General features: G+C 64.3%; 110 protein-coding genes and 2 pseudogenes (2 of these 112 only partly in view). 70 read left to right on the top strand and 42 right to left on the bottom strand.

The features are described from left to right. Together ABIA45_RS12690 and fhuB are read left to right on the top strand one after the other, a co-directional pair. Positions 1–729 carry the 3' portion of an ABC transporter substrate-binding protein gene (locus tag ABIA45_RS12690; protein ID WP_404652236.1) on the top strand. 108 nt of this gene lie to the left of the window's left edge, so the window shows 729 of its 837 coding nt (coding positions 109–837); its start codon lies off the left edge, out of view; it ends in the stop codon at positions 727–729. Continuing rightward, a complete protein-coding gene (gene fhuB / locus ABIA45_RS12685) occupies positions 716–2,722 on the top strand; it encodes a Fe(3+)-hydroxamate ABC transporter permease FhuB (protein ID WP_404652234.1) in 2,007 nt (668 codons plus the stop codon). The genes ABIA45_RS12690 and fhuB overlap by 14 nt, the downstream gene beginning before the upstream one ends. A gap of 6 nt (positions 2,723–2,728) precedes the next feature. Here fhuB and ABIA45_RS12680 read toward each other — a convergent pair whose 3' ends face one another. Continuing rightward, the gene (locus ABIA45_RS12680; protein WP_404652232.1) at positions 2,729–3,583 is read right to left on the bottom strand and encodes an ATP-binding cassette domain-containing protein; all 855 of its coding nucleotides are present in this window, start codon (positions 3,581–3,583) and stop codon (positions 2,729–2,731) included. Continuing rightward, on the bottom strand, positions 3,580–4,635 hold the full coding sequence (locus tag ABIA45_RS12675; RefSeq protein WP_404652230.1) for a DUF2218 domain-containing protein: 1,056 nt from the start codon (positions 4,633–4,635) through the stop codon (positions 3,580–3,582). The genes ABIA45_RS12680 and ABIA45_RS12675 overlap by 4 nt, the downstream gene beginning before the upstream one ends. Before the next feature lie 299 nt (positions 4,636–4,934). On the opposite strand from ABIA45_RS12675, the gene ABIA45_RS12670 reads away from it, so the two are divergent. The 4 genes from ABIA45_RS12670 (at position 4,935) to dusA (ending at position 11,243) form a co-directional block, all read left to right on the top strand. Beyond that, positions 4,935–6,632 (top strand): cyclic peptide export ABC transporter, encoded by a 1,698-nt coding sequence (locus ABIA45_RS12670; protein WP_404652228.1) that lies wholly within the window; start codon positions 4,935–4,937, stop codon positions 6,630–6,632. 177 nt (positions 6,633–6,809) lie between these two features. Then, a complete protein-coding gene (locus tag ABIA45_RS12665) occupies positions 6,810–7,871 on the top strand; it encodes a GNAT family N-acetyltransferase (protein WP_404652226.1) in 1,062 nt (353 codons plus the stop codon). Between the two features lie 22 nt (positions 7,872–7,893). Continuing rightward, positions 7,894–9,192: a lysine N(6)-hydroxylase/L-ornithine N(5)-oxygenase family protein gene (locus ABIA45_RS12660; protein WP_404652224.1), complete on the top strand. Its 1,299-nt coding sequence runs from the start codon at positions 7,894–7,896 to the stop codon at positions 9,190–9,192. Between the two features lie 1,064 nt (positions 9,193–10,256). After that, positions 10,257–11,243 carry a tRNA dihydrouridine(20/20a) synthase DusA gene (gene dusA / locus ABIA45_RS12655; RefSeq protein WP_275510200.1) on the top strand — a complete coding sequence of 329 codons (987 nt, stop codon included), beginning with the start codon at positions 10,257–10,259 and terminating at the stop codon, positions 11,241–11,243. 106 nt (positions 11,244–11,349) lie between these two features. Here the strand turns inward: dusA and ABIA45_RS12650 are convergent, their stop codons facing one another. From ABIA45_RS12650 to ABIA45_RS12630, 5 genes are all read right to left on the bottom strand, one after another. Next, a complete protein-coding gene (locus ABIA45_RS12650) occupies positions 11,350–11,904 on the bottom strand; it encodes a TIGR02281 family clan AA aspartic protease (RefSeq protein ID WP_036001607.1) in 555 nt (184 codons plus the stop codon). A 28-nt stretch (positions 11,905–11,932) separates the two neighbouring features. Beyond that, positions 11,933–12,136 (bottom strand): DUF1289 domain-containing protein, encoded by a 204-nt coding sequence (locus tag ABIA45_RS12645; RefSeq protein ID WP_036022214.1) that lies wholly within the window; start codon positions 12,134–12,136, stop codon positions 11,933–11,935. 44 nt (positions 12,137–12,180) lie between these two features. Continuing rightward, a complete protein-coding gene (locus ABIA45_RS12640; RefSeq protein ID WP_036001601.1) occupies positions 12,181–13,776 on the bottom strand; it encodes a HAMP domain-containing sensor histidine kinase in 1,596 nt (531 codons plus the stop codon). 162 nt (positions 13,777–13,938) lie between these two features. Beyond that, on the bottom strand, positions 13,939–15,357 hold the full coding sequence (locus ABIA45_RS12635) for a sodium:proton antiporter (RefSeq protein ID WP_404655662.1): 1,419 nt from the start codon (positions 15,355–15,357) through the stop codon (positions 13,939–13,941). A gap of 210 nt (positions 15,358–15,567) precedes the next feature. Further along, positions 15,568–16,440: an NAD(P)-dependent oxidoreductase gene (locus tag ABIA45_RS12630; RefSeq protein WP_404652221.1), complete on the bottom strand. Its 873-nt coding sequence runs from the start codon at positions 16,438–16,440 to the stop codon at positions 15,568–15,570. A 182-nt stretch (positions 16,441–16,622) separates the two neighbouring features. Between ABIA45_RS12630 and ABIA45_RS12625 the strand changes: the two genes are divergently transcribed. The 7 genes and pseudogenes from ABIA45_RS12625 (at position 16,623) to ABIA45_RS12595 (ending at position 23,575) form a co-directional block, all read left to right on the top strand. After that, on the top strand, positions 16,623–17,060 hold the full coding sequence (locus tag ABIA45_RS12625) for a VOC family protein (RefSeq protein WP_271547248.1): 438 nt from the start codon (positions 16,623–16,625) through the stop codon (positions 17,058–17,060). A gap of 53 nt (positions 17,061–17,113) precedes the next feature. Further along, positions 17,114–18,251: pseudogene (locus tag ABIA45_RS12620) on the top strand (Mrp/NBP35 family ATP-binding protein). Positions 18,252–18,457: 206 nt separating this feature from the next. Further along, positions 18,458–19,546: a TRAP transporter substrate-binding protein gene (locus ABIA45_RS12615; RefSeq protein WP_157282349.1), complete on the top strand. Its 1,089-nt coding sequence runs from the start codon at positions 18,458–18,460 to the stop codon at positions 19,544–19,546. Positions 19,547–19,712: 166 nt separating this feature from the next. Continuing rightward, positions 19,713–20,801, top strand: coding sequence for a TRAP transporter substrate-binding protein (locus ABIA45_RS12610; protein WP_271547247.1), 1,089 nt, complete (start codon positions 19,713–19,715; stop codon positions 20,799–20,801). Positions 20,802–21,058: 257 nt separating this feature from the next. Beyond that, positions 21,059–21,403, top strand: coding sequence for a hypothetical protein (locus tag ABIA45_RS12605; RefSeq protein WP_275500216.1), 345 nt, complete (start codon positions 21,059–21,061; stop codon positions 21,401–21,403). Positions 21,404–21,510: 107 nt separating this feature from the next. Beyond that, entirely contained in the window at positions 21,511–22,185 is a 675-nt protein-coding gene (locus ABIA45_RS12600) for a response regulator transcription factor (RefSeq protein WP_157282346.1), read from the top strand. Between the two features lies 1 nt (position 22,186). Continuing rightward, positions 22,187–23,575, top strand: coding sequence for an ATP-binding protein (locus ABIA45_RS12595; protein ID WP_271547245.1), 1,389 nt, complete (start codon positions 22,187–22,189; stop codon positions 23,573–23,575). A gap of 345 nt (positions 23,576–23,920) precedes the next feature. Here ABIA45_RS12595 and ABIA45_RS12590 read toward each other — a convergent pair whose 3' ends face one another. The 5 genes from ABIA45_RS12590 to ABIA45_RS12570 form a co-directional block, all read right to left on the bottom strand. After that, positions 23,921–25,207, bottom strand: coding sequence for a M20/M25/M40 family metallo-hydrolase (locus ABIA45_RS12590; RefSeq protein WP_271547244.1), 1,287 nt, complete (start codon positions 25,205–25,207; stop codon positions 23,921–23,923). A 119-nt stretch (positions 25,208–25,326) separates the two neighbouring features. Next, positions 25,327–26,982: a TRAP transporter large permease subunit gene (locus tag ABIA45_RS12585; protein ID WP_271547243.1), complete on the bottom strand. Its 1,656-nt coding sequence runs from the start codon at positions 26,980–26,982 to the stop codon at positions 25,327–25,329. A gap of 28 nt (positions 26,983–27,010) precedes the next feature. Continuing rightward, a complete protein-coding gene (locus tag ABIA45_RS12580; protein ID WP_271547242.1) occupies positions 27,011–27,592 on the bottom strand; it encodes a TRAP transporter small permease subunit in 582 nt (193 codons plus the stop codon). 169 nt (positions 27,593–27,761) lie between these two features. Beyond that, positions 27,762–28,796 (bottom strand): GTP 3',8-cyclase MoaA, encoded by a 1,035-nt coding sequence (gene moaA / locus ABIA45_RS12575; protein ID WP_404652217.1) that lies wholly within the window; start codon positions 28,794–28,796, stop codon positions 27,762–27,764. Between the two features lie 305 nt (positions 28,797–29,101). Continuing rightward, positions 29,102–29,809 carry an HAD family hydrolase gene (locus ABIA45_RS12570; RefSeq protein ID WP_404652215.1) on the bottom strand — a complete coding sequence of 236 codons (708 nt, stop codon included), beginning with the start codon at positions 29,807–29,809 and terminating at the stop codon, positions 29,102–29,104. A 163-nt stretch (positions 29,810–29,972) separates the two neighbouring features. Between ABIA45_RS12570 and rpiA the strand changes: the two genes are divergently transcribed. From rpiA to ABIA45_RS12550, 4 genes are all read left to right on the top strand, one after another. After that, the gene (gene rpiA, locus ABIA45_RS12565) at positions 29,973–30,704 is read left to right on the top strand and encodes a ribose-5-phosphate isomerase RpiA (protein ID WP_404652213.1); all 732 of its coding nucleotides are present in this window, start codon (positions 29,973–29,975) and stop codon (positions 30,702–30,704) included. Then, positions 30,701–31,243 (top strand): DUF2059 domain-containing protein, encoded by a 543-nt coding sequence (locus ABIA45_RS12560; RefSeq protein WP_157282340.1) that lies wholly within the window; start codon positions 30,701–30,703, stop codon positions 31,241–31,243. Before rpiA ends, ABIA45_RS12560 begins: the two co-directional genes overlap by 4 nt. A gap of 47 nt (positions 31,244–31,290) precedes the next feature. Continuing rightward, positions 31,291–32,679, top strand: a complete 1,389-nt coding sequence (gor, locus tag ABIA45_RS12555; protein WP_157282339.1) for a glutathione-disulfide reductase — start codon at positions 31,291–31,293, stop codon at positions 32,677–32,679. A 284-nt stretch (positions 32,680–32,963) separates the two neighbouring features. Further along, the gene (locus ABIA45_RS12550) at positions 32,964–33,464 is read left to right on the top strand and encodes a hypothetical protein (RefSeq protein WP_271547237.1); all 501 of its coding nucleotides are present in this window, start codon (positions 32,964–32,966) and stop codon (positions 33,462–33,464) included. A 145-nt stretch (positions 33,465–33,609) separates the two neighbouring features. Here the strand turns inward: ABIA45_RS12550 and ABIA45_RS12545 are convergent, their stop codons facing one another. Beyond that, positions 33,610–34,047: a hypothetical protein gene (locus ABIA45_RS12545; protein WP_271547282.1), complete on the bottom strand. Its 438-nt coding sequence runs from the start codon at positions 34,045–34,047 to the stop codon at positions 33,610–33,612. Positions 34,048–34,209: 162 nt separating this feature from the next. Here ABIA45_RS12545 and ABIA45_RS12540 point away from each other — a divergent pair, with 162 nt between their 5' ends. Together ABIA45_RS12540 and ABIA45_RS12535 are read left to right on the top strand one after the other, a co-directional pair. Further along, positions 34,210–34,461 (top strand): hypothetical protein, encoded by a 252-nt coding sequence (locus ABIA45_RS12540; protein ID WP_404652209.1) that lies wholly within the window; start codon positions 34,210–34,212, stop codon positions 34,459–34,461. A 505-nt stretch (positions 34,462–34,966) separates the two neighbouring features. Further along, positions 34,967–35,188 carry a LuxR C-terminal-related transcriptional regulator gene (locus ABIA45_RS12535; protein WP_157282336.1) on the top strand — a complete coding sequence of 74 codons (222 nt, stop codon included), beginning with the start codon at positions 34,967–34,969 and terminating at the stop codon, positions 35,186–35,188. Between the two features lie 91 nt (positions 35,189–35,279). Here ABIA45_RS12535 and ABIA45_RS12530 read toward each other — a convergent pair whose 3' ends face one another. From ABIA45_RS12530 to ABIA45_RS12515, 4 genes are all read right to left on the bottom strand, one after another. After that, positions 35,280–36,419 (bottom strand): hypothetical protein, encoded by a 1,140-nt coding sequence (locus ABIA45_RS12530; RefSeq protein ID WP_157282335.1) that lies wholly within the window; start codon positions 36,417–36,419, stop codon positions 35,280–35,282. 326 nt (positions 36,420–36,745) lie between these two features. Then, positions 36,746–36,931 (bottom strand): hypothetical protein, encoded by a 186-nt coding sequence (locus ABIA45_RS12525; RefSeq protein WP_128262302.1) that lies wholly within the window; start codon positions 36,929–36,931, stop codon positions 36,746–36,748. Positions 36,932–36,995: 64 nt separating this feature from the next. After that, entirely contained in the window at positions 36,996–38,225 is a 1,230-nt protein-coding gene (locus tag ABIA45_RS12520) for a carboxylate-amine ligase (RefSeq protein WP_404652206.1), read from the bottom strand. Between the two features lie 18 nt (positions 38,226–38,243). Continuing rightward, on the bottom strand, positions 38,244–39,071 hold the full coding sequence (locus ABIA45_RS12515; protein WP_404652204.1) for a class II glutamine amidotransferase: 828 nt from the start codon (positions 39,069–39,071) through the stop codon (positions 38,244–38,246). A gap of 357 nt (positions 39,072–39,428) precedes the next feature. Here ABIA45_RS12515 and ABIA45_RS12510 point away from each other — a divergent pair, with 357 nt between their 5' ends. The 5 genes from ABIA45_RS12510 to ABIA45_RS12490 all read left to right on the top strand — a co-directional run bounded on the left by ABIA45_RS12510 (position 39,429) and on the right by ABIA45_RS12490 (position 41,988). Beyond that, positions 39,429–39,896: a TerB family tellurite resistance protein gene (locus ABIA45_RS12510; RefSeq protein ID WP_128262299.1), complete on the top strand. Its 468-nt coding sequence runs from the start codon at positions 39,429–39,431 to the stop codon at positions 39,894–39,896. A 2-nt stretch (positions 39,897–39,898) separates the two neighbouring features. Beyond that, entirely contained in the window at positions 39,899–40,261 is a 363-nt protein-coding gene (locus ABIA45_RS12505; RefSeq protein ID WP_036034483.1) for a hypothetical protein, read from the top strand. Then, on the top strand, positions 40,258–40,905 hold the full coding sequence (locus ABIA45_RS12500) for a TerC family protein (protein ID WP_128262298.1): 648 nt from the start codon (positions 40,258–40,260) through the stop codon (positions 40,903–40,905). The genes ABIA45_RS12505 and ABIA45_RS12500 overlap by 4 nt, the downstream gene beginning before the upstream one ends. A 31-nt stretch (positions 40,906–40,936) precedes the next feature. Beyond that, positions 40,937–41,521 carry a TIGR00645 family protein gene (locus ABIA45_RS12495; RefSeq protein ID WP_275500202.1) on the top strand — a complete coding sequence of 195 codons (585 nt, stop codon included), beginning with the start codon at positions 40,937–40,939 and terminating at the stop codon, positions 41,519–41,521. Positions 41,522–41,724: 203 nt separating this feature from the next. Continuing rightward, positions 41,725–41,988 (top strand): hypothetical protein, encoded by a 264-nt coding sequence (locus tag ABIA45_RS12490; protein WP_036001521.1) that lies wholly within the window; start codon positions 41,725–41,727, stop codon positions 41,986–41,988. 220 nt (positions 41,989–42,208) lie between these two features. On the opposite strand, the gene ABIA45_RS12485 is transcribed toward ABIA45_RS12490, so the two are convergent. After that, positions 42,209–43,105 (bottom strand): alpha/beta fold hydrolase, encoded by an 897-nt coding sequence (locus tag ABIA45_RS12485; protein ID WP_157282328.1) that lies wholly within the window; start codon positions 43,103–43,105, stop codon positions 42,209–42,211. A gap of 181 nt (positions 43,106–43,286) precedes the next feature. On the opposite strand from ABIA45_RS12485, the gene ABIA45_RS12480 reads away from it, so the two are divergent. From ABIA45_RS12480 to ABIA45_RS12470, 3 genes are read left to right on the top strand one after another with little or no spacing between them, the layout of a single operon-like run. After that, the gene (locus tag ABIA45_RS12480; protein WP_036001515.1) at positions 43,287–44,675 is read left to right on the top strand and encodes a class II 3-deoxy-7-phosphoheptulonate synthase; all 1,389 of its coding nucleotides are present in this window, start codon (positions 43,287–43,289) and stop codon (positions 44,673–44,675) included. Positions 44,676–44,679: 4 nt separating this feature from the next. Continuing rightward, positions 44,680–45,033, top strand: a complete 354-nt coding sequence (locus tag ABIA45_RS12475; RefSeq protein WP_036001513.1) for a diacylglycerol kinase — start codon at positions 44,680–44,682, stop codon at positions 45,031–45,033. A gap of 22 nt (positions 45,034–45,055) precedes the next feature. Next, on the top strand, positions 45,056–46,813 hold the full coding sequence (locus tag ABIA45_RS12470; protein ID WP_404652199.1) for an NAD+ synthase: 1,758 nt from the start codon (positions 45,056–45,058) through the stop codon (positions 46,811–46,813). Positions 46,814–46,838: 25 nt separating this feature from the next. Here the strand turns inward: ABIA45_RS12470 and ABIA45_RS12465 are convergent, their stop codons facing one another. The 5 genes from ABIA45_RS12465 to ABIA45_RS12445 form a co-directional block, all read right to left on the bottom strand. Further along, positions 46,839–47,231 carry a cytochrome C oxidase subunit IV family protein gene (locus ABIA45_RS12465; RefSeq protein WP_271547227.1) on the bottom strand — a complete coding sequence of 131 codons (393 nt, stop codon included), beginning with the start codon at positions 47,229–47,231 and terminating at the stop codon, positions 46,839–46,841. 9 nt (positions 47,232–47,240) lie between these two features. After that, positions 47,241–47,963 carry a heme-copper oxidase subunit III family protein gene (locus tag ABIA45_RS12460; protein WP_157282325.1) on the bottom strand — a complete coding sequence of 241 codons (723 nt, stop codon included), beginning with the start codon at positions 47,961–47,963 and terminating at the stop codon, positions 47,241–47,243. Positions 47,964–47,977: 14 nt separating this feature from the next. Then, a complete protein-coding gene (locus ABIA45_RS12455) occupies positions 47,978–48,682 on the bottom strand; it encodes a cytochrome c oxidase subunit 3 (protein WP_271547225.1) in 705 nt (234 codons plus the stop codon). Beyond that, a complete protein-coding gene (locus ABIA45_RS12450; RefSeq protein ID WP_036001499.1) occupies positions 48,679–50,457 on the bottom strand; it encodes a cbb3-type cytochrome c oxidase subunit I in 1,779 nt (592 codons plus the stop codon). The genes ABIA45_RS12455 and ABIA45_RS12450 overlap by 4 nt, the downstream gene beginning before the upstream one ends. 74 nt (positions 50,458–50,531) lie before the next feature. Continuing rightward, complete coding sequence (locus ABIA45_RS12445) at positions 50,532–51,365, bottom strand: cytochrome c oxidase subunit II (RefSeq protein WP_036001495.1); 834 nt, start codon at positions 51,363–51,365, stop codon at positions 50,532–50,534. A gap of 519 nt (positions 51,366–51,884) precedes the next feature. Here ABIA45_RS12445 and ABIA45_RS12440 point away from each other — a divergent pair. Beyond that, positions 51,885–52,790, top strand: coding sequence for a DUF2189 domain-containing protein (locus ABIA45_RS12440; RefSeq protein ID WP_157282323.1), 906 nt, complete (start codon positions 51,885–51,887; stop codon positions 52,788–52,790). Between the two features lie 52 nt (positions 52,791–52,842). On the opposite strand, the gene ABIA45_RS12435 is transcribed toward ABIA45_RS12440, so the two are convergent. Then, complete coding sequence (locus ABIA45_RS12435; protein ID WP_404652196.1) at positions 52,843–54,012, bottom strand: DUF2865 domain-containing protein; 1,170 nt, start codon at positions 54,010–54,012, stop codon at positions 52,843–52,845. Between the two features lie 143 nt (positions 54,013–54,155). Further along, on the bottom strand, positions 54,156–54,437 hold the full coding sequence (locus ABIA45_RS12430; RefSeq protein WP_271547222.1) for a hypothetical protein: 282 nt from the start codon (positions 54,435–54,437) through the stop codon (positions 54,156–54,158). Positions 54,438–54,727: 290 nt separating this feature from the next. Here ABIA45_RS12430 and cysS point away from each other — a divergent pair, with 290 nt between their 5' ends. The 4 genes from cysS (at position 54,728) to ABIA45_RS12410 (ending at position 58,831) form a co-directional block, all read left to right on the top strand. After that, on the top strand, positions 54,728–56,110 hold the full coding sequence (cysS, locus tag ABIA45_RS12425) for a cysteine--tRNA ligase (protein WP_271547221.1): 1,383 nt from the start codon (positions 54,728–54,730) through the stop codon (positions 56,108–56,110). A gap of 115 nt (positions 56,111–56,225) precedes the next feature. Beyond that, positions 56,226–56,717 (top strand): GNAT family N-acetyltransferase, encoded by a 492-nt coding sequence (locus tag ABIA45_RS12420; protein ID WP_271547220.1) that lies wholly within the window; start codon positions 56,226–56,228, stop codon positions 56,715–56,717. Then, entirely contained in the window at positions 56,714–58,312 is a 1,599-nt protein-coding gene (gene cimA, locus ABIA45_RS12415) for a citramalate synthase (RefSeq protein ID WP_157282318.1), read from the top strand. The genes ABIA45_RS12420 and cimA overlap by 4 nt, the downstream gene beginning before the upstream one ends. A gap of 141 nt (positions 58,313–58,453) precedes the next feature. Next, positions 58,454–58,831: a VOC family protein gene (locus ABIA45_RS12410; RefSeq protein ID WP_404541802.1), complete on the top strand. Its 378-nt coding sequence runs from the start codon at positions 58,454–58,456 to the stop codon at positions 58,829–58,831. Positions 58,832–58,835: 4 nt separating this feature from the next. Here ABIA45_RS12410 and ABIA45_RS12405 read toward each other — a convergent pair whose 3' ends face one another. Continuing rightward, entirely contained in the window at positions 58,836–59,441 is a 606-nt protein-coding gene (locus ABIA45_RS12405; protein ID WP_271547217.1) for a TIGR00730 family Rossman fold protein, read from the bottom strand. A 201-nt stretch (positions 59,442–59,642) separates the two neighbouring features. On the opposite strand from ABIA45_RS12405, the pseudogene ABIA45_RS12400 reads away from it, so the two are divergent. The 4 genes and pseudogenes from ABIA45_RS12400 (at position 59,643) to ABIA45_RS12385 (ending at position 64,208) form a co-directional block, all read left to right on the top strand. Continuing rightward, a pseudogene (locus ABIA45_RS12400) lies at positions 59,643–61,602 on the top strand (ABCB family ABC transporter ATP-binding protein/permease). Positions 61,603–61,673: 71 nt separating this feature from the next. Beyond that, positions 61,674–62,396: a phosphatidylserine decarboxylase gene (locus ABIA45_RS12395; protein ID WP_404655660.1), complete on the top strand. Its 723-nt coding sequence runs from the start codon at positions 61,674–61,676 to the stop codon at positions 62,394–62,396. 86 nt (positions 62,397–62,482) lie between these two features. Next, a complete protein-coding gene (locus ABIA45_RS12390; protein WP_036001453.1) occupies positions 62,483–63,364 on the top strand; it encodes a phosphatidylcholine/phosphatidylserine synthase in 882 nt (293 codons plus the stop codon). Positions 63,365–63,488: 124 nt separating this feature from the next. Further along, positions 63,489–64,208, top strand: a complete 720-nt coding sequence (locus ABIA45_RS12385; RefSeq protein ID WP_036001451.1) for an RraA family protein — start codon at positions 63,489–63,491, stop codon at positions 64,206–64,208. Positions 64,209–64,325: 117 nt separating this feature from the next. On the opposite strand, the gene ABIA45_RS12380 is transcribed toward ABIA45_RS12385, so the two are convergent. Further along, positions 64,326–64,619: a hypothetical protein gene (locus ABIA45_RS12380; protein ID WP_036001448.1), complete on the bottom strand. Its 294-nt coding sequence runs from the start codon at positions 64,617–64,619 to the stop codon at positions 64,326–64,328. 301 nt (positions 64,620–64,920) lie between these two features. On the opposite strand from ABIA45_RS12380, the gene ABIA45_RS12375 reads away from it, so the two are divergent. The 7 genes from ABIA45_RS12375 (at position 64,921) to ABIA45_RS12345 (ending at position 73,643) form a co-directional block, all read left to right on the top strand. Further along, positions 64,921–65,694 carry a motility protein A gene (locus ABIA45_RS12375; protein ID WP_036001447.1) on the top strand — a complete coding sequence of 258 codons (774 nt, stop codon included), beginning with the start codon at positions 64,921–64,923 and terminating at the stop codon, positions 65,692–65,694. A 20-nt stretch (positions 65,695–65,714) separates the two neighbouring features. Beyond that, entirely contained in the window at positions 65,715–66,545 is an 831-nt protein-coding gene (locus ABIA45_RS12370) for a flagellar motor protein MotB (RefSeq protein WP_271547215.1), read from the top strand. 172 nt (positions 66,546–66,717) lie between these two features. Next, complete coding sequence (locus ABIA45_RS12365) at positions 66,718–68,616, top strand: potassium transporter Kup (protein ID WP_271547214.1); 1,899 nt, start codon at positions 66,718–66,720, stop codon at positions 68,614–68,616. 140 nt (positions 68,617–68,756) lie between these two features. Next, positions 68,757–70,691 carry a potassium transporter Kup gene (locus ABIA45_RS12360; protein ID WP_271547213.1) on the top strand — a complete coding sequence of 645 codons (1,935 nt, stop codon included), beginning with the start codon at positions 68,757–68,759 and terminating at the stop codon, positions 70,689–70,691. Between the two features lie 323 nt (positions 70,692–71,014). Beyond that, positions 71,015–71,341, top strand: coding sequence for a rhodanese-like domain-containing protein (locus ABIA45_RS12355; RefSeq protein WP_025035596.1), 327 nt, complete (start codon positions 71,015–71,017; stop codon positions 71,339–71,341). Between the two features lie 7 nt (positions 71,342–71,348). Continuing rightward, positions 71,349–72,530 carry an aminotransferase gene (locus tag ABIA45_RS12350; protein WP_271547212.1) on the top strand — a complete coding sequence of 394 codons (1,182 nt, stop codon included), beginning with the start codon at positions 71,349–71,351 and terminating at the stop codon, positions 72,528–72,530. A 6-nt stretch (positions 72,531–72,536) separates the two neighbouring features. Beyond that, on the top strand, positions 72,537–73,643 hold the full coding sequence (locus tag ABIA45_RS12345) for a polyamine ABC transporter substrate-binding protein (protein WP_404541791.1): 1,107 nt from the start codon (positions 72,537–72,539) through the stop codon (positions 73,641–73,643). Positions 73,644–73,742: 99 nt separating this feature from the next. Here ABIA45_RS12345 and ABIA45_RS12340 read toward each other — a convergent pair whose 3' ends face one another. The 6 genes from ABIA45_RS12340 to ABIA45_RS12315 form a co-directional block, all read right to left on the bottom strand. Continuing rightward, positions 73,743–74,675: a lipid A biosynthesis lauroyl acyltransferase gene (locus ABIA45_RS12340; RefSeq protein WP_404652189.1), complete on the bottom strand. Its 933-nt coding sequence runs from the start codon at positions 74,673–74,675 to the stop codon at positions 73,743–73,745. A gap of 8 nt (positions 74,676–74,683) precedes the next feature. After that, on the bottom strand, positions 74,684–75,961 hold the full coding sequence (locus tag ABIA45_RS12335) for a beta-ketoacyl-ACP synthase (RefSeq protein WP_157282307.1): 1,278 nt from the start codon (positions 75,959–75,961) through the stop codon (positions 74,684–74,686). 21 nt (positions 75,962–75,982) lie between these two features. After that, positions 75,983–77,188 (bottom strand): beta-ketoacyl-ACP synthase, encoded by a 1,206-nt coding sequence (locus ABIA45_RS12330; RefSeq protein WP_271547209.1) that lies wholly within the window; start codon positions 77,186–77,188, stop codon positions 75,983–75,985. Continuing rightward, positions 77,185–77,655 carry a 3-hydroxyacyl-ACP dehydratase FabZ family protein gene (locus ABIA45_RS12325; RefSeq protein ID WP_404652186.1) on the bottom strand — a complete coding sequence of 157 codons (471 nt, stop codon included), beginning with the start codon at positions 77,653–77,655 and terminating at the stop codon, positions 77,185–77,187. The genes ABIA45_RS12330 and ABIA45_RS12325 overlap by 4 nt, the downstream gene beginning before the upstream one ends. 10 nt (positions 77,656–77,665) lie before the next feature. After that, on the bottom strand, positions 77,666–77,953 hold the full coding sequence (locus ABIA45_RS12320; RefSeq protein WP_007592476.1) for an acyl carrier protein: 288 nt from the start codon (positions 77,951–77,953) through the stop codon (positions 77,666–77,668). A 232-nt stretch (positions 77,954–78,185) separates the two neighbouring features. Further along, positions 78,186–78,527, bottom strand: a complete 342-nt coding sequence (locus ABIA45_RS12315; RefSeq protein ID WP_157282304.1) for a hypothetical protein — start codon at positions 78,525–78,527, stop codon at positions 78,186–78,188. A gap of 260 nt (positions 78,528–78,787) precedes the next feature. On the opposite strand from ABIA45_RS12315, the gene ABIA45_RS12310 reads away from it, so the two are divergent. Beyond that, complete coding sequence (locus ABIA45_RS12310) at positions 78,788–79,417, top strand: ParB-like protein (RefSeq protein WP_157282303.1); 630 nt, start codon at positions 78,788–78,790, stop codon at positions 79,415–79,417. 11 nt (positions 79,418–79,428) lie between these two features. Here the strand turns inward: ABIA45_RS12310 and ABIA45_RS12305 are convergent, their stop codons facing one another. Further along, on the bottom strand, positions 79,429–79,584 hold the full coding sequence (locus ABIA45_RS12305) for a hypothetical protein (protein WP_404652183.1): 156 nt from the start codon (positions 79,582–79,584) through the stop codon (positions 79,429–79,431). Between the two features lie 265 nt (positions 79,585–79,849). On the opposite strand from ABIA45_RS12305, the gene ABIA45_RS12300 reads away from it, so the two are divergent. The 3 genes from ABIA45_RS12300 (at position 79,850) to ABIA45_RS12290 (ending at position 82,945) form a co-directional block, all read left to right on the top strand. Beyond that, on the top strand, positions 79,850–79,993 hold the full coding sequence (locus ABIA45_RS12300) for a hypothetical protein (RefSeq protein WP_192859586.1): 144 nt from the start codon (positions 79,850–79,852) through the stop codon (positions 79,991–79,993). A gap of 235 nt (positions 79,994–80,228) precedes the next feature. Beyond that, positions 80,229–80,396 carry a hypothetical protein gene (locus tag ABIA45_RS12295; protein WP_271503424.1) on the top strand — a complete coding sequence of 56 codons (168 nt, stop codon included), beginning with the start codon at positions 80,229–80,231 and terminating at the stop codon, positions 80,394–80,396. Continuing rightward, positions 80,393–82,945, top strand: a complete 2,553-nt coding sequence (locus ABIA45_RS12290; protein ID WP_404652180.1) for a cation-translocating P-type ATPase — start codon at positions 80,393–80,395, stop codon at positions 82,943–82,945. Before ABIA45_RS12295 ends, ABIA45_RS12290 begins: the two co-directional genes overlap by 4 nt. Here the strand turns inward: ABIA45_RS12290 and ABIA45_RS12285 are convergent. The 3 genes from ABIA45_RS12285 to ABIA45_RS12275 form a co-directional block, all read right to left on the bottom strand. Beyond that, positions 82,942–83,445 carry an MgtC/SapB family protein gene (locus tag ABIA45_RS12285; protein ID WP_404652179.1) on the bottom strand — a complete coding sequence of 168 codons (504 nt, stop codon included), beginning with the start codon at positions 83,443–83,445 and terminating at the stop codon, positions 82,942–82,944. The genes ABIA45_RS12290 and ABIA45_RS12285 overlap by 4 nt on opposite strands. A 10-nt stretch (positions 83,446–83,455) precedes the next feature. Next, on the bottom strand, positions 83,456–84,037 hold the full coding sequence (locus tag ABIA45_RS12280) for a peroxidase-related enzyme (protein ID WP_271547204.1): 582 nt from the start codon (positions 84,035–84,037) through the stop codon (positions 83,456–83,458). A 214-nt stretch (positions 84,038–84,251) separates the two neighbouring features. Further along, positions 84,252–85,991 (bottom strand): ATP-binding protein, encoded by a 1,740-nt coding sequence (locus ABIA45_RS12275; RefSeq protein ID WP_036001369.1) that lies wholly within the window; start codon positions 85,989–85,991, stop codon positions 84,252–84,254. A 370-nt stretch (positions 85,992–86,361) separates the two neighbouring features. On the opposite strand from ABIA45_RS12275, the gene ABIA45_RS12270 reads away from it, so the two are divergent. Next, positions 86,362–87,327 (top strand): catechol 2,3-dioxygenase, encoded by a 966-nt coding sequence (locus ABIA45_RS12270; RefSeq protein WP_404652177.1) that lies wholly within the window; start codon positions 86,362–86,364, stop codon positions 87,325–87,327. A gap of 137 nt (positions 87,328–87,464) precedes the next feature. Here ABIA45_RS12270 and ABIA45_RS12265 read toward each other — a convergent pair whose 3' ends face one another. Both ABIA45_RS12265 and ABIA45_RS12260 read right to left on the bottom strand, forming a co-directional pair. Then, positions 87,465–90,989: a molybdopterin cofactor-binding domain-containing protein gene (locus tag ABIA45_RS12265; protein ID WP_404652175.1), complete on the bottom strand. Its 3,525-nt coding sequence runs from the start codon at positions 90,987–90,989 to the stop codon at positions 87,465–87,467. Next, entirely contained in the window at positions 90,989–91,471 is a 483-nt protein-coding gene (locus tag ABIA45_RS12260; protein ID WP_404652173.1) for a (2Fe-2S)-binding protein, read from the bottom strand. Before ABIA45_RS12260 ends, ABIA45_RS12265 begins: the two co-directional genes overlap by 1 nt. A gap of 265 nt (positions 91,472–91,736) precedes the next feature. On the opposite strand from ABIA45_RS12260, the gene ABIA45_RS12255 reads away from it, so the two are divergent. From ABIA45_RS12255 to ABIA45_RS12215, 9 genes are all read left to right on the top strand, one after another. Then, positions 91,737–93,194, top strand: a complete 1,458-nt coding sequence (locus ABIA45_RS12255; protein WP_404655658.1) for a 6-hydroxynicotinate reductase — start codon at positions 91,737–91,739, stop codon at positions 93,192–93,194. Beyond that, on the top strand, positions 93,191–94,087 hold the full coding sequence (locus ABIA45_RS12250; protein WP_404652171.1) for a UPF0280 family protein: 897 nt from the start codon (positions 93,191–93,193) through the stop codon (positions 94,085–94,087). Before ABIA45_RS12255 ends, ABIA45_RS12250 begins: the two co-directional genes overlap by 4 nt. A 15-nt stretch (positions 94,088–94,102) precedes the next feature. Further along, positions 94,103–94,687, top strand: a complete 585-nt coding sequence (locus ABIA45_RS12245) for an amino acid synthesis family protein (RefSeq protein WP_404652170.1) — start codon at positions 94,103–94,105, stop codon at positions 94,685–94,687. A 32-nt stretch (positions 94,688–94,719) separates the two neighbouring features. Then, positions 94,720–95,922, top strand: coding sequence for an ABC transporter substrate-binding protein (locus tag ABIA45_RS12240; protein ID WP_275500161.1), 1,203 nt, complete (start codon positions 94,720–94,722; stop codon positions 95,920–95,922). A 164-nt stretch (positions 95,923–96,086) separates the two neighbouring features. Beyond that, on the top strand, positions 96,087–97,976 hold the full coding sequence (locus ABIA45_RS12235) for an ABC transporter permease (protein WP_057028848.1): 1,890 nt from the start codon (positions 96,087–96,089) through the stop codon (positions 97,974–97,976). Then, positions 97,973–98,764, top strand: coding sequence for an ABC transporter ATP-binding protein (locus tag ABIA45_RS12230; RefSeq protein ID WP_275500159.1), 792 nt, complete (start codon positions 97,973–97,975; stop codon positions 98,762–98,764). Before ABIA45_RS12235 ends, ABIA45_RS12230 begins: the two co-directional genes overlap by 4 nt. Then, entirely contained in the window at positions 98,761–99,465 is a 705-nt protein-coding gene (locus ABIA45_RS12225) for an ABC transporter ATP-binding protein (RefSeq protein ID WP_036034395.1), read from the top strand. The genes ABIA45_RS12230 and ABIA45_RS12225 overlap by 4 nt, the downstream gene beginning before the upstream one ends. A 24-nt stretch (positions 99,466–99,489) precedes the next feature. Continuing rightward, a complete protein-coding gene (locus ABIA45_RS12220; protein WP_157282292.1) occupies positions 99,490–99,957 on the top strand; it encodes a MarR family winged helix-turn-helix transcriptional regulator in 468 nt (155 codons plus the stop codon). A gap of 162 nt (positions 99,958–100,119) precedes the next feature. Beyond that, complete coding sequence (locus ABIA45_RS12215; RefSeq protein WP_404546246.1) at positions 100,120–100,509, top strand: hypothetical protein; 390 nt, start codon at positions 100,120–100,122, stop codon at positions 100,507–100,509. A gap of 4 nt (positions 100,510–100,513) precedes the next feature. On the opposite strand, the gene ABIA45_RS12210 is transcribed toward ABIA45_RS12215, so the two are convergent. Both ABIA45_RS12210 and ABIA45_RS12205 read right to left on the bottom strand, forming a co-directional pair. Continuing rightward, positions 100,514–101,215, bottom strand: coding sequence for a hypothetical protein (locus ABIA45_RS12210; RefSeq protein WP_404652167.1), 702 nt, complete (start codon positions 101,213–101,215; stop codon positions 100,514–100,516). A gap of 125 nt (positions 101,216–101,340) precedes the next feature. Next, complete coding sequence (locus ABIA45_RS12205; protein ID WP_157282290.1) at positions 101,341–102,537, bottom strand: amidohydrolase family protein; 1,197 nt, start codon at positions 102,535–102,537, stop codon at positions 101,341–101,343. Positions 102,538–102,693: 156 nt separating this feature from the next. Between ABIA45_RS12205 and ABIA45_RS12200 the strand changes: the two genes are divergently transcribed. The 8 genes from ABIA45_RS12200 to ABIA45_RS12165 all read left to right on the top strand — a co-directional run bounded on the left by ABIA45_RS12200 (position 102,694) and on the right by ABIA45_RS12165 (position 106,678). Continuing rightward, positions 102,694–103,467, top strand: coding sequence for a ferredoxin--NADP reductase (locus ABIA45_RS12200; RefSeq protein WP_157282289.1), 774 nt, complete (start codon positions 102,694–102,696; stop codon positions 103,465–103,467). 190 nt (positions 103,468–103,657) lie between these two features. Continuing rightward, positions 103,658–103,981, top strand: a complete 324-nt coding sequence (locus tag ABIA45_RS12195) for a hypothetical protein (protein ID WP_128262257.1) — start codon at positions 103,658–103,660, stop codon at positions 103,979–103,981. A 101-nt stretch (positions 103,982–104,082) separates the two neighbouring features. Then, positions 104,083–105,354 (top strand): cytochrome P450, encoded by a 1,272-nt coding sequence (locus tag ABIA45_RS12190; RefSeq protein WP_404652165.1) that lies wholly within the window; start codon positions 104,083–104,085, stop codon positions 105,352–105,354. 148 nt (positions 105,355–105,502) lie between these two features. After that, positions 105,503–105,688: a hypothetical protein gene (locus ABIA45_RS12185; protein ID WP_036001413.1), complete on the top strand. Its 186-nt coding sequence runs from the start codon at positions 105,503–105,505 to the stop codon at positions 105,686–105,688. A gap of 14 nt (positions 105,689–105,702) precedes the next feature. Beyond that, a complete protein-coding gene (locus ABIA45_RS12180; protein ID WP_404652164.1) occupies positions 105,703–105,903 on the top strand; it encodes a hypothetical protein in 201 nt (66 codons plus the stop codon). Position 105,904: 1 nt separating this feature from the next. Next, complete coding sequence (locus ABIA45_RS12175; RefSeq protein WP_404652163.1) at positions 105,905–106,132, top strand: hypothetical protein; 228 nt, start codon at positions 105,905–105,907, stop codon at positions 106,130–106,132. 15 nt (positions 106,133–106,147) lie between these two features. After that, the gene (locus ABIA45_RS12170; protein ID WP_404652161.1) at positions 106,148–106,411 is read left to right on the top strand and encodes a hypothetical protein; all 264 of its coding nucleotides are present in this window, start codon (positions 106,148–106,150) and stop codon (positions 106,409–106,411) included. 24 nt (positions 106,412–106,435) lie between these two features. Then, complete coding sequence (locus ABIA45_RS12165) at positions 106,436–106,678, top strand: hypothetical protein (RefSeq protein WP_404652160.1); 243 nt, start codon at positions 106,436–106,438, stop codon at positions 106,676–106,678. Positions 106,679–106,713: 35 nt separating this feature from the next. Here ABIA45_RS12165 and ABIA45_RS12160 read toward each other — a convergent pair whose 3' ends face one another. Next, positions 106,714–107,964 (bottom strand): DUF763 domain-containing protein, encoded by a 1,251-nt coding sequence (locus ABIA45_RS12160; protein ID WP_404652158.1) that lies wholly within the window; start codon positions 107,962–107,964, stop codon positions 106,714–106,716. A 126-nt stretch (positions 107,965–108,090) separates the two neighbouring features. Here ABIA45_RS12160 and ABIA45_RS12155 point away from each other — a divergent pair, with 126 nt between their 5' ends. From ABIA45_RS12155 to ABIA45_RS12135, 5 genes are all read left to right on the top strand, one after another. Beyond that, on the top strand, positions 108,091–109,233 hold the full coding sequence (locus ABIA45_RS12155; protein WP_057028860.1) for a mechanosensitive ion channel family protein: 1,143 nt from the start codon (positions 108,091–108,093) through the stop codon (positions 109,231–109,233). An 84-nt stretch (positions 109,234–109,317) separates the two neighbouring features. After that, a complete protein-coding gene (locus tag ABIA45_RS12150) occupies positions 109,318–110,028 on the top strand; it encodes a TetR/AcrR family transcriptional regulator (protein WP_404652156.1) in 711 nt (236 codons plus the stop codon). Positions 110,029–110,059: 31 nt separating this feature from the next. Next, entirely contained in the window at positions 110,060–110,944 is an 885-nt protein-coding gene (locus ABIA45_RS12145) for an amidohydrolase family protein (protein ID WP_404652155.1), read from the top strand. Positions 110,945–111,008: 64 nt separating this feature from the next. Next, the gene (locus ABIA45_RS12140) at positions 111,009–111,722 is read left to right on the top strand and encodes a PIG-L deacetylase family protein (RefSeq protein WP_404652153.1); all 714 of its coding nucleotides are present in this window, start codon (positions 111,009–111,011) and stop codon (positions 111,720–111,722) included. Beyond that, positions 111,719–112,414: the 5' portion of a hypothetical protein gene (locus ABIA45_RS12135; protein ID WP_404652152.1), read on the top strand. Its footprint extends 183 nt past the window's final position; the window shows 696 of its 879 coding nt (coding positions 1–696); the start codon lies at positions 111,719–111,721; its stop codon lies off the right edge, out of view. Before ABIA45_RS12140 ends, ABIA45_RS12135 begins: the two co-directional genes overlap by 4 nt.

Below are 112,414 nucleotides of genomic sequence, written 5' to 3'. Positions count from 1 at the left end.
CCGGAGATCGAGCGCTATGGCCGGCTCGTCGTCGAGCCGCCTGTTCCGCCCAGCGTACAGGAGATCGGTCTGCGTTCGGAGCCAAATCTCGAACTGCTGCAGAGCTTCGCGCCCGACATCATCGTCATCGATCCCAGCATTGCGGCCGCCGTCCCCCGGCTCAAGCTGATCGCGCCGGTCGAAACGTTCACGATCTTCAGACCCGGCGGGCATCCTCTCGACACGGCGCGCCGTTCGACGCTGGAGCTTGCCAAACGTCTCGGGGTGCAGTCGGCGTGCGAAGCCTATTTCGCCCGTTTCGACGTCGCCATGGCCAGCTATCGTGAGCGGCTCCGGGGTCGCGGCGGCAAGCCGCTCTATCTCGTCAGCGAGATCGCGCGCAACCGCGCGCTCGTGTTCGGTCCGAACAGCCTCTATCAGGAGGTGCTCGATCAGTGCGGATTGAGGAATGCCTGGACCGGACAGAGCGGCCCATGGGGCCATACCAGTGTCGGGCTCGAAGTGCTCGCCGCGGTTCCGGACGCGCGGCTGGTGTTGATGACCTCGCGGGTCGCCGATGTCGAAGCGCTACTGAAGGCAAGCCCTGTGCTTCAAACCCTGCCGTCTCTTCGGTCGCATCGGCTGACGGTCCTGGGTAACCAGTTCTTCTATGGCGGCGTGCCGGCGGCCGAACGTTTCGCCCGCCTTCTCGCCGAACGTCTGCCGCGGGAAAGTCATGAGCAAGGTTGAGGCACTGCCGGCCCGGTCCGGCTTGCAGATGCATCCGGCGGTGCTGATCGGCTTGCTGCTGGCAGCCGCGGCCGCGCTGACCTGGCGCAACCTGTCCGGATATCTGCCCGCCGACGCCTGGCTGCCGGTGTTGTGGCGGCCGGAGGTCACCGATCCCCAGCAGATGCTAGTGCACTACACCGTTTTTCCGCGCATCGCAGTGGCGCTGCTGGCCGGCGCCGCCCTCGGTCTTGCCGGCACGGTCTCTCAGCAGGTGTTGCGCAATCCGCTTGCGGAGCCGAGCACCATCGGCGTCCTGAACGGCGCCTATCTTGCGCTGGCCGTGACGACGCTGTGGGCGCCGTCGCTGCTGGCCTTCGGCCGCGAGTGGATTGCGCTGTGCGGCGGGTTTGCTGCGTTCCTTTGCGTGTTCGGGCTGACCTGGAAGCGTGCGCTGTCGCCCGTCGTCCTGGTGCTCGCCGGATTGATCGTCAGCTACTACTGCGCGGTGACCACCCAGGCGCTGGTGCTGCTCAACCACGAATATCTGATCGGTCTGTTCATCTGGGGCGCCGGCTTCCTCAATCAGCAGGATTGGAGCAACGTCACGTTCCTGGCGCCGCGGCTGCTGATTTCGATCGTGCTGATCGCGGCGATGGTTCGTCCGCTGACCCTGCTCGGCTTCGACGACGAGACCGCGCGCAATCTGGGCCTCGGATTGACGAGGGCCCGGGTCTTCGCGCTCGTCATCGCGATCGCGCTCAGTGCGTCAGTCGTCAGCGTGGTCGGCGTCATGGGATTTGTCGGTTTGTCCGCGCCGGCAATCGTCATGCTGTCGGGCGCGCGCCGCTTTCGCGACCGGCTGATCTGGGCGCCACTTTGCGGCGCCCTGCTGCTGTGGCTGACGGATCAACTCGTGCTTCTGATCCCGCCCGGCTATCGCGAAATGCCGGCCGGTGCGGTGACCGCCCTGATCGGCGCGCCAATGTTGCTCGTGCTGCTGCCGCGGCTGCGGGCCGCCATGCCGATGGGAAACCTCACGCCATCCGCTCCGGCGCGGCTCGATCATCCCTGGCGCGTGATCCTGTTCGCGCTCGTCTTGCTGCTGCTTGCCGTCTGGATCGCACTCGCCCTCGGCGTCGGTTCCGACGGCTGGCGCTGGAGCGGCCTGTCGGGCTTGCAGGAATTCTGGCCGTGGCGCTGGCCGCGCGTGGTGTCGGCGCTGGCAGCAGGCGCGACGCTGGCGGTCGCCGGTACGCTGCTGCAGCGGATGACCGGAAACCCAATGGCCGCGCCGGAAGTCATGGGCATCAGCTATGGCGCCGCGATGGGCGTAATCGTTCTGCTCTATCTCTTTCCCGCCCACACCCGGCTGGAGCAGATTGCGGCGGCCGGGATCGGCGCCTTCATCGTGCTGGCGCTGGTGCTGCTGTTCAGCCGGCGGTCCGAGTTCAGTCCGGAGCGCGTGCTGCTGGCAGGCGTCGCCATGAGCGCGGCATTCGGCGCGATTATTGCCATGGCACTGGCGACGGGTGATCCCCGCATTGGCACGCTGCTGTCGCTGCTGACAGGCTCGCTCTACCAGATCGGTCCAGCCGAGGCCGCAATCCTCGCCGCCGCGGCGCTCGTTCTGCTCATCATGGTGCCGATGCTGTCGCGTTGGCTCGATATCCTGCCGCTCGGACCTGCGACCTCGCGTTCGATCGGCGTCTCGCTGACGCGGAGCCGCGTCATCATCATGCTGCTGACGGCCTTGCTGACGGCGACGGCCACGCTGATGGTCGGTCTTCTGAGCCTGGTCGGCTTCATCGCGCCTCATATGGCACGGATGATGGGGGCGCAGCGCGCGCTGCATCAGGCGGCGCTGGCCGCGTTGATTGGGGCGATCCTGATGGTCACGGCGGATTGGGCCGGACGCATGGTGATCTTTCCGTTCCAGATGCCCGCCGGCATCTTCGCCATGATGCTTGCCGGACCCTATCTCATCTGGCTGCTGCGGCCGCAGCGCGGTTGACGGCGCTCACCGCGCGAAGCTGATGAGATGGCCATGGTCCGGCGACGGCATCACGCCCATGGGGATGCCGTAGATGGTTTCGAGCTCGGCCGGCGTCATGATCTTGTCCGGTGTGCCGCGCGCGATCAGCTTCCCGGAATGCAGCGCGATGATCTCGTCGCAGAACCGGGCGGCCATGTTGACGTCGTGGAGCACCACGACCACGCCGAGATTGCGCTCGCGGGCGAGCTGCCTGACCAGCGACAGCACTTCGATCTGATGAGCGATGTCGAGCGCCGAGGTCGGCTCGTCGAGCAGCAGGCACTCGGCGTCCTGCGCAACCAGCATGGCGATCCACACCCGCTGGCGCTCGCCGCCGGACAACGTATCGAGCAGGCGATCCGCAAAGGGTTCGATATGGGTTAACGCCATGGCGTTTGCGACCTTCTCGCGGTCGATGTCACCGAACCGTCCGAGCGCGCCGTGCCAGGGATAGCGGCCGAGTGCGACCAGCTCCTTGACCAGCATGCCGGCGGCGGGCGGCGTCTGCTGCGGCAGGTAGGCGACCTTGCGGGCATAGTCCCGATCGCTCCAGGCGCGCAGTGCGCGGCCTTCGAAACGAATCGTTCCCGACGAGCTCGGTTGCTGGCGCGACAACAATTTCAGCAAGGTCGATTTGCCGGAGCCATTATGGCCGATCAGCCCGACGACGCTGCGTGCGGGAAGGGATAGCGTCAGCGGTTCGAGCAGCGCGCGCCCGGCCACCGCGAAGCCGACCTGGTCGAGCTCGAACAAGGGGGCGGGCGCTTCCGGCGAGGCCTGCGTGACGTTGCTTGGCAAGGCGAGCGTCCGTTCGCTCGTCTGCGCATGTTGGATCGTCATGGTTGGCGCAGGCTCCAATAGGCGACGGCCAGAAGTTGGTCGCGGGAAAGCTTTCGCTCATCGCGCAGATGGTTGCGCAGGGCCTTCAGCGCCTGCGCCTCACACGCGACCCAGGCGAAGACGTCCTGATGGTCCGGCCATCGCACCGCCTTGACGGCGTCGACCAGGAGCTGCGTCGTCCCGGCTGGACGGCCTTTGCGATGCAACCAGCGGATCGCTACCCCGGCCGGGGCGACCAGCGGAAATTCCTCGCGCCGATCCGCGGCCTCGATAAAGGCCTCACCCGCCGCTGTCGCCGGCAGCGTCTCCAAGATTCGCGCGATGGCGGGCAGGGCGGTTTCGTCGCCCGCCAGCAGCATCCAGCGCGCCGGACGAATGCCCCGGCCGAGCGGGCCGGCCATGCCGCAGATGGCGCCGGCCGTCGCGTTGACGGCGAACGCCGAGCCCGGCCCGGCATGATCATGGACCACGAAGTCGATGTCGATCTCGCGGCTCTGCAAGTCGATGCGGCGGATCGTGTAATAGCGGGTGACGGGCCTGCGGTCGGGCTCCGGCCACAGGATACGTCCGTCGGGCGCGGGCCACGGCCATTCGGGCTTGGCGAGGCCCTCGGGCGGGAAGTACAGCCGCACGTGCAGGTCGTCGTCATTCACGAAACGGGCGATATCGTCGCCCGTGAAGGTCAGCCGCCGCATGTGCGGCGTCAGGGTGATCGCGGACTTCAGCCGCACTTCGCGGAAATTGGCCAGCGTGCCGCCGCTGGATTCGTGACCGGACCAAATGATGGTCGGGGCAATGTCGCCCGCGAACTCGATCACATGCGAGGCTACGACCGAGCGCAGCATTTCCAGATTGCCCTTGTCGTTGGCCTCGACGCGGATCTTGAGCGCTTCGGCCTCGACGGCGAGGGAACTGGTGCCGAACGGCAGTTTCGCCACCATGAGACCGCCCCGGTCCTCGAACGCGATGTCATGCTCGGCCAGATGATCGATCATCCGCGCGGCGAGGCCGGCGGCGTCGGGAAGCGCGATGCGGGTTTCGGAGATCAGCAAGTTCAAACTCATTCTCCACCGGCCCTGTCCGATGCCAGCCTGCAAGCACTTCGATGTCCGGATGTCGCGGCCTGGCACGGCTCTGGATCATAAATCCTGCTCGCTCGCCGGCTGCGATGCAAAAGCGATACTACCCGCATCATATTAAAGGCATTGCCGATCCCAAATTAGAATCCATCGAAAGAGCAGCGAAAATAAGCGCTGGAGTTGCGGGGCCGCCATCATGTATTCGCATCACTTCGGCACGACTTGTCCGGCCATATAGGTTCGCTTCAGGTCTCTCCAGCGCGGCTCTCATCATGAACTCACGAAGCGGCCTGACGACGCAGATCCTGCAGCTCCTGCGGCCTTATTGGCCACTCGTGCTCGGCGGCAGCGTTCTGGGAGTGGTCGGCGGTGCCTCCGTCGCGGCGTTGCTCGCGGTCGTGAATCACGGGCTTTATGCCACGCAGGCCGACGTGGTAACGCTGTTTTTCGCCTTCGCTGGCCTGTGCCTTCTGATCCTGATCGGTTCCATCGGCGCCGACATCAGCGCCAATTATGTCGGACAGCGGATCATCGCCGAGCTTCGCAAGTCGCTCGCCGCCAAAATTCTGGCTGCGCCGATCGATCAGCTCGAAATCTACCGGACTCATCGCCTGATCCCGGTTCTCACGCAGGACGTCGACACGATCAGCGATTTCGCGTTCTTCTTTTCGTCCTTTTTCGTATCGCTCGTGATCGCGCTCGGCTGCATGGTTTACCTGGCGGTGCTGTCTTGGCAGCTTTTCCTGATCACGGGAGCAGTCATCGTGCTGGGATCGCTGGCGCATGGATATGCGAGGACGCGCGGCGTTCGCGGCTTCAGCACCGCGCGAGAGGCCGAAGATCAGCTGCACAAGCAGTATCGTGCGATCGCCGAAGGTGCCAAGGAGCTGCGCCTTAATCGCGTGCGCCGTCGGCGCGTCTATGTCGAGCAGCTCCAGCAGACCGTCGACCGGATTAGCTCGGTGCAGATCAGGTCGATCAATCTGTTCGTGACGGCGCGGGCGTTCGGGACGATGCTGTTCTTTGTCGTGATCGGCGTGGCGCTGACCTTGCGACCGTTCCTGTGGCCCGACAGTCCCGCTGCGGTGTCCAGCGGCTTCGTGCTGGTGCTGCTCTTTATGCGCGGGCCCATCGACCAGGTCATCGGCATCCTGCCGGCGCTCGGCCGCGCCCAGGTCGCGATGCGCCGCATTGCGGAGCTCTCGGAGCAGTTCTCGACCCCCGAGCACGATCTGCTGGCCAGTGCTCCCGCTGCACCGGGCAAGTCCGCCATCGAATCCATCGAGCTTCGCGGCGTCACCTATGCCTTTCGCGCCGTGCCGGGCAGCGATCCCTTTGTTCTCGGGCCGGTTGATCTGCTCGTTCGGCAAGGCGACATCGTCTTCATCGTGGGGCAGAACGGCAGCGGAAAGACGACCCTGATCAAGTTGTTGCTGGGCCTTTATGCTCCGCATGGCGGTGCCGTGCTGCGCGACGGTTCGCCGGTCCTGACGGAGACACGCGACGACTACCGCCAGCTCTTCACGACCATCTTCTCCGACTATTATCTGTTTGAGGATCTCATTCGTGGAGAGGGCGTGGTTCCTGATGTCGCGGAACGCTATCTCCAGCGGCTGGAGGTCGCGCACAAGGTCTCGGTCGAGAACGGCGTGTTCACGACGACGGACCTGTCGACCGGACAGCGCAAGCGATTGGCGCTGATGAATGCATGGCTCGAGGAAAGACCCGTGCTCGTGTTTGACGAATGGGCCGCGGATCAGGATCCGGCGTTCCGGCACATCTTCTATACGGAGCTGCTGCCCGATCTGAAGCGTCTCGGAAAGACCATCATCGTGATTTCGCACGATGACCGCTATTTCGGGATTGCGGATCATCTGGTGCGGCTGCGCGACGGCAAGATCGTCGGAAGCGAGACGAAAGCAGATGACGTCGCGGGCGTTTCCGCGGTTCCAATTGACGCGCCGCTTTAGAGCCTATTGTGACGGAGCGAGTGCTCTTTGTCACATGCAACAACAGCATGCGATCCCGTTCTGCGACAGGCCGTCAGATTTGTAGAGAATCTAATCTGCGTGTGCGCGCATTTGTTGTCAGCCTGTAGGCGAGTGATCTACACCACGCCTCAGCGATGATCGAGATGCGAGGGCCGGATGAACAAGGCTTCGGATTCCGGGACCGGGCCTCGTGCGTTCCCGGTCGGCCCATATTCTGGCCAGACCGTTTTCCAGGAGGGCGATCGCCTTCGCGTCGTGGCCGCCGATGTGACCGCGTTGGAACTGCGTCTGCGCGAGCGCGTCGATCACATCGAGATCCTGAATGCCTCGGACGACCGCGAGGTTGCGGCACGGGCGGTGTCGGCGTCCGCCGAGGCGCTGTTTGCCTGGCGACCTGGCGCCGATCGGCTCGTTCTGGACTTCGCTGGAAGAGCGCCGCTTGCACGAGAGCTGACCGAGAGTGGTCTCGCGATCATGTCCGAGGGGCAACTGGTGCTGCTGCCCGAACTGGTCATGCAGCGGCGGGACAACTGGCTCGTCAACCCCGGGCGACCGCCATTGCCGCAACTCCACGTCATGACGGACGGCAAGCGCCATCCGCGCCGCGCCGCAAAGCCGACGGGAAAGGTGTACGGCCGTTTCATTCCCTGGCTGTCGGAGGTCATCTCGTTTCGTGTGGCCGATCTCGAGAATGATCTCGATTTGTTGCACCGCTGGATGAACGACCCTCGCGTCGATGCATTCTGGAACGAGGCTGGCGATCTCGACAAGCATCGGCGATATCTGGCCGGCATCCTGGCCGATCCCCATCTGCTGCCGTTGATCGGCTGCTTCGGCGAGCAGCCGTTCGGCTATTTCGAGCTCTATTGGGCCAAGGAAAATCGCATCGCGCCGTTCTATGATGCCGACGACTACGACCGGGGATGGCACGTGGTCGTGGGCGAGGACGCTTTTCGCGGCGGTCGTTACATCAGCGCGTGGCTGCCGTCACTGATGCACTACATGTTCCTCGACGATTGCCGTACGCAGCGGATCGTCGGGGAGCCGGCGGCGGCGCATACGCAGCAGCTTCGCAATCTCGATCGCTCGGGGTTTGCGAAGATCAAGAATTTCGACTTTCCCCATAAGCGCGCGACCCTGGTCATGCTGTTGCGCGAACGCTTCTTCGGCGATCGGCTTTGGCTTCCGGCAGCCGCCGGCCCAACGGTCTCGTCTTAAAGCGCAAGTGGAGCGCGGCTTCATGTCTCATCAACTCGCGATCGAGCACGACGTCATTGGCGTCGGATTCGGGCCTTCCAACCTCGCACTCGCCATCGCATTGGACGAATGCGCGAAGCGATCACGGCTGAAATGCACGCCGCTGTTCGTGGAGAAGCAGCCGCACTTCACCTGGCATGGCGGCATGCTGCTTCCGGGCAGCGACATGCAGATATCGTTTCTCAAAGATCTGGTCTCCTTGCGCGATCCGACCAGTCCCTTCACCTTCGTGAACTACCTGCACAAGCGCGGCCGCCTGCTGGATTTCATCAACTGCCGGACGTTCTATCCGAGCAGGGTCGAGTTCAATGATTACCTGCAGTGGGTGGCGGGCCATTTCAAGTCGCAGGCCGCTTACGGCGAGAGCATCGTCGCCGTCGAGCCGGTGACGGCCGGGCAGACGGTGACGTCGTTGCGGGTGCATTCGCGCTCGCTCGCCGGCGGGGAGACCGTGCGGCTGGCGCGAAATCTCGTGGTCGCGGTGGGAGGCCAGCCCTATGTTCCGCAGGTGTTTGCCAAGGCTGCCGACGATCGCAGGCTGCTGCATTCCAGCCGCTATCTCGACCTGATCGAGCGCGTTGTCCCGCGCGGCCGGTCCGTCCGTGTGGCCGTCGTCGGTGGCGGACAGAGCGCGACCGAGGTAACGGTCGATCTTCATGGCCGATGTCCCGAAGCGCATATCGATCTGATCTTCCGCGGCCATGCTCTCAAGCCGTCCGACAGCAGTCCTTTCGTCAACGAGATCTTCAACCCCGACTATACGAACTTCGTCTACGCGCAGCCTGCCGAGCGGCGGGATGCGATCGTCCGCAACTTCCGGAACACCAACTATGCCGTCGTCGATTCCGACCTGCTGGACCAGCTGTATCGGCTGCTCTACCAGCAGCGCGTCGGTGGCGATGCAAGGGTCGTGTTGCGTCCCCGCAGCGAGATTACCAATGTGGATGCGGGACCGGACGGCATCGAGATCGGCGTGATCGACAAGTTCCGCGGCGAAAACCGTCGTTCGACTTATGACGTGGTCGTCCTGGCGACGGGATACGACAGGGATACGCCGCACGGGTTTCTCGAACCGATCCGCCGCTACATTCGCGATGCGGCGCTGGATCGCAACTACCGGCTCGTGACCAATCCGGCTTTCCGGCCGCAGATCCACCTCCAGGGCTATTCGGAATCCTCCCACGGTCTGAGCGACACGCTGCTTTCGGTGATTGCCGTGCGGTCGCAGGAGATTGCGGAGTCTCTGCTCTCGACAATCTCGCGCCGGGAACTCATTGCCTAGAACACGACCGGGAGAGAACGCAGCTCCAAAAGCCTTGCGCGGATGGAGATCGGAGCGCATCACGAATCGTCCCGTTCTCATTACACAATAGCTGGCGTTCTCGCGGTCACCCTGCAGGCGTGTTCCGCTGTCGCTTTGGGGTTCCCGATCTAGAACCTGTCTAATCGAGATCAACCGCAGCGTGTATGTGTGAGACAACGCCGATCGGCTTTGCTAGAGGAGTTCTTAGAACGATCTTGGAACGTCTGAAAGTTAGCTGGAATTGACCGTGAGGAAAGCTCTCGTTCCCAAGCAGGGGCAAAGCCTTCTCCCTGAGCGAATTGCAGGCATTCTGGTTCACAGTCCGCTTGCGGCGTTGGTTGGCAGAGAGCCCGTGACGCGCATGCACTACCTCCTCGAGATTGCGTCGCTTCACACCAAGACCGAGCTCCTGGCGCAGCCGGGCTTGGGACGTTCAGGCGTGCGTCGCATCGAGAACTGGATGGCCTTTCACGGACACCGCATGCGCGACGTGAATGAGAGTCTCGATAGTGTCATCTGCCGCTTTGCGTTCCGGCGTTCTTCCGTTCGGAAAGGAAACGTTCGTTCTCTCCCCTTATCGGCGTCGCCCTCGCGTTTCACGCGGGCGGCTGGTGGCTAAGGCGGTACATGCATGGGCACAAAGCAGGTCGATTGTTTTCAGACGCTGTCTCACGAGCTTGAGCATCGGACCGGCGCTCCCTGTCGAAGCCAGCGAGCTGGCCCGAGTGCTCGCGGGCGAGCTGCTGCTTGAGCTTGGTATAACGCCGCAGCGTGTCCACGACATGTGCACCGGGAGATCAAGGCAAATCTTCCGGCGGGCCACGTGAGCATGCACTTCGCGCGCTACTCGCTGGCAGCGGACTGGTCGCGCTCGACGTTTCGCGTTCGAGCGCGGCGCCGCGCCGTGCTGCCGCGAACCGCTTGCCGTCTGGTCTGGCGCCGGCCTTCCCCGCGCCCATTGGCTCGCAGAGCGTGCCGTCGGGCCCGGCTCAGTCATGAAATCCGCTATTCCCGTCGGGGCCTCGAAAGTCTATATGATCCATATGTTGTCTCATCGCTTTTCCGTGGCCCCCATGATGGATTGGACTGACCGGCATTGCCGGGTGTTCCACCGTCACCTGACGCGGCGGGGATTGCTTTATACCGAGATGCTGACGACCGGCGCGATCATTCATGGCGACCGGGTGCGGCTGCTTGGGTTCGACGCGGTCGAGCATCCCGTGGCGCTTCAGCTCGGCGGATCGGATCCGCGCGAACTCGCGGCGGCGGCACGGATCGGCGAGGACTTTGGTTATGACGAGATCAATCTCAATGTCGGCTGCCCGTCCGATCGTGTGAAGGATGGCCGTTTCGGCGCCTGTCTAATGGCCGAGCCGGAGCTGGTGGCGAGGTGCGTCGACGCGATGAAGCGCGTGGTCGCCGTTCCCGTCACGGTGAAGTGCCGCATCGGCATCGATGATCAGGATCCGGAGGTCGCGCTCGATGCGCTCGCGCGTGCGGTGGTCGCCGCAGGCTGCGATGCGTTGATCGTGCACGCCCGCAAGGCCTGGCTCAACGGCCTGTCGCCGAAGGAGAACCGCGATATCCCGCCGCTCGACTATGATCGCGTCTACCGGCTGAAGCGCGCGATGCCCGATGTGCCCGTCATCATCAATGGCGGCGTTCGGAGCATCGACGAGGCAAAGGCGCATCTTGCCCATGTCGACGGCGTGATGCTCGGCCGCGCCGCCTATCAGGAGCCGTGGCGGCTGCTCGCGGTCGACCACGAAATCTTCGGCGGGCCGGCGCCGCACGCCACCATGCAGGACGCGCTCGAGGCGATGATGCCCTACATCGAAGAGCAACTCGCACACGGCACGCGGCTGCACGCGATCACGCGGCATTTCGTCGGCGCATTTCACGCTGTGCCCGGCGCGCGTGCGTTCCGCCGGCATCTGGCCGAGCAGGGTGTGAAGCCCGGCGCCGGTCTCGACGTGCTACGCGAGGCGATCACGTGTGTCGGGGCCCGCGCGCCGGCTGAGGCGGCCTAAATGAACGGGAGCATGATCCGGAAAAGTGCGCAGCGGTATTCCGAAAAGATCATGTTCAAACAACTACCTAAAGCGCGATGACGATTCATCCTAATCGCATCGCGCTTTAGTCGACCGCCGTACGCGCGCGGCGGGGACTGCGCTGCTGCTCCGGATACCCTGTCAGCATCAGCGTGTCGGCGCGCACGCCCCAGCTTTCCAGCCGGTCGAGGAAGCTCATGCCGAGCAGATTGGTCTTCATCTGGCCGCGTTGCACGACGAGGGCCGGCACCGACTTCTCGACCAGCTTGCCGACGGCGAGACGGTCGAGCGTGAGCCGCGCCGCCTTGGTGTGGCCGCCCGCGGTCTCGAGATCGACGTCGTATTCAAGCATCTCGAGCGGCAGCCCGATCGCCCTTGCGGTTTCCCAGGTCAGTACCACCGACGTCGCGCCGGTATCGATCACCATCGGCGCAGTGACGCCGTTGATCTTCGCGCGCAGCGTGAATTCGCCGCCTTGGCCGCGCGGGATCTGCACGGCCGGTGCCGGGGAGGCGGCTTGTGCGCGAAAAATATGCGAGACCTTGTGGCTGGCGCGCGCGATCTGGTCGGGATCGCCATAGGCGACGACGGCACCTGCCGTGCCGGCGAGCATGATCAGGACGAGCAGGAAGCGGATCATCGCGCGCCTCCAAGGGCACGCAGGCGGATCAGACGTGCTTTGGGGATCCAGCGATCGGCACCAGTCCGGCTTCCGTCATGCGCTCCGGCAACAGGGCCATGATCGCGCGCCGGTCCGCGCTCTCCATGGCGTGCCAGCGTGCGATCTCCGGCAAGGTGCGGCCGCAGCCGAAGCACAGCTTGGTCTTGGGATCGATCATGCACACGGCGACGCACGGCGTTTCTTTGCTCATACGGACATAGTGAGGGATGATCGGGCATGTCTGCAAGCATCTCGTTAAGAGCCTGTGCCGGCACTCATGATCGGCTTGTGCCGCGGCCGGCGTTTCTCGTCCGGCACGACGGAGCTCTCCGGCTGGAGCGGTGGAGAATCGTCTGAGAGTGGGGCAAGCGCGCTCATCACGCGCTCCGGCGGGAACGTGACGATCACCTCGGTGCCGATGCGCAGCTTCGATTTCAACGTGAACGTGCCGCCGTGCAGGTCAATCAGGTTCTTGGCGATCGGCAGGCCGAGGCCGGCGCCCTGTTCAGCCGACTTGATCGAGTTGGAGCCCTGGCCGAACGAGGCGAGCACGACCGGGATCTCGTCCTCGGGTATGCCGGAGCCGGAATCCCTCACCGAGAGATATTGTCCGCCGGAGGCGGTCCAGCCGGCCTTGAGCCAGATCTCGCCGCCCTGCGGGGTGAACTTGATCGAATTGGAAAGCAGGTTGAGCACGACCTGGCGGATCGCGCGCTCGTCGGCCCAGAGCCGCGGCATCGCCTGCTCGAACACTTCGTGGATGGTGATGCCGCGGCTCGAGGCACGCAGCTTCATCAGATGATGGCAATCGGCGACGATACCGACCAGGGACACCGCTTCCTCATTGAGCTCGTAACGGCCGGCTTCGATCCGCGACAGATCGAGGATCTCGTTGATGAGGTTGAGCAGGTGCACGCCGGAATTATGAATGTCGGCGGAATATTCCTTGTAGACCGGTACCGCATGCGCGCCGAAAATCTCGCTCTTCATCACCTCTGAGAAGCCGAGGATGGCGTTCAGCGGCGTCCGCAGCTCGTGGCTCATCTGCGCGAGGAAGCGCGACTTGGCGACGTTGGCGGCTTCGGCGCGGTGGCGCGCTTCGTCCGAGATTGCCTTGGCCTGCTCCAGCTCGCCGATCAGCGCGTCCTTTTCCGCTCGCGCTTCCAGCGTGGCGAAGGTGGAGGAGTGCAGGCGGTGCGCCAGCAGCACGAAATAGCCTTCGGCGGCCAGCGACAGCGCTGCCAGGATGTAATTGTCCAGCGACCCGGTCGTCACGAAGCTTAGCGCCATCGCAACCGCGACCGGCGCCGTGGCGGCAAGGGCTGCGATCGGCAGATTGGCCGCGAGCATGCTCGATACTGCGATCACCAGCAGCATCAAGAACATCATCAGCGTTTCCGTGACCATGTCGAGCACGGGATGGATCAGGATCGCCATCCAGCACAGGCCATAGAGCAGGTCGAGCACGACGAAGCGCGTCCGCCATGCGCGTGTCGCGGCCGGAGAGGCGGGCTCGGTCAGGAAGCGCCGGCAACTGCGGATCATGGCGCTGTGGATGCAGAGCATGCCGGCGGTCCAGGCCGCGGCCGGGATCGGCTGCATCCATAGCCCGAACAGCACGCCGGTCGCCACCACCAGGAGCATCACGACATAGGAGGCCGACAGCCGGGTCTGGGCGTATTGCCGCAGCATCTCGGCGTCGAAAGCCGGCCGGGTTCCACTGGTCGACGTTAACTTGTCGCGCGCCTCGCGCACCCGCTGCGCCGCAGCCCTTCGGCTGCTCGCCGATGGCGCGCTCACCGGCTCGGCCGGAAGCTGCACGACCTCAGGCTTTTCAGCGGGGTTACTCATCAAGCAACACGGATTCCTGCCCACGCCGGACGCGGGCTTTCTGCATTGTCTATCTCTGGCAAGAAATCCTTAAGAGCTGACTTAAGGAGCTAAAGAATTACGTTAACCGAGCGTTAATTCATACGCAGTCCGGGCGGCCGCCTTCATCAACCCGGGCTTCGATCATCTGAAGAAAACGAGCGTGACCAACCCGAAGACCGGCAGCAGCAGGACGGAGGTCCAGGCCATGTATCCGAAGAAGCCGGGCATTGCGACACCACCCGCTCGGGCAATTGCGTACACCATGAAATTGGGCGCGTTGCCGATGTAGGAGTTTGCGCCCATGAATACCGCCCCTGCGGAAATCGCGGCAAGGGTGAGGGCGCCGTTCGTCATCAGATGCTTGGCATCGCCTCCGGCGAGCTCAAAGAAGACCAGATAGGTCGGCGCATTGTCGAGAAAGGATGAGAGCAGGCCGGTCAACCAGAAATATGCGGCATTGTTCGGCGTGCCGTCGGCGTTGGTGACCATGTTTACGACGGGGGCAAACGCGCCGGATTTGCCGGCGTTGAGAATCGCGAGCACGGGAATGATGGTGATGAAGATCGCGGCAAACAGCTTTGCCACTTCGATCATGGGGCCCCAAGAGAAGCCGTTCGCGTCGTGGTCCTCCTTCGAGGTGACGGCGAGAGATGCGAACACGACTCCGATCATCACAGCATCGCGCAGGACATTCTGCAGCTGGAGGTGCGTGCCGAGAACTTCAAATCCGCCGAGGTCCAGCTTGGCACTCAAGAGGATCGCAGCGACGATGACTCCCATCAAAGCGAAGTTGAGGCCGCCGCTGATCCGCAAGGGATTGTCCGGAGTTGGGTCCGGTTTGACGCGGCCTTCCTTGCGATAGAAATAAGTGTCGATGCAAAAGAACAGGGCGAGCAGAATCCAGGCTGCGAACGTGGTCTGGGGGAACAGGTGAGTCGTCGTCCAGAAGAAGTCCACGCCGCGCAGAAAACCCAAAAAAAGCGGCGGATCTCCCAGCGGCGTGAGCGAGCCGCCGATGTTGGATACCAGAAAGATGAAGAAGATCACGACGTGCGCGTTGTGCCGCCGATCGTCATTGGCGCGGATCACCGGTCGGATCATGACCATTGAGGCGCCGGTCGTGCCGATGACGCTCGCGATCAGAGTGCCGAGAGCGAGCAGCAGCGTATTCAGGACGGGGGAGCCGTGAAGATTGCCGCGCACCACGATTCCGCCGGCGACGGTAAACAGAGCGAGGAGCAGCAGAATGAACGGGACGTATTCGAGCAGCGCCGTATGAACGAGCGCTTGGACGGTTGGAAGCGGGCCGTACCAGATTGCAAGCGGCAGCGCGATCAGGGCGGCCCACATCGCGGCAATCTTGCCTTGGTGATGCTCCCAGAAGTGAGGCGCTGCGAGCGGAAATATGGCGATCGAGAGCAGCATCCCCGCGAATGGAAGCGCCCATTGCGGGCCAATGCTGGCACCATCGAGCGATGCGGCAAGCGCCTGCGCGGGAGATCCAACCAGAATCAGGAGCGCGACCGGGAGCAGGCGCGCGATGAGCCGGGATCGCCGCACGCCCAAACCTGCGGCGATCCTGGCGGTTCGGAGTCGAAGCTCCGGCGCGAATTCGACGCGGGCAACAGCAAGGATGGCGGCGATCACGCTAAGCAAGGCTCCCCCCGGAAGTCTATGGTTGTTTCGGTCGGCGCTTGACAGAACCTCGTCGCGGTCGAGGTCGCGACGAAGTTCAAAGCCGGCTACGCCGAACCAGGCCGCAACAGAGCGTCAGCGTTGCAGGCGTGCGAGCAGGCTCGACGTATCCCAGCGCTTGCCGCCCATCTTCTCGACCTCGGAATAGAACTGATCGACCAGCGCGGTCACCGGCAGATTGGCGCCGTTGCGGCGGGCTTCGGCCAGCGCGATCGAGAGGTCCTTGCGCATCCACTCGACCGCGAAGCCGAAATCGTACTTGTCCTCGTTCATGGTCTTGTATCGGTTTTCCATTTGCCAGGACTGGGCGGCCCCTTTCGAGATGGTCTCGATCACTGCGGCGACGTCCAGGCCGCTCTTCTTGGCGAAATGGATGCCCTCGGAGAGGCCCTGCACCAGACCGGCGATGCAGATCTGGTTGACCATCTTGGTCAGCTGGCCGCTTCCGGCGGGCCCGAGCAGCTTGCACATCCGCGCATAGGCGCCCGTGATGATCGGCTCGGCGCCGGAATAGGCGTCCTGCGCGCCGCCGCACATCACCGTCAGCACGCCGTTCTCGGCGCCGGCCTGGCCGCCGGAGACGGGGGCGTCGACGAATTTGAAGCCGGCTTTGACGGCGGCTGCGTCGAGCTCACGAGCGACCTCGGCGGAGGCAGTGGTGTGGTCGACGAAGGTCGCACCCTTCTTCATGCCGGCGAAGGCGCCGTCGGGGCCGATCGTGACCGCGCGCAGATCGCTGTCGTTGCCGACGCAGCACATCACGAAATCCTGCCCCTCGGCGGCGGCCTTCGGCGTCGGCGCGGTCTTGCCGCCGAACTTGTCCGCCCATTCCTTCGCCTTGGCCGCGGTGCGGTTGTAGACGGTGACCTCATGGCCCCCTTTTTTCACGAGGTGTCCGGCCATGGGGAAGCCCATCACGCCAAGACCGAGGAAAGCGACTTTAGCCATAGTGGTACCTTGTCCGTAGTTCGGGTTTACGGTTCTTGCCAAGCGAGGGATGCCTGGGTTCCGCGGTGAGGGCGGACCGGAGGCGCACCATAAACCCTTGAGGCCAGAGGGCAACGGCTTCGTTTGGCAGCCTACCGTGCTAGGGTGGCGACCCAAGGACTTCAAAACAAGGGAGCGAGAGCATGGGCGGCGTGAGCGTGGGCGTCCTCGATCATTTCAACATCCGGACCCGGAATCTGGCCGAGACCGTCCGCTTCTATGAAGACGTGCTGGGCCTGGAAAAAGGCGCGCGGCCGAACTTCGCCTTCCCGGGCGCCTGGATGTACAGCGAGGGCAGGCCGGTGGTTCACCTCGTCGACATTTCCCCGACCGACGAGCCACAAAAGCCGGATTCCGGCGTTGTCCACCATGTCGCCTTCGCCAGTCGCGGCTTTGACGGTATGAAACAGCGGCTGGCGTCAAAGAAGATCAAGTTCGAGGCCCGCCAGGTGCCCGGTGGCGATCTCTGGCAGATCTTCGTCCACGACCCCAACGGGGTCATGATCGAGCTGAACTACGAGGCTGCCCTGGAGCAGGGGGAGGCGCCGGCCGAAAAGACGGACGATATCGGCAGACAGTAGCCTTTTGGGCGTTTCCGCTCTAATGGGGCATCCTCAACTGCAGGAGATGCGCTTTGAGCGTGACGCAGCAACAGGTTCTCGATAGCCTCGCCAGGGTCCAGTCGCCCCGCGGGGTCGCGCTCCCCCATGCCAATGTGCTGAGCGCGATCAGCGCCTCCGACGGCAAGGTGTTCTTCTCGATCAATGTCGACGCCGCCGAGGCAAGGGCCTGGGAATCCGTCCGGGCCGAAGCGGAAGCCGCCGTGCGCAGCATTCCCGGCGTCACCACCGTCATGGTGGCGCTGACCGCCGAGCGCAAGCCGGGCTCCGCCGCCGCCGCCACCCCCGCAGCCGAGCCGCGGCGCGCCCGGCGTGCAGCCGGCCCATGCCCACAAGCCGCCGCAGGGCGGTGGGTCGCCGATGGCGCGGCAATCGGAAATTCCCGGCGTTGCCGCCGTAATCGCGGTCGCCTCCGGCAAGGGCGGCGTCGGAAAGTCGACCACGGCGCTCAATCTGGCGCTCGGCCTGCGCGACCTCGGCCTCAAGGTCGGGCTGCTCGATGCCGATATCTACGGCCCCTCGGTGCCGCGCCTGACGGGCCTGCGCGACAAGCCGGAGCTGAACGACGAGCGCAAGATGATTCCGCTTCGGCGCTTCGGGCTCGCGATCATGTCGATCGGCTTCCTGGTCGAGGAGGAGACCGCGATGATCTGGCGCGGCCCGATGGTGATGTCGGCGGTGACGCAGATGCTGCGCGACGTCGAATGGGGCAAGCTCGACGTGCTGGTCGTCGACATGCCGCCGGGCACCGGCGATGCCCAGCTCACGCTGGCGCAGAACGTGCCGCTCAAGGGCGCCGTGATCGTCTCGACCCCGCAGGACCTGTCCCTGATCGACGCGCGGCGCGGGCTTGCCATGTTCAAGAAGGTCAACGTGCCCGTGCTCGGCATCGTCGAGAATATGAGCTACTTCCAATGCCCGCATTGCGGCACCAAGTCGGATATTTTCGGCCATGGCGGGGCGCGGCACGAGGCCGAGAAGCTCGGCGTCCCATTCCTGGGCGAGATCCCCCTGCACATGGCGATTCGCGCCACCTCGGACGCCGGCAATCCCGTGGTCGACAGCGAGCCGGACGGCCCTCATGCGGCGATCTACCGCGCCATTGCCGGCCAGGTCCGGGACCAGCTCAAGGGTGTCATCGCCGCCGCCTGAATGGGGTCGCCGCGGCAGGCTCCGGGTCATGCGACTTTCGTAGAGCCCCGTCATGCCATTGTCGCGTTCCGAAACCGGGCTGGCCGTGTTAAAGGCCCCCCGCAGTCAAGCCCCTTCGGTTCGACGCGCCCTCAACGCGTCGCCGGAACGAGCGGCGGCAAGAAGAGAAGTCAAGGGGAAACGCCCCAGCAAGGAGAGACCTGAAGATGAAGCGTCGTGATTTTCTCAAAGTGTCGGCAGCAGGCGCGGCGGCGACCGCGGTGGCCTCGCCGGCGATCGCGCAATCCTCGCCCGAGGTGAAGTGGCGCCTGACTTCGAGCTTCCCGAAGTCGCTCGACACCATCTATGGCGGCGCCGAGCAGGTGGCGAAGTACGTCGCCGAGATGACTGACAACAAGTTCCAGATTCAGGTGTTCGCCGCCGGCGAAATCGTCCCCGGCCTCCAGGCGCTCGATGCGACCTCGAACGGCACGGTCGATATGTGCCACACCGTGTCGTACTACTACGTCGGCAAGGACCCCACCTTCGCGATCTTCGCCTCGGTGCCGTTCGGCCTCAATGCGCGCCAGCAGAATTCGTGGCTCTATCAGGGCGGCGGCAACGAGCTCGCCAACGAGTTCTTCAAAAAGTCGAACGTGATCGGCTTCCCGTGCGGCAACACCGGCACCCAGATGGGCGGCTGGTTCCGCAAGGAGATCAAGACTGTTGCCGACCTCTCCGGCCTCAAGATGCGCATCGGCGGCATCGCCGGCCAGGTGCTGCAGAAGGTCGGCGTGGTGCCGCAGCAGCTCGCTGGCGGCGACATTTATCCCGCGCTGGAAAAGGGCACGATCGACGCCGCCGAGTGGGTCGGCCCCTATGATGACGAGAAGCTCGGCTTCGCCAAGGTCGCCAAGTACTACTATTATCCGGGTTTCTGGGAGGGCGGTCCGACCGTCCACGCCTTCGCCAACCTGGAAAAGTTCAATGCGCTGCCGAAGAACTACCAGGCGATCCTCACCAACGCGACGGCGACCGCCAACAGCTGGATGGCTGCGCGGTACGACATGCAGAACCCGGCGGCGCTGAAGCGCCTGGTCGCTGGCGGCACCCAGCTGCGTCCGTTCACCAACGAGGTGCTGGAAGCCTGCCTCAAGGCGACCAACGAGCTGTGGGCCGAGGTCTCCGGCAAGAACGCCGACTTCAAGAAGTCGATCGAAGCCATGCAGGCCTACCGCTCCGACGAATATCTGTGGTGGCAGGTTGCCGAATATACCTACGACAGCTTCATGATCCGCTCGCGCACCCGCGGCTGATCTACGGCTTAGGTCGTAAGACCGGAAAGGCCCGGCCTCGCTCGCGAGGCCGGGCTTTTTCTTTGCCGCAGTGAAATCGGGATGGCATTCGGTCCCGTGATGTTCCATGCTGTCGGCAAGCCTCGCAAAGAAGGCTCCACAATTAGGTCCATCAGGGTAGGAAATCATGAAGAGAAGAGACTTCATCAAGGTCACAGGACTTGGTGCGGCCGGCGCCGCCACGCTCGCGGCTCCCGCGATCGCGCAGTCGTTGCCGGAAATCAAATGGCGCATGCCGACGAGCTGGCCGAAATCGCTCGACACGCTGTTTGGCGGCGCCGAGATGATGTGCAAGATGGTCGCCGAGGCGACCGACAACAAATTCCAGATCCAGATCTTCGCGGCCGGCGAAATCGTGCCGGGCCTGCAGGTGCTCGACGCCGTGCAGAACGGCACCTGCGAGATCGGCCACACCGCGTCCTATTATTATTTCGGCAAGGACCCGACCTTCACCTTCGGCTCGGCCGTGCCGTTCGGTCCCAACATGCGCATCAACCAGGCCTGGTACATGCTGGGCGGCGGCCGCGACGTGCTCAACGAGTTCTACAAGGGCTACAACGTCATCTCGCTGCTCGCGGGCAACACCGGCTGCCAGATGGGCGGCTGGTTCAGGAAAGAGGTCAACACGCCCGACGATCTCAAGGGCATGAAGTTCCGCATCGGCGGCTTCACCGGCCGCGTGCTCCAGAAGCTCGGCGTGGTGCCGCAGCAGCTCGCCGGCGGCGATATCTATCCGGCGCTGGAGAAGGGCACGATCGACGCCGCCGAATGGGTCGGGCCTTATGACGACGAGAAGCTCGGCTTCTACAAGATCGCGCCGCACTACTACTATCCCGGCTGGTGGGAAGGCGGTCCGATGCTGATGGCTTTCGTCAACCTCGATAAGTGGAACGCGCTGCCGAAATATTACCAGAGCGTGCTGGAGCAGGCCGGCCACTACGCCAACAATTACATGATGGCGCGCTACGACAACGCCAATCCGCTGGCGCTGAGGAAGCTGCTGGCGGGCGGCACCAAGCTGCACGCCTTCTCGCCCGCGATCATGGATGCCTGCTACAAGGCCGCCAAGGAGCTGCACGCCGAAGTCGCTGCGACCAACCCGAACTTCAAGAAAGTGAACGACTCGCTCGCCAAGTTCACGAGCGACGGCTATTCCTGGTTCCAGGTCGCCGAGGTCGGCTACGACATCTTCATGGCGCGGCGCTCGCAAAGTTGATCGCCCTTTGCATGCAGCGTCCCGGAGCCATGGCTCCGGGACGCTGTCGTTTCGGCGTTCGAAGGGCGTCCAAACAAAAGCTGCAAAACAACCCCATGCACAGTAGACGGGGACAGGTTTATCAATGACTTGGCGGCGCAGCGCAAGCTTTCTGCTGAATTACCGAACTCCCGCTTGATGCGTCGGGCAAAACAGTGGTAGAAGCCGATGATCGCAGAATCCGCATTGCGGCTCGGCTGCCAGGCCCAGGGGATCCGATGAGCTTCGATCCCGATCAAGTTCAAAGCGCATTGCGCCGGGCGTGGTCGCTGTCGACGGCCAGCCAATGGACGGCGAGCAATCCGGCGGCAGGACAATGCAACGTCACCTCGCTGCTCGTTCACGAGCTCTTCGGCGGCGACTTGCTGAAGACGCCTCTTCCCGCCGGCGATCATTTCTACAACCGGATCGGAGGCGAGCGGTACGACTTCACGGCGTGCCAGTTTGATCAGCCAATCCCCTATGTGGATTTGACGGCCAGTCGGGCCGAGGCAGAGCTGGGAGCAACGGACGACCAGCTGGCTGCGCTCAGAGCGGCCTTCGAGGGGCAGCGTACCCCTTGACTGGTCAGTCGTACGCTTTTTCGCTGGCCGATGCGCTCGGAATGGTGGAAGAGAGCACCGATGCGGCGCGAGCCGTGCGATGACACCGGGCTATCAGCGGATATGCGATGCGGCTTCTGATCGTCGAGGACAATGCGGAGCTGTCGCGGCTCGTGGCTGGTGGGCTGGCCGCAGCCGGCTATGAGAGCGACATCGTGGGCAGCGCGGCCGAGGCGCGCGAGGCGGTGAACAGCGTCAGCTATGCCGCGATGATCCTCGACCTCGGCCTGCCCGACGGCGACGGCCTGTCGGTGCTGCGCGAGTTGCGTCACCAGATGGAGCCGCTGCCGGTTCTGGTGCTGACTGCGCGCGGCGGCTTGCAGGACCGTGTCACCGGCCTACGCAGCGGCGCCGATGATTATCTGGCAAAACCGTTTGCGATGGAGGAGCTGGTGGCGCGGCTGGAGGCCATCTTGCGCCGCCCCGGCCAGTTGCTCGGCCGCTCGCTCACTCTCGCCAACCTCGTCTATGACACCGAGAGCCGGCAGATCTTCGTCGACGACCAGCCGCGGATTATCTCCGCGCGCGAGACCTCGGTGCTCGAGATCCTGCTGCGCCGACAGGGGCGGGTGGTACCGAAGAAGAACGTCGAGGACCACATCTTCGGGCTCGACGGCGAGGTCGCCTCCAACGCGGTCGAGGTCTACGTGTCACGGTTGCGCAAGCAGCTGACCGAGCACGGCGCCAAGGTTGTGATCCATACTATCCGTGGCGTCGGCTATCTCATGACCGAGGAGAAATAACGTGCCCGCCGCGGGCCGTGCCGGATCGCTGACCTTCAAATCGCTGATCTCGCGCATCGTGTTCCTGCACATCGTCGCGGTCGCGGTGGTCGCGATCTTCCTGCCGCTGGTGTTGTTCTGGCTACTCAACTCCGAGATCGACCAGCTGCATCGCGATGCCATGCGCGCGCAGGCCGAGGTGCTGGCGGAGCGCATCGTCGCGCAGCCGGACGGCACGTTGACCTTCAACCTGCCCGACAGCCTCAAGGGTCTTTATTCGGACGCTTACGGCCGCTACCAGTTCGACATTCGCGATTCCGACGGAAGATCGCTGTTCTCCTCGCACCGGCGTTCCGCCGCTGCGGCGCCATCACGCTTCTCCGAGACCATCTCCGGCGCCGGCGTCACCCGGGACATCGCCGGCAGGACGGTGCGCATTCAAGTCGCCGAGGACCTCGCGCACCGCGACGTCATCATCGACGACATCATCTCGAACTTCTTCCGGCGGGTCGGCTGGATCACCATCCCCATCCTCCTGGTCCTGCTTGCCACCGACATCATCATCTTCCGCCGCGCGATCGCGCCGCTGTGGAAGGCATCGCAGGATGCCAGCAATATCGGCCCCGCGCGCACCGATATCCGGCTGCCGACGGCGCGGATTCCGCGCGAGATCGTGCCGCTGGTCACCGCCGTGAACCAGGCGCTCGACCGCCTCGAGGCCGGCTTTCGCGTGCAGCGGCAGTTCACGGCGGATGCCGCGCATCAATTGCGCACGCCGCTCGCAATCCTGCGCACGCGGATCGAGACGCTCGGCGACGGCGCCGAACGGCAGGCGCTGCATGCCGACATCGAGGCCATGAGCCGGATCGTCGCCCAGCTGCTGGAGATCGCCGAGCTCGACACCCTGGTGCTCGATCCCGGCGAGACCGCGGATTTGCGCGCCGTCTGTGCCGAGGTGGTCGGCTCGATCGCCCCGTTCGCGATTGCCCAACGCAAGGACATCGCGCTGAAGGGCACCGACGCGCCGGTCCTGATCCACGGCAATTCGGAGATGCTGCAGCGCGCGGTGTTCAATCTTGCCGAAAACGCCATCAAGTTCACGGCGGAGGGCACCACCGTCGAGGTCGAGGTGGGGGAGGACGGTTCGGTGCGCGTGCGCGATTCCGGCCCGGGGATTGCGGAGGCTGAGCGCGAGCTGATCTTCCAGCGCTTCTGGCGCGCCGACCGCCGGCGCAGTGACGGCGCGGGGCTAGGACTCTCGATCGTGCGCGCCGTGGCGGACGATCACGCCGCCACGGTCGCGGTGCAGAACCTCCCCGGCGGCGGTGCGGAGTTCACGCTGCGGTTTCGGCTGGCGAACAAAACTACCTCTTTACCCTCTCCCCTTGTTGTGCAGGGCAATCGCATATGACTTGTGGCGGCGATCTGCGCGCACGCCTCGTCCTTCGAGACGGCGCTGACGCGCCTCCTCAGGATGAGGCTAATCAGGGTCGGTGCCCGTTGAACGGCTGCCGCGCACTCCGTCCTCATCCTGAGGAGCCCGCCTAAAGCGGGCGTCTCGAAGGATGGCCGCAGCGAAGAACTTCAAATGCCTTAGTGCTGCCTAGTGGGAGAGGGTGGCGCGCCGCGTAGCGGCGAGACGGGTGAGGGGTTCTCTCCGCGAGTCTCACTCTCAATTGAATTCGCCGAGAGAGAGCCCTCATCCGGCGCTTCGCGCCACCTTCTCCCACAAGGGAGAAGGAAAGACGCGGAGCCGCTATTTCAGCTTGCCGGTGGACAGGTCCATGATCATGCGCGTCGTCAGATAAAGCCGCGGCACGATGCTGTCGATCTGCACATATTCGGCGTCGTTGGAGTGCGCGCCGAAGCTCGACAATCCCATGCCTTCCACCACCGCTCCTTTGGATTGCAGCGCGGCGAAAGCCGCGTCGGTGCCGCCGCCGATGGCCTTCTCGTCGACCTTGAGGGTCAGTCCGATCTCCCCATAGATCGTCTTGCCATAGGCCGCCACCCGGCGCGAGGCCTCGCTGGGTTCGAGCGGCGGGCGCCGCACCTCGAACTTCAGCTCGACCCTGGAATCGGGCAGCAGGCGATTCTTGATCTTGTCCTGCAGCGCCTTCTGCAACTCGTCGAAGTCGGACACCTTGAGCGCACGTGCGTCGGCCTGGGCCGTGGCCTCGGCAGGGATCACATTGCGGTTGGTCCCGGACTTGGACACAGTCCAGTTCAGCTTCAGGCCCTGCTCGGGCTTGGACAAGTCCTTCATCTGCAGCACCTGGTGCGAGAGCTCGTACAGCGCATTCACGCCGCCTTCGGGCCGTGCGCCGGCATGTGACGACTTGCCATGCACGGTAAGATAGGCCGAGCCGATGCCGCTGGTGGCGAGGCGCAGCGTGCCGTCGGTGCCGCCGCCCTCGAACGAGAACACCACGTCCTGATCCGAGGCAAGCTTGGTGATGGTGCTGCGCCAGCCGGGCGAGGAGATCTCCTCGTCGCCGTTCGTGAGCACTGTGAGCGTGCCGTAATCCCTGAAGTTCAGCTTCTGCAGCAATGCCACGGTATGGAGAATGAGCGCGATGCCCTGCTTGTCGTCGGCAATGCCGAGCCCGTAGGCCTTGTCGCCGTCGATGCGGAACGGCTGGTCCTTCAGCATGCCCTTCAAGTACACCGTGTCCATGTGGGCAATCAGCATGATCTTCTTGGACCCCGTGCCCTTGAACACGGCGTGCACGGCCGGCCCGATCTTTTCGGGGGTGTCGTCGAGGCGATAGATGTCAGTCGGCTGCAGGATCTCCACCGTGCCGCCGAGTTGCTTGAGCTGACCGGCAATGCGCTCGGCGATCTGGTTCAGGCCTTCGATGTCCTTGCTGCCGGATTCGATGTTGACGAGATCGCGCAGCGTGTCGAGCAGCGGCTGCTGTTCCTTCTGCGCCAGCGCATGGACGTCGGCGACCAGCTCGGCCTGCACCAGCGTTGCGGCAGACAGCCAGAGTGAGGCGATCAACGTTCCAAAGAACGTGGAAGAGGGGTGCGATCGGGGCATGAGCGGCCATCCATGCGGGGTGGGGGGACGGCCGGTATGCCTCCGATTTCGCTGCTTGTCACGCGCCGAGGCGCGTCATGCGCCGCGATAGCGGAGCATGACGGCGAGCCTTGTTCCCGCTACTTCTGCGGTGGGCCGAGATCCAGCGGCGGCAGCTCGATCTGCGGCACCTCGATCTTGATCGTAGAGGGATCGATGTTCGTCTGCACGCCCTTGTAGTGCATCACCATCGATGGGAACGCGATCACGAGGCCGACCATGATGATCTGGATGACGACGAAGGGCACCGCGCCCCAATAGATCTGGCCGGTGGTGACGGGGTCCATCCGCTTGCCGGTGACCCGATCGGTGTATCGCTCCTTCGGCGCGACGGACCGGAGATAGAACAGCGCGAATCCGAACGGCGGGTGCATGAACGAGGTCTGCATATTGACGCCGAGAATGACGCCGAACCAGATCAGGTCGATGCCGAGCTTCTCGGCCGCCGGTCCCAGCAGCGGGATCACGATGAAGGCCAGCTCGAAGAAGTCGAGGAAGAAGGCCAGTACGAATACGAGCGCGTTGACGAAGATCAGGAAGCCGATCTGGCCGCCCGGCAGCGAGGTGAGCAGATGCTCGACCCAGACGTGACCGTTGACCCCGTAGAAGGTGAGCGAAAAGATGCGGGCGCCGACCAGGATGAACACGACGAAGGCCGACAGCTTGGCGGTCGATTCCGTGGCCTGCCGGATCAGGTCCCAGCTCAGCCGCCGCTTCACGGCACCTAGAATGAGGGCGCCGGCGGCACCCATCGCACCGCCTTCGGTCGGCGTGGCGATGCCGATGAAGATGGTGCCCAGCACCAGGAAGATCAGGAACAGCGGCGGCACCATCACGAACGTGGTTTGCTGCGCCATCTTGGAGAGGAAACGGAATCCGGTCAGCTTATCCACCACCCAGTTCAGCACGGCGACGGCGAATGCGAAGATGATGCCGTAGAACATGCTGAGCACGACGTAATCGGCGCCGCGAGTGGTTGAACTGCGCATCATGAACCATCCGAATGCGCAGCTCGCGAGGAACAGCACACCGAGCGAAACGAGGCCGCGATCGCCGTTGTCTTCGCGGAAGCCGATGGCGTCCTTCGGCAGGCCGGGCGTCGCCTTCGGCCAGATCATGCTGACGAGGAAGGCGTAGAGCGCGTAGAGGCCGGCGAGCACGAGGCCCGGGATGAAGGCGCCTTCGTACATGTCGCCGACGGACTTGCCGAGCTGGTCGGCCATCACGATCAGGACGAGGGAGGGCGGAATGATTTGCGCGAGCGTGCCGGAGGCGGCGATGACGCCGGCGGCCACGCGGCGATCATAGCCGTAGCGCAGCATGATCGGCAGCGAGATCAGGCCCATCGAGATCACGGATGCCGCGACCACGCCGGTGGTCGCAGCGAGCAGCGCGCCGACGAAGATCACGGCATAGGCGAGGCCGCCGCGGATCGTGCCGAACAGCTGGCCGATGGTGTCGAGCAGGTCCTCGGCCATGCCCGACCGCTCCAGCACCAATCCCATGAAGGTGAAGAAGGGGATCGCGAGCAGCGTGTCGTTGTTCATCACGCCATAGACGCGCTCCGGCAAGGCCTGGAGGAAGTCGGGGTGAAACTGGCCGAGCTCGACGCCGATGATGGCGAAGAACAGGCCGACGGCGCCGAGCGAGAATGCCGCCGGATAGCCGAGCAGCAGCATGACGACCAGCGACACGAACATGATGGGCGCCATATTGGCGATGATGAATGCGGTCATGGATTCCCCCCTACACCGTCGCCAACGGCTACTTCTTCTCGATCGCTTCGACGAGATGCTCGACTTCCGCTTCGAGCGCCGACACCTGTGATTCGTGCGGGTCCGGCATCAAGCCGCGCATCACTGCAATCCGCTTGATCAGCTCGGAGATGGCTTGCACCAGCAGGAACGCGAACCCGATCATGATCAGGGCTTTGGCGGGCCATTGCGGCAGGCCGCCGGCATTGCCGGATTGTTCGTTGATCTGGAAGGAGCGAAGGAAGAACGGCACTCCGGTAATGATCATGACGATACAGATCGGAGTGAGGAAGAACACGTGACCGACGACGTCGATGACGTTGCGCGCCTTCTTCGGCAGCGTGTTGTTCACGATGTCGATGCGAATGTGCTCATTGTCGAGCAGCGTCCAGGGCGAACAGAGCAGGAAGACGATGCTGAACAGCACCCATTGCAGCTCGAGCCACGAATTGGACGACGTGTCGAACGTCTTGCGGATGATCGCGTTGACTGCCGAGATGATAACGGCGAGCACGATCAGCCACGCAATACGCTTGCCGGTCCAGCGCGTGAACGCGTCGATTCTGCTGCTCAACTTAAGGAGCGCTTGCAACGATAGGTCCTCCCCCGATTGTGCCCCGGCCGTCTTGACTGCGCCGAGATGGCGCGTGGCTTGTCTCGCCGCGCAGGCATGAGGCCGCCGCACCAAACCAGCGGGCGTGCCGTCAGTCAATCGGAAGTTTGTTGATAGTTAAGGGGAATAAGGCCGGAACTGTACGGAGTTAGCCGCCCGTGACGCTCATGTGCCGGGAAACGCTCGGACGGTCGTGGCGGCGGTCGATGATGAAGTCGTGGCCCTTGGGTTTCAGGCCGATGGCGCGGTCGATCGCATCCGCAAGCAATAGATCGTCGCCGGATGCACGCAGAGGTTTGCGCAAATCGGAGGCATCCTCGTGGCCGAGGCAGGTGTGCAGCGTTCCGGTGCAGGTGATGCGCACACGGTTGCAGGATTCGCAGAAATTATGGGTCATCGGCGTGATGAAGCCGAGCTTGCCGCCGGTCTCGGCGACGCTGACATAGCGTGCCGGCCCGCCGGTGGTCTCGGCCAGATCCGTCAGCGTGAATTGCTGTGCGAGGCGGGCGCGCACCAGCGACAGCGGCAGATATTGGTCGATGCGGCCCGATCCGATCTCGCCCATCGGCATCACCTCGATCAGCGTCAGGCCCATGCCCTTACCGTGGGCCCAGCGCATCAGCTCGGGCAGCTCGTCCTCGTTGAGGTTCTTCAGGGCGACGGCGTTGATCTTCACAGCAAGCCCTGCAGCGCGCGCGGCCTCGATGCCCTCCAGCACCTTGTCGATCTCGCCCCAGCGGGTGATCTCGCGAAACTTCTTGGGATCGAGGGTGTCGAGCGAGACGTTGATGCGGCGGACGCCGCAATCGGCGAGCTCCCGCGCGTGCTTCGCAAGCTGGGTGCCGTTGGTGGTCAGCGTCAGCTCGCTCAACGCGCCGCTCGACAGATGCCGCGACAACGAGCGCACCAGCGACATCACGTTGCGGCGGACCAAGGGCTCGCCGCCGGTGAGGCGCAGCTTCTTCACGCCCTTGGCGATGAAGGCGGTACAGAGCCGATCGAGCTCCTCCAGCGTCAGCAGGTCCGCCTTGGGCAGGAACGTCATGTCTTCCGACATACAGTAGAAGCAGCGCAGGTCGCAGCGGTCGGTAACGGAGACGCGCAAGTAGGTGATGGTCCGCCCGAACGGATCGGTCATCGCGCTCGACAGCGCGGCGCGGGGGCTCGCAGGAAGTCCGTTCATAGCAAATGCCTTGTCACTTTACGGCGACGGGGCGCACCTCTGCTTCAGCGGTGCGCTCGAAGCAATCTAAGCATCGGACGCGGTTAGGACAATCGGGTGGTATACGTGGGTGCGGCCCTGGCGTGGCCGCGCGTGGAATGCTGCGTCGGCTCGTCGGGTGTGGTTTGCAACCGGTTCCGCGCAAAGCCGGCGTCGGCCTCGGCCCGTTGGCAAGCCGAGATATGCTCGCGCCCATGGCGGCGCGGGGAAGGCCCTGTGGATAATCCTCGGGATGCCGGACTTTTCTGCTAAAAACTTTAGTTCTATCAATGTGTTATCGTAATCTTTGCCGTCATTAGGCTGCTAACGGCCGCCGGCAGGTCGCGCATGTGGTGGATCAGGCGGTCCGGCTTGAGCTCGGCGATCGGCACGTCGGTGTAGCCGAAGCTGACCCCGATCACGGGCACGCCGGCCCGCCGGGCGACACCGACATCGGTTCCGGCATCGCCGACCATGATGCTGGCCTTCACGTCGCCGCCGGCCCGGGCCACGGTCTCGCGAAAAATGGTCGGATCGGGCTTCTGGACGCCAAAAGTGTCCGCACCGCAGATCGCCGCGAAGCGGCGGGTGAGGTCGAGCTGGTCCAGCAGGCGCTTCGACAGCCATTCCAGCTTGTTGGTGCAGACCGCGAGGCGGTGGCCTTGCGCCGAAAACTGGTCGAGCGCGGCCTCGAGACCCTCGAAGGGGCGGGATTCCACCGCGATATGGTCGGCGTAATAAGCGATGAAATCCGCGGTCATCCGGTCCATGTCCGCGGGCGTGACGGTGCGGCCCTCCGCTTCCAGCCCCCGCTCAATCAGCTTGCGGGCACCGGCGCCGATCATGTTGCGGGCCGAGGCCATCGGCACCGGCGGCAGGCCTTCGCGGTCGAGCACGTAATTGAGGGCCGTGATCAGGTCGGGCGCCGTATCCACCAGCGTGCCGTCGAGATCGAAGACGATGGTGTGAGGGGACGTCGTCTTGAAGGAGGTCATGATTCCCAAGCGCTACCGGCCCGGTCCTATCCGCGCAAGGGGCGGGCCCATAAGATCACCTTATAGGCCTGTTCCCAGACCCTGTTCTCCGGGGAAAAACGAGGCTACATAGGCGCCCGAAACCGGCCGGAATCGGCCGAGACTTCACAAGGCAGGCGCACACGTGACCATGGACCAGTTGAAGCGGCAGGCTGCGGCGCGTGCGCTGGAGGAGGTGCGCGACGGCATGCAGCTCGGGCTCGGCACCGGCTCGACCGCCAAGCACTTCGTCGAGCTGCTCGGCGAGCGCGTTGCCGCCGGGCTCAAGGTGATCGGCGTGCCGACCTCCGAGGCGACGCGGGCCGATGCGGAACGCTGCGGCGTCAAGCTGACGACGCTGGACGAGATCGACCATCTCGACCTCACGATCGACGGCGCCGACGAGATCGATCCCGAGCTCAATCTGATCAAGGGCGGCGGCGGCGCGCTGTTGCGCGAGAAGATCGTGGCGGCCGCCTCGGACCGCATGATCGTGATTGCCGACGACAGCAAATGGGTGCCGACGCTCGGCAAGTTTCCGCTGCCGGTCGAGGTCATCCCGTTCGGGCTCGGTGCGACGCGCCGCGCGATCGAAAAGGCATTTGCCGAATGCGGCGTTTCCGGGCAAATGGCACTCCGCAAGGCCAAAGGCGGGGACAAGGACGGCCACGTTTTCGTCACCGATGGCGGCCACTGGATCGTCGATGCCCAGCTCGGACGTATTACGGATCCCTCCGGTCTCGCCAAGGCGTTGAGCGCCATTCCCGGTGTGGTCGAGCACGGGCTGTTCATCGGCTTGGCCAGCTCGGCCGTTCTGGCGAGCGGCGGCGGAATCCGCGTGATTGAACGGCGCAAGCCGAAAGGAGACCAGGAATGAAGAACGTCTTGAAATTCTTGCCGGCTGCGGCTCTCGCTGCGGGACTGGCCGTTTCGGCCGCCCCGGCCGTGGCGCAGCAGGCGGGCCAGAAGGCCCCCGCGGCGCCGGCCCAGCCGAAGGCTTCGCCCGCGGCGATCGCGGCGGCCAAGGAAATTCTGCAGATCAAGAACGCCGCCGGGATGTATGCGGGCGCCGTGCCGGGCATGGTCGAGAAGACCAAGGGCGCGCTGATCCAGCAGAACCTCAATTACCAGAAGGACCTCAACGAGGTGGCGCCGATCGTGGCCCAGCAGCTCAACGGCCGCCAGAACGAGATCGGCGAAGGCATGGCGCAGATTTATGCCAGCGAGTTCACCGAGCAGGAGCTGAAGGACCTCGTCGTTTTCTACAAGTCGCCCCTGGGTAAAAAGCTGATCGAGGCCGAGCCGCGCGCGATCGGGCAGAGCATGGCGTTCATGAACACCTGGGCCCAGGGCTTCTCGGAAACCGTGATGGGCGCCTTCCGTGCCGAGATGCGCAAGCGTGGCAAGGAGATCTGAGCGCACCTATCTGGAAGGTCGTTCCTGAAAAGGGGTCGGAGTGGACAATGGCTGATTTCGACGTCGACCTCTTCGTCATCGGTGGCGGCTCGGGCGGCGTACGTGCCGCCCGCATCGCGGCCGGCTACGGCGCCCGCGTCATGATCGCGGAAGAGTACCGCATGGGCGGCACCTGCGTGATCCGCGGCTGCGTGCCGAAGAAGCTGTTCGTGATCGGCTCGCATGTCCGTCAGGAGCTCGAGGACGCCGCCGGCTTCGGCTGGACCGTTCCGCCCGCGAGCTTCGACTGGCCGACGCTGATCGCCAACAAGGACAAGGAGATCGCGCGGCTGGAGGCGGCCTACACCGCCAATGTCGAGAAATCAGGCGCGCAGATCGTCAAGTGCCGCGCGGTGATCGAGAACAAGCACACCGTCCGCCTGCTCGAGAACGACAAGAAGGTCACGGCGAAGTACATCCTGATCGCCACCGGCGGCGCGCCCAATCATGGCGCGGCGATCCCCGGCATCGAGCACGTGATCTCCTCCAACGAGGCGTTTCATCTTGCGAGGCTGCCGAAGCGGATCGTGATCCAGGGCGGCGGCTATATCGCGCTGGAGTTCGCCGGCATCTTCGCCGGCTTCGGCTCCGATGTGACGGTGATCTATCGCGGCGACAACATTCTTCGCGGCTTCGACGAGGATGTCCGGACCCATGTCCGCGCCGAGATGGAGAAGCATGGCATCACCATCCTCACCGGCTGCACCGTGACCAAGGTCGACCGCCACGGCGAGGACTTCACCACGCATTTGTCGAACGGCTCGAGCCTCGCCTCCGACCAGGTGATGTTCGCGATCGGCCGCCATCCGAACGTCGCCAATCTCGGCCTGGAGAATGCCGGCGTCGCCATCAATCCCGCGAACGGCGGCATCGCGGTCGACCATTTCTCCAAGAGCTCGGTCGACAGCATCTATGCCATCGGCGACGTCACCCACCGCTTCAACCTGACGCCGGTCGCGATCCGCGAGGGCCATGCCTTCGCCGACACGGTGTTCGGCAAGCGCGAGGTGCAGGTCGATCACGCCAATATCCCGACGGCGGTGTTCTCGCAGCCGGAGGTCGGCACGGTCGGCCTGACGGAAACCGAGGCGCGCGCGCAATTCAGCCACGTCGACATCTACAAGACGACGTTCCGGCCCATCAAGGCGACGATGTCCGGCCGCGACACCCGCGTGCTGATGAAGCTCGTGGTCGACGGTGCGACCGACCGCGTGCTCGGCTGCCACATCGTCGGCGATGCCGCCGCCGAGATCACGCAAGCCGTCGCGATCGCGGTGAAGATGAAGGCGACCAAGGCCGATTTCGACGCGACCATCGCGCTGCATCCGACCGCGGCCGAAGAGCTCGTCACCATGCGCACCCCGACCGCACGGCACGTGCGGCAGGCGGCGGAGTAGAGGCGAGCAGCTCTTGCTTAGTCTCCCCGTCGCTCCGCGAGGAGGCGGGCAAGCATGCCCATGATCCGCATGATGCGGTTCCGCACCTCCGTCCATTTTCCTGAGCAATGCGAGCGCGGAAGTTCCTGTCGGGAACACGCCATCGATCGGGTGCGGCTTGCTCAATTGACTTAAATCAAGTGCGCAAGGTGCTGGAAGAGAATTGATTGCCTCCGGTGCCGCTGGCGCGAGCATTCAATTCTGAAGACAGCAGTCGCCGGCACCTCACTACCCGGGAGGATGCTATGGTTCGATACAGTCTGATCGGCTTTGCGGCCGCGATCCTCGTTGCGGCCAGCCTTGTTCCTGATGATGCATTTGCACGCCGCGGTGGAGGTGGCGGCTTTCGCGGTGGGGGAGGTTTTCACGGCGGCGGCATGAGCGCGCGGGGCTTTCATGGTGGCGGCATGAGGGCAGCCCACGTTCGAGGCGGCGCCGTTCATGCAGGACGCATCCACGGTGGTCGGGGCTATCGAGTGGCCGGAGGTCCACGGCCTTCGCACCCAATAGCAGGACGTCCAGGCTATCCAGGTCGTCCAATCGCCGGCCGGCCGGGACGACCGATCGCGGGTTACCCGGGATACGGTGGCGGCTATTATCGGCCGGGTTGGGGTTACGGTGCTGCCGCTGTAGGCGCCGCCGCGGCCGCGGGAGCCTACGGGTACTACAACAATTACAACAGCGGTTGCTACTACGATGCCTACGGCAGCTACGTCTGCCCTGGTCAATATCCGTATCAGTATTGAGAGAAGCGAGGGAGCGGGGCGGCCGTGCCCCTCGCTCTCTCAGCGACCGCTGCGAATAGGGGCAATCTTCTTCGCGGTGCCTTCGCATTTGCCCGTCAGTCTTGCCCTGAGCCAAGCGTCCAAGAAGCTTCTCTCGCTTGCTGGCTCAGACGGGGCACGAGCGATACATGGCCTGCAGCGGGCCTCCACTAAGAAATATCGTTCGCCGCGTTAACCCGCCGCGTTGGGCTATCCAGCGACGCACCGGCCCCGGATACATCGAATAAATCATGCGCGTCGCGCCGGGGTTTGTCACGGGCTGTCCGCGATGCCCAATGTCCCAAGCGGCGTGAAACGCGAGTTCTGCACGTGAAGTGACGCAAATCCTGTTCGAGGGCAAGGTCGCCAAGACAATCGTGCAGGCAGATGCGCAGAAGCCGTCGATCATTACGTCCCGACCTGAAGCGCGCAGCCGCTCATAACGATCGATATATTTTCCGATCCTTCCGCCGGGATCGTATGCGATCCGTACGGCGGCCGCCTCGCTTGAGCATGATCCAGCTAATACGAGCATTGTAATGAGAAGCCCCATCCAGCGTTTCATGCCTATCGCCCCAAAAGGTCGACTGTTCCCTGAGCTCCATTTTGACAATCAGAACCGCAGGGGATTGATCTACATCAATTAGCGACAGGACTTGAGCGGCTCAGTCGAGGGGCCAACTAGCAGCGCGCGCATCACGTACGGAGCAAGGGGATGTGGGTCCTGATGTACGTCTTCTCCTATTCAGTCAGCCCCGCCGCCACCAGTGACAAGGCGGAATGGAGGCTCCTCCCAACCGTCGTGTTCCAGGAGTTCACGAGTGAGGAGCGATGCCGGAGGGCCAAGACTACACTTGAAGGCAGCTTGAGCGAGGCCGGAGCCAAGCTTAGAAGCGGTTTGGAAGATTTGAAGAGCCTAGGGAAAGCCGATCCAACGCAGATCATCATCGCATACAACGTCGAATGCCTTCCGAAGTAAACTTCGGCCATGGACCCGCCAGCGCAACAGCGGGAGGCGCGAAAGCATTCGGAAAAGAACCTGCCAATGTTCGTTGATGCAGCGGAGCGCGGCCAGGCCACGATCGATGATGACTGCCTGGTAGGGATGGGAGAGGCAACCTTGCGCATGCAGCACCCGCATCGGCAGATGGCATCCCGAACCTGTGCGCGAATGCCAGCGGATCGAGGCCCAGCGAGCGCAAGCCAACTCTGCGCGGTGAGGCCGAACGTTCACTTTTGGACCTTTGCCCGCAGGAGTTCGATGTAAGTTTGTCGGGCAGGTGGAAATGTAATCCATGCGAGACCGTGTTTATCTTGTGCTCGCCGTGTCAGCCAGCATATTCACAATCGCAGCCGTTTCTGTCCTCGCCCTAAGCTTTTGATTGCCAACTAGCGTGCCCGACGCTCGCGACTATCGAAGAAGGGCCGTTCGAACTTCTGACCGCCGTCGCAGCGGAGGAGTCACGAGACACGACAAGAGGCAAATGACCGACATTTTGCTCAGCCCTCACGAGAAGCGCTTTCTTAGGCGCCTGGCCGCCGGGAAAACAGACGCGGAGATCGCTGTCCGGCTTGGAGGCAGCTGCAAGCAAATCGCAGAACAGCGAGCGCGATTGTTGGCGAAGCTCGGAATCACGGCTCCAGAGGAGATCGTCGACACAGCAAAGCGACTTGCGAGCTGGAGCACTTACAGAGGCGTTACGTAACTCGGGGGCATCAGGCATCCTTGTCGCGCGGCCTGCTGCTCCAAGTACCAGTTCTGCGTCAGAAGGCCTCGGGCGCCTAACTGCGAGCCGCCTAGCCGTACAAATACCCGACCGGCTTGCCTTCCGTGCGCAGGGGACGCACGTCCTTTTGCGTAATGATCTGACCGGCAAGGCCGTCGATCTCGTCGCGCTGCGTCGCCGTCCAGCTGCGCAGCTCGTTCATGCCCTTGAGCAGGCCGAGGCGGAGGACCTGGGTGTTTTCGCCGACGCCGATCAGGCTGATGGAATCCTTGCCCGCCGTCACCACGTCGCCGGCAGAGAGTTCAAAGCTCTCGCCGGACTTTTTCTTGAACTCGGCCGTGCCGCGAATGACGCGATAGATCACGACCTCGCCCTTGGCAAAGCAGGTCGCGTCCGCCGCGGCAGACGTGCTCTTCGGCAAGAGCGCGTGGCCACGCGGGTCGGTCGCGATGATGTGGCCGGTGACGAGACGCCCGCTCGGAATCTCGATGCCGATATCGCGCACGTAAACCGGCATCGCCGATCTGACAGGACCATCGGTGAGCGGCTTGAACAGCGCGTCGAGCGCCAGGGGATCCTGAAGCCAGAAGCCGGCATCGGCCGGGCGGTCATGCAGCGGATGGCTCCAGGCCACGCGCGGCGTTTCGTCCTCATTGATCTGATCCGGACCGACAATGGTCGGGTTCGGAAAGGTGGTGGGATCGGTGATGAAGGCTTCGAGGAATTTGCCGGAATAGCCCATCGAGATCGGATCGGGCACCACCGTCTGCGGCGTCTTCAAATTCTCTTCGGTCGACAGGCCCGACCAGGTGTAGAACAGCTGGCGATGCACGATCGCGCTTTGCAGCATCACCGCGCCCGGGCCGACATTGTACCAGCGGCCGTCATAGTCGAAGGTGAACGCGCCCGAGGTGACCAGCACGAGCTGAAAGCCGCCCGGCGGCAGATGCAAATGGAAGTCGGTGGGGCCGGTGTCGGGCCGGTAGATCGGCAGATTGGTGGCGACCTCGTGCAGCAGGAAGGTTTCGTTGTTGGCGTGGAAGCCTTCGTTGGCGCGGTTGTAGAGCGCCTGCGGCCGGTAGGTCGCCTCGAAATTCGCATTCTTGTCGCGATCGATCGCCACGAAGTCCTGATCGTTGAGACGCAGCCGGGCGCCGTTCGGATGGGTGAGCCCGGTGAATTTGATGTCTCCGGCAGCATGCACGTTCATGGCATTCTCCGATCTGAGGCCATTCATCCCGGAAGCCGAGCGCACGTGACTGGCCGCTCCTCATCGTGGCCGGGCAGGGACTTGGCCTGATGCTGTCTTGCGAATTTCAGGCCAGCCGGAGCGCAATGCGGCGCGCTGGTCCGCCGGCTGCACGCGACGCGCAAATAATCGAGATTGCACCTGAGGTTAGACAATAGGTGGCGCCGAACTCGCCCGACCTGTCCGGGCAAGCCGTCAGTGGGCGCAGCGGCTTGTCTTGTCTAATTTGTCGGCATGCCCTGCAAAAGCGCATGCAGCCGGCCCCCGCGACGGGCGCCCGGCACGGTTCAGTCGAATGATCGCGGAAGCGCCGGCTCGGGTTTGCCGGACGGGCTGCCTGCCCATTTCGCCATGTCCATGGCGCGCGCGTCGAAGCCTTCGCACCAGAGGCAGCTCGGCTCCGTGTGACCGTGGGCCGTCAGCATCGGGACAAGCGCATGGCCGCAGCCGTTGCAGGGTGTGGTGCGATTCATGCGCTTCTCCAACGATCGCCGTAATTCAGGAATGGCATTTTCGTCGCGCAAGCTTGCGCGGGCGCTATGACGGTGCAGGAGCGCTGCGACGCACAGGCGCGCTCGTTCCCGACAGCGTAGAGGTAGCGATCCATTGTGACACGGCTGCGATGTCGTCGCCGCTGTCGCGATAGGCGCGAAGCTGGAATTCCGCCGAGCTGCCGCGCGCGACGATGGTGCGGCAGTGTTCGATCTCGGCGGAGCAGTTCAGTGCGGCTGCGTCCTCCGCAATGTCGTCGATCACCCCGGTGAGCAGCTCCGAGATCGTCACCGGCCCGTCCTTGGAGGCGAAGATGCAGTCGGTGCCGTAGCGCTGGGCGCGCCATTTGTTCTCGACCGCGATCGCGCGCTCGACCGCAGTGACCTCCCGGGACAGCTGAGGGCGCAGATAGAGATGCCGCGTCAGGCAGCGGTAGAGCGAGGCGATGGCAACCGCGTCGTCGACGAAGGTGCAGGTGTCGGGTGCGCGAAGCTCCAGCGTCGGATGCTTCATGGAGGGGCGCATTGCCCACCAGATGTGGCTCTCGTCCGGGATCACGCCGGAGCGCTGCAACGCGCCGACATAAGCGTCGAAATCCTGCTTGCCTTCGAACAATTCGGGCAGGCCGGTGCGCGGCAGCTCGGAATAAGCCGCGAGGCGGTAGCCCTTCAATCCGGTCTTGTGCGAATTCCAGAACGGCGAGGACGCCGACAGCGCGATGAACAACGGCAGGTGCGGCAGCATCGCCCGCATCACCGCCATGCGTTTCTCGGGATTCGGCAACTGCACGTGCACATGCATGCCGCACATCATGTTGCGGTGCCCGATGCTGCGCAGATCCTCGATCATCTCCTCGTAGCGCGGTTTTGGGCTCGGCTGCGACATGCGCCAGACCGCGCTCGGGTGCGTGCCGCAGGCCATGATCACGAAGCCGTACTGCGCAGCGACGTTCGCGACCTCGCGTCGCAGGAAGCGCAGCTCCTCGCGCGCGTCGTTCACGTCGACATGAACGTTGGTTGCGACCTCGAGCTGCGATTGCAACATCTCGCGCATGGCCTGGCCGCCGGTCGACCAGTTTGCCGATTCGAACAGCTCGTTGGGCGTGCGGATCGCGACCTCGAAGCTGCGGCGGTCAGCGAGGAAGTATTCCTCCTCGATGCCGAAGGAATATTCCGCCGGATTGCCGCCGCCGCCGGCAGAACGGATGACGACATGCTGCTTGTCCTCGGAGGGGGCAAGACGCAGCAGCTTTGAAACGTCTGAAGCAAATGTCATTAGCCACCGGCGCGGTCACTACCTGCGGGCGATAATCCGTCTGATCGTGGCCGGTTCCGCACCCGATGTACTGGAAATTGCAGGGTCGAACGGAACAATTTTGACGGCTTCGGACGCTCGCGCGATCAAGGCGTGGTTCGGCGGGACTTCCGCCCAGTCCGATTCCTTATCGAACGGCTCGGAGACGACGATGACTTGCCCGCCGTCCTCGCGGAAGTAGAGCGTGTTCGCGGCATCGTTCACCGAGACCCGAAATGCGTAGAGGTCGCGGCCGTTGGCAATCGCGCTGGTAAAGCGCAGCCGTTCGCGAAGCCCGCCTTCATTGACGAATCCGAGGAGCGATTGCAGCACGGACTGTGTCGCGCCGAGCGGATCGTGCTCGAGACCCGCCCCCATCATGGCCAGGAACACGGCTTCCGAATCCGTTGTGCCCAGCCGCGACGGATAGTAGGCATCGGGAATCAGCGCCTCGACTTTGCGCCGCAGCCGATTCCAGCTGCCGACGAACCCGTTGTGCATGAACATCCAGTGCCCGCAGGCAAAGGGGTGACAATTCTGCCGCGTCACGGCCGTGCCGGTTGCGGCACGCACATGAGCGAAGAACAGATGCGAGCGCAGATGCCGGCAGAGGTAGCGCAGGTTTTCGTCCGACCACGCCGGGCGCGTCTCGCGATAAAGGCCCGGCTCGGGGTGCTCGCCATACCAGCCGAGACCAAAGCCGTCTCCGTTCGAGCCCGCCGTGGACTGAAGCGAGCGGATGCTCTGCGCAATCAGCGAATGCTCGGGTTCGGTGACATAAGGCTCGAACGAGGTGGTTTCGCCCCGGTATGCGATCCAGCGGCACATGCGGGTTCCTGCCAGGCGGTTGATGCGTCGCGAGGTGCATCAACACTTGTCGCGGACGCATGGTTCCAGCTGCGAAAGGGTCGCATGACCGATCCCGCGACGCCGAATGGATGCGGCGGCTGGTCGCAGCCAGTCCGCCTTGATTCCGACAGGCGTACCTATATTTCTGAAACGAACAAGAATCCGGGCCCCTCTGGCGAGGACGCCGACGTTCGTCGGCAAACCTCGCGATGTCGGATGACCAGTCCCGCGCGAATGCGATGGATCGGCCGATTGTCGGGCCCCTGTTTCGTTTTCTCCGACCATTCGTCCCCATCGCAGCTCCGTGCGGCTATTTCGCAAGTTAAGGGAGCTACGATGTCCGGAACCAAGTCCTCAAATTCGATCGAGATCACGGAACCGTCCAGCCTGAATGAGCAGGCCGCGGCCGCTGTGGTGATCGTGGGCGCGCTGGTCGCGGTTGCCGACCGACGGGTCTCAGCCGTCGAACGCGACGAGGTGATCCGTTTCATCAGAGACCGCAAGCTGGCGCCGCACATCGGCGACGAACGGCTCCGTGCGATGTTCGACGAACTCGCCGAACGGCTCGAAGAGCCGGATTTTGCCAACGTCGTGATTGATACGCTGCGACCGGTTTCGAACCTGCCGCTGTCGTCGCATCTGGTGGAGCTGTCGGAGCGCGTTGCTGCCGCAGACGAGGACGTACATCCCCACGAAGTCCAGGCGATTAAATTGTTGCGCTTGCTGACGCTGGTGCTGCCGCGTGCGAAGCCGGTCGGGGCGAGTGCGCCGGGCCCCAAGCTGCAGGCCGCCTCGAAGGGGTAAGCATGAGCACGATTTCGAACGAGCGCGCCAGGCAAACCGAGGGGAACACCGACCAGATCGCCGGTGGCGACCCGCGCCTGGCCAAGCTCGTCGACCGCCTGCCGCCGCGCATGAGCGACACCCTGACCTATCTGCTCAAGCCGTCCAGCCGCTGGGTCAGGATCCCCTCGGGCACGCTGCTGGTCGTCGGCGGTGTGCTCTCCATCCTCCCGGTGCTCGGCGTCTGGATGCTGCCGCTCGGCCTTGCTCTGCTCGCCGAGGACGTGCCTGCGCTGCGCTCCTCCCGTTCAAAAGTCTTCGACTGGATCGAGCGGCGCAAGCCGCATTGGCTCGATCCGTCTGCCTCTAGGAATGATCAATCATGACTGAACTCATCACCGCCGAAGCGCTGTCCGCGCTGTTTCAAGTCATCCTGATCGATCTCGTGCTCGCCGGCGACAATGCCGTCGTCATCGGCCTTGCGGCTGCCGGCCTGCCGGCCGAGCAGCGCCGCCGCGCCATCATCGTCGGTATCGCCGCTGCCACCGCACTGCGTATCGCCTTCGCCGGCGTTGCGACCCAGCTTCTGCAAGTGATCGGCCTTCTGCTCGCCGGCGGCGTTTTGCTGCTCTGGGTCTGCTGGAAGATGTGGCGCGAGCTGCGCGAGCAGGCCGCGCATGCGAAAGAACTCGCATTCGATAGCGGCAGCGCAGGTGCTGCGCCGGTACAGCAGCCGGTACAGCGGAAGACTTTCGGCCAAGCAGCGGTGCAGATCGTCGCCGCCGACGTGTCGATGTCGCTCGACAACGTGCTCGCGGTCGCGGGCGCCGCGCGGGAGCATCCCTACATTCTGGCCTTTGGCCTGCTCTTGTCGGTTGGGATGATGGGCGTCGCCGCGGATCTGCTTGGCCGCTTGCTCCAGAAGCAGCGCTGGGTGGCCTATGTCGGCCTCGCCATCATCCTTTACGTCGCGTTTGAGATGATCTATCGCGGGACGCTGGAACTTGCACCGGTGATTGCGAGTCTCTGAGGCGACAATCTACCGCAATCCGGAGTGATCAATGACGTCCGAACCCAAAGCACCTTCGGCGCGGGCCGCGCCGTTGCCGCCGGTCGGCCTGCTTCCGAAGCTGATCTTCGGCTCGCGCTGGCTGCAGCTGCCGCTCTATGTCGGCCTCATCGTCGCCCAGGCCGTCTATGTGCTGTTGTTCCTGAAGGAGCTCTGGCACCTCGTCTTGCATTCGTTCGACGCCAGCGAGCAGCAGATCATGCTGGTCGTGCTCGGGCTGATCGACGTCGTCATGATCTCGAACCTTCTGATCATGGTAATCGTGGGTGGATACGAGACCTTCGTTTCCCGGCTGAACCTCAGCGGCCATCCGGACGAGCCGGAATGGCTCGGTCACGTCAATGCCAGCGTGCTCAAGATCAAGCTCGCAATGGCGATCATCGGCATCTCCTCGATCTCGCTGCTCAGGACCTTCATCGAGGCCGGCAATCTCGGCACGACCCGCAGCAATTTCACCGAGAGCGGGGTGATGTGGCAGGTGCTGATTCACATGACCTTCATCGTCTCGGCGGTAGGCATCGCCTGGGTCGACCGCCTCAGCGAGAGCGGCCATCGCAAGGTGGCCGAGCACGGCTGATAAGCTGGCCGCCCAATACCTCCCGAGCGGCCAATCCTGGAGCCCGCCTGATCGTCCGGTTGGGCGGGCTCTTCTTTCGAGATCGATAAAATTGTCTGCAATCGGTTCAGCGCCGGCAAACGCTGCCGACAAGAAGCAGGGCGCCTTAAACCGGGCCTTTGGAACCAATCGGCATCCTGCCCGCAAAAGGGCAGGGCATCGGCATGACAATTCTCAGGGAGATCGTCGCAGCGGTCGCGGGAGTCTACGCGCTCCTGCTGGTCTGTGACGCATTGTTCGGCGTCGGCGAGGCGCGCTTCGACGACGCTTATTACCGCGCCAGCTTCTACGCACCGCGGCCGAAGGAATTTCGGTTCGCGAGCGACACGCCGCCGGCGGTCCGCGTCAGCGACGCCTTCGCGCAGTTCGCACCTAGCGACGCCAAGCCGAACCGGCGCTACTCGTCGCTGACGACGATCATCCGTTAGTGGATGACACCTTTTCCCTGCGGCCATCCTTCGAGACGCCCGCTTTAGGCGGGCTCCTCAGGATGAGGGCGGAGTATGTGGCGGCAGTTTCAACGGGCACCGACCCTGATTAGCCTCATCCTGAGGAGGCGCGTAAGCGCCGTCTCGAAGGACGAGGCGGGCCGCAGACCGCCGCTAAAAGTCATTTGCAATAGCCCTGATCCGGGAGAGGTGAACAACCTCATTCCCCCTGAATCCATTCCGCGACCCCGCGCCACAGCGTGTCGCGGTGCTCGGGGCGGAAGAAGCCGAAATGGCCTATTTTCTTGGCGCCGACGTCGGACGGTTTGACCATCAGCACCTCCGGCTTGATCGCAGTGAATCCGCTCGCGAGCAGCTCGACCGCGGGCCGCGTCGCCCAGGGATCGTCGGAGAAGCATAGCGAGCGCAGCTCGCCCTTGAACCTGGCGAAGTTCTCGAGTGCCGGCAGCTTTGAATCGAACAGATAGCGCGGGCTCGAGACCCATTCGGTCCATTGCAGGAAGACGCCCTTGGGCAAATCCTCGCCGACGCCGGCCCAGCCCGGTGCGTAACCGAGTGCATGGACCAGCGGCACACCGACAAAATTCATGAACGCGTAGACCCGGTATTTTTCCGGCGAGGTCATCAATCGCCATGTCGCGGCCTGCGAGGCCACCAAGGCGGCGCGCGAGATCTCGCTGTTGTTCGCGATCAGCCCGAGCGCCTGGCCGCCGAAGGAATGGCCGATATAGGCGAGCGGCAGGGCATGATAGCGCTCGCGCATCCAGCTGACCGCGGCGGTGACGTCGAGCGCAGCCCAGTCCGACATCGAGGCCTTGAAGCCGACCAGCGATTTCGGCTGGTTGTAGCCGACCATCGCCGGCAGGCGGGAATCGCCGATGCCGCGATAGTCGTAGGTCAGCACCGCGCAGCCGCGATGGGCGAGGTAGGAGGCAAAGCCCCGATAGATCTTTCGCGGCACGGCGGTCGCCGAATTGATCAGGACGGCATGGCGCTTGGCGCCGCGCGGCAGGAACAGGGTGCCGGTCAGGGCATAGCCGTCGGCTGCCGGGAAGCTGATCTCGTCGATGAAAACGTCATCCAGTGCCGCGCCCATGGCGGTCGGTGTCCTGTCGGATTCCTCAAGCCTGCCCAAGCAAATGCGAATTCGGCTTTGGCCGCAAGGGTTTGCGCTGCGAAATGGATTTACAACTGGCGGGGCGTGGCCGGCCTGTGTATAAGGCGGCCCTCGCAACCCCTAGATCAGGTTGTGGTTTTTGCTTCACGGAGAGATTGCGATGTCCGAGCGGTGGACGCCCGAGTCCTGGCGCAGCAAGCCGGTGCTACAGGTGCCCGAATATCCCGACGCCAAGGCTCTAGCCGATGTCGAGGCGCAGCTTGCGACCTTTCCGCCGCTGGTGTTCGCAGGCGAGGCGCGCAATCTGAAGAAGGCCTTGGGCCGCGTTGCGGCGGGCGAAGCCTTCCTGCTACAGGGCGGCGACTGCGCCGAGAGCTTCGCCGAGCACGGCGCCAACAACATCCGCGACTTCTTCCGCGTGCTGCTGCAGATGGCGGTGGTGCTGACCTATGCCGGCGCGGTGCCGGTGGTGAAGGTCGGCCGCATCGCCGGCCAGTTCGCAAAACCGCGTTCGTCGGCGACCGAGAAGGTGAATGGCGTCGAGCTGCCGAGCTATCGCGGCGACATCGTCAACGACATCGCCTTCACCAGCGAAGCGCGCATTCCCGATCCGCAGCGCCAGCTGATGGCCTATCGCCAGTCCGCCGCGACGCTGAACCTGCTCCGCGCGTTCGCCACCGGCGGCTTCGCCAATCTCGGCAGCGTGCATCAATGGATGCTAGGCTTCCTCAAGGATAGCCCGCAGTCACGCCGCTACAAGGAGCTGGCCGACCGCATCTCGGACGCGCTCAACTTCATGCGCGCCTGCGGCCTCGACCTCGAGAGCCATCCGGAGCTGCGTGCCACCGATTTCTACACGAGCCATGAGGCGCTGCTGCTCGGCTACGAGCAGGCCATGACCCGCGTTGATTCCACCACCGGCGACTGGTACGCGACCTCGGGCCACATGATCTGGATCGGCGACCGCACCCGCCAGCTCGATCACGGCCATGTCGAATATTTCCGCGGCATCAAGAATCCGATCGGGCTGAAGTGCGGCCCCTCGCTCAAGGTAGACGAACTGCTGAAGCTGATCGACGTGCTCAATCCCGACAACGAGCCGGGCCGGCTGACGTTGATCGGCCGCTTCGGCTCCGACAAGATCGGCGAGCATCTGCCGAACATGGTCCGCGCCGTGAAGCGCGAGGGCCGGGTGGTGGTCTGGTCGTGCGATCCCATGCACGGCAACACCATCACCTCGACGTCCGGCTACAAGACTCGCCCGTTCGACCGCATCCTGTCCGAGGTCAAGTCGTTCTTCGCGGTCCACGCCGCCGAGGGCACCCATGCCGGCGGCGTGCATCTGGAGATGACCGGCCAGGACGTCACCGAATGTCTCGGCGGCGCCCGCGCGATCACGGACGAGGATCTCAACGACCGCTACCACACGGTCTGCGATCCCCGCCTCAACGCCGAGCAATCCATCGATATGGCGTTCCTGGTCGCGGAGCTGCTCAAGCAGGAGCGCGCCGGCAAGGCTCAGCCGATTCCGGCCGCAGCGGGGCTGTAAGACCTTGCTGCGGATCTGGAAGGCCACGATCAATTCCCGCAACGGGCTGGCCTTTGCGTTCCGGTCGGAGCAGGCCGTCCGCGAGGAGATCTTCGCGCTGCTGCTGTCGGTGCCGCTCGCCTGGTTCATCGGCGCCACGGCGATGCGCGCGGTCGAATTGGTGTGCTCTGTCGCTTTCGTGCTGACGGTCGAGCTGCTCAATACCGCGATCGAGAAGCTCGCCGACCGGCTGACCTTGGATCACGACAAGCAGATCGGCCGCGTCAAGGACATGGGCTCGGCCGCGGTTGGCGTTGCGCTCTTGATGACCGGCGCGTTCTGGATCATTGCCATCATCGAGCGATTGGGGTTCCTGTAACTCGGGATCGGATAAAGCGGCCATGACCGAACGTCTCGACACATTCGCGGTCACGCTCGCCCAGCTCAATCCGACCATGGGCGACGTGGAGGGCAATGCGGCCAAGGCGCGCGCGGCGCGGGCGCAGGCCAAGTCCGACGGCGCCGATCTCGTGTTGTTTCCGGAACTGTTCATCGCCGGCTATCCGCCGGAAGACCTGGTGCAGAAGCCCGCCTTCCAGGCCGCCTGCCGCGCCGCGATCGAAAGCCTCGCGCGCGAGACCGCCGATGGCGGGCCTGCGATGCTGGTCGGCACGCCCTGGGTCGAGGAGGGCATGCTCTACAATGCCTGTGCGCTGCTCGACGGCGGGCGTATCGCGAGCCTGCGTTTCAAGTGCAACCTGCCGAATTACGGCGTGTTCGACGAGAAGCGGCTGTTTTCGCGCGGCCCTGCCGCCGGTCCCGTCACCGTGCGCGGCGTGCGCATTGGCGTGCCGATCTGCGAGGACATCTGGCTGGAAGAGTCCGAGGATTACGAGAACGTGGTCGAGACGCTGGCCGAGACCGGCGCCGAGATCATCCTGGTGCCGAACGGCTCGCCTTACGCCCGCGACAAGAACGACGTGCGCCTGTCGGTCGCGGTAGCGCGCGTCACGGAGAGCGGGCTGCCGCTGGTCTATCTCAACCAGGTCGGCGGCCAGGACGAGCTCGTGTTCGACGGCGCATCCTTCGCGCTCAATGGCGATCTCTCGCTCGCGGCGCAGCTGCCGGCCTTCGAAGAAGGCATCGTCACGCTGCGTTTCAGCAGAAACGGCGACGACTGGCGCTGCAGCGGGCCGATCGCCGAGCTGCCCGAGGGCGACAAGGCCGACTACGCCGCCTGCGTGCTGGGCTTACGCGATTACGTCGCCAAGAACGGCTTTCCCGGCGTGCTGCTCGGCATCTCCGGCGGCATCGATTCGGCGCTCTGCGCGGCGATCGCTGTCGACGCGCTCGGCGTCGACCAGGTGCATGGCGTGATGCTGCCTTACCGCTACACCGCGCCGCATTCGATCGCGGATGCCGGCGAGCTCGCCGGCCATCTCGGCATCCGCTATGAGGTGCTGCCGATCGCCGAAGCCGTGACCGGGTTCGAGACGATCCTGTCCGGCATCTTCAAGAACCTGCCGCCCGATATCACCGAGGAGAACCTCCAGGCCCGGACCCGCGGCACGCTGCTGATGGCGATCTCCAACAAGACCGGGCTGATGGTGCTGACGACCGGCAACAAGTCGGAGATGTCGGTCGGCTACGCCACGCTTTATGGCGACATGAACGGCGGCTTCAACCCGATCAAGGACATCTACAAGACGCAGGTGTTCCGCCTGGCAAGCTTGCGCAATTCCTGGAAGCCGGAGGGCGCGCTCGGCCCTGCCGGCGAGGTGATCCCGCCGGACATCATCATGCGCCCGCCGACCGCGGAGCTGCGCGAGAACCAGACCGACCAGGACTCGTTGCCGCCTTACGACGTGCTCGATGCCATCCTGGAGCGCCTCGTCGAGCGCGAGGAGCCGCTCGACCAGATCATCGCCGCCGGCTTCGACCGCGAGACGGTGACCCGGATCGACCATCTGCTCAACGTCGCCGAATACAAGCGCCGCCAGGCCGCGCCTGGGGTGAAGGTGACACCGAAGAATTTCGGCCGCGACCGCCGTTATCCCATCACCAACCGTTTTCGCGACAAGGGCCAGCCGTTGCCGGCGACGGATGAGGCGCTGGTGTCACGTGGAAGCACGGCGTCAATCGACGCATTCGAGGGGTGAAGCCTACCCTGAGCGACGGCAGGCGCTATGACGGGGTTGCGAAAAACAGCACCCTTAGGAAGCGCGTGTATTCGGATTCGAGCACCATGATCGCCACAAATACCAATACCGCGACCGGCGGCAGCAGGATGGCATAGGTCAAGGCCAGCCGCTCCCAGGCCATGTGCATGAAGACGGCGACGATCAGGCCGGCCTTCAACATCATGAACAGCAGGATCAGCGACCACCTCAGATAGCCATGCAGGCCAAAGTAGTCGACGAGGTAGGAGAACGTGCTGAGGACGAACAACCAACCCCAGACCACGAGGTAGAGCTTGATCGGGTGCTGTTGCCCCTCGGCGTGAACGGCTTCCGTTGCAACTGCGCCGTGCGCCGGAGCGTGGGGCCGTTCTTCCATGTGTACCGCCGCGTTTGTCATGCGCCGACCTCACCAAAGATAGAAGAATGCGAAGATGAACACCCACACGAGATCGACGAAGTGCCAGTACAGGCCCGTGATCTCGACGATCTCGTAATTCCCCCTTCGGCTCGTGAAGAAGCCGCGCCTCTCGACGTCGAAGTCGCCACGAAGGACCTTTCGCGCGATGGCGATCAGGAAGATCACACCGAAAGTCACATGGGTGCCGTGGAAGCCGGTGATCATGAAGAAGCTCGCACCAAACTGCGGGGCACCCCATGGATTGCCCCAGGGCCGGACGCCCTCCATGATCAGCTTGGTCCATTCGAAGGCCTGCATTCCGACGAAGGTCGCGCCGAAGGCTGCAGTGACCAGCATCAGGATTGCGGTTCTCACGCGATCGCGGCGGTAGCCGAAATTGACGGCCATCGCCATCGTACCGCTGCTGCTGATCAGCACGAAGGTCATGATGGCGATCAGGATCAGGGGCATGTGGTTGCCCCCGATATCGAGGGCGAAGACTTCGCTGGGATTGGGCCACGGCACGGTCGTCGACATGCGCGCCGTCATGTAGGAGAGCAGGAAGCAACTGAAGATGAAGGTGTCGCTGAGGAGGAAGATCCACATCATGGCCTTGCCCCAGGACACGTTCTTGAAGGCGCGCTGATCGGACGCCCAGTCGGCGGCGATGCCGCGCCAGCCTTCAAGCCGCGCAGGCGATTGGCCCGGATCTGTCAGCACGGTCTCAGCCATCTGGTCTCGCCTCCCTAGCTCAGCAATTGGCGGCAGATGTCGATGAAATCGTCGGTCCAGCCGGTGAGAAGACCGAGCAGGACAAGCCAGACCAACAGCAGGAAGTGCCAGTAGATGGCGCACAGCTCCACGCTCAAGCGCATGTCGGCGATCTCGGCGCCGCGCCACATCTTGGCCGAGGTTCGGCCCAAGGCCACAAGACCGCCCGTCAGGTGCAGCCCGTGCACTGCGGTCAACAGGTAGAAGAAGGAATTCGATGGATTGGACGCCACGAAATATCCCGCAGCCCCGAGCTGTTGCCAAGCCAGGAGCTGCCCGGCGAGGAAGATCACGGCAGATGCTCCGCCCGCGAGCAGACCGATCATGACGCCTTCGGTATCGTGTCGGCGCGCGGCCACGTTCGACCATTGCAGCGCGACACTGCTCAGGACCAGGACGCCCGTGTTGACCCACAGCAGCCGCGGCACCGGCAGCGGCCGCCAGTCCACCACGCTCATGCGCATCGAGTAGGCGCTGATGAAGAGGACGAACAAGGCGCTCGCGACCGCGAGAAACACGCCAAGTCCGATCTTCGCTGCCGGCCAGGTTATGGCGTCGCCGCCGGGGAAGTCACCGGCCGGGCCTTCCTCCAGCCAGGGCTTGGCCGTCAGGCGCTGCTGCGACAGCCACCATCCGGCGATCACCGCAAGCACAGCCAGGAACAGGATGATGGCGCTCACGAAGCAGCTCCCTGAACGAGCTGAGTCGCACGCGGCGGCTGGTTCTGCGGAATGAAGTCCTCCGCGGCACCGGGCACACTGTAATCATAGGCCCAGCGGTACACGACAGGGAGCTCCTTGCCCCAGTTGCCGTGCGCTGGGGGCGTCTCCGGCGTCTGCCACTCCAGCGTCGTCGCCCGCCACGGATTGCCGCCTGAGGCCTCACCTTTGAACAGGCTCCAGACAAGGTTGAACAGGAACACCATCTGGCTAAAGCCGACGATCAAGGCCACCACGGAGATGAAGGCGTTGAGTGAATGGGCCGAGGACGGGATGAACGTCGTATCTAGGAGTTCGAAATACCGGCGCGGGACTCCGAGCAGTCCAAGATAGTGCATGGGGAAGAAGATCAGGTAGGCGCCGAGGAAGGTGACCCAGAAGTGAAACTTGCCCATGGCCTCGTTCAGCATCCGCCCCGTGACCTTTGGGTACCAATGATAGATCGCGCCGAGCACGACCATGATCGGCGCCACGCCCATCACCATGTGGAAATGGGCGACCACGAACATGGTATCCGAGAGGGGCACGTCCACGACGACGTTGCCGAGGAAGAGGCCGGTGAGCCCGCCGTTCACGAAGGTGACGATGAAGCCGAGGGCGAACAGCATCGGCACCGTGAGATGAATGTCGCCGCGCCACAGGGTCAGCACCCAGTTGTAGACCTTGATCGCGGTGGGGATGGCGATGATGAGCGTCGTGGTGGCGAAGAAGTACCCGAATTGCGGGAACATGCCGCTCACATACATGTGGTGCGCCCATACGATGAAGCTGAGCGCGCCGATGGCTACGATCGCCCAGACCATCATGCGATAACCAAAGATGTTCTTGCGCGCATGCGTGCTGATCAGATCGGAGACGATGCCGAAGGCGGGCAGGGCGACGATGTAGACTTCGGGATGACCGAAGAACCAGAACAGGTGCTGGAAGAGCAACGGGCTGCCGCCGCCATGTTTCGATAGCGTGCCCATCTCGAGGAGGGCGGGCATGAAGAAGCTGGTTCCCAAGAGACGGTCGAACAGCAGCATGACCGAGGCAACGAACAATGCAGGGAACGCGAGGAGCGCCATGACGGTCGCCGTGAAAATGCCCCACACCGTCAGGGGCAGGCGCATCAAGGTCATGCCGCGCGTGCGCGCCTGCAACACTGTGACCACATAATTCAGCCCGCCCATGGTGAAGCCGATGATGAACAGGATCAGGGACGCGAGCATGAGAAGGATGCCCCAATCCTGCCCGGGCGTTCCTGAAAGGATTGCTTGCGGCGGGTACAGCGTCCAACCGGCGCCGGTGGGGCCACCGGGCACGAAGAATGTCGAGGCAAGCACCAGGACTGCGAGCAGGTAGATCCAGTAGCTCAGCATGTTCACATAGGGGAAGACCATGTCCCTGGCGCCGACCATCAGCGGGATCAGGTAGTTGCCGAAGCCGCCCAGGAACAATGCGGTGAGCAGGTAAATCACCATGATCATGCCGTGCATGGTGATGAACTGGAGGTACTGGTTGGCATCGATGAAAGAGAACGTGCCGGGGAATCCCAGTTGCAGCCGCATCAGCCACGACAGCACCAGGGCCACCAGCCCGATGGCCGTGGCCGTCAGCGAATACTGAATGGCGATCACCTTGGCGTCCTGCGAGAACACATATCGTGTCCACCAGCTCCGCGGATGATAGAGCTCGACGTCAGGTACTTCGGCAGGCGGGATGCCGGGGATTCCTTCATATGGAACATCGACCATAGAACCTCCTCGGTCGTTTCCATCGGGGGGAGGCGCTGGCCTCTTGCGCCCGATCTATCTTCGGCGGCAGCTTGCTACTTGCTGCCGGATTGGTACGTCGTCTTCACGACGGCTTTTGCCGGCGATAATTCTGCGAACGTTTTTTGTTGCTCCAACCAAGCGTGATATTCACGCTCTTCGTCGACGATGACCTTGGCCCGCATTTGATAGTGAGCAGTGCCACAAAGCTCCGCACAGAGGACATCGAAGGTTCCGGTTCGGATCGGCGTGATCCAGAAATAGGTCACCATGCCTGGAACCATGTCCATCTTGGCCCGGAATTCGGGCACGTAGAAATCGTGCAGGACATCAACCGAGCGGAGGAGAACCTTGACCGGCTTTCCGACTTGAAGGTGCAGGTCGCCGCTCTCGATCACGACATCGTCCTGCGCGTGCCGGTCGTCACGATTGAGCCCCATCGGATTGTCGGACGCGATGTTGCGGACATCCGATGTGCCCAACTGCCCATCCTTGCCCGGAAGGCGGAAGCTCCACTGCCATTGCTGGCCCATGACCTCGATCTCGGTGGCATCCGCAGGCACCGTCACGAACTGGTGCCAGACCACGAGGCCAGGCGCCAGCATGGCCGCGACGCCGACGCCGGTCCCGACGCTCAGCCACCATTCGAGCCTTTTGTTTTCCGGATTGTAGTCAGCCCTTCTTCCCTCTCTGTGGCGAAAGCGGAAGACGCAATAAGCCATGAAGGCGATCACGGCGACGAAAACGAAGCCCGTGATCCAGAACGTGATGTTGATCGTGTGGTCGATATAGGCCCAGTTCGTGGCGATCGGCGTCCACCACCACGGGCTGTAGATGTGAAACAGCACCGAGCCGATCGCGACCAGAAGCAGTATCAGTGCGACAGCCATCCTGATCCATCCTTGCCATCGAGGGCTACGGATACGAATCCAGGGCGGAGCTCATGTCGGTCGCGATGGCTGGCCTTTCTTGGCATATGCCATCGCCGGCCTCTTGCTTCGCCCAGTCCACCGATCGCGAAATCAAGAGAACGCTCGCGACCTTCAACTCTAAGGGCGTCTGCGTCTAAAATGATCCCAGCCTAATCCGGCGTCAATAGAGCAATAGAGGTGCCCGAATTGGTGTGATTGCTGGCAAACCGACAAGCATCCGGTGCCCATGTTCGGTTTGGGTGATGCAACGCACAAATCCGTGCTGGTGCGCAATTCACCCAACCGTGAATGCAGCCGTGCTCCGCGCGCGCTAAGCTTGCCGGGCAGGTCGCGACGGGTTCCGTCCGGCCAGGCTCGGTTGCTGAACCTGGGTTGCCGTACCCGACCCCTCGCGTTTCCTGCTCGTCAGGCGGACACGCGTGGCTGAAGAGCGCGTGTTGTCGAAAACCGCGATTTTCAGCACGGGAGCGTCCGTACATGGCCACTCTGTACTCCCACGACGTCAGGCGGCGCGCATTCGGCGAAGCGACCTCCTATCCCATTCGCAAGATCAGCTTGTCCGACCTGACCGAGGTCCTGCGCCTGGGTTGGGGTGATTTCCAGGCGATGCCGAGTCACGCGATCGTCGTGTGCCTGATTTATCCCGTTCTCGGTCTCGTCCTGTTCAGGATGGTGCTCGGCTATTCGGTGCTGCCGCTACTGTTTCCGCTGGCCGCCGGCTTTGCCTTGATCGGTCCTTTTGCCGCGATCGGTCTCTACGAACTCAGCCGTCGCCGCGAGCGCGGCGAGGAAGTCGAAGCATGGGATGCGATCAAGGTGCTGCGCGCACCGTCGTTCGGCGCCATGGTCGAACTCGGCGTGCTCCTGCTGGTCCTGTTCGGGGCCTGGATCGGTGCCGCGAACGCAATCTATGTCGCGATCTTCGGTCACGCTGCGGCCGCAAGCATACCCGACTTCGCAACGCGCGTGCTGACGACACCCGAAGGCTGGTCGCTCATCATCATCGGTTGCGGTGTCGGCTTCCTGTTTGCGGTTGTGGCATTGTGCGTCAGCGTCGTGTCATTTCCGTTGATGCTGGACCGTCATGCGACGGCGATCGACGCGATCCGCACGTCGCTCCGAGCGGTGGCGGCGAATCCGGTTGCGATGGCCGGATGGGGCCTCATCGTGGCGGCGCTGCTCGTGATCGGCTCGCTGCCGCTCTTCGTCGGTCTCGCCGTCGTTCTGCCGGTGCTCGGTCATGCCACCTGGCACCTCTATCGGCGGGTGGTCGAGCCCAATCCGAACCCACCGGATGCACCGCTTCCGCCCCGGAAGGGCAGGCGCTACGCAGCAGACTTTCCGGCCAATCTCTTCCCCTGGAGCCGCGAGGGCGAGCCGTAACAGCGGAACGGCCGCGCTGGGACGCCTGCGCGGAGCATGACAGAGCGACGGCCTACTTCTGCTGCTGCGGCAGGAAGGTCGGGCCGACCGAGCGGATCGGCTTGTTCTCTGACGCGGGGCTCGCGTCCGAGGGTGGCGTGGCGACCGGTGCGGCAGCAGTTGCTGGTGCAGGAGCCGCGCCTTTCTTGGCATTGGCAGGCTGCGGCGCGCCCTTGTTGAGCCGTTGCTGCTGCATCTTCCTGGCGCTTTCCTCGGTGACGATGATGTCGCCCTGCTGCTCGGCCGCGGCCTTGTCATCGGCCGATTTCAGCGCATCCGCCCAGGTCTGTCCCGCCGCCTTGCAGGAGCAGGACGGATTGAACTCGCTGCGGAATTTGAATGCGGTCGGCAGCGCCGAGTAGGGCTGGCCGCCGATCGAGACCGCCGCGTTCATGTCCTCGCCGGGATTGCGATGGCTGTAGAGCACGGCTTCCGCGGCCGGGCACAGCGCCTTGCAGGTCTTCTCATCGTCAGGGAAGCGCGCCGGCACGGTGGCAAAGGAGATCGGGAAATAAGCGCCGTCGCAGGTGCGCACGCAGACGGTGCGGAAGGTGCCGGATTGCGGGCCGAGATCGGAGGGCGGCATGGCTTGCGGATTGTTCGGGTTGTTGCCGCCGAACAGATTGCTGAGGAAGTTGCCGCCGCCCTGCTGCTGCACGGCATTGGCATATTGCGGGCCGCAATTATTCTGCGCCAACGCCATCAGCACCGAGCGGCGCTGGTTGTCGCGCTCCGGGTTGGCGCCGGGGCCGCCGCGCAGCCGCTCGAGACTGCCGGTGATCTGGTCCAGATTGGCGCGCATCTGCTGGATCTGGGTGTTGACCGGGCCGCACTGCGCCGACTGGCCGTTGAACAGCGAGAAGAAGCCGGAGGAATCGCAGCCCATGCGCTTGGCCTGCATGGTGACACGGTCGAGCTCGGCCTGCTGCTTGGCCTGGGAATCCTGGTAGCGGCGGATCTGCTCTTCGCGCGCGGCATCACCTCCGCCGCGATCGAGCGCGGCGAGTTGAGCTTCCAGCCGCACGCACATCGGGTTCGGTCCGAGCCCGTTCTGGCCGGGCTGGGGCGGCGGGCCGGCCTGCGCCAAAGCGCCATCGGCGAGCACGAGTGTGCCGAGGAGCACGGTGCAGGCAAGGAGGGAGCGGGCACGGAGGAGAGAGAAGAATTCAGGCATATCCGCCATTCTAGCGAGGTCACGGCCCAGCGTGATCATCCAAGTGAGGTGGGGGGCCGAAGCGCGCCCTCCCAATAGCCGCTTCCTGCGGCATCGTCACGTCGTTTCAGGGGCCCAAGACTGGTCCTAAGGTCCACCAGCTCCGAGGGAATTCAGCGCTGGCAGGTGATTGCGACATACTCGTCGCAATGGCCATGGGAGCAGTTTGTGCCGGTTTTGGGGACGGAGCCGGTAATTTCGTCGGGATCGACCCGGCGATAACTCGATGCCTTTGCAAAATCTCGTGACTGGCAATAGGTGCGCGCGGCGGAGGCGCCGCACGTGTCGCCCTTGGCGAGGCACTGGTCGGCGATGATGAATACGCGGGTCTCGGCGCACGCCTGAGGTGCTGCAAGGAGCGAGGCGCCGAAAATGAGCGCGAGCAGGGATCGCATGAAATTACCGGGGGCAAAAAATTGGGAACCGCAGGTTCCAGAATGGCCTCAAATGGTTAGGGGATCATGAACCCTCCGGGCAGGCCGCGCCCCGTGCGGGGGCAAAAACGGCATTTTCGCGGCCCTTGACGCCGGGGCCTGTGGTGGCCCATATGTGCCCGCATGAACGGTCTCCTCGCCATTTGCGCCATTTGCCGCGAGATTACGAGCTAGCGATTCGCTGGCTGGAGCCGTCTTTTCTCAAAACACATTGAGAGCCTTGGACGCCCGGCCGAGAGGGATGGGTTGTCATGGAATTGCGTCTTTACGATACGCTGAGCCGGGAAAAGCGCACCTTCGTGCCGCTCGATCCGAACAACGTCCGCATGTATGTCTGCGGACCGACGGTCTATGACTTCGCCCATATCGGCAATGCGCGGCCGGTGATCGTGTTCGACGTGCTGTTTCGGCTGCTGCGCCACATCTACGGCGAGGCACACGTCAAATATGTCCGCAACATCACCGACGTCGACGACAAGATCAACGATCGCGCCGCGCGCGATTTTCCCGGCCTGCCGCTGAACGAGGCCATTCGCAAGGTCACCGAGCAGACCGGCAAGCAGTTTCATGCCGACGTCGATGCGCTCGGCGCGCTTCGGCCGAGCGTCGAGCCGCGCGCCACCGAGCATATCGGCGAGATGCGCGAGATCATCGAGAAGCTGGTCGCCGGCGGCTTTGCCTATGTCGCCGAGGACCACGTGCTGTTCTCGCCGCAGGCGATGAACGCGGCCAATTCCGCGCTGCCGCGCTATGGCGCGCTGTCGAAGCGCTCGCTCGACGAGATGATCGCGGGCGCGCGGGTCGATGTTGCGCCCTACAAGCGCGATGCGACCGACTTCGTGCTGTGGAAGCCGTCGAAGCCGGGAGAGCCGTCCTGGCCGTCGCCATCAGGCATCAAGGCGGAGGGACGTCCGGGCTGGCACATCGAGTGCTCGGCGATGGCCTGGAAGCATCTCGGCGAGCATTTCGACATCCATGGCGGCGGCATCGATCTCGTGTTTCCGCATCACGAGAACGAGGTCGCGCAGACCTGCTGCGCGTTCCACCGCGAGCGCATGGCGAACTATTGGATGCACAACGGCTTCTTGCAGGTCGAGAGCGAGAAGATGTCGAAGAGCCTCGGCAACTTCATCACGATCCACGAGCTGCTCAGGGATTGGCCGGGTGAGGTGCTGCGCCTCAACATGCTCAAGACGCATTACCGCTCGCCGATCGACTGGACCATGAAGTCGCTGGAGGAGAGCGCCAAGACGCTCGACGACTGGTACCGCGTTGCGGCCGATGTCGCGCCCGGCGAGCCGGCTCCGTCGGTGGTCGAACCGCTGCTCGACGACCTCAACACGCCGCAGGCGATCGCGGCGCTGCACGGCCTGCGCGGCAACGATATCGCAGGTCTTGCGGGCTCGTTGCGGCTGCTCGGATTCCTCTCCGAGAGCGCGGCGCAGTGGGAAGGGCGCAAGCAGCAGGCGAGCGGGGTCGACGCCAAGGAGGTCGAGCGCCTGCTCGCGGAGCGGACAGCGGCCCGTAGCCGGAAGGACTTTGGGGAGTCCGACCGCATCCGCGATCTGCTCGCTGCGATGGGCGTTGCGATCAAGGACTCCAAGGAAGGCACAACCTGGGAGATCGCCCGATGAAACGGCCCGACACGCCTTTCCCGCGGCACTGGCTCTATTACATTGCGCTGAAGCTCGCGCTGCTCGCCGGCGCGGTGGCGATCGTGCTCAAGCTTTATGGGATTTGGTGAGGACGATGGGACAGACTTTGCCAAAGCCCGCACTGAGGCCCTTCCTGCCGGCGGATGTGCCGATGCTCGCCGCGATCTTCGCCGCCAGCATCGAGGAGTTGACCGGCGACGATTATAGCGAGGCGCAGCAGGAAGCCTGGATGGCGGCGGCCGAGGACGAGGAGTTCGGCAAGCGGCTCGCGTCCGACCTGACGCTGATCGCGACGCTGGAAGGCTCGCCTGTCGGCTTCGCCTCGCTGCGCGGTAATGATCACATCCGCATGCTCTATGTGCATCCGGCCGTGGCCGGGCAGGGCATCGCGACCATGCTGGTCGACGCGCTGGAGAAGCTCGCAGGCGTCCGCGGCGCCACGAGCCTCTCGGTCGATGCCAGCGATACCGCGGAGGGTTTCTTCGCCAAGCGCGGCTACACCGCCCAGCAGCGCAACAGCATCACCATCAACGACGAGTGGCTCGCCAACACCACCATGAAGAAGACGCTCGGAGCGGGGCAATGAGCAAGCAGCGTCTCTATCTGTTCGACACCACGCTGCGCGATGGGGCGCAGACCAACGGCGTCGACTTCACGCTGGCGGACAAGCAGGTCATCGCGGCGATGCTCGACGATCTCGGCATCGACTATGTCGAGGGCGGCTATCCCGGCGCCAATCCGCTCGACACGGAGTTCTTTGGCTCCAAGCCCAAGCTCAAACATGCGCGCTTCACCGCCTTCGGCATGACGCGCCGGGCGGGCCGCTCGGTGTCCAACGATCCGGGCGTTGCGGGCCTCTTGGAAGCGAAGGCGGATGCGATCTGCTTCGTGGCGAAGGCGTCGGCCTATCAGGTCCGCGTCGCGCTGGAGACCACGAAGGAAGAGAACCTCGCCTCGATCCGCGACAGCGTCGCGGCGGCGAAGGCGGCCGGCCGCGAGGTGATGCTCGATTGCGAGCATTTCTTCGACGGCTACAAGGAAGACGCCGCCTTTGCGCTCGCCTGCGCCAAGGCCGCCTTCGATGCCGGTGCGCGCTGGGTGGTGCTGTGCGACACCAATGGCGGCACCATGCCGGATGAGGTCGAGGCCATCGTCAGAGACGTGACCAGGCACATCCCCGGCGATCACGTCGGCATCCACGCCCATAACGACACCGAGCAGGCGGTGGCCAATTCGCTCGCAGCGGTGCGTGCCGGCGCGCGGCAGATCCAGGGTACGCTGAACGGGCTCGGCGAGCGCTGCGGCAATGCCAATCTCTGCTCGCTGATCCCGACGCTGAAGCTGAAGACGGGTTTTGCCGACGCTTTCGAGATCGGCGTCACCACGGAGAAGCTGGCGACGCTGGTCAAGGTGTCGCGCACGCTCGACGACATGCTCAACCGCGTGCCGAACCGGCATGCTCCTTACGTCGGCGAGAGCGCCTTCGTCACCAAGACCGGCATCCATGCCTCCGCGGTGCTGAAGGATCCGCAGACCTATGAGCATGTATTGCCGGAGCTGGTCGGCAATCACCGCAAGGTGCTGGTCTCCGACCAGGCCGGGCGCTCCAACGTCATCGCCGAGCTCGACCGCGCCGGTATCCCCTACGAGAAGAGCGATCCGAAGCTGACGCGTCTCGTCGAGGAATTGAAGGAGCGCGAGGCGGCCGGCTATGCCTATGAATCCGCCAACGCCTCGTTCGAGCTCCTGGCGCGCCGCACGCTCGGCAAGGTGCCGCATTATTTCGAGGTCGAGCAGTTCGACGTCAACGTCGAGCAGCGCTACAACGCGCTCGGCGAACGCGTCACGGTGGCGCTAGCGGTGGTGAAGGTCGACGTCGCCGGCGAGCATCTGATCTCGGCGGCCGAAGGCAACGGTCCCGTCAACGCGCTCGACGTCGCCCTGCGGAAGGACCTCGGCAAGTACCAGAAATATATCGAGGGCCTGACACTGATCGACTATCGCGTCCGTATCCTCAATGGCGGCACCGGCGCGGTCACGCGCGTGCTGATCGAGAGCGAGGACGAGAACGGCGATCGTTGGACCACCGTCGGCGTGTCCCCGAACATCATCGATGCCTCGTTCCAGGCGCTGATGGATTCGGTGATCTACAAGCTCGTGAAGTCGGACGCGCCGGCGTAACCCCCACGACGACTGTCATTCCCCGCGAAGGCGGGGAATCCAGTACGCTGCGGCCCATCGATTTATCTACGGCTGTCACGGAGTACTGGATCGCCCGGTCAAGCCGGGCGATGACACCGAGGATGGGGAAAGGGCACGGCCATGATCGACCACATCTCCGTCGGCGTCAGTGATCTCGACCGCGCCGCAAAATTCTACGAAGCCGCGCTCGCCGCCCTCGGCCTCGCACGCCTCGTCACGCGGCCGCGGACGGTCGGGTTCGGCAAGGCCTATCCGGAGTTTTGGATCAACTTGCGGGAGGGCATGCCGCCTGTCGCGCCGGAGAGCGGCGTGCACATCTGCCTGCGGGCGAAGACGACCGATCAGGTCGATGCGTTTCACGCAGCCGCGCTGTCCGCTGGCGGCGCCTCCGACGGCGCGCCGGGCATCCGTCCGCACGATCGCGTGCGCTACTACGCGGCCTTCGTCACCGATCCCGACGGCAATCGCATCGAGGCCGTGACGTTTCCGGCAGCGTAGGGCGTTACAGCTTCCGCGCCACTTCCGGCGCGAGATCGCGCTCGCTGTCAGGAATCTGCGCAGCCGCGGCGCGCAGCCGCGGGATGATCTCCTCGACCTTGTCCGCCTTCAGGATATCGACGGTGAGGCCGGCGCGGATGAACTCGGTCTGGCGCATGTGGTACACCAGCGAGAGCAGCGGCTCCCAGAAATTGTCGATATTGGCGAGCAGCACCGGCTTGGCGTGACGGCCGAGTTGCTGCCAGGTCAGCTGCTCCACCAGCTCCTCGAGCGTGCCGAGCCCGCCGGGCAGGGCCACGAAGGCGTCGGAGCGCTCGAACATCAGCCGCTTGCGCTCGTGCATGTCGGGCGTGACGACCATCTCCTGCACGCGCGTCAGTGCATTCTCGCGCATGCGGAGGAAGTCAGGGATGATGCCGGTGACCATGCCGCCGTGATCGAGCACGGAGGTTGCGACCGCGCCCATCAGGCCGAGCGAGCCGCCGCCATAGACGAGGCGGATCTTGCTTTCCGCCAGCGCTCTGCCGAGCGCCTTCGCCGCTTCAATGAAGTTGGGATTTGTTCCAGGGCCGGAGCCGCAATAGACACAGACGGTTTTGATCGTGCTCATTGGTGCCATGATGCATTGCAGCGAAGTGGCGTCAAGCCCAAACGGTGATTCGATACTTCCGGGAATTTACCGGTAAATCGCGACAAACAATCGAAGATTCGCCATCTGGCGGGGTGCGCGGGCATCGGGAAGGCTCTATATGACGGGCGAAAATCGTTAATCGCAGTTTCGCCCGCATCCGGCGGGCTTTCGGGTTTGTTGATGGACCAACCTCAATCGTTCGACGGCGCCGACGTTCCTGATCCTTCCGTGGCAGGACCGCAGGCCGGGGCCACGCTGATGGGCACGCTGGCACATCTGTGGCCCTACATCTGGCCGGGCGACCGTTTCGACCTGAAGATGAGGGTGGTCTGGTCGCTGGTGCTGTTGCTCGCCGCCAAGCTGATCACGCTTACCGTGCCGTTCAGCTTCAAATGGGCGGACGGATGCGCTGACCGGCGCCAACACCGCGCCGGTCGCGGCCGACAATTGGCATCTCTGGGTGATCGCCTCGCCCTTGCTGCTGACCGCGAGCTACGGCGTGATGCGCATCCTGATGGCGGTGCTGACGCAATGGCGCGACGGCATCTTCGCCCGCGTCGCCATGCATGCGGTGCGCAAGCTCGCGACCCTCACCTTCATCCACATGCACGAGCTGTCGCTGCGCTTTCACCTCGAGCGCAAGACAGGCGGCCTCACGCGCGTGCTCGAGCGCGGCCGCGAGGGCATCGAGGTCATCGTGCGCATGGTGATCCTGCAGCTGATCCCGACCATCGTCGAGGTCTCGCTGCTGCTGGCGGTGCTGCTCTGGCAATTCGACTGGCGCTACGTGGTCGCGACCCTGATCACGGTCACGCTCTACATGTACTACACCTACGTCGCGACCGAGTGGCGGATCGGAATCCGCCGCAAGATGAACGATTCCGACACCGAGGCGAACACCAAGGCGATCGACTCGCTGCTCAACTACGAGACGGTGAAGTATTTCAGTGCCGAGGCGCGGGAGGCGCAGCGCTACGACAGATCGGTCGAGCGCTACGAGGAGGCGAGCGTCCGCACCTACACCTCGCTCGCGGTGCTCAACACAGGTCAGGCGGTGATCTTCACGCTGGGCCTGACCGCGACCATGCTGATGTGCGCGATCGGCGTGCGCAACGGCACCAACACCGTCGGCGATTTCGTGCTGGTCAACGCCATGATGATCCAGCTCTACCAGCCGCTGAACTTCATGGGCATGGTCTATCGCGAGATCAAGCAGGCGATCATCGACATCGAGAAGATGTTCGGCGTGCTCAGCCGCGAGGCCGAGATCAAGGACGCGCCTGGCGCGAAGCCGCTGGTCATCTCCGCCGGCACGGTGCGCTTCGAGGCCGTGCGCTTTGCCTATGAGCCGGCGCGCCCCATCCTCAAGGGCATCAGCTTCGAGGTGCCGGCCGGCAAGACGGTTGCCATCGTCGGTCCCTCCGGCGCCGGCAAATCGACCATCTCGCGGCTGCTGTTTCGCCTCTATGATGTCTCCGGCGGCAGGATCCTGATCGACGGCCAGGACATCCGGGAGGTCACGCAGGCCAGCTTGCGCGCATCGATCGGCATGGTGCCGCAGGATACCGTACTGTTCAACGACACCATCCGCTACAACATCCGCTACGGCCGCTGGGACGCGACCGATGCCGAGGTGGAGGAGGCCGCGCGGCTGGCGCAGATCGACCACTTCATCCGCATGGCGCCGAAGGGCTACGAAACTCAGGTTGGCGAGCGCGGCCTGAAACTGTCGGGCGGCGAGAAGCAACGTGTGGCGATCGCGCGCACGGTCCTCAAGGCGCCGCCGATCCTGGTGCTCGACGAGGCGACCTCGGCGCTCGACACCCATACGGAGCACGAGATCCAGGGGGCGCTCGACCGCGTGGCGAAGAACCGCACCTCCCTGGTGATCGCGCATCGGCTTTCCACCATCGTCGGCGCCGACGAGATCATCGTGCTGGACCAGGGCCGCATCGCTGAGCGCGGCACTCACGCGAGCCTGCTCGCGCAGGGCGGGCTCTATGCCAGCATGTGGAACAGGCAGCGCGAGGCCGAGGCGGCCCGCGAGAAACTCGCCAAGATGGCCGACACCAATGCCGCGCCCAACCGGGAGCCGCCGCCGGTCGATGATAGCCTGACGACGCCCGCGGCGGCGGAGTGACCTTGTCTCCGGTCCCAAGTCTGGCCTAAACAAAGTCTGGCCTAAACAAGCCCGCGCGACGACCCCGTGGCATCAACCCCGACCGGCAAAAAGCAATGTCCATTCTCGATTCGATCCAGCGTCAGATCCCGCCGATCCACAAGGAGGGCTATCCCTTCATCGGCGCCTTTGCGCTGGCGAGCCTGCTCCTGTTCTGGCTGTGGTCGCCGCTGGGGTGGATCGGCACGATCCTGACCGTGTGGTGTGCGCTGTTCTTCCGCGATCCCGTCCGCGTGACGCCGGTGCGCGAGGGTCTCGTGGTATCGCCGGCCGACGGGCGTGTCTCCATGATCACCATGGCGCTGCCGCCGGCCGAGCTCGGGCTCGGCGACCGGCCGCTGCCGCGCGTCTCGATCTTCATGAGCGTGTTCAATTGCCACGTGAACCGCGCGCCCGTGGCGGGCAGGGTGGATCGTATCGCCTACCGACCCGGCCTCTTCATCAACGCCGAGCTCGACAAGGCGAGCGAGGACAACGAGCGCAACTCCCTGGTGATCACGACGCCGACGGCGCGGATCGGCGTGGTCCAGATCGCCGGCCTGGTCGCCAAGCGCATCGTCTGCTTCGTCAGGGAGGGGCAGGCGATCGGCGCCGGCGAGCGCTTCGGCCTAATCCGCTTCGGCTCGCGCCTCGATGTCTACCTGCCCGTGGGTACCAAGGCGCTGGTCTCGGAAGGGCAGACCGCGATCGCCGGAGAGACGATCCTGGCCGACCTTGCCGGCGACGACCCGGGCGGCGCGTTCCGCGCCAATTAACCAATAGTCGGTGCTCGCAGGCGTTCCGCCGCAATGGCGGAGGGCTGCGCGGCTTGCTATATCTCGCCCCGAGATAAGGACGAGCCATGACGCCTTACGATTTCAAGGATCCCGACGTCCGCCGCCGGCGGTTCCGACCGATCCCGGTGCGGATGCTGGTGCCCAACGTCATCACGCTGCTGGCGATCTGCGCCGGCCTGACCTCGATCCGCCTGTCGATCGAAGGGCGGATGACGCTCGCGGTCTATGCCATCGTGTTCGCCGCCGCGCTCGACGGCATCGATGGCCGCATCGCGCGCATGATCAAGGGGCAGTCGAAGTTCGGCGCCGAGCTCGACAGTCTCGCCGACTTCGTCAATTTCGGCGTGGCGCCCGGCCTGATGCTGTATTTCTGGCAGCTGCACGAGCTCGGCAATGCCGGCTGGATCGCCGCCATGGTGTTCGCGATCTCCGGCGGCCTGCGGCTTGCGCGCTTCAATGCCACCATGGACGATCCGAACAAGCCGGCCTTCGCCGCCAATTTCTTCACCGGCGTGCCGGCGCCCGCCGGCGCGATCACCGTGCTGCTGCCGATCTATGTGGCGTTCCTCGACGTCGGGCGCACACCTGCGGCGGTGACCGCGGCCTACACGCTTCTGATCGCGTTTCTGATGGTGTCGCGCCTGCCGGTGTTCTCCGGCAAGACCAAGCGGATGCGCGTGCCGCCCGAGCTGGTGCTGCCGGCCTTCGTCGCCGTGATCGTCTTCATCGCGCTCCTGATCGCCTATCCCTGGCACGTGCTGTCGATCGGCACGGTGCTGTACCTTCTCGCGCTGCCGCTCGGCTACAAATCCTATCGCGACCAGGCGCGCGCGATGGAAGCCACCGCGCCGGCGGGAGGCGAGGTCCCGTCACCGCCCTCGGCGCCGACGCTGGCGAATTTGTCGGAGCCGCCGCAAGACGACGATCGGCCCGGACGACTGCACTAAAACGCTCCTCGCGGATATCTGCCATGAAGCCTGCCTGAGTTGGGTCGAGGTCCGATCTCGGCTATATCGCCCTTGTGCCGGCGGCATCGCGCAATCAATCGCCGCCAACCTGGGAGAGAACGCCGTGACCAATTCCGCGACCGGGCCGCTGCCCGCTTCCGTCCTCGAAGCGCTGGGCCGTTACGATACGCCGACGATCTGCAACGCCATGGAGATCGTGGCGCCCGAGCGGCGGCTGATCGGCTACACCACCAAGCAGCTGGTCTGTCCGTTTCCCGACCTGCCGCCGATCGTCGGCTATGCCCGCACCGTGACGATCCGCTCGGTTCTGAAGTCATCGCTTCCGGCCGAGGAGCAGTCCAAGCGCCGAATCGCATATTACGAATATGTCGGCACCGGCCATGGCCCGCGCATCTCGGTGATCCAGGACATCGACGGACCCGACGTCGGCTATGGCGCGTTCTGGGGCGAGGTACAGAGCAACGTGCACAAGGCGCTCGGCTGCCTGGGCGTCATCACCGACGGCTCGATCCGCGACATCCCGCAATGGGCGCCCGGGTTCCAGGCGCTAGCCGGCTCGATCGGCCCGTCGCACGCCTGGGTGCACGCGGAAAGCTTTGGCGGCGAGGTGCGCGTCGCCGGCATGACCGTAAAGTCGGACGACCTCATCCACGCCGACCGGCATGGCGCCATCGTGATCCCGCTTGACCTTGCCGCAAAGCTGCCGGAGGCCGCCGAACTCTGCGGCCGCCGCGAGACGCCGATCCTGGAGATCGCCCGCAGTCCCGACTTCTCGCTCGAGAAGCTCAAGGCCGCGTTGAAGCGCTCTGCGGAAATCCATTGACGGCTGCTGGAGCATAATCCGGAAAAGCGTGTAGCGGTTTTCCGAAAAGATCATGCTCAAACAATAACCTAAAGCGCGATGACGATTCATCCTAATCGCATCGCGTTTTAGGGCAATCTACGGCCCGGACGACGGCCGAATGCCGCCTTGCTCTGTCAGAAGCAGGGCGACTTGATCCGGTTCTCCGAGCACGGCGGCGGCGCATCCGATCAGGGTGAAGCCGCCGGCAAGGTCCCAGAGGGTGATATCGTCTGCGCTGTTGGCGCTGCGCATCAACCGCGCTGCGAGCACGGCAAAGGCGGCCTCGATAAAGAGCAGCACGCTGAACGCCGGAAGCACGAGTTCCGGCTCGAGCAGGTGGAACGCCAGCGCCGCGGGCAGCGCCGTGAGTAGACCGAATAGCATCAACATCGCGCTGGCTCCGCGATTGGCCCTGTCGCAACGCTAGCAGACACTAACCGATGCCGGTCCACGATGTGGCGGAGGGCCGCAGCCGACCTGACGTCCTGGGCGCCTGATTATGGTTAGCGAAGGGTTGAAATTCCTATCGCTGGACGGCAACCGGGACAAATTGCGGCGGCAGGCGGCACATCGTCGAGACTTAACCTTTACGCGCCTTTAAGGGCGGCGCTCTAGGGTCTGCGATGCGGTTCGGGGTTGAGCCGCGCCAGCGGCCAGGACGGCCGTTGTTGCGTAGGCGTTGGAGTCGATCATGGATATCGCAACACTTGTCGGCCTCGTCGCAGGCGCCATTGTTGTGTCGTCGCTGATCCTGATGGGCGGTACGTTCGGGATGTTCTACGACATCCACGCCGTCATCGTCATCTTCGGCGGCTCGTTCGCAGCGACGATGATCCGCTTTCCTTTGTCCGCGATGATCCACGGCGTGCCGCTGGGCGCGAAGTTTGCCTTCACCCTGAGCCGCCTTTCGGCTCACGACCTTGTCGACGAGCTCGCCCGCATCGCGGAAATCGCCCGCAAGCAGGGCCCGGTCGGACTGGAAAAGGTCGAGACCGACGAGCCGTTCCTCGCCAAGGGCATCCGCTACGTCGCCGACGGTTACGATCTCGATTTCATTCGTGACAACCTGGAGCGCGACCGCGACAACTTCCTGATGCACCTCGACGAGGGCAGCAAGATCTACCGCGCCGTCGGCGACTGCGCCCCGGCGTTCGGCATGATCGGCACGCTGCTTGGCATGGTGCAGATGTTCTCCAACATGTCCGATCCCTCCAAGCTCGGTCCGTTCATGGCCACCGCGCTGCTGGCGACCCTGTACGGCGCCGTTGTCGCCAACCTGATCTGCTTGCCGATTGCCGACAAGCTGCACGGCAAGCTGCTGGACGAAGAGACCAACCGTACCCTGATCATCGACGGCATCCTGATGATTCGCGACTCCAAGAGCCCGACCCTGGTGCGCGAGATGCTGCTGGCCTATCTGCCGGAGAAGCATCGTCACACCGAAGGCGAGCCGGTGCCGGCTTGAGGCCGCCTGGATTTTGAGAGATGGCCAAGAAGAAGCGCGGCAATGCTCACGGCGGCGGCCACGGCTGGTTCGTGACCTTCGCCGACCTGATGGCGCTGCTGCTGGCGTTCTTCGTGATGCTGGTCGCGTTCTCGACGCAAGATGCCAACAAGCTGAAGATCGTCGCGGGCTCGATGCGCGAGGCGTTCGGCGTGCAGACCGAAGCGCGCTATTCCGGCATCGTCGAATCCGACGGCCTGCCGACGCGCCCGCGACTCAAGAACGTCGACCACATCCAGCCGGAAGATGCCTCCAACACCCCGACGCCCGATCAGGAAGACCGCGAAAAAACCTCCGGCGCGAAGATCAAGGTCGACCGTAATTTCGCGCTGGCCGCGGCCTCGCTGCGCCAGGCGTTGCAGGACATGCCCGAGCTGACCGAGATGTCCAAGCACATCATGTTCGAGGAGACCAAGCAGGGTCTCAACCTCGAGATCGTCGACCAGGACGGCCGCTCGATGTTCGCCGACGGCTCCAAGGTGCCCTACGACCGCACTCGACGCCTGGTCGAGAAGCTCGCGATCCCGCTCAAGGCGACGCCGCTCCGCGTCTCCATCGCCGGCCACACCGCGGCGGGGTTCGTGCCGACCCGCAGCGACTATGGCGCCTTCGATCTGTCGGCCGATCGCGCCAACGCCGTGCGCCAGATCCTCGAGCGCCAGGGCCTGCCGCCGTCGCACATCTTCGCCGTCTCCGGCAAAGCCGATACCCAGCCGCTATTTCCGGACGATCCCTCGCTCGCCGCCAACCGGCGGGTGACCATCACCTTGATGCGCGAAGACCCACCGTTGCCGCCGAATCTCAAGCCGTAACCCCTTGCGCTACCATCTTACCTGAGGCATGTCGTCGCGCAGGCGATGAGCGTGGCTCTAGCGTCACAGCATCAGGCTCCGCGCCTGCTATGGTGGTGAGCCGATTGACAGGTGCACCGGAAGCGTCAAAAGGCGCCGGATCAATTTCTGGGACGAAGCGTTCTTCACCGTCATGACCGCGAGCATCACACAGGCCGAGACTCAGGACGGGCGGCCCACCCAAGGTTTTTGGGCCCTTACGCTAGGGAGCATCGGCGTCGTCTTCGGCGATATCGGCACTTCGCCGCTCTACGCATTCCACGAGGCGGTCAAGGCCGCGGCCCATGGCGAGCCGGTCTCGCGCGCCATCGTGCTCGGCGTGCTCTCGCTGATCCTGTGGGCGCTGCTGATCGTCGTCACCGCCAAATATGTCCTCTTGCTGCTGCGCGCCGACAACAACGGGGAGGGCGGCACGCTCTCGCTGATGGCGCTCGGCCAGCGCGCGCTCGGGCGGCGAAGCTGGGTTCTGCTCGCGCTCGGCGTGATCGGCGCTTCCATGTTCATCGGCGATTCCATGATCACGCCGGCGATCTCGGTGCTCTCGGCGGTCGAAGGTCTGAAGCTCGCAACCCCCGCGCTCAAGCCCTATGTCGTGCCGGTCACCGTCCTCATCCTGGTGCTGCTGTTTGCGGTCCAGAGCAAGGGGACCGCGCTGGTCGCCTCGGCCTTTGGGCCGGTGATGGTCACCTGGTTCACCGTCATTGCCATCATGGGGGCTGTCCACATCGCCGACGACCCGACCGTGCTGGCGGCGATCAATCCGTATTATGCGGTGCAGTTCGTGTTGTCGCACGGCGTGATCGGCCTCGTGACGCTCGGCGCGGTGTTCCTCGCGGTGACGGGCGGAGAGGCGCTTTACGCCGATCTCGGCCATTTCGGCCGCAAGCCGATCCAGTCAGCCTGGATGTTCTTCGTGCTGCCCGCGCTCTTGATCAACTATTTCGGGCAGGGTGCGCTCGTGCTGTCCGATCCCAGCGCGATCGAGCATTCGTTCTATCGCATGGTCCCCGAGACACTGGTGCTGCCGCTGGTCGGGCTTGCGACGGCTGCAACCGTGATCGCGAGCCAGGCGGTGATCACGGGCGCCTATTCGCTGGTCCATCAGGCCGTGCAGCTCGGCCTGCTGCCCCGTTTCGAGGTGAGGTACACCTCCGAATCGCATGCCGGCCAGATCTACCTGCCGCGGGTGAACCGGCTGCTGCTGATCGGCGTGATGCTGCTGGTGCTTCTATTCCACACCCCCAGCAATCTGGCCTCGGCCTACGGCATTGCGGTCTCAACCACCATGGTCGCCGATGGCATCATGGGATTCGTCGTGATCTGGAAGCTGTGGAATTGGCGCGCGGCTACCGCCGCAGCCCTGATCGTGCCTTTGGTCATCGTCGATTTGAGCTTCTTCAGCGCCAACCTGCTCAAGCTGCTCGATGGCGCCTGGGTGCCGCTCCTGTTCGGCGTCGTCATGGCCGGGACGATCTGGACCTGGCGCAAGGGCTCGGCGATCCTGATCCAGAAGACGCGCCGGATCGAGGTGCCGCTGGACGACCTGATCCGCAGCCTGGAGAAGCGGCCGCCGCACATCGTCAAGGGCACCGCGGTATTCCTGACCAGCGATCCCGCCTTCGTGCCAACCGCGCTCCTGCACAATCTCAAGCACAACAAGGTGCTGCACGAGCACAACGTGATACTGACCATCGAGACCGCGCAGACGCCCCGGGTCGATCTGTCGGAGCGGTTCAGGATGGAGAAGATCAGCGACAAGTTCTCCAAGGTCCGCTTGCGCTTCGGCTTCATGGAGCAGCCGAACGTGCCCAAGGCCCTCGCCATCGCACGCAAGCAGGGTTGGCAGTTCGACATCATGTCGACCTCGTTTTTCGTCTCGCGCAGGTCACTGAAGGCCTCGGCACAGTCGGGCATGCCGCTCTGGCAGGATCATGTGTTCATCGCGCTGAGCCGGTCGGCCAATGATGCCACCGACTACTTCCAGATCCCCACCGGCCGCGTGGTCGAAGTCGGAACCCAGGTCACTATCTAGAATGCAACTGGCGTAGCCATGCATATTTGCATGGCTACGACCCAGAATCGGGCTAGGCCATGCCGGTGGCGCAGGACTATAAGCCGCGCGCTCTTCCGCCATTGTGCAGTGAAGCATTTTAGAGGCCATCGGGCTCTCCCATGACAAGCGACGTAGCAGTTCCCGCCCCGGAAACGGTGGCGGCCAATGGGCATGGCGAGGCCCATACCACCGCCGGCTTCGGCGCGCTGACGCTCGGCAGCATCGGCGTCGTTTACGGCGACATCGGCACCAGCCCGCTCTACGCGTTCCGCGAGGCGGTGATGGCCGCCTCGGGCGCGGAGGGATTGCCGACGCCGGCCGCCGTTCTCGGCGTGCTCTCGCTGATTCTATGGGCGCTCATCGTGGTGGTGACGCTCAAATACGTCGTGATCCTGCTCCGCGCCGACAACAACGGCGAGGGCGGCACGCTGGCACTGATGGCGCTGGCCCAGCGGGCGGTTGGCACCGGCCGCGGCGGCGCGACCATTGTGCTGCTCGGCATCATTTCCGGAGCTTTGTTCTACGGCGATGCCGTGCTCACGCCGGCGCTCTCCGTGCTGTCGGCGATCGAGGGCATGAAGGACGTCACGCTCAGGTTCGAGCCCTACATCGTTCCGCTGACGGTGGTGATCCTGGTCGGCCTCTTCGCCGTGCAGTCCCGCGGCACGGCGCGCGTTGCCGCCTTCTTCGGCCCGATCATGTGCGTCTGGTTCACGGTCCTGGCGGTGGCGGCGATCCCTCAGATCGCCCAGCACCCGCAGGTGCTGCTCGCGCTCAACCCGCTCTATGCCGTGAACTTCATGCTGCACCATGGCGTCATCGGCTTCGTGACGCTGGGCGCTGTGTTCCTGGCGGTGACCGGCGCCGAAGCGCTCTATGCCGACCTCGGCCATTTCGGCAAGCGGCCGATCCAGACCGCCTGGCTCATCGTAGTGCTGCCCTCGCTGGCGCTGAACTATCTGGGGCAGGGCGCGCTGGTGCTCGGCGATCCCGGTGCCATCGTGAGCCCGTTCTTTCAGCTATTCCCGCAAGGCTTCCTCCGAGGCTGCATGGTCGTGCTCGCCACCATGGCGACCGTCATCGCGAGCCAGGCCGTCATCACCGGCGCCTATTCGCTGACGCGCCAGGCGATCCAGCTCGGGCTGCTGCCGCGCTTTGAAATTCGCCATACGTCGGAAGCCCATTCCGGCCAGATCTTCATTCCGCGCATCAACCAGCTGCTGCTGGTCGCGGTGGTGCTGCTAGTGCTGCTGTTCCGCTCGTCGAGCGCGCTCGCATCCGCCTACGGCATCTCCGTCACCGGTACCATGGTGGTCACGGCGATGATGGGCTTCGTCGTGGTCTGGAAGGGCTGGCGCTGGTCAGCGCTTGCCGCCGGCGCGCTGATTGCGCCGTTCCTGTTCCTCGATCTGACCTTCCTGAGCGCGAACCTGTTGAAGGTGTTTGAGGGCGGCTGGGTGCCACTGGCGCTCGGCGCGCTCATGATCATCCTCATGTACACGTGGCGGCGCGGCAGCCGGCTGCTATTTGAAAAGTCGCGCAAGCTCGAGTTCCCGCTCGCCGATCTCGTGGCAATGCTGGAGAAGCGGCCGCCGCAGCGAGTGCCTGGCACTGCGGTGTTCCTGACCTCGGACCCGCTCAGCGCGCCGACCGCGCTGATGCATAGTCTGAAACACTACAAGGTGCTGCACGAGAAGAACGTCATTCTCACCATCGAGACCGCGCAAACCCCGCGGATCGATCCGGCCGAACGGGTGAAGCTGGAGCAGATTTCACCGACCTTCTCCAAGGTGACGCTGAAGTTCGGCTTCATGGAATCGCCCAACGTGCCGAAGGCGCTCGCGATCGCCCGCAAGCTGGGCTGGCAGTTCGACATCATGTCGACCTCGTTCTTCCTGTCGCGGAGGGCGCTCAAGCCCGCCGCCCATTCCGGCATGCCGCGCTGGCAGGACCGGCTGTTCATCTCGCTCAGCCGCTCCGCCAACGACGCCACCGACTATTTCCAGATCCCGTCCGGCCGTGTGGTCGAGGTCGGCACGCAGGTGACGATCTAGGATTACGTTCGAGCAAGTGGCTCAAGTGTCCACCTCTCCCCATCGGGGGAGAGGTCGGATTGCGCAGCAAATCCGGGTGAGAGGCCGCAGCGTTCAATGAGACCGCAACCCCTCACCCGGATCGCATCTGTCAATGCGATCCGACCTCTCCCTACGGGAGAGGTGAAGTGCCCCGTAAGCCGCACTTCAAGTCGCTGCGATTTAGCTTTAACTTGCGCCGCGCGGCTCAAGCCTTTGTAGCGCTTGATTTTCGTCTCCCGAGAGGCGAGGTTGCCGCCGGCCGGGATCGCCCCGGTACGCGGCCCGCGACGTTGGAGGATGATGTGGCAAATCAAGTGCAGGATCTGACCCCGGACGAGGTCGCCAAGGGTGTCGCGGAAGGGCGCTATCTGCTCGTCGACGTCCGTGAGCCGAACGAGGTCGAGGCCGAGGCGTACCCTTACGGCGTCGTGGTTCCGCTCTCGACCTTCGATCCCAAGGCGATCCCCGATCCGGCCGGCAAGGAGGTCGTGTTCGCCTGCCGTTCGGGCAAGCGCTCGGTGACGGCCTCGCTGGCGGCGCAGGCGGCGGGCCTGCCTTACGATAAGCATCTGGCCGGCGGCATGCTGGGTTGGAAGGCGGCCGGGCTTCCCAGCAAGGTCGGTGGCTAACCGCGCAATGACGACCAAGAGCTCTTCGCTGAACAAGGTCTTCGCCGACCTTCCCGTCACCATCTTCGAGGCGATGTCGCAGGCCGCGCGCGACAACAATGCGATCAATCTCGGCCAGGGTTTTCCGGATGATCCCGGCCCCGAGGACATCCGCCGCGCCGCGGCCGAGGCCTCGCTGAACGGCTACAACCAGTACCCCTCGATGATGGGCCTGCCGGAGCTGCGCCAGGCGATCGCGACCCATTACAGCCACTGGCACGGCCTCAAGCTCGATCCGATGAGCGAGGTGATGGTGACCTCCGGCGGGACCGAGGCGCTGACCTCGGCGATCCTCGCGGTGGTCCAGCCCGGCGACGAAGTGGTCTGCTTCCAGCCGGTCTATGATTCCTATCTGCCGATCATCCGCCAGGCCGGCGGCATTCCGCGCCTGGTTCGCCTGGAGCCGCCGCACTGGCGGCTGAATGAGGACATGCTGAAAAGCGTGTTCAATTCAAAAACCAAGGCGGTGCTGTTCAACAACCCCCTGAATCCCAGCGCGGTGGTCTATCCGCGCGAGGACCTCGAGCTCTTGGCGCGCTACTGCCAGGAGTTCGACGTCATCGCGATCTGCGACGAGGTCTGGGAGCACGTCACCTTCGACGAGCACAAGCATGTCCCGCTGATCACCATCCCCGGCATGCGCGAACGCACCATCAAGGTCGGCTCGGCGGGCAAGATCTTCTCGCTGACGGGCTGGAAGATCGGCTTCGTCTGCGCGGCGCCACAGCTGTTGCGCGTCGCCGCCAAGGTGCACCAGTTCCTGACCTTCACCACCGCGCCGAACCTGCAGGCCGCCGTCGCCTATGGCCTCGGCAAGTCCGACGACTACTTCCTGTCGATGCGCAAGGATCTGACGCGAAGCAGGGACCGCCTGACCAAGGGCCTGGAGAGCCTCGGCTTTCCCGTGCTGAAGTCGCAAGGCACCTACTTCCTCACCGTCGACCTGTCGCCGCTCGGGCTCAACGAGAGTGACACCGAGTTCTGCTGGCGGATTGTGAAAGACTACAAGGTCGCCGCGATCCCGGTCTCGGCGTTCTACGAGCAGGACCCCGTGACCTCGGTGGTGCGCTTCTGTTTTGCCAAGAAGGACCAGACGCTCGACACCGCGCTGGAGCGGCTGTCGGACGCGGTGCGTGGACGCAAGAGGTAGATCGAGATGACGAACGTCGGCCGCCCCAGGCTTGGTTTCGCGATCGCTGCGGCACTGACGTTGCTCTCCGCCCCTGTTAGGGCCGAGGAGCGGGTCGTCAACTTCTACAACTGGTCCAACTACATGGCGCCTGAGGTCCTTGAAGCCTTCACCAAGGAGACCGGCATCAAGGTCGTGTACGACACCTTCGACGCCAACGAGACGCTGGAGACGCGCCTGATGGCCGGCAAGTCCGGCTATGACGTCGTGGTGCCCACGGCGTACTTCCTGCAGCGCCAGATCAAGGCCAACATCTTCCAGAAGCTCGACAAGTCGAAGCTCCCGAACCTCGCCAATGCCTGGCCGGTGGTGACGCAGCGCCTCGCCACCTACGACCCCGGCAATGTCTACGCCGCCAACTACATGTGGGGCACGACAGGCATTGGTTACAACATCGCCAAGGTGAAGCAGATCCTCGGCCCCGATGCCAAGATCGACAGCTGGGACATCGTCTTCAAGCCGGAGAATCTGGCGAAGCTCAAAGATTGCGGCGTGCACATGCTCGATTCCGCCGACGACATCTTCCCGGCGGCGCTGAGCTGGCTCGGGCTCGATCCGAACTCGACCAAGCAGGCCGACCTCGAGAAGGCCGCCGATGCCGTCGCCAAGGTCCGCCCGTCCGTGCGCAAGTTTCACTCCTCCGAATATCTGAGCGCGCTGGCGACCGGCGAGATCTGCTTCGTGGTCGGCTGGTCCGGCGACATCATGCAGGCCCGCGCCCGCGCCGCCGAAGCCAAAAGCGGCGTCGAGATCGGCTACACCATCCCGAAGGAGGGCGCGCAGATGTTCTTCGACAATCTCGCGATCCCCGCGGATGCCAAGAACGTTAGGGAAGCCTACGAGCTGATCAACTATCTCTATCGGCCTGATGTGGCCGCCAAGAACTCGGACTTCCTGTCCTATGCCAACGGCAACCTCGCCAGCCAGAAGCTGGTCGACCCGAAGATCCTGAACGACAAGAACATCTATCCGGACGAGGCGACGCTCGCAAAACTGTTCGTCATCACGGCGCGCGAGCCGGCCACGCAGCGGATCATCAACCGGCTGTGGACGAAGGTGAAGACGGGGCGGTAGTAGCGCCTGTCATTGCGAGGAGCGAAGCGACGAAGCAATCCAGACTGCTTCCGTGGAACGATTCTGGATTGCTTCGCTGCGCTCGCAATGACGGAGTATTTACCGCCACCTTCTGTGCAGCCACAGCCACTGCTCGGGATGCTCGCGAACCCAACTTTCAACGACGCTCGTGATCGCCTGCGTCGTGCCCTGGATGTCGATCCCGCCGTCGGCATCGCGCACCGGCTGGATCTCTTCAGTGAGCTCGCCGCGGAAGCGGCCGCCGGGCAGGCGGATGATGCGCACGCCGTGGATCGGGCATTCGACCTGGCGCAAGAGGCGCGCCAGCATCGGATTGGCGCGGGTCTTGCGGCCGAAGAACGTGACCTCGACGCCGGCTGTCAGATATTGGTCGATCAGCATGGCGACGTGCTTGCCGTCCTTCAGCGCCTGTGCGAGCCGCAGCGGTGCGTCGCGGCCGGCCGGGATCAGCGTGCCCATGTTGACCTGGCGCATCTCCTGGATGATGCGATCGGCCGAGGCGATGTTCGGGCGGCGATAGAGAATCGCGGTGTCCAGGCCATGCGCGACCGCCGCGAGCGCCGGCAATTCCCAGTTCGCAAGGTGCGCCGCGAAGATCAGCGCCGGCTTGCCGTCGTCGCGGATCTGGTCGAACAGCTCGATGCTGCGCGGGGAAATCTCCATGCGACTCTTCTCCGGGACATCGCGGGCGTAGTCCCAGACCTGATCGATATGGGCGAACTCGGCGCCGACGCGGCCGAGATTGTCCCAGACGCCCATCAGGATCCGTTCGATCTCCTCCGGTGACTTCTCGGGGAAGGCGGCGGCGAGGTTGGCGCGGCCGATGCGGTGCTCGCGCAGGCGCGGCCCGATCAGCTTGACGGCACGCGCGAAGAAGTCCGAGGTCTTGGCTGAATCGAAATAGCGCGTGGTGCGCAGCATCGCGACGGTCGCGGCGCCGATCAGGCTGCCGCCGAGCGATTTGGCAGCCTCCCGCGCGCGGGCCTTCGTGCTCGCAGGAAGCAGCGCCATGCGTCCGGTCAGGCCGGTTCGCGGGTCAGGATCAGCGAGGCGTTCTGGCCGCCGAAGCCGAACGAGTTCGACATCACCGCGGTCACGCGCGCATCGCGCGCCTTGTTGCCGACGACGTCGAACAGGATCGTGGGATCCGGATTGTCGTAGTTGATCGTCGGCGGAATGCGCTGATGCTCGAGCGTGAGCAGCGAGAAGATCGCCTCGACTGCGCCGGCGGCCGAGATGGTGTGGCCGACCATCGACTTGTTGGAGGTGACCGGAATCTTCTGCGCGAGCTCGCCGAAAACGGCCGACGTCGTGTTGAATTCCATCTTGTCGTTCTCGGGCGTCGCGGTGCCGTGCGCGTTGATGTGGTCGATCTGGTCCGGCGTCATGCCGGCATCGGCCAGCGTCTTGTTCATGCAGCCGATGATCGGCTTGCCGTCGGGCGAGGAGCGGGTGCGGTGGAAGGAATCGGTGAGCTCGCCGCAGCCGGCGATCACGCCGAGAATTTTTGCGCCGCGCGCGGTGGCGGCTTCATAGCTCTCCAGCACCAGCGCGCCGGCGCCTTCGGCCATCACGAAGCCGTCGCGGTTCTTGGAGAAGGGACGGGAGGCCGCCTGCGGCGGGTCGTTCTGGGTCGAAAGCGCCGACAGCAGTGAGAAGCGCACCAGCGCTTCCGGGTTCACGGTGCCGTCGGTCGCGACGCACAGCGCTGCGTCCGTCTCGCCGCGGCGGATCGCCTCGACGCCGAGCTGGATCGAGGTGGCTCCGGACGCGCAGGCCGTCGACAGCGAGATCGGCGAGCCCTTGGTACCGAAGGTCTCGGCAAGATGGGCAGCAACCGAGCCGAACATGAAGCGATGATGATACGCGCTGAACTTGCCGCCGCCGGAGATGCGGAGCAGATCGTCATAGGTGATGTCTTGCTGGCCGACGGCGCGACCGAGCTCGCGACGCTGCGGCCATTCGACCTCGACCGGCGCCACCGCGAGGAAAAGCGGACCCGGGAAATCGGCCTTGGCGCCGATGCCGGCCTGCTCCAGCGCTTCCTGCGTCACCAGCTCGGCCATCCGCTCGGACAGGGCGGTGGAGGAGAACGGATCGGCGCTGACGAAATCGACCGTGCCGGCCATCGTGGTCTTGAGGCCGTCGATCGGAAAACGCGTGATGGTGCGGATGCCGGATTCGCCGGCGACGAGCTTTGCCCAATTGTCGGATTTGCCGGCGCCGAGCGAGGTCATGATGCCCATGCCGGTGACGACGACGACGGGACGCCCGAGTTTGTCGCGTGGTGCAGTCATGTCGATCCCCGCTTGAGCTGATTAAACCGCCTCGACCAGCGCCATGCCTTCGCCGCGCCAATGTCCGGCTCCCACCACCACGATCTGGGTGGGCGCACCCTGCATTTCAATCTCGGTCCCCGTGGAATCATTCGGCGGGAACAGCGCGCCGCGCGAGATCGACAATGCGGCGAGGGCAATGCCGAGCGGAAATTGCGTTTCCATGGCGTGGCCGAACACCGTGCCGGTCGAGCGCACCGGAAAGTCGGCATGGTTCTTCAGGAAGTCGCGCTCGTCCGAGGTCGCGGGCTCCGCCCCGGTCGCTCCGGTGATGATCGCGCCCTTGCCCTCGCGCCTGGGCAGCTTGGCCCACAGCTTCTCGAGCGTCGCGGCCATGTCGCCGGGCTGCTTGCGTTTGGCGAGGTCGGCGACGACGCTCGACAGCTTTGCGAACGGCTTGGCGCCGCGCGCTTCCGCATGCGCCTTCGATTCCAGCACCAGGAAAGCGCCGGCCGAGCCGAGCGCGAAGCCGGGATTATCCTTGCGGGCCCAGACGGGCGTGAACTTGTCCTTCAGGTTGAAATCGCCGAACTCGTAGAGGACGAGCAGGTCCTTGCGCTCGCCGTTGTACGAGCCGCCGACCAGCGCGATGTCGCTCTCGCCCGAGGCGATGCGCGCGAGCGCGATGCGGGCGGCATCGGCGCCGGCGACCTCTTCGCCCATGAAGGTGCGCGAGGTGCCACCCAGACCGTGCACGATGGCGATGTTGCCGGCGAGCAGGTTAGAGAGCTGGGCCAGGAACAGTGTCGGCCTCAGATCGCTCATCAGCCGTTCGTTGAGGAAACCCGGCGCGTTGGCGCCCTTGGCCTCGGCGGTGAGAATGCCGCTGTCGACGTTGATGTCGCGCTCTCCGCCGCCGGCGGCGACGACCATGTCGATTTTCGACAGGATGTCCTTGTTGCCTTTGATGCCGGCGGAATCGAGCGCAAGACCGGCGGCATAGGTGCCGATGCGCTGCCAGGCTTCCATCTGGCGCTGGTCGCCCTTCTTCGGGATCTGGCTGTCGAAGGATACCGGCATCAAGGGATGCACGATGTAGGGCGCAAAGCCCTTCTCGTCGACATTGATGCGCTTCTCGGAAAGCGCGGCCCAGTTGGCGTCGAGGCCTTCGCCGAGCGAGGTGGCGAGCCCAATGCCGGTGATCCAGACCTCGGTCTGGCCCGGCTTCAAAGCGGGAGTGTCAGTCATGACGATACGGCCTGTTGCGGAAATCCGACGCGCTTGGCGATGGCGTCCATGTGGGAGCGCATATCCGCATTGGGGAAGGGAATCAGCGTGAAGGTGAGGGCCGAATTCGCGCGCAGCTTGCCGCCGACCCGGATCTTGGCCTCGGTCATGGCATAGCCGGAGCCTTCATGGGTGAGGCTCGCCTCGATGCTCATGAGATCGCCGGGGAAGACCGAGCCGCGGACCTTGGCCTCCTTCACGGCGGCCAGGATCGGCATGCGTTCGAACCTGAGCACGCCGAGTTGAAGCCAGCCCGAGGCCTGCGCCATCGATTCGATCAGGAGCACGCCGGGCATCAAGGGATAACCGGGGAAGTGCCCCTCGAAGATGGTGCTTTCCTGCGGGACCTGCGCTTCGACGACGATCGTCTTCTCGTCGACCTTGAGGTCGACGATGCGATCGATCATGTGGAAGTATTCGAGTTGCATGACTGCGCCCTTAGGCGCTCGCGCCCTTGGCCGCAACCAGTTCGTCGATGCGGGCGCACAGGTTCTTCAGCACGAAATATTGCTCGGTGGTCGCCTTGCCGTCGTTGACCTCCTGAGTCCACTTCTCCAGCGGCAGCTTGATGCCGAACTGCTTGTCGATCGCGAAGGCGATATCGAGGAAATCGAGGCTGTCGATCCCGAGGTCATCGATGGCATGGCTATCCGGCGTGATCGTGTCGCGCGGGATGTCGCAGGTTTCAGCGATGATCGTGGCGACCTGATCGAATGTGGAGGACATCACTAAGCCTTTGATATATTGTAGGTATTTGTCAGATTGTCCAGAGTGGCACGGTGGCTGGGCATCGCGCCCTGATGACGCCCTCAAACCCCCCTCTGGCCGGGTCGAAAGCCCGTATATCGGAGCGCCGCCTTGAGTTCAATGGAGCCGGGCAGGCCCCCGGGGACTGCACCGGACGCGGCTGGGGATGCCGGCTGGGTCCGTCCGCCATGAGGTCCGTGCCGGGCCGGTCCTAAATATGCGGTGTCGTGATCTTGACGCAGTCGCGGCGGCCCATCAGCACGCAATCCTGGGTCCGGCGCAGGTCGGCGATACTGACCGCGAGCCAGATCCCGATCGCCGTCAGCGCGATGGTGAAGGCGAGCGCTGCGATATTGGCAAGCATGCGCTGCCGGTAATTGTCGGGCTCGGCATGCGGCTGCTCGTAGCGCGACAGGTCCAGCCGTTCGGGCGTGAGGCGGAGCGGTTGCACGGAGCCATTGCCGCGCTGGACCCTTGGGGAAGGCGGGGTGCGCGGCCTGAACTGGAGCACCCGGTGCTCCTCATCAGAGCTTATGGGCCGCTGGTTGTTCATGGGGCGGGGATCACTCCGAAGCAGCGATCTAGATAGCATAGGTGAGGCACGCGTTGCAGTAAATCTTCGCAATGCCAGGATGCATTTGTGCGTTGGTACTATTTGCAACGCGGGCATAGCGACAGCCATTGAGGACGTCTTTTTTACCGGCCGGTATCGACTTGTGATCTGCGCGTCTTCCGAACGGATTTTGCCACCGCGGGACCCGTGGCATAGTCGCGGGAACCCGAACCGTAGTTGCATGCCAGGGGCCTTCGATCATGACCACGACCAACGCGCGCGAGCCGAGAGTGCATCCGGTTCCGATCCTGTCGCTCCGGCCGACGCAGATGACGGTCGGCATGCGCGAGGTCAAGGAGAAGCGGAAGCGCTGGCGCGAGCATGGCAAGAAGAAGCAGGCGGATCTGCTTGGCAAGCACATGATCCCCGTCGTTTACGGACCCGACGCGCGCTACTACGTGATCGATCATCATCACCTCGGCCGCGCGCTGCACGATGAAGGCGTCAAGGAGGTGCTGGTGACCGTCGTCGGCGATCTCAGGATGGTGGAGCGCGAGGCGTTCTGGGGTGTCATGGACAACAAGCGCTGGGTCTATCCTTACGACGCCAAGGGCGAGCGGCGCTCGTTCCGCGACCTGCCGAAATCGGTTGCCGACCTCAAGGACGATCCATTCCGCAGTCTTGCCGGCGAATTGCGCCGCATGGGCGGCTTCGCCAAGGACACCACACCGTTTTCTGAATTCCTGTGGGCCGACTTCCTGCGCCGGCAGGTCTCGCGCAAGGCGGTGGAGGCCGATTTCGACAATGCGCTCGAGAAGGCGATGGTCGCGGCCAGAAGCAAGAATGCGATCTATCTGCCCGGCTGGTGCGGCCCGGCGGACGACGACTAAGAGTAATCACATCAGTCGCGCTGGAAGATCCTGGCGCCGGGATACGCGCGGCGGGCGTAAGTGACCACCAGCGCGCGGTCCTGGGTGTCCAGGAACGGCGTTCGGATCCGGCTCGATCCGACGATGAGGTGCCACAGGCCATTGACCTTCTGGATCACGATCTTCATTTGCGTAGTCCTCGATGACTCCCATTGCAGCGAATGTTGCTTCGTCGTCGCAGTGCCTGGGAGCGCGCTCGCGGGTATCAAAATTCCCAATACGGCCGGCGCTGCAAAACACGTCTACTCTTGTTAGTTGGGTATGGATTGCGCCCAGATAAGTCGGATCTCATCACAGCCGCTTGAGCGAAATCAATTTCCCCGCCCACGAAACCGTCCTGAAACAGAGCAGTCCCATCTCTATGGAGTAGTCGAGCTCACACAGGAGGCGAACATGCGCCGTCTGGCTTTCGTAGTTGCCTTGCTCGCGGTCGCTTCGGCGGGAATCTCTGCATCCTTTGCCGCAGTCCACCACGCCAAGTCGTTGACGTTCGCGGAACGCTTTGCTCCGGCGCTCGAGTTGATGGCGAAGCGCTAGCCGCATACGGCCTCGCAGCCGTGAGCGATGCGGCGGCTGCGCGCTCCGAGGCGGACATCACGTCGCATCTGGCGAGCGATGATGGATGGGTCGGCTTGACCTGTCGCAAACCTGCCTCGCCCCGACCGGCTAAGCTCTGCCTGCATGGTTGCAGCGACAGCGTTGTGCCCCGATGCGGAGGGCCCGGGCTCCAAGTCAATGCAGATCTTGTCATGCAGACCTTGGAGGCACGGCCATGAGCGTCATCTTTCGCATTCTTTTCGTCCTCGCCGGCGCGATCACGGCGCTATTCGTCGCGCGTGACGCGCTGAACTTCACCATCATCCAGACCTTCGTTGCCGTCCTGCTCGCCACTGCAATCGTCGGAGCCGGCAGCTTCTGGAGCCTGCGGCGGAAATCGTGAGCGAGGTGCAACGCGAAGGTGCGGTCGGCCTGAGCGAGACCGACGCCCGGGCGAGGCTCGCGGCAGACGGCCCCAACGAACTGCCTCGGCCGGAACGACGCAGTCCGCTGCGCATCGTGGTGGAAGTGCTGCGCGAGCCGATGCTCCTGCTGCTGCTCTGCGGCGGGCTGATCTACCTCGTGCTCGGCGATCTCAAGGAGGCGGTGATCCTGCTGGCTTTCGGGGCGATGTCCATCGTGATCACGGTGGTGCAGGAAACCCGGACCGAGCGCGTGCTGGAAGCCTTGCGCGACCTGACCAGCCCGCGGGCGCTGGTGGTGCGTGACGGTGCGCGCCGGCGAATTGCCGGCCGCGAGGTCGTGCAGGGCGATCTTCTCGTCCTCGGTGAAGGCGATCGCGTCCCCGCCGACGCCGCGCTCGTCGAAGCGCGGGACTTGCAGATCGACGAGTCCCTGCTGACCGGCGAGTCGGTGCCCGTCCGCAAGAAGACCGCCGACAAGATCAAAGTAGCCGCTCACCGGCCCGGCGGCGAGGATCAGCCATTCGTGTATTCCGGTTCGCTCGTCGTGCGCGGCGAGGGGCTGGCGCTGGTCGAGGCCACCGGGCCGCGCAGCGAGATCGGGAAGATCGGGCTGTCGCTTCGCGGCCTGCAGGCCGAGCCGCCGCGGCTTCAGCAACAGACCGCAAGGCTGGTGCGGCTTTGCTTTCTCGGCGGCGCCATCATCAGCCTGGCCGCGATTGTGCTCTACGGCGTCTCGCGCGGCGACTGGCTGCAGGCGCTGCTGGCAGGCGTCGCCATCGGCATGTCGATGCTTCCGGAAGAATTCAGCGTCGTGCTCACGGTGTTCATGGCAATGGGTGCGTGGCGGATTTCCCAGGCCCGCGTCCTGACGCGGCGAGCCGCGGCCATCGAGGTTCTCGGCTCAGCAACAGTCCTGTGTACCGACAAGACCGGAACGCTGACGCAGAACCAGATGTCGGTCGCCGAACTGCGCCTGCTGGACGGCGCGCGCCTGCGTGCGGAGGCGTCCGGACCGGATCAGGTCGGGCCCGAATTCGCCGAGCTGGCGCGCTGCGGGGCGCTGGCAAGCTCTGCGGAACCGTTCGATCCGATGGAAAAGGCGCTGCATGCGTTCGCGCGTAATGTCTTGCGGGACGACGATGCGATGGAAGGCGGGCGGACGCTGGTGCGCACCTATGGTCTGCGTCCCGAGCTGCTCGCCATGACCCAGGTTTGGCGCACATCCGCGGCGGCGGAGCTCATCGCATGCGCCAAGGGCGCGCCGGAAGCGATTGCGCGCCTGTGCCGGCTGAACGAGGCCGATCGCGAGGCCGTGCAAGCTGCCGTCGGGGCCATGGCGAAGGACGGGCTTCGGGTGCTGGGGATGGCGGTTGCCGTTTGCGATGAGCTTTCTCTGCCGGCATCCCAGGAGGCTTTCGTATTTCGCTTCGTTGGCCTGGTCGGGTTTGCCGATCCGTTGCGGCCTCATGTTCCGGAGGCGGTTCGCGAGTGCCGTTCGGCCGGCATCCGCGTCGTCATGATCACGGGCGACTATCCGGCAACCGCCATGGCGATCGCCGCGCAAGCCGGGCTCGACGTCGATGAGGTCGCGACCGGGGAGCAGGTCAAGCTCGCTGACGACCGCGAGCTCGAGGCACTCGTCAGGAAGGTGAACGTCTTCGCGCGGGTTCTGCCGGAGCAGAAGCTGCGGATCGTCCAGGCGCTGAAGCGCAGCGGCGAGATCGTTGCGATGACGGGCGACGGCGTCAACGACGCGCCGTCGCTGAAGGCCGCCCATATCGGAATCGCGATGGGTGGCCGCGGCACCGACGTCGCTCGCGAGGCATCCTCGATCGTCCTGCTTGACGACGACTTCAGCTCCATCGTCGCATCCATCCGCCTCGGTCGCCGGATCTACGACAATCTGCGCAAGGCCATGGCCTTCATCTTTGCCGTCCACGTGCCGATCGCGGGTCTTGCGCTGCTTCCCCTGGTGTTCGGGCTGCCGCTGGTGCTCGGCCCGGTGCACATTGCCTTTCTCGAGCTGATCATCGATCCGGTCTGCTCGCTGGTGTTCGAGGCCGAGCGGGAGGAGCATGACGTCATGAAGCGTCCGCCGCGGCATGCGCATGCGGAGCTGTTTTCGTGGCCCCTGATCGCCTGGAGCGTTCTGCAGGGCGCGATGGCCTTCGCCTTGATCGCCGTGATCTTCGTCGCAGCGCTTCGTTCCGGCCTGCCGCCCGATGAGGCTCGCACCCTCGCATTCATTGCGCTCGTCGCCTGCGTCCTCGCGCTGGTGCTGGTCAATCGATCCTTCAGCGCATCGTTCCTGTCTGCCTTCTTCCGTCCGAACGCGGCCTTGCTCTGGATATTCCTCTTGATTGCGCTAGTTCTCGCCACAGCCTTGTTCTGGCCGCCGGCGTCCGGTCTGTTTCGCTTCGGTCCGCTGCATGTTGACGATTTGATGATCACGCTCGGCGCCGGACTATTGGTGCTCACGGGGCTCGAACTGCTGAAGCCGATTTGGGCGCGGCGGTTGCGATTTTAATCGCTCTCCCGCTGACCCGAGCTCGGCGAGGTCTCCGTCCGCTGCGGATCTTCCTTGCCGCCAAGCATGCGATGCAGCCGGCGCTCGAGGCGACGGCCAATCGTGAGCAGGACGAAGGCCAGCGCCAGGGCGACGACGACGATTCTCCACTGTCCGGCGCCGCAGACGATGCCGAGGCAGGCGGCAAGGAAAGTGCAGGCGGCGCTGGTGAGGCCTCGAACGCGAAACCCGGTGCTTTGGTGCACGATGACGCCGGCGCCGAGAAAGCCGATGCCGGTGAGGATGCCCTGGATGACACGGCTGGCGGCGTCGACGACCCTGGCCGGTTCGGCGAGCTGCAATGCGAGCAGAACCACGCTCGCGGTGGAGAGCCCGACGATGCCGAGCGTCTTCAGCCCGATCGGCTTGCCGTGCAGGTCGCGGTTGAGGCCGATCGCGCCGCCGGCAAGCGTGGCCGTGCCGAGGCGCAGCAGGATTTCGGGCCAATCGAGCTCGGTCATGGCGCCTCGATTACGTCTTCGGCAGGCGGCCCATCAGATAGAACTCCTCGTTCGGCCGCATGCCCGTGAAATTCGCCAGCCGGTTCGACAGAGCGAAGAAGGCGGAGATCGCGGCGATGTCCCAGATGTCGTCGTCGCTGAAGCCGTGGGGGCTAAGCGCGGCGAAATCGTCCTCGGAAACCCGCTGCGCGTCGGCTGAAACCTTCATGGCGAAATCGAGCATCGCCTTCTGCCGCGGCGTGATATCGGCCTTGCGGTAGTTGATCGCGACCTGGTCGGCAATCAGCGGGTTCTTGGCGCGGATGCGCAGGATCGCGCCATGGGCGATCACGCAGTACTGGCATTGGTTGGCCGCCGACGTCGCCACCACGATCATCTCGCGCTCGGCCTTGGTGAGGCCGCCGTCCTTCTCCATCAGCGCGTCGTGATAGGCGAAGAAGGCGCGGAACTCGTCAGGGCGGTAGGCCAGCGTCAGGAACACGTTCGGCACGAAGCCGCTCTTCTCCTGCACGGCAAGGAGGCGCGTGCGGATGTCGTCGGGCAGGGTTTCGAGGGCGGGGGCGGGAAAGCGTTGCGCGGCGGTCTTTGTCATGGGCATGGATTCCGGCTTTTAGGCGGGAACCATAGTCGATGCGGAAGGCGGGCTCAATCTGCCGGTCCGAAGTGGCCGCGACGAAGGTGTCAGGTGGGAACGACGTTCCATCCTCCGTCATTGCGAGCGCAGCGAAGCAATCCAGAATCCCCCGGCGGAAAGACTCCGGATTGCTTCGCTGCGCCCGCAATGACGATGTGGTTGGAGCGAGGCCTTACCGCAGCGGCTTCTTCAGCAGCGAGAAGCGGTCCGGGTCGAGGCCCATCGAGGGCTGCAGCATCGGGGCTTCGACGCTGGACATCGTCTTCGCGGGCGGTGCCGAGAACACGGGGTCGTTCGGCACGTCGCGCTGCGAGGTGGCGCCGCGCCAGCGTTCGAGCACGGCGCTGACGAAATGCATGTCGTGGCCGGAGGTGACGGAGGGCACGCTCGAGATGGTGGCCTCGCCGCGCGGCAATTGGTGCGGCGGCACCTCCTTGAAGCGCAAGCGGGTCGGCAGCGCCACGCCTTCGCCGAACGCCAGCACCTCGCGGGTGCCGAGTGACGGCACGAAGGAGAGCAGGTTCGCGGCGGCATCCGACACGGCGGCGCGCAGCAGTGCCTGGTCCCGGTCGTTGGCGAGGCGCATCGTGAACAGCGTGTTGCACTGGGAGATGATGGTGGCGTCGAGCTCGGCGGGGCGCTGGGTGATGAGGCCGAGATAGACGCCGTATTTGCGGCCTTCCTTGGCGATGCGCGATACCGCCTTGCGGGTCGGGCCGAAGCCGATGTTGCGGTCGGCGGAGGCGTAGCGGTGCGCCTCTTCGCAGACGAACAGCAGCGGCGAGACGCCGTCGCTCCACAGGCCGAAGTCGAAGGCCATGCGGCAGAGCACGGACACGACGGAATCGATCACCTCGGCCGGGAAGCCGGCGAGCTGCATCACCGTCATCGGCTTGCCGTTGGCGGGCAGGCGGAACAGATGGCTGATGACTTCGGCCATGGTGTCGCCGCCGACATTGGCGTTGTCGAACATGAAGGCGTAGCGAGGGTCGTTGCGCACCGCCTCGATGCGCGAGATCAGCTTGTGATAGATGATGCGCGAGGAGCGGTTCTCGAGCTTGCCCATGCGCTCGTCGATCAGCGACAGCAGGTCGACCAGGCGATAGGGCACCGGCGTATCGACGGTGTAGCCGATCTGCTTGGGATCGATGCGCTTGAGGCCGATGCGGTCGGCGTTCTGGTACTGGGTGTAGACGCCTTTGGCGAGCGGGATCACTTCGGCGAGGATGTCGAGCTCTTCCGGCACGCCGGCGCGGCCGCCGAACAGTACGTCGACGATTTCCTCGAAGTTGAACAGCCAGAACGGCAGCTTCAGGTTCCGCGGGTTGAGCACCAGCGCGCGGTCGCCGAAGCAGCGGCCATATTCGTTGTGCACGTCGAGCAGGAAGATGCGCAGGTTCGGCCGCGCCTTCAGGATCTCGTTGAGCAGCAGCGAGACGCCGGTCGATTTACCGACGCCAGTCGATCCCAGCACGGCAAAATGCTTGGACAGCATTTCCTCGACGTCGACATAGGCGATGACCGAGCGGTCCTGCTGCAGGAAGCCGACATTGATCTGGTCCGAGCCGGTCGGCGCGTAGATCGTACGCAGCTCCTGGCTGGTGATCAGGTCGACGGCATCGCCGATGGTCGGATAGTTGGTGACGCCGCGCTGAAACTTGGCCTTGTCCGCGGCATTGAGAATCTCGCCGAGCAGGTCGACCGAGGCGATGGCGATGTAATTGTCCGAGCTCGACAGATTTTCGCAGGAGACCTCCGTGATCATCGCAACGATGACCGAGCTGGCACAGCGAATGCTGACGAAACGGCCGACGGTGGCCCGCACCTCCGAGATCGGCATCCGGCTTTCCGCCAGCAGCCCGACCCGGGCGAGCGATCCGCGAACCGAAATCACGCGTCCAAAGGATGTCACGATGAATGAACCTGGCAAGAGCAAGGGGAGTTGCCCGGACTATGCGCGGCCGTCGCTGCACAAACAGTTAAACGCCGGACGCGGTGGCTCCGTTAAATCCGCGGTAATTCGGTCAGGAGCCCCGTCGCCGATGCCTGCCTATGGGCGGAATGGCCGGGAAAATGCTGCATTTGCCGGACCTTTCAGGTGAGATGGTCCTTAGGGAAGTATTTACCATTTGGGCAGGCTGCCCGTCTCGCTCGGGCGGACGGCGGTCAGGTATCGATCGCAGCGCACACACCGGTGCTTTGTTGACTGGACCTAATGATTTGTACATTAGTACAAATTGGGGCGCCCCGCCGAAAGCCCCGCGTCCGCTCCAGGAGGAACCATGCAGCCCGAACCGATCCTCGATCTTGCCCATCTCGGCCACATGGAGCTGCTGACGCCGAAGCCCGACGAGAGCCTGAGGTTCTTCGTCGATGTGATGGGCATGACCGTCAGCGGCCAGAAGGGCGAGTCGGTCTACTTGCGCGGCTGGGACGATTACGAGCGCTATTCGCTCAAGCTCACGGCGTCGAAGACCTCGGGCATGGGCCACATGGCACTCCGTGCGCGCAGCCAGCAGGCGCTGGAGCGCCGTGTTGCGGCGCTAAAAGGATCCGGCTTCGATATCGGCTGGATCGACGGCGACATGGGGCAGGGGCCGACCTTCCGTTGCAGCGACCCCGATGGCCACATCGTCGAGCTCTATTACGAGACCGAATGGTATCAGGCGCCGCCCGAACTCAAGCCTGCGCTGAAGAACCAGGCGCAGCGCTTTCCCGCCCGCGGCGTCAATGTGCGCCGCCTCGACCATCTCAATTGTCTTGCCGTCGACATCAAGGCCAACCGCGAGTTCTTCGAGACCTATCTGGGCTGCCGCCTCACCGAGCAGATCGTGCTCAACGACGGCCGTGAAGCTGCGATGTGGCTGACGATGTCGAACAAGAGCTACGACTTTGCCTATTCGCTCGATCATTCGGGCGTGCCGGGCCGCTTCCACCACGTCACCTACGCGCTCGACAGCCGCGAGGAGATCCTGCGTGCCGCGGACATTTTTCTAGAGAACGGCGTGCACATCGAGACCGGCCCGCACAAGCACGCGATCCAGCAGACCTTCTTCCTCTATGTCTACGAGCCCGGCGGCAACCGCGTCGAAGTCGCCAATGCCGGCGCACGCCTCATCCTCGCGCCCGACTGGAAGCCGATCGTGTGGACCGAGGAGGAGCGCAAGAAAGGCCAGGCCTGGGGATTGAAGACGATCGAGTCGTTCCACACCCACGGCACGCCGCCGGTGGAGGTGAAGCACGGATAGAGTATTCACGCAGTGTCATTCCGGGGCGACGCGAAGCGGCGAGCTATGATGCGCAATTGCGCATCTGAGAATCCATAACCCCGGCTGGTGGTTATGGATTCCGGGCTCCCTCGCTATGCTCGGGCCCCGGAATGACGTTAGTGGGTCGAACTTCGCACACGCGAGATCGTCTCGCGCACGCCGGTCCAGGCCGGCTTGTCCGGCGCGAACTGCTTGCGCAAAAACGTCACGAGCTCCTCGACCTGTGCATCGCTCATGCTGTTTCTGAACGCGGGCATGTAGCCGAGATCGCTGGAGACCGGGTCGGCAATGCCGTGCAGGATCACCTGCACGAGATTATCCGCCTTCGTGCTGTGAATGTTGCTGTTGAGCGCGAGCGAAGGCCGGCTGCCGAACAGCGGCAGGCCGCCGACCTCGTGGCAGACGGCGCAGGCGCCCTGATAGAGGCGGGCGCCCGCGGAGGAGGCGACGGTCACTTGCGTTGCGCTCTCGAGCTTGGCGGCGAGCGCATCCGGCGCTGGTGTATCGGCCGTGTCGTTGAAGGAGTTCAGATAGACCGCCATCGCACGGATGTCCTGGTCGGGCAGAGCCTTGAGGTCGCGGATAACAGGCGCCATAGGTCCGGCGGCGACGCCGTGGTAACGCGACTGGCCGGTGCGCAAATAGGCGTAGAGCTCCTCCTCGTTCCACGGAATCGGCGCGTGCGAGAGCGAGGTCAGCGCCGGCGCTTCCCAGCCTTCGGCGAAGCCGCCGGCAAGATAGGCGTTGCGTTGCTCGGCGCCGAGCGCGTTGCGGGGCGAATGACAGCCGCTGCAATGGCCGAGGCTCTCGACCAGATAGGCGCCGCGATTCCAGGCCTCGGACCTTGAGGGGTCCGACTTGAATTCGTGGGTCCGGTGGAACAGCGCGTTCCAGCCCGCCAGCAGCGGGCGCAGATTGAACGGGAAGGCGAGCGCATTCGCTGGCGTCGTCGCGCGCACCGCAGGCTGCGCCATCAGATAAGCGTAGAGCGCCTGCAGATCGGCGTCGCTGGTCTTTGCAAAATGCGTGTAGGGGAAGGCGGGATAGAGCTGGCGTCCGTCGCGATGCAAGCCGTCGCGCATCGCGCGCTCGAAGGCAGGGTAGGACCAGGCGCCGATCCCGGTCTCGACATCGGGCGTGATGTTGGTCGAATAGATCGTGCCGAATGGCGTCTCCAATGCGCGGCCGCCGGCGTTGAGCGCGCCGCCAATGCTGGTATGGCACTCCGCGCAATTGCCAAGCGCTGCAAGCTGCTCGCCGCGGGCGATGGTCGCTGCGGAATAGACCGATGCATCCGGCCGGGTGATCGGCGCGATGGCCCGGCCGGGAAGGAGCGCCGCGCCGATGCCGATCGCGGCGGTACAGACGGCTGCGATCGTTGCGAAGATGCCAGCGCGCCTGGCGAACGGATTTTCCCAGATACGCGATTGAGGCGCGGCTGCCGGCGCAGGCAGGCACTGCGGTGTCGCCGATGTCTCGCCGCGCAGCCCCTTGAGGATGCGCTCAGGCGTGAACGGCGGCTCGCGAAAGCGCACGCCAGTGGCATCGAAGATGGCATTCGCAATCGCCGCCGCACTCGGCACCGAAGCAGACTCGCCGACGCCGAGCGGCGGCTGGTCCTGCCGCGGCAGCATCAAGACGTCGATCTTGGGTACGTCGGGGAAGGGGATGATGGGGTAGGCGCCCCATTCGCGCGCGGCCACCGTGCCGCGCTCGAACGACACCTCTTCCATGAGCGCGCGGCTGGTGGATTGGATGACGTTGCCCTGGATCTGGTGGCGCACGCCGTCCGGATTGATCATCAACCCGGAATCTTGCCCCGCGACGACGCGCGTCACACTGACGTCGCCGGTCGTCTTGTTCACCGCGACGTCGGCAACCCAGGCCGACCACGCCGCGCCATAGCCGGGAAACTTGCTGTGGACATAGAGCGCATAGGCAAAGCCGCGGCCGTGCACGACCTCGCCGTCCTTCTCCTCGCGAACGGGGCGGGGCGTCCAGCCCGCGCGCTCGGCCACCGCATTGACCAGATCGACCGCGCGCTGGTCTTTCAGATAGCGAAGACGATACTCGATCGGATCGACGCCGGCTTCGCTCGCGGCCTCGTCGATATAGGATTCATGCGCAAAAGTGTTCGGCAATGCCGAGACGCCGCGGAACCAGGAGGCCCGCACGATCGGCGGCGTGTCGTGGGCGACGACGCGCATGTGCTCGTAATCGTAGGGCGGGATCGCGGTGCGGTCGCCCATCTGGAGCACGGTGGGCTCGGGGGAGATGCGACCGGTCAGCAGCAGCGCCAGCGTCGGCGCGGCGTTCGAGGGGTAGCGCGTGGTGAGATCGTAAGCGGCGATGCTGCCGTCAGCGTCGAGGCCGCCATTGACGTCGATGAGCTGCGCGGTGCCTTTGGGCTCCCAGGCGTGCTCCTGCTCGCGCGTTAATTGCACGCGGACGGGACGGCCGACGGCGCGCGACAGCAGGAGCGCATCGGCGGAGACGTCGTCGGCGCAGTTGCGACCGTAGCAGCCGGCGGCCTCAAGCCGGATAACCTCGATCTCGCTCTCGGGGCGCTCGATCAGCAGCGCGAGGTCGCTGCGCAGCACGTGCGGGTTCTGCGTGCCCGACCAGACGCGGATGTTGCCGTCCTGGACGTCGGCGACGGCGCAGGAGGGGCCGATCGAGGCGTGCATCTGATACGGCCAGACGTAAGTGCGCTGCATCGGCTTGGCCGCGCTCGATATCGCCTTGTCGACCTCGCCCTTGTCGATCAGCGTGCGCGGCGTCGAGGGATTGGCGCGCAGGGCGGCCTCGACATCGCCAAGATCGGTAAGCGTCGGCGTCGGCTTCCAGCTCACCTTGAGCTGCTCTGCCGCACGGATCGCATTCTCCTCGCGCTCGGCGACGACGCCGACGAAATCGCCGATCCGCACGACGGCGATAAGGCCGGGAATGTCGCGCAGGGAGGATTCGTCGACCGCAATGAGGCTGGTGCCGACGAACGGTCCGGCATCGACGCCGGCATAGGGAGGCCGCACCACGCGGCCATGCACCATCCCTGATACTCGGATGTCGTGCACGAAAGTCAGCTCGCCCGTGGCTTTAGCAGGTAGATCGACGCGCGGCACCGACTGGCCGACGATGGCGTAATCGCCGACCGGCTTGACCTGCACGTCATCGGCCAGCTCGAGGCGGATCGCCTCGTCGCCAATGAGCTCGCCATAGCTGATGCTGCGATTGTCGTGGCCGCGAACGAGTCCGTCCTCGATCCTGAGCTCGGCTTCGGGCAAGTCCAGGCGTTCCGCGGCGCGCGCGATCAGAAAGTGCCGCGCTTGCGACGCGGCCTTCCGCAGCGGCACGGCCGTGATCTGGATGGTCTCGCTCGCGATCGTCGCACCCTGGTTCGGCACCAATGCCGTGTCGCCGAGCACGACGACAACGCGCGCAAAGGAGACGTCGAGCTCTTCGGCGACGATCTGGCCCAGCGCAGTGCGGATGCCGGTGCCGAGATCGACATGGCCGTTATAGGCCGTGACCGAACCGTCCGCGGTGATGCGGACGAAGGTCTCCGACGTGACCTCGTCCACGCTGCGCGCGACGACGAGCGAACCCCCGCGCTCAGCTCCGTTCGAAACAAAGGAGGCCATCAATCTGCGGCCTCAGCGAGCTGGCCCGATGCGCGCATCACCGCGCGGAGGATCTCGACATGCGTCCCGCAGCGGCAGAGATTGTAGCGCAGCGCCGCCAGCGCCTCCTGCTCGGTCGGCCGAGGGTTGATCGCGAGCAACGCCTTGGTGGTCATGATCATGCCGTTGAGACAATAGCCGCATTGTGCGGCCTGCTCGTCGATGAAGGCCTGCTGCACGACGTCGGGCTTGTCGCTTGTGCCGAGGCCTTCGAGCGTCACGATGTCGCGGCCGCCGCAGCCGCTCACCGGAATCACGCAGGAGCGTGCCGCCAGTCCGTCGATCAGGACAGTACAGGTGCCGCATTCTCCCAAGCCGCAGCCGTATTTCGGGCCGTTCAGCGCGAGATCATTGCGCAGCACGTAGAGCAGCGGCGTGTCGCGCGCTGCCGTGACCTCGTGGATCCTGCCGTTCACGGTGAGGCGGATCGGTGTCTGCGTCATCCTCGTTCCCAAGCCCAAGACGATATCCAAGATCATGCAATCGCGAAAATCGGACGCCGCGACGATACCGTTTGTACACAAACGTGCAAGCCGTGCATGCCGCACTGCAGCGCGGCTGCCTTCTTTGTGGACAGTGCGGATAGGCAAATGAGGTTTTATGCGGCAGTGGCATCTTTTGCGCTGCACCGCCGCTTGACAGCCCCGGGGCAGCGCGCGCAACATCGTTCGTATACGAATGATAACTGCGATGTCCGCCGGCTCCGACATGGTGACAGAAACGACGAGCGCCGTCATCGACAAGATCCGCTGCGATGCTTGTCCGGTGATGTGCTACATCAAGCCGGGCGCGGCGGGGGCCTGCGATCGCTATGCCAATCACGACGGCAAGCTGGTCCGCGTCGATCCGCACGTCATCCTGGAGCGCACCGTCTCTCATGGCGGCAAGCTCGTCCCGTTCAGCCGCACCGAGGACTGGGACGGCAAGATCGTCCATGAGCCCTCGACTTTCGTGACGGCGATCGGGGCAGGCACGACCTATCCCGACTACAAGCCGGCGCCGTTCATCGTCTCTGCGGAGGTCGACGGCGTCGACATGGTGACCGTCGTCACCGAAGGCATCTTCTCCTATTGCGGCATCAAGGTGAAGATCGACACCGACCGCTATCTCGGCCCGGAGACCGCGACCGTGCGCGCGCAGGGCGAGGCGGTCGGCCACGTCACGACCAGCGAATACGGCTCGCAGATGCTCTCGCTCGGCGGCGTGCATCATCTCACCGGCGGCTCCAAGAAGGAGGGGCGCGTCACCTGCGACACGCTCATGGACCTCGCCAATTGCAAGGCGGTCGAGCTCACCATCGACGGCGGCGCCACCGTGGTGGTGCAGGCCGGCCAACCGCCGATCGTCAACGGCGTGAAGGAAGAGCGCATGCGCGTCGGCTGCGGCTCGGCGACGATCGGCATGTTCGCCAAGCAATGGCACGGCAAGGTCGACGAGGTCGTCGTGGTCGACGACCACATCACCGGCGTGCTCAGCGAGCATCAAGCGGGCAAGCTGCTCGACATCGCCGACACCGGCATCAAGATGAAGGGGCGGCGCTCGACGCCGGGCCGCTATTTCCAGGTCGCCGATCCCGGCACGGGCTGGGGCGGCACCAACATCTCCGATCCGCTGGCGATCCTCGGCCCGTTCGATGCCAAGGAAGCCAAGCCCGGCCTGACCATGCTGATGGTCTCCACCACCGGCGAGCATTCGTCCTATTACGTGCTCGATGAGGCCTTGAAGCCGGTCGAGACCGAGATGCCGGCCGATTTGAAGTTTTCGGTCGAGCGCATCCAGGAAAATTGCGAGCCCGCCTTGTGCACGGTGTTGTTCATGGCGGGAGCGGGCGGCTCCTTGCGCGCTGGCGTCACCGACAATCCCGTGCGTTTGACCCGCTCTGTCAAGGATGCGCTGACGCGTGTTACCAGCGGCGGTGCGCCGGTCTATGTCTGGCCCGGCGGCGGCATCACCTACATGGTCGACGTGACGCAGATGCCGTCAGGCGCGTTCGGCTATGTGCCGACGCCGGCCCTGGTCGCGCCGATCGAATTCACCATGAAGCTGTCCGACTATGCCGCACTCGGTGGCCACATGGATTATGTGAAGCCGCTCTCCGAGGTGCAGAGCGGCGACGATGTCCGCCAATTGCCCTGGCAGAACCCGATTCCGGGGCTCCGCACATGACTAGGCTCCCGCAAATCGCATTGCTGTCAGATGGCCGGCGGCTGCATTTGCAGGATGGACCGATCGATCTGATCGTGGAGGCGAGGGGACGTACGGATGCGGTGCGGGCCGCCTATGAGGCTGCGGCGCTGCGGTTCACCGGATTGCTCGACGAGCTTTGCGCGGAATTGCCAGGGCTGCGTACGGCGGTCGAGGAGAAGACCTCGCTGAAGGGCGTTGTCGCCCGCCGCATGCACGCTGCTGTCGCGCCTTATGCCGCCGATTGCTTCATCACGCCGATGGCGGCCGTTGCCGGCAGCGTCGCAGAGGAGATTCTGGCCGCGATGCTGCGCGCTGCACCGCTCGATCGGATTTACGTCAACAATGGCGGCGACATCGCGCTGCATCTCGGCAAGGGTGAGCATTTTTCGGTCGGCCTGATGGATCGTCCCGACCACGACGGCGTGATGCGGAGGATGCGGATCGATGCGGACGATCCGGTGCGGGGCGTCGCGACCAGCGGTCGGCACGGCCGCAGCTTTTCGCTCGGGATCGCCGATGCCGTGACCGTGCTGGCCGCAACCGCTTCGCAGGCCGATGCGGCCGCGACCGTGATCGCCAATGCCGTCGATCTGCCCGGGCATCCCGCAATCATCCGACAGCCTGCGAACGAGGTTCAGCCCGACAGCGATCTGGGCGCGCGCCTCGTGACGCGCGGTGTCGGCGAGCTGTCTCACGATGAGATCGCCGCCGCGCTTGAATCTGGCGCGGAATGTGCACGGCAATTGTTCGGTCGCGGACTGATCGAAGGTGCCGTGCTGCGGCTTTGTGGTGATATGCTTGTCATCGGAACAAAGGATATAGAAGAGCAACGATCGCGCCCGCGTGTGCTGGAGAACGCGGTCCATGCCTGAACAGGGAAGCGAAACATGAGCGCGATCATCCGCAAGATCGTCACCGTCGTCGAAGAGACGCAGATGGAGATGGGACGCCAGGTGTCGCCGCCGACCCGGCGTGCCGCCGCGATCGCCGTGATCGAGAATCCTTTCGCCGGAAAATATGTCGAGGATCTTTCGCCGCTGATCGCGATCGGCGAGGAGCTGGGCGAGCTCCTGTCGAAGCGCGCGGTGGCGGCGCTCGGTATCGATGCTGCCAAGGCACACAGCTACGGCAAGGCCGCGGCCGTCGGCGAGAACGGCGAGCTGGAGCACGCCGCCGCAATCCTCCACCCCAAGATGGGCGCGCCGGTGCGTAAAGTTCTGGGCAAAGGCGCGGCGCTGATTCCCTCCTCGAAGAAGCGCAGCGGTCCGGGCACGACGCTGGACATTCCGCTCGGGCACAAGGACGCGGCCTTCGTGCGCAGTCATTTCGACGGCATGGAAGTGCAGATCAACGACGCGCCGCGTGCCAACGAGATCATGGTCGCGGTCGCCGTCACCGACAGCGGCCGTCCGCTGCCGCGCGTCGGCGGGCTGACGGTCGCGGAGATCAAGGGCGAAGACGGTCTGAGATAGAAGTCGTAGGCGAGTTCAAACTGGAGGTTGGGATGCGAGCAAGAAATACTATCGTCGGCGCGGCCTTCGCGCTTCTGGCAGGCGGCATGGCTCATTCGGCCCTGGCGCAGGACATCAAGATCGGCGAGATCAACAGCTATTCGCTGCTGCCGGCCTTCACCGAGCCCTATCGCAAGGGCTGGCAGCTTGCGGTCGAGGAAGTCAACGCGGCCGGCGGCATCAACGGCAAGAAGCTCGTCGTCATCTCCAAAGACGACGGCGGCAAGCCTGCGGACGCGCAGACAGCGGCCAACGAGCTCGTCTCGAGCGAGGGCGTCGCGATGCTCGCCGGCACTTTCCTGTCGAACATCGGTCTCGCGGTCTCTGATTTCGCCAACCAGAAGAAGGTGTTCTTCCTCGCGGCCGAGCCGCTCACGGACGCCATCACCTGGTCCAAGGGCAACAAGTACACGTTCCGCCTGCGTCCCTCCAACTACATGCAGGCGGCGATGCTGGTGGAAGCTGCCAGCAAGCTGCCGGCGAAACGCTGGGCGACGATCGCGCCGAACTACGAATATGGCCAGTCGGCGGTCGCGGTGTTCAAGAAGCTGATGTCGGAGAAGCGCCCCGACATCCAGTGGGTCGACGAGCAATGGCCGCCGCAAGGCAAGATCGACGCCGGCCCGGTGGTGCAGGCGGTTGCCGCCGCCAACCCGGAAGCGATCCTCAACGTCACGTTCGGCGCCGATCTCGTCAAGCTCGTGCGCGAAGGCAACACCCGCGGCCTGTTCAAGGGGCGCGAGGTCGTCTCCTTCCTCACCGGCGAGCCCGAATATCTCGACCCGCTCAAGGACGAGACGCCGGAGGGCTGGATCGTCACCGGCTATCCCTGGTACTCGATCAAGACGCCCGAGCATGATGCGTTCCTGAAGGCGTATCAGGCGAAGTACAACGACTATCCGCGCCTCGGCTCGATCGTCGGTTACCAGACGATCAAGGCGGCAGCGGCGATCCTTGCCAAGGCGGGCTCGACCGATCCGGAGAAGCTGATTGCCGCGGCGGAGGGGCTGACGATGCCATCGCCGTTCGGCGAGATCACCTTCCGCAAGATCGACCACCAGTCGACGCTCGGGGCCTTCGTCGGCAAGACCGCGCTGAAGGACGGCAAGGGCGTGATGGTGGACTCGTCCTACAAGAAGGGCGCGGACTATCTGCCGAGCGATGCCGAAGTCGCGAAGCTGCGGCCGAAGGATTGAGTTCTTTCTCCCTCGCCCCGCTCTTCGCGGGGAGAGGGCTGGGGTGAGGGGCTCTCTCCACGCCCCGCGCTGGTGGAGAGAGCCCCTCACCCGAATTGCTCCGCAATTCGACCTCTCCCCGCAAGAGCGGGGAGAGGTGACTTCAAACCTAACCCGGACCGAAGATGGCCTTTTACGTCGTACAGTTTCTGACCGGTCTCGCCAGCGCAGCGTCGCTGTTCCTGGTGGCCTCGGGCCTGTCGATCATCTTCGGCGTGACCCGGATCGTGAATTTCGCGCATGGCGCCTTCTACATGATCGGCGCCTACATCGCCTTCACGTTGACCGAGCGCCTGTCCGGCGCGTTCGGCTTCTGGGGCGGCATCGTGCTGGCAGCTTTCGCGGTGGCGCTGATCGGCGTCATCGTCGAGATGGTGCTGCTCCGGCGCATCTATCATGCGCCCGAGCTGTTTCAGCTGCTCGCGACGTTCGGCCTGACCTTGATGGTCGAGGATCTCGTCGTGCTGATCTGGGGGCCCGACGATCTCGTCGGCCGCCGCGCACCGGGCTTCAGGGGCGCGATCGACTTTTTCGGCCAGAACATTCCGAGCTACGATCTGTTCCTGATCGTCCTTGGTCCCGTCGTGCTCGGCATTCTCTGGCTGCTGTTCCAGCGCACGCGCTGGGGCGTCTTGGTGCGCGCGGCGACGCAGGACCGCGACATGGTGGCTGCGCTCGGCGTCAACCAAAAGTGGCTGTTCACGAGCGTGTTCGCCGTCGGCGTCTTCCTCGCAGCGCTCGGCGGCGCGCTCCAGATCCCGCGCGATGCCGTGCACCACGCGATGGATCTGCGGATCATCGTCGAGGTCTTCGTCGTGGTCGTGATCGGCGGCCTCGGCAGCATCGTCGGCGCTTTCGTCGCGGCGGTGCTGGTCTCCGAGCTGAATGCCTTCGGCATTCTGATCTTCCCGAAGATCTCCATCATCCTGGTCTTCCTGGTGATGGCGGTGGTGCTGATCGTGCGTCCCTGGGGCCTGTTCGGCAAGCCGGAGGCGGCCGCGCGCAAGACGCCGGGCCTCACCGTCAATCCCTGGCGTCCGCTGACGTCGAACGAGCGGCTGATGGCGCTTGCGGCGCTGATCGTCGCAGCGATGCTGCCGCTGTTCGCCGGCAATTATCTGCTGACCGTGGGCTCGGAGATCGCGATCTTCGTGATCTTCGCCGTCAGCCTGCACTTCCTGATGTCGGTCGGCGGCCTCGCATCGTTCGGGCACGCCGCCTATTTCGGGCTCGGCGCCTATGGCATCGCCTTCCTCGCCAAGATGGCGGGACTGCCGATGATCGTCTGCCTGCTGCTCGGGCCGCTGCTCGGCTGCATGGGTGCGGCCGTGTTCGGCTTCTTCGCGGTGCAGCTCTCCGGCGTCTATTTCGCGATGCTGACGCTCGCCTTCGCGCAGATCGTCTGGTCGATCGCGTTCCAGTGGGTGGACGTGACCGGCGGCGACAACGGCATTCTCGGCCTCTGGCCATCGAGCTGGGCGGCAAGTCCGTCGCGCTTCTATTGGCTTTCGCTCGGCGTCGCGGCGCTGGTGACCGTCGCGCTGCGGGCCATGGTGTTCTCGCCGTTCGGCTACGCGCTTCGTGCCACGCGCGACTCGGTTCTGCGCAGTGAAGCCATCGGCATCGATGCCAAGCGCATCCAGTGGACCGCCTTCGTGATCGCCGGCACGACCGCCGGCATCGGCGGCGCCTTGTTCGCCTACCTGAAGGGCAGCGTCTTCCCCGACAATCTCGGCATTTCGCTCTCGGTCGACGCGCTGGTCATGGTGCTGCTCGGCGGCGTCGAGACGGTCTCGGGCGCGGTGATCGGCGCCATCGTCTACAAGGCTTTGAACATCTGGCTGGTGAGCCAGACCGATCTGTCGAAGCTCGTGCTCGGCGGCTTCATCATGCTGATCGTCGTCGTCTTCCCCAAGGGCATCGTCGGCACGCTGGAGATGCTGGCGCAGCGCCGCAAGAAAGCATCGCCGCCGGGATCACCTTTGCTTGCCAAGCCGATCGAGTCTGCCGAATGAGCGTCGCACCTCCACTTCTCGCGGTCGAAGGCCTGACCAAATCCTATGGCGGCATCCATGCCGTGCGCGGCGTCTCGTTCTCGCTGCGGGCCGGCGAGATCCTGGCGCTGATCGGGCCGAACGGCGCGGGAAAGAGCACCTGCTTCGACATGCTCAACGGCCAGAACATGCCTGACAGCGGGCACGTTCGCCTCCTCGGCGAGGAAATTACGGGCCGGAAGCCGCGTGAGGTCTGGCGGCTCGGGGTCGGACGCACATTCCAGATCACCGCGACCTTCGCCACCATGACCGTGCGCGAGAACGTGCAGGTTGCGCTGATCTCGCACGGCAAGCAGCTGTTCAACCTATTCGGCTCGGCGCCGAAGTTCGACCGCGCCGAGGCCGGCCGCCTGCTCGAGCTGGTCGGCATGGGCGGCTATGCGGACCGGCCCTGCGGCGAGCTTGCCTATGGCGATCTCAAGCGGCTCGAGCTTGCGGTTGCGCTCGCCAACCAGCCCAAGCTGCTGCTGATGGACGAGCCGACGGCCGGAATGGCACCGCGGGAGCGCGTCGAATTGATGCGGCTGACCGCGCGCATTGCCCGGGAAAAATCCATCGGCGTGCTCTTCACCGAGCACGACATGGACGTGGTGTTCGAGCATGCCGACCGCATCCTCGTGCTCAACCGCGGGACGTTGATCGCGGAGGGCTCGCCGGCGGAAGTGCGCGGCAATCCCCAGGTGCAGGCGGTCTATCTCGGCGAGGGCCTAGTCTACGATTCCCGCCACCGCGAGGGAGCCTCCACATGAAGCTCACGGTGCAGGACCTCAACAGCCATTATGGTCCGGCGCATATCCTGTTCGACATCGGCTTCGAGGTCGGCGAGGGCGAGGTCGTGGCACTCCTGGGACGCAACGGCGCCGGCAAGTCGACGACGTTCCGCTCGATCGTCGGCCTCGTCGCGCAGCGCTCCGGCCGCATCACGTTCGAGGGCAAGGACGTCTCGTCGAAGCCGACGCACGAGATCGTGCGCGGTGGTCTCGGCTACGTGCCGGAGGAGCGGCGCATCTTCACGGACCTGACCGTCGAGGAAAACCTCGAAGTCGGCCGCCAGCCGAAGCGTCCGAACGCGCCGCACTGGACGCGCGAAAAGCTGTTCGCGCTGTTTCCAAACCTGGGCGAAATGAAGAACCGCCCGGGCGGACGAATGAGCGGCGGCGAGCAACAGATGCTCACCATCGCGCGCACGCTGATGGGCAATCCCTCGCTGGTGCTGCTGGACGAGCCGTCGGAGGGCCTGTCGCCGAAGATCGTGGAGCAGATGGTTGATGCCATCCTGACCATGAAGAAGGAAGGCGTCAGCATCGTCGTCTCCGAGCAGAATCTGCATTTCGCGCGGCTGATTTCGGATCGCGCCTACATCATCGAGCGCGGCCGCATCTGCTTCGGCGGCACCATGGCCGAGCTCGACGCGCGCCCGGATATCCGCGACGCGCATCTGTCGTTGTGAGGCAAGGGGAAGGGCGGGAGACGGATGGCGAGAAGCGTCGCGGCAAAGAAGAGCGTCAAACCGGCCAAAGCGCTTAACAAGCCGCCTTACGTGCTCGACGAACAGGTCGGCTTCATCCTGCGCCAGGTCTGGCAGCGCCACAGCTCGATCTTCGCCCGCGACATCGGCACCAACCTGACGCCGACGCAATGGGCGGCGCTGTCGAAACTGGCCGAGACCGGCCCGTGCTCGCAGAACCAGCTCGGGCGCCTGACGGCGATGGACGTCGCGACCATCAAGGGCGTGATCGATCGTCTCACCGCGCGCGGCCTCACCGAGACGAGCCAGGATCCCGAGGACGGCCGCCGCCTGCTGGTGAGCTTGACCCGCGCCGGACAGCAGCTTGCCGAAAAACTCGCGCCGAACGCGCTGGCGATCACCCGCGAGACGCTGGCGCCGCTCGAGGCGAAAGAGCGCGAGACGCTGATGATGCTGCTGAACAAGCTCAGGTGAAGGTTTCGTAGGGCGGGCAAAGCGAAGCGTGCCCGCCATCCTTTCTCGAGTCGCAAAAATCGTGGGCACGGCACTTCGCGCCTTTTGCCCACCCTACGGCAGTTGAACAAGATGCCGGAACTGGCGACTAACCTCGATGAAGGGTTTATCGAGGTTCTGGTCATGAGAGTTGCGACGCGCTTTGCGGTTGTCTTGAGTCTTGGTGTCGTGCTCGCCGGCCAATGCGTTCCCGCCTTGGCGGCGCAGCCTTACGAAGGCTTCTGGGCTTCGACCAAAAAGGACTGTCGCGATGAGGACAGTCCCAACCGCATGAGCATCGAGGGCGGCAATCGCCTCTACTGGTACGAGACGCGGTGCCGCGCCAGCGAGATCACGGCCGACGGAAGGCTCGGCTGGAAAATGAAGCTGGCCTGTGAAGGCGAGGGCGAAAAATTTCGCTCCAATCCTCGCGTCTCCATCGCTACGGATGGCAGGCTGGTGATGGACAACGGACCGGTTGGGCGGGCCAAGCGCCAGACCTATGTGCGCTGTGAGATTGCGAAGAAGCGCTGATCTCTTACGTCTTTCCCGGCCATTTGGCGCGGTAGCGGATTTCGCTGCCGTCACCAAGCCGCCGCCACGTTCCGAATTCCGGCGTATGCGGCGCCCGGGCCGTCAAATCGATCGGATAGATCCGGCTCGGCTGGCCCTGGATGTTGATGGCGAGCTGTCGGTGCGAGGTTCGAAACGCCAGCTCGACTTCGCCGGCGATAACGGCTTGGTCGCCGTCGCGATAGAATGCGGCCGGACTGACTTCGCCCGGCATGGTGTTGATGTCGGTTTGCAATTCGATGGTGATGCCCTGCGCCGATGTCGGCACTGTAACCCCTGCCGGAAAGCGCACCTCGAACACGAGCAGGGGATTGGCGCCGTTGCGGTTGAGCCAGGGCGTTGCGGTCGCGTATGCGTACGCAATGTAGGCGCCGAGGCCGGCGGTGCAGAGCAGGGCGACGATGCCGAGCGACTTCAAGCTGTTCCGCGCGACGCCGCCGATGCCTGCGTCCTGCCCTGAATCTTTGCCTGGACGCGTCACGAGCCAATTGGCGAGGACCGCGCCGGCGATTGCGCCCGTGGGTGAGTAGACGAACAGTCCCAGCAGACCCGATGTGATCGGGTCCGCACGGTTGCCGAAATCGAGCAGAGAAAACAGCACAAAGATCGCGATATAGCCCGCCACCGCGCCAGCGACGCCCACGGCTATCCGTGATTGGTCCTTCATGTCTGCCTCGATGGTCGAACAATGAACTGCCGCCGCCGAGGGCTGCCCGCGTTAGACGCAACAGGCTTGCGACTTGTTCAATGCCTTCGAGGGACAATGCGGAGCGGCGGGCCGCTCCGGCTGCATCACTTCGCCACCACCTCCGGCACCTTGCCGGCCGGCGGCGTGTTGCGGCTGCGCTGGGTGCGGACGATGCCATCGATGATGGTCATGCCGATGCCGGGCAGGTCACCGAGTTGGACGCTCTCCAGGATGTTCTTGCCAGGCGAGTGCTGGGCCTTGTCCATGATGACGAAGTCGGCGGAGCGGCCGACCTCGATCAGGCCGCAGTCGAGCTGGCGCATCCGGGCGGTGTTGCCGGTGGCAAGGCAGAACGCGATCTCGGCCGGCAACTCGCCGAGCGAAGACAGCATCGAGACCATGCGCAGAATGCCGAGCGGCTGCACGCCGGAGCCGGCGGGCGCGTCGGTGCCGAGGATGACGCGGTGCAGGTCGCCCATCTCGCGCGCGGTGCGCAGCGTGAACAGGGCCGAGCGCTCATTGCCGTTGTGCACGAGCTCGAGGCCGCGCTTGCAGCCCTCGCAGATGCAGCGGATCTGGTCGTCGGGCAGGGCGGTGTGGCCGCCGTTGATGTGGCCGACCACGTCGGTGTCGGCCTCCAGCACCACGTCCTTGTCGATCAGGCCGGAGCCGGGGATCGACGGGCCGCCGGTGTGGATGGTGCTCTGGATGCCGTATTTGCGCGCCCAGCCGACCATTTTCCGCGCGGTCGGGCCGTCCTTGACGCCGCCGAGGCCGACCTCGCCGAGCAGCTTGACGCCGTTGGCGGCCATCTCCTTGAAGTCTTCTTCCACCATCTCGCATTCGATCACCGGCGCGCCGGCGTGAACCTTCACGCCGCCGGGGCGCAAGGTCCAGAATGCGCGCTGGGCGAACACGGCCATGGCCTTGAGGCCGACGACGTCGCGGGGACGGCCGGGCATGTGCACCTCGCCGGCGGAGATCATGGTGGTGACGCCGCCGTGCAGATAGCTGTCGATCCAGTTGATCTGGTTCTGCCGCGGCGTCCAGTCGCCGGCGACAGGGTGGACGTGGCTGTCGATCAGGCCCGGCGCCACTGTGGTGCCGTTGGCGTCGACGATGGTGGTGGCGCCTTCGGTGTTGACGTCCTTGAAGCGGCCGATCGCGCTGATCTTGCCGTTCTCGGCGACGATGGTGTCGCCGTCCAGAATCGGCTTTTCCAAAGCGCCGGACAGGATCAGGCCGATATTGCGGATCACCAGCTTCGAGGGTCCGGTGGCCTGGGGTGCGTCATGCGCCATGGAAGGGCTCCTTATTCCTAACTGCAACGCTTCCGATCTTGGGCAGCCTTGACCGCGGGATCAAGCCGGATTATTCATTAGTATACGAATGATCGTGTACAAACGACGCATAGCTGCCGGCCTCGGAACCGCAATCGACGCGACAGGGAAGGTGAGATGAGCAATTTCAATCAGGAAAGCGTTTTGAGCGTCCACCACTGGACGGACACGCTGTTCTCCTTCAAGACCACCCGCAGCCCGACCTTCCGCTTCCGTAACGGCGAATTCACCATGATCGGGCTCAAGGTGGGCGAGAAGCCGCTGCTGCGGGCCTACAGCGTCGCCAGCGCCAATTACGAGGACACGCTGGAGTTCTTCTCGATCAAGGTGCCTGATGGACCGCTGACTTCGCGCCTCCAGCACTTGAAGGAAGGCGACGAAATCATCGTCAGTCGCAAGGCCACTGGCACGCTGGTGATCGACAATCTCGAAGAGGGGCGCAACCTCTACCTCATCGGCACGGGCACGGGCCTTGCGCCGTTCCTAAGCGTGATCAAGGATCCCGAGACCTATGAGCGGTTCGAGAAGGTGGTGCTGCTGCACGGCTGCCGGCAAGTCAAGGAACTCGCCTATGGCGAGATGATCACCGAGCATCTGCCGAAGGACGAATTGCTCGGCGAGTACATCCAGAACCAGCTGATCTACTACCCGACCGTGACGCGCGATCCCTTCCGCAACCGCGGCCGCATCACCGACCTCATCACCTCAGGCAAGCTCTTCGCCGATATCGGCCTGCCGGTGCTGGAAGCCGCCCACGACCGCGTCATGATCTGCGGCAGCCCGGCGCTGGTGGCGGACACCCGCGTCCTCTTGGGCGAGCGCGGCTTCGTCGAGGGCAATCACGGCGAGCCGGCCCAGTTCGTGGTCGAGAAGGCGTTCGCCGAGCGCTGAAGCGTTTCTGAGCGAAGTGGATACCGGTTCGCGCCAAGAAAACGCGCCCAAATAAGAATCTAGAACCCCGTTGCGGGGCTCCAGATCCGGAATTTCTGCGCGAGAAGATCGCATTTTCGCCACCGCCGGGGCGTTGCGGCGCCGATTCGGCGCACGATACTATGTGGGACCGAATCAGCGGAGTTCCCACATGGTTGCGGACAGCGACAGCAACATCGCCTGGCACCGGGTTCAATTGAAGAAAAACCGCGCCGAGCTGAAGGCGCTGGAGACCGCGCGCTTCACGATGGGCGAGATCGCCACCTCGAAGCGTAACGGCCAGACGCAGAAGACGATCGCGGAACTCAAACGCAAGATCGCGCAGTCGGAGCGCGCGATCGCCGATCACGACAAACGTACGCGCCGTCCACTTGCAACGGACCTGCATAGCCTCAGCAATGGCAGCTGGAGCCATTGGGACGCCTACACCCAACAGCAGCGCAAGACCGGCCAGCGCTCCTCCGGGCGCGGATAGCCGCGGCTCGCCACGCCTGCGGCCGACGAGCAGACGCACTCTTGCGCCGGCTGCGTCGCGCACCATCTCGGTGATACGCCACCAATCGTTCCGGTGATCCCATGACAGTGCGCCTCGATTTCACCAGCGAGGCCTTCTTTCGCGATCCGCCCAAGGCGATCGCGAAATTGCGCATGTCCGCACCCGTGGTTGCGACGCGGTTTCCCATCATCGGCAATGTCTGGATCACCACGACCCATGACGCCACCGCGCAGGTCCTGAAGGACGGCGCGACCTTCACGTTGCGCAAGGAGGATGGCGATATCGCGGGCTTGCGCTGGTGGATGCCGAGGTTCGTCAGGACCATCGCCAACAACATGCTGACGATGGACGAGCCGGATCACACGCGGCTGCGCAGCATCGTGGACGAAGCGTTTCGCCGCCGCGCGATCGTCGCAATGGAGCCGCGCATCCGGGCCATCGCTGACGGTCTCGCCGACGAGCTGTTTGCGGAGGAATGTCCGGCGGATCTGGTCGAGCGCTACGCGCGCATCCTGCCGCTCGCGGTGATCTCGGAGCTGCTCGGCCTGCCGCTGGCAGACCGTCCAAAGTTCATCGCCTGGGCGAACGCGATGACCTCGCTGACGAACGCCGTCAGCTTCTTGTCCCTGCTGTTCGCGGTGCGCAAGATGCGCGCCTACCTCGAGCAGCAGTTGCAGATCGCGCGTGTCCAGGGCGGCGAGGGCCTGATTGCCGAACTGGTTCAGGTCGAGCGTGAAGGCGGCCAGATCACGCCGGATGAAATGGTTTCCATGGTGTTTCTGTTGCTCGGGGCGGGATCGGAAACCACCACCCATCTCATCAGCGGTTCCGTCTACGAGCTGCTCAGGAATCCCGAGCTGCGCGATTGGCTGGAACAGGATTGGAGCCGTGTCGGGCTCGCAGTCGAGGAGTTCCTGCGCTTCGTCTCGCCGGTGCAATTCTCCAAGCCGCGCTACGTGCGGCGCGATGTCGAGGTCGAGGGCGTGCGCCTGAAGAAGGGCGATCGCGTCATGGTGATGCTCGCCGCTGCGAACATGGATCCCGCGGTACATGATCGTCCCGAGACCCTCGATCTCGAACGCAAGCCGAACCGCCATATTTCGTTCGGCACGGGAATCCACTTCTGTCTCGGCCATCAGCTCGCGCGCATCGAGGCGGCCTGTGCGCTGGAGGCGCTGTTCGTACGTTGGCCGAAATTGAGTCTTGCCGTCGATGCCGCTGCAATCCGCTGGCGCAAGCGGCCGGGCTTGCGTGCGATTGCGAAGCTTCCTGTCAGGGCAGAGGGCCGCGGAACAGAGACGACTGCACGCAGCCGAACGAGGGGCGATCGTTCCCTTATCGCGACGAACTGACGCCGGCGAGGCCCTTTCGGAAAATCTTTGCCTGTTGTGATCGGCCAGGAACGGTGTGCCGTTCGTGCTGTTGTCATCCCGACATGACGCGGAGGGGAGTTCCTTGGGGCGCATGTCGCAGATCGACGTCTTAACGGGAGACCAGATCATGGCCAGCAAGATGCCACCTGTTCCACCGGACAATCAGAGCCGCAAGGGAACCGGCGATCGCAAGCAGATGTCCGCCGATCAGATGCCGCACGGTCAGGAGCGTGTACAGAATCCGGATCAGCAGGGACAGCAGGGCAACATCAAGCAGAACACGACCAACCAAGGCTATCAGCAAGATCGCTGAGGAGGACGACATTCATGTCGACATCCGCGAAGACACCGAACAGCATTCGTCAGGGCGGACCGGGCGCCTCGCATGAGAACGCGAAGGCACCGCTTCAGGTAAAGAAACCGCCGGCGGACGATCCGCAGCGCAGCCACAGCCGGATTTCGGGCGGCGGTGGCGAGCGCGATTCACATCACACGCACGACGAGGCCGGAAAGGGCGGAGGCAGGTGACATGACCAACAAGCAACCCAAGCTGTACGCGCCGACCGAAAAGGACCTGCACGACAACCCCCTGATCGGCGGATCCAAGGGCGCCAACATGGCGGGCGTTTCGCCTGACGACCTCGAGGACGTCTTGGGCGAGAACACGATCGAAGGCGACGTCGAGAACGACGTGAACGTCGGTGGCGGTATCGACAAGCATGTCGCGCGGAGCGGTTCGCCCCGAAGAGGCCGGTAAGATTGGAGGCCCACAATGCAGGGCAAGAAGACTCACGCACAGCAAGTGCGCATCCTCGAGCGGAAGCCCGATGTTCCGGATGCGCGAGAACTCGAGCAGGCCGCCGGTCATAACCCGCAAGACACGCGCGTCCATCGTGCCAACCCCGAAGCTCGTCACAGCGAGTTTCCAGTGAGCCGCGGCGGTCTCAACCAGGAGAGCGATCACAACAAGCACAACGATCCCGGCCAGAGCGGCCACAAGCCGCCCAAACCGACGGCGGCACAACAGAAGCACTAAATCATCGGAAGAGAGGAGAGACTGATGCCTGGTGGGCATGGCAGCAAGACGCACTTCAGATCGGGCATGCATGGCAAGGGCGACGGCACCGGCGCATTGACCGACCTGCCGAAGGAGATGATCGGCGACAACATGGTCCTGTCCAACCGAGATAAGAAACAGCATTCGGACATTCGCGGCATGGACGGCAAGTCCATCCAGACCGAACAATATCAGGACCACGCAGCAAACCGGCTCGATGAGAAGCCGGAGGCCGACGAGACCTGAGAGGGCGTTCGTTCCGCCAACTTGCGGACCGGTGTTCAGCCGGTCCGCTTTTTTGTGGGCGCAAGGTCACGCTCCCAGCCGAACACCGAACGGCCGTCGAGCTCCGGTGAGGCCGCAAGCTCACCGGCGATGAACGCCGCAACCGAGGGGCCGCGCGCGGTCCGCTCCAACCGCCGGGCCTGGTCGTCGAGGCGTTTGATCGCCTGCATCTCCTCGTCGCGTCCGAGCTTCGCGTTTCGGATCGCGCCCTTCAGCACCCGGATGGTCTCGTCATAGACCTTGATCGGAACGGGGTAGGGATGCCGGTCCTTGCCGCCATGGGCGAGCGAGAAACGGGCGGGGTCGGTGAAGCGATAGGGCGCGCCGTGCACGACCTCGGCGACCATCGCCAGCGAGCGCACCGTGCGCGCGCCGACGCCCGGCGTCAGCAGCAGCTCCGGAAAATCCACCGGGCCGCGTTCGGCTGCAGCGGCGAGCGTGCCGTGCAAGCGGCGCGCGAACACGTCCTTCGGCCGCACATCATGATGCGCAGGCATGATCAGATGCGGCAGCATGCCTTGCGCCGGCGTGGACGGGGTCCCCGCGAGCCTCTCGAATTCGGAGACGATGCGATCCGGGCCGAGGTCGGAGAGCAGCTCGAGCTGTGCCGTCCGAGACAGATCGGCGCGATGATCGGTGAGATTGACGATCTCTCCCTGCTGCGGCCCGTCGATTGCGCTGTGCGGCGTATCGACAAAGCTCTTCAGCGCCTCGGAGTGCCAGTGATAGCGCCGCGCCTGCCGCTTGTCGCCATTCATGCCCTGCTGCACCACCGTCCATTTGCCGTCGGCGGTAACGAAGAAGCCGTGCAGGTAAAGGTCAAAGCCGTCCTGGACCGCGGCGCTGTCGACCTTGGCGACCAGACGGCTGGCCCTGGTAAGCTTGATGCCGTCGAATCCGACGCGGTCGCCGAGCTGCAACAGCTCGTCCGGCGTCTTGCGCGAATGCTGACCTCGGCCGCCACAGACGTAGATCCCGAGCTCGTCCTGGAGCGGTCCGAGCCCGCGCTTCAGCGCGCCGATCACCGAGGTGGTGATGCCGGAGGAGTGCCAGTCCATTCCCATCACGGCGCCAAACGACTGGAACCAGAATGGATGTGACAGGCGCTGCAGAAACGCGTCGCGGCCGTAATGATGCACGATCGCCTGGGTGACGATCGCCCCGAACGAGGACATGCGACTTGCCAGCCAGGGCGGAACCCGCCCGGCGTGAAGAGGAAGATCGGCGCTGCCGGTTCGTCGAGTCATGGCGACAAGCCTAGCGCAGCTCAGCGACAGTTGCACCTGCGGGATGCTGCATTGCACGGGGCGGGGGAGCGAAGCCGGCCGGGATGCGTTGTGCGGGTTGCGTGAATGCAATGATGGGGACGATCCATGGATTGGCAGGCTCTGACGGCCGATATCGACAGGATGTTCGGCTGGATACCGTCATGGTTCATCGGCCTCACCCTGGTTGCCGGTGCGATCCTTCTTGCCCTGCTCGTCTACCGGGTTGCCACATGGCTTCTCAACCGCGCTTTCGGAACGCGGCTTCCGCTCTTGAGCGTGTTCATCGAGCGCACCTCGGGCCCCGCGCAAATGGCGCTTTGCCTTGCCGCCGTCGCAATGGTGCTGCCGCTGGCGCCGCTCGACGATACGATCCGCACCCCCCTGACGCGGCTGTTCGTCGTGGCCTTTATCGCGCTGATCGGCTGGATCTCGATCCGGATCGTCGACATGAGCGCGGCGCGCTACTTGCAGAATTTTCGCGATGTCACCGAAAATTTCGTCGCGCGCAAGCACGTCACGCAGGTGCGCGTGTTCAAGCGCGTCACCGACACCATCATCGTCATCATCACGGTCTCCGCCGCGCTGATGACGTTCGACTCCGTGAAGCAATACGGAGTCAGCCTATTCGCCTCCGCAGGTGCTGCCGGCATCATCGTCGGCCTTGCCGCGCGCCCGCTGCTGAGCAATCTGATCGCCGGCCTGCAGATCGCGATCACCCAGCCGATCCGCATCGAGGATGCGGTGATCATCGAAAACGAATGGGGCTGGATCGAGGACATCGCCTCGACCTATGTCGTGATCCGGCTGTGGGATTGGCGCCGCATGGTGGTGCCGCTGTCCTACTTCATCGAAAAGCCGTTCCAGAACTGGACGCGCGACACCGCATCCCTCATCGGCGTCGTCGCGCTGCATGTCGACTACCGCGCCGACGTCCCGCGCATCCGACGCTGGCTGGAGGAGGCGGTGAAGCAGTCGAAGCTGTGGGACGGGGAGGTGGTGAATCTCCAGGTGATTGATGCCGATTCGCGCACCATCGAGCTTCGGGCGCTGGTCAGTGCCAGGAACGCACCGCAGTCGTGGGACCTGCGCTGCGAGATCAGGGAGAAGCTCATCGCCTTCATCCGCGACGAGATGCCGGAGGCGCTGCCGCGCGACCGCGCCATCCTGATCCCGTCGGGAGACGGCGAGGGCGATCTCGGACTGCGTCCCGCACCGCCGGAGAAGATGCGGGCGAGCGCCAGTCACTGAACGGCGCTTACGCGCCTGCGCCGTCCCGCCATTGCCACGTTCTTGTTGACGAGACCTGATCTTTTGTACGATAGTACAAATCTCATGGTACGCAAGCCCACCAGCAAGGAAGCGGCCCGCAAGCCGAACATGCGCGAGGCGATCCTCGCCGCCGCGGAGGAGCTGTTCGCCACCAACGGCTTCAATGCCGTATCGGTGCGCGACATTGCGCAAGCTGCCGGGGCAAATCCGGGCAGCGTGACCTATCATTTCAAGACCAAGGACGGTTTGCTGCTGGAGATCTACCGGCGTCATTGCGGGCCGATGAATCTGCGCCGTTCCGAGCTGCTCGCGGCCGCAAAGCGCGTGCGCGATCTCCAGGACCGGCTGGAGGCGATCGTTCGCGCCTATGTGGTGCCGGCCTTCACCTCCGGCAGCGATCTCGCCGGTGGCGGAGCGCGCTTCACGCGGCTGCGCGCGGTGATGTCGGCGGAGGGCAACGAGGTCGCGCGAAAGATCATCGCGCAGACCTTCGACGACACCAGCCACGCCTTCATCGACGCGGTCCACGAGAGCCTGCCGCACATTCCGCGCACGGACATCGTCTGGCGCAGCCATTTCCTGCTCGGCGCACTCTATTATTCGCTGGTGACGCCGGAGCGCGTGTCGCGCCTGTCGCGCGGCGAGGCCGACGGCAGCGATGCCGCTTGCGCCATCGAACAATTGGTGCAGGCCACCGTCGCCGCCTTCCAGGCGCCGGCGCTGGATGAGGCCGCGCCGGCGCGGCGGCCGCCGGTCGTCGCCGGCAAGGCGTGAAGCAAGAAATCTCGCTTCGGCGGTTCACCTCATGACGATGATGTACACGCCGACCATCCCACCGCCCGACCCGAACACGCGCACGCCGAAGTTCAGGCTGCCGCAGCTGTCGTGTGACGCGCATTGCCACATCTTCGGGCCCGGCGCGAAATACCCTTACGCGCCGGAGCGTTCCTACACGCCGCCGGATGCACCGCTGGAGGATTTTCGCGCGCTGCATGCCAAGCTTGGCGTGGAGCGCGCCGTCATTGTCAATGCCAGCGTGCACGGCACCGACAACAGGGTGGCGCTCGATGCGATCGCTGAGAGCAATGGCGCCTACCGGGCCGTCGCCAATATCGATGGCGCCATCACCGAGCGCGACCTGCGCGTCCTGCACGAGGGCGGCTTTCGCGGCTGCCGCTTCAATTTCGTCCGCCATCTCGGCGGCGTACCCGACAAGCGCGTGTTCGACCGCATCGTCGCGATGGTCGCACCGCTCGGCTGGCACGTCGACCTGCATTTCGATGCGATCGATCTGCCCGAATATGCCGACATGCTCACAAGGCTGCCGCTGACTTACACCATCGACCATATGGGTCGGGTGAAGGCGGCCGATGGGCTAGACCAGCTGCCGTTCAAGATACTGATCGAGCTGATGCAGCGCGACGAGAAGTGCTGGGTGAAAATCTGCGGCCCGGAGCGGGTGTCCTCTATCGGTCCGCCGTTCACCGATGCGGTGCCGTTCGCGCGAAAGATCGTCGAGACCGCGCCGGATCGTGTCATCTGGGGCACAGACTGGCCGCATCCCAACGTCAGGGTGATGCCGAATGACGGCGATCTCGTCGATTTGATCCCGCTGTTCGCGCCGGAGCCGGAGGTGCAGACGAAGATTCTGGTCGACAATCCCGCGCGCCTGTTCGGGTTCGAGGCGTGACGAGACGTTGCGCGACATGCGTTGCGGACGCTGGCGGATGCATACGAACGAAAAGGAGTAGCCCATGAAAACAGGCCTCGTCGTCACCGCCCATCCCGGCGATTTCGTCTGGCGCGCCGGCGGCGCCATCGCACTGCACGCGAGGAAGGGCTATCGGATGAAGATCGTGTGCCTGTCCTTCGGCGAGCGCGGCGAGAGCCAGTTCGCCTGGAAGGAGAAGGGCGCGACGCTGGAATCGGTCAAGGCCGGCCGCAAGGACGAAGCGGAGCGGGCGGCCAGGCTGCTGGGTGCCGAAATCGAGTTCTTCGATTGCGGTGACTATCCGCTGAAGCTCACCGAGGCGCATTTCGACCGCATGGTCGATATCTACCGCGAACTCAATCCGAGCTTCGTGCTGACGCATGCGCTGGAAGACCCCTATAATTTCGACCATCCCAACGCGGCGCATTTCGCGCAGGAGACACGCGTGGTCGCGCAGGCCATGGGCCACAAGCCCGGCGCGCAGTACAAATATTCGGCGCCGCCGGTGTTCCTGTTCGAGCCGCACCAGCCCGAGCAGTGCAATTACAAGCCGGACATGATCCTCAAGATCGACGAGGTCTGGAAGGAGAAATACGAGGCGTTCCAGATCCTCGCTGCGCAAAAACATCTCTGGGGCTATTACGAGCGCGTCGCGCTCAACCGCGGCATCCAGGGCAGCCGCAACACCGGCGTTCCCATGACCTATGGCGAGGCCTATCAGCGCCTGTTTCCGACGGTTGCGGACGAGCTGGCATGAAGCCGGTCCGCAACATCAAGCTGAAGGTCGTACTCGGCAGTCACCACCATGTGCAGGCGGTGAAGAGCGGGGCGCTCCGTTCCGACCTGTTCGATCTCGATTTCATCGAATACACGCCGACCAACACGGCGTTCAAGCCGATGGTGCGCGAGCAGGCCTTTGACGTCTGCGAGATGGCGATCGTCACCTATTTGATGGCGAAAGCGCACGGCAAGCCGCTGGTGCTGATGCCGGCGACCATGCTCGGCCGCTTCCAGCATTCCTACGCTCTCTATAATCCCGCGCATGGGACGCTCGGGCCCACCGATCTCGAAGGCAAGCGGGTCGGTATCCGCTCCTTCACGACCACGACGGGCGCTTGGATCAGGGGTATCCTCGCCAACGATTACGGCGTCGATCTCGACAGGGTTCGCTGGATCACCTTCGAGAATCCGCATGTGGCCGAATATGTCGACACCACCGAGCGCGCGCCGAAGGACAAGAAGATCCTGCAGATGCTGCTCGACGGCGAGCTCGATGCTGTCCTCGGCGAAACCTCCGATGATCCCAAGCTGAAGCCGCTGTTTCCCGATCCGGCCGCGGAGGCCGCCCGATGGTATTCGCGGCGCGGCGTCGTGCCGGTCAACCATCTCGTGGTCGTGACCGAGAGCCTGGCGAAATCGCGCCCCGACGTGGTCGCCGGCGTCTATGAT

The organism is Bradyrhizobium sp. USDA 336 (genome assembly GCF_044908355.1).
GTDB classification, from domain to species: domain Bacteria; phylum Pseudomonadota; class Alphaproteobacteria; order Rhizobiales; family Xanthobacteraceae; genus Bradyrhizobium; species Bradyrhizobium yuanmingense.
The sequence above is the reverse complement of the archived record's forward strand: the minus strand, read 5'-3'. Positions and strand labels throughout refer to the sequence as shown.

Bases quoted from the DNA above. Each gene is read 5' to 3' on its own strand.
- ABIA45_RS12610 (WP_271547247.1), top strand. From the start codon at position 19,713: ATGAAGAGAAGAGACTTCATCAAGGTCACAGGACTTGGTGCGGCCGGC.
- ABIA45_RS12155 (WP_057028860.1), top strand. From the start codon at position 108,091: ATGGATTGGCAGGCTCTGACGGCCGATATCGACAGGATGTTCGGCTGG.
- ABIA45_RS12530 (WP_157282335.1), bottom strand. From the start codon at position 36,419: ATGAACGTGCATGCTGCCGGAGACATCAAATTCACCGGGCTCACCCAT.
- ABIA45_RS12240 (WP_275500161.1), top strand. From the start codon at position 94,720: ATGCGAGCAAGAAATACTATCGTCGGCGCGGCCTTCGCGCTTCTGGCA.
- ABIA45_RS12545 (WP_271547282.1), bottom strand. From the start codon at position 34,047: ATGAAACGCTGGATGGGGCTTCTCATTACAATGCTCGTATTAGCTGGA.
- ABIA45_RS12145 (WP_404652155.1), top strand. From the start codon at position 110,060: ATGACGATGATGTACACGCCGACCATCCCACCGCCCGACCCGAACACG.
- ABIA45_RS12645 (WP_036022214.1), bottom strand. From the start codon at position 12,136: ATGAGCAAAGAAACGCCGTGCGTCGCCGTGTGCATGATCGATCCCAAG.
- ABIA45_RS12625 (WP_271547248.1), top strand. From the start codon at position 16,623: ATGGGCGGCGTGAGCGTGGGCGTCCTCGATCATTTCAACATCCGGACC.
- ABIA45_RS12605 (WP_275500216.1), top strand. From the start codon at position 21,059: ATGAGCTTCGATCCCGATCAAGTTCAAAGCGCATTGCGCCGGGCGTGG.
- ABIA45_RS12185 (WP_036001413.1), top strand. From the start codon at position 105,503: ATGGCCAGCAAGATGCCACCTGTTCCACCGGACAATCAGAGCCGCAAG.
- ABIA45_RS12320 (WP_007592476.1), bottom strand. From the start codon at position 77,953: ATGTCCTCCACATTCGATCAGGTCGCCACGATCATCGCTGAAACCTGC.
- ABIA45_RS12435 (WP_404652196.1), bottom strand. From the start codon at position 54,012: ATGGCGGATATGCCTGAATTCTTCTCTCTCCTCCGTGCCCGCTCCCTC.
- ABIA45_RS12640 (WP_036001601.1), bottom strand. From the start codon at position 13,776: ATGAGTAACCCCGCTGAAAAGCCTGAGGTCGTGCAGCTTCCGGCCGAG.
- ABIA45_RS12540 (WP_404652209.1), top strand. From the start codon at position 34,210: ATGTACGTCTTCTCCTATTCAGTCAGCCCCGCCGCCACCAGTGACAAG.
- ABIA45_RS12405 (WP_271547217.1), bottom strand. From the start codon at position 59,441: ATGAGCACGATCAAAACCGTCTGTGTCTATTGCGGCTCCGGCCCTGGA.
- ABIA45_RS12485 (WP_157282328.1), bottom strand. From the start codon at position 43,105: ATGGGCGCGGCACTGGATGACGTTTTCATCGACGAGATCAGCTTCCCG.
- ABIA45_RS12260 (WP_404652173.1), bottom strand. From the start codon at position 91,471: ATGACGCAGACACCGATCCGCCTCACCGTGAACGGCAGGATCCACGAG.
- ABIA45_RS12495 (WP_275500202.1), top strand. From the start codon at position 40,937: ATGACGTCCGAACCCAAAGCACCTTCGGCGCGGGCCGCGCCGTTGCCG.
- ABIA45_RS12330 (WP_271547209.1), bottom strand. From the start codon at position 77,188: ATGACTGACACTCCCGCTTTGAAGCCGGGCCAGACCGAGGTCTGGATC.
- ABIA45_RS12225 (WP_036034395.1), top strand. From the start codon at position 98,761: ATGAAGCTCACGGTGCAGGACCTCAACAGCCATTATGGTCCGGCGCAT.
- gor (WP_157282339.1), top strand. From the start codon at position 31,291: ATGGCTGATTTCGACGTCGACCTCTTCGTCATCGGTGGCGGCTCGGGC.
- ABIA45_RS12560 (WP_157282340.1), top strand. From the start codon at position 30,701: ATGAAGAACGTCTTGAAATTCTTGCCGGCTGCGGCTCTCGCTGCGGGA.
- ABIA45_RS12200 (WP_157282289.1), top strand. From the start codon at position 102,694: ATGAGCAATTTCAATCAGGAAAGCGTTTTGAGCGTCCACCACTGGACG.
- ABIA45_RS12170 (WP_404652161.1), top strand. From the start codon at position 106,148: ATGCAGGGCAAGAAGACTCACGCACAGCAAGTGCGCATCCTCGAGCGG.
- ABIA45_RS12515 (WP_404652204.1), bottom strand. From the start codon at position 39,071: ATGTGCCGCTGGATCGCATACCGGGGCGAAACCACCTCGTTCGAGCCT.
- ABIA45_RS12215 (WP_404546246.1), top strand. From the start codon at position 100,120: ATGAGAGTTGCGACGCGCTTTGCGGTTGTCTTGAGTCTTGGTGTCGTG.
- ABIA45_RS12350 (WP_271547212.1), top strand. From the start codon at position 71,349: ATGACGACCAAGAGCTCTTCGCTGAACAAGGTCTTCGCCGACCTTCCC.
- ABIA45_RS12295 (WP_271503424.1), top strand. From the start codon at position 80,229: ATGAGCGTCATCTTTCGCATTCTTTTCGTCCTCGCCGGCGCGATCACG.
- ABIA45_RS12525 (WP_128262302.1), bottom strand. From the start codon at position 36,931: ATGAATCGCACCACACCCTGCAACGGCTGCGGCCATGCGCTTGTCCCG.
- ABIA45_RS12235 (WP_057028848.1), top strand. From the start codon at position 96,087: ATGGCCTTTTACGTCGTACAGTTTCTGACCGGTCTCGCCAGCGCAGCG.
- ABIA45_RS12535 (WP_157282336.1), top strand. From the start codon at position 34,967: ATGACCGACATTTTGCTCAGCCCTCACGAGAAGCGCTTTCTTAGGCGC.
- ABIA45_RS12510 (WP_128262299.1), top strand. From the start codon at position 39,429: ATGTCCGGAACCAAGTCCTCAAATTCGATCGAGATCACGGAACCGTCC.
- ABIA45_RS12600 (WP_157282346.1), top strand. From the start codon at position 21,511: ATGCGGCTTCTGATCGTCGAGGACAATGCGGAGCTGTCGCGGCTCGTG.
- ABIA45_RS12310 (WP_157282303.1), top strand. From the start codon at position 78,788: ATGACCACGACCAACGCGCGCGAGCCGAGAGTGCATCCGGTTCCGATC.
- ABIA45_RS12650 (WP_036001607.1), bottom strand. From the start codon at position 11,904: ATGATCCGCTTCCTGCTCGTCCTGATCATGCTCGCCGGCACGGCAGGT.
- ABIA45_RS12245 (WP_404652170.1), top strand. From the start codon at position 94,103: ATGAGCGCGATCATCCGCAAGATCGTCACCGTCGTCGAAGAGACGCAG.
- moaA (WP_404652217.1), bottom strand. From the start codon at position 28,796: ATGAACGGACTTCCTGCGAGCCCCCGCGCCGCGCTGTCGAGCGCGATG.
- fhuB (WP_404652234.1), top strand. From the start codon at position 716: ATGAGCAAGGTTGAGGCACTGCCGGCCCGGTCCGGCTTGCAGATGCAT.
- ABIA45_RS12315 (WP_157282304.1), bottom strand. From the start codon at position 78,527: ATGAACAACCAGCGGCCCATAAGCTCTGATGAGGAGCACCGGGTGCTC.
- ABIA45_RS12140 (WP_404652153.1), top strand. From the start codon at position 111,009: ATGAAAACAGGCCTCGTCGTCACCGCCCATCCCGGCGATTTCGTCTGG.
- ABIA45_RS12570 (WP_404652215.1), bottom strand. From the start codon at position 29,809: ATGACCTCCTTCAAGACGACGTCCCCTCACACCATCGTCTTCGATCTC.
- ABIA45_RS12280 (WP_271547204.1), bottom strand. From the start codon at position 84,037: ATGACAAAGACCGCCGCGCAACGCTTTCCCGCCCCCGCCCTCGAAACC.
- cimA (WP_157282318.1), top strand. From the start codon at position 56,714: ATGAGCAAGCAGCGTCTCTATCTGTTCGACACCACGCTGCGCGATGGG.
- ABIA45_RS12175 (WP_404652163.1), top strand. From the start codon at position 105,905: ATGACCAACAAGCAACCCAAGCTGTACGCGCCGACCGAAAAGGACCTG.
- ABIA45_RS12630 (WP_404652221.1), bottom strand. From the start codon at position 16,440: ATGGCTAAAGTCGCTTTCCTCGGTCTTGGCGTGATGGGCTTCCCCATG.
- ABIA45_RS12210 (WP_404652167.1), bottom strand. From the start codon at position 101,215: ATGAAGGACCAATCACGGATAGCCGTGGGCGTCGCTGGCGCGGTGGCG.
- ABIA45_RS12265 (WP_404652175.1), bottom strand. From the start codon at position 90,989: ATGGCCTCCTTTGTTTCGAACGGAGCTGAGCGCGGGGGTTCGCTCGTC.
- ABIA45_RS12160 (WP_404652158.1), bottom strand. From the start codon at position 107,964: ATGACTCGACGAACCGGCAGCGCCGATCTTCCTCTTCACGCCGGGCGG.
- ABIA45_RS12340 (WP_404652189.1), bottom strand. From the start codon at position 74,675: ATGGCGCTGCTTCCTGCGAGCACGAAGGCCCGCGCGCGGGAGGCTGCC.
- ABIA45_RS12180 (WP_404652164.1), top strand. From the start codon at position 105,703: ATGTCGACATCCGCGAAGACACCGAACAGCATTCGTCAGGGCGGACCG.
- ABIA45_RS12365 (WP_271547214.1), top strand. From the start codon at position 66,718: ATGACCGCGAGCATCACACAGGCCGAGACTCAGGACGGGCGGCCCACC.
- ABIA45_RS12505 (WP_036034483.1), top strand. From the start codon at position 39,899: ATGAGCACGATTTCGAACGAGCGCGCCAGGCAAACCGAGGGGAACACC.
- ABIA45_RS12660 (WP_404652224.1), top strand. From the start codon at position 7,894: ATGTCTCATCAACTCGCGATCGAGCACGACGTCATTGGCGTCGGATTC.
- ABIA45_RS12190 (WP_404652165.1), top strand. From the start codon at position 104,083: ATGACAGTGCGCCTCGATTTCACCAGCGAGGCCTTCTTTCGCGATCCG.
- ABIA45_RS12470 (WP_404652199.1), top strand. From the start codon at position 45,056: ATGACCGAACGTCTCGACACATTCGCGGTCACGCTCGCCCAGCTCAAT.
- ABIA45_RS12550 (WP_271547237.1), top strand. From the start codon at position 32,964: ATGGTTCGATACAGTCTGATCGGCTTTGCGGCCGCGATCCTCGTTGCG.
- ABIA45_RS12325 (WP_404652186.1), bottom strand. From the start codon at position 77,655: ATGCAACTCGAATACTTCCACATGATCGATCGCATCGTCGACCTCAAG.
- ABIA45_RS12500 (WP_128262298.1), top strand. From the start codon at position 40,258: ATGACTGAACTCATCACCGCCGAAGCGCTGTCCGCGCTGTTTCAAGTC.
- ABIA45_RS12380 (WP_036001448.1), bottom strand. From the start codon at position 64,619: ATGTTGATGCTATTCGGTCTACTCACGGCGCTGCCCGCGGCGCTGGCG.
- ABIA45_RS12270 (WP_404652177.1), top strand. From the start codon at position 86,362: ATGCAGCCCGAACCGATCCTCGATCTTGCCCATCTCGGCCACATGGAG.
- ABIA45_RS12590 (WP_271547244.1), bottom strand. From the start codon at position 25,207: ATGCCCCGATCGCACCCCTCTTCCACGTTCTTTGGAACGTTGATCGCC.
- ABIA45_RS12420 (WP_271547220.1), top strand. From the start codon at position 56,226: ATGGGACAGACTTTGCCAAAGCCCGCACTGAGGCCCTTCCTGCCGGCG.
- ABIA45_RS12490 (WP_036001521.1), top strand. From the start codon at position 41,725: ATGACAATTCTCAGGGAGATCGTCGCAGCGGTCGCGGGAGTCTACGCG.
- ABIA45_RS12520 (WP_404652206.1), bottom strand. From the start codon at position 38,225: ATGACATTTGCTTCAGACGTTTCAAAGCTGCTGCGTCTTGCCCCCTCC.
- ABIA45_RS12665 (WP_404652226.1), top strand. From the start codon at position 6,810: ATGAACAAGGCTTCGGATTCCGGGACCGGGCCTCGTGCGTTCCCGGTC.
- ABIA45_RS12670 (WP_404652228.1), top strand. From the start codon at position 4,935: ATGAACTCACGAAGCGGCCTGACGACGCAGATCCTGCAGCTCCTGCGG.
- ABIA45_RS12255 (WP_404655658.1), top strand. From the start codon at position 91,737: ATGGTGACAGAAACGACGAGCGCCGTCATCGACAAGATCCGCTGCGAT.
- ABIA45_RS12165 (WP_404652160.1), top strand. From the start codon at position 106,436: ATGCCTGGTGGGCATGGCAGCAAGACGCACTTCAGATCGGGCATGCAT.
- ABIA45_RS12615 (WP_157282349.1), top strand. From the start codon at position 18,458: ATGAAGCGTCGTGATTTTCTCAAAGTGTCGGCAGCAGGCGCGGCGGCG.
- ABIA45_RS12205 (WP_157282290.1), bottom strand. From the start codon at position 102,537: ATGGCGCATGACGCACCCCAGGCCACCGGACCCTCGAAGCTGGTGATC.
- ABIA45_RS12440 (WP_157282323.1), top strand. From the start codon at position 51,885: ATGGCCACTCTGTACTCCCACGACGTCAGGCGGCGCGCATTCGGCGAA.
- ABIA45_RS12480 (WP_036001515.1), top strand. From the start codon at position 43,287: ATGTCCGAGCGGTGGACGCCCGAGTCCTGGCGCAGCAAGCCGGTGCTA.
- ABIA45_RS12465 (WP_271547227.1), bottom strand. From the start codon at position 47,231: ATGACAAACGCGGCGGTACACATGGAAGAACGGCCCCACGCTCCGGCG.
- ABIA45_RS12410 (WP_404541802.1), top strand. From the start codon at position 58,454: ATGATCGACCACATCTCCGTCGGCGTCAGTGATCTCGACCGCGCCGCA.
- ABIA45_RS12335 (WP_157282307.1), bottom strand. From the start codon at position 75,961: ATGACTGCACCACGCGACAAACTCGGGCGTCCCGTCGTCGTCGTCACC.
- ABIA45_RS12150 (WP_404652156.1), top strand. From the start codon at position 109,318: ATGGTACGCAAGCCCACCAGCAAGGAAGCGGCCCGCAAGCCGAACATG.
- ABIA45_RS12585 (WP_271547243.1), bottom strand. From the start codon at position 26,982: ATGACCGCATTCATCATCGCCAATATGGCGCCCATCATGTTCGTGTCG.
- ABIA45_RS12450 (WP_036001499.1), bottom strand. From the start codon at position 50,457: ATGGTCGATGTTCCATATGAAGGAATCCCCGGCATCCCGCCTGCCGAA.
- ABIA45_RS12345 (WP_404541791.1), top strand. From the start codon at position 72,537: ATGACGAACGTCGGCCGCCCCAGGCTTGGTTTCGCGATCGCTGCGGCA.
- cysS (WP_271547221.1), top strand. From the start codon at position 54,728: ATGGAATTGCGTCTTTACGATACGCTGAGCCGGGAAAAGCGCACCTTC.
- ABIA45_RS12460 (WP_157282325.1), bottom strand. From the start codon at position 47,963: ATGGCTGAGACCGTGCTGACAGATCCGGGCCAATCGCCTGCGCGGCTT.
- ABIA45_RS12300 (WP_192859586.1), top strand. From the start codon at position 79,850: ATGCGCCGTCTGGCTTTCGTAGTTGCCTTGCTCGCGGTCGCTTCGGCG.
- dusA (WP_275510200.1), top strand. From the start codon at position 10,257: ATGTTGTCTCATCGCTTTTCCGTGGCCCCCATGATGGATTGGACTGAC.
- ABIA45_RS12220 (WP_157282292.1), top strand. From the start codon at position 99,490: ATGGCGAGAAGCGTCGCGGCAAAGAAGAGCGTCAAACCGGCCAAAGCG.
- ABIA45_RS12250 (WP_404652171.1), top strand. From the start codon at position 93,191: ATGACTAGGCTCCCGCAAATCGCATTGCTGTCAGATGGCCGGCGGCTG.
- ABIA45_RS12230 (WP_275500159.1), top strand. From the start codon at position 97,973: ATGAGCGTCGCACCTCCACTTCTCGCGGTCGAAGGCCTGACCAAATCC.
- ABIA45_RS12430 (WP_271547222.1), bottom strand. From the start codon at position 54,437: ATGCGATCCCTGCTCGCGCTCATTTTCGGCGCCTCGCTCCTTGCAGCA.
- ABIA45_RS12375 (WP_036001447.1), top strand. From the start codon at position 64,921: ATGGATATCGCAACACTTGTCGGCCTCGTCGCAGGCGCCATTGTTGTG.
- ABIA45_RS12360 (WP_271547213.1), top strand. From the start codon at position 68,757: ATGACAAGCGACGTAGCAGTTCCCGCCCCGGAAACGGTGGCGGCCAAT.
- ABIA45_RS12390 (WP_036001453.1), top strand. From the start codon at position 62,483: ATGACGCCTTACGATTTCAAGGATCCCGACGTCCGCCGCCGGCGGTTC.
- ABIA45_RS12370 (WP_271547215.1), top strand. From the start codon at position 65,715: ATGGCCAAGAAGAAGCGCGGCAATGCTCACGGCGGCGGCCACGGCTGG.
- ABIA45_RS12680 (WP_404652232.1), bottom strand. From the start codon at position 3,583: ATGACGATCCAACATGCGCAGACGAGCGAACGGACGCTCGCCTTGCCA.
- ABIA45_RS12285 (WP_404652179.1), bottom strand. From the start codon at position 83,445: ATGACCGAGCTCGATTGGCCCGAAATCCTGCTGCGCCTCGGCACGGCC.
- ABIA45_RS12445 (WP_036001495.1), bottom strand. From the start codon at position 51,365: ATGGCTGTCGCACTGATACTGCTTCTGGTCGCGATCGGCTCGGTGCTG.
- ABIA45_RS12195 (WP_128262257.1), top strand. From the start codon at position 103,658: ATGGTTGCGGACAGCGACAGCAACATCGCCTGGCACCGGGTTCAATTG.
- ABIA45_RS12305 (WP_404652183.1), bottom strand. From the start codon at position 79,584: ATGAAGATCGTGATCCAGAAGGTCAATGGCCTGTGGCACCTCATCGTC.